Here is a 114,746-nt window from a genome sequence, read left to right as displayed (position 1 = left end):
GCCGACCGCCCTCGTGGCCCGCTTTCGCGACGACCAGGCCCCCGGCCTCGGTGGCGGCGTGGAGGTGGGCATGCGGCGTGTGCTGTTCTCCCCCGTCGGCAGCGACCCCTACGCCGAGTGCGGCGATCCGTCCACGCCCGGCTGGTTCCGGGTCGTCGGCCTGACGTTCCGGTACGCGACGAACCGCGCCCAGGAAGGGGCCGTGTGCGCCGGACGCGAGGGCGGGCTGGTCGAAGACGTCCGCGTGGAGTGGACGAACGGGCTGGGCATCGACGCGTCGGGGCGGGGCCACACCTTCCGGCAGACGCGCGCCGACCTGAACGGCCAGATGGGCTGGGGCGGCGGCTGCCAGGGCTGCCTGTTCGAGGACAACGCCGCGGTCGGGAACAACTGGAAGGGGCACGATCCCTACTGGGAGGCGGGAGGAGGGAAGTGGGTGGGCACCACCGACTCGGTCATCCGCCGCCACTACGCGGCCCACAACGGTGGCCCCGGCATCTGGCTCGACGGCGGCAATCACCGCAACACCATCGAGGGGTGCTTGCTGGTGGGCAACGCGAGCGCGGGCATCATGCTCGAACTGAACACGACCGAGACGCTCGTTCAGCACAACGTCGCCGCCGCGACGCGCTGGCTGCGCTGGACCGGGACGGGCATTCTCTCGCAGGCGGCGAGCCGCAACGCCTACGTCCACAACACCGTCGAGGCGAACGAGGGCAGTGGCGTCTGGCTTCGCCTCGACCCCGACCGTCGCGCGCCCGACGGTGCCAACGTGGTGGCCAACAACTGGATCGCGGGGAACGTGACCGGAGAGCATGAGGCGCGCGAGATGTCAATCGCCGGGACGAGCCCCGCGCACGTCCGCACGACGCGGTTCGCGGGCAACGCCTACGGCCGCCGCGGCCGCGACCTCTACCAGTCGACCTTCTACCTGGCGCCCGTCCCCGACCTGGAGGCCGACTTCCGAAGCGACGACCTCGCCATGTGGCAGCGCCTCGTCGGCGGCGACCGGACGGCGCGGCTCGTGAACCCGGGCGACCGCGTCCCCGCAGGCCCCGTCGACCCGGTCGATGCCGGGGCGCCCGGCACGCGAGTGATTCCTTCCGCTCAGGTGGGGGCCGATCTCGCTCGGGTGCGTGCGCGAGGGGACTGGTCCGGAGCCCCCGCAGCGCCCTGGTGGCCCCGTTAAGCTGGGCAGGCGGTGACGTTTCGATCTGCTGAGCCCGTGGTAAATGCGTCTGGTCGAGGCGTGGCCCGATGGTTGCGGAAGGGGCTCGCACCCCCTCGCGTCTGACCATGGAAACCGTTCTCCACACGCCCGACCGTCCGTTCTCGCGGTACCGTGAGCTGGCCCGTGCCTACACCGGAGACCACACCCGTCGCCGCGTCATCAACGGACTCACGGTGGCCTATGGCGAGGCGCTCGCGCTGGCCGTCGCGCTGCTGATCGCCGGGTTCGTGCGGCAACTGGTGGTCGGCGAGTTCGGGTCGGAGGTCGGGTACGGGTGGGCGGTGGTGCCGCTGTATCTGGCCGTCTCCGCGATGGCAGGGCTGCTGCCCGGCTGGGGGCTCGGGGCGGTCGAGGAGCTTCGGCGCGTCGTGTGGGTGCTCGCGGGCGTGTTCGCGGTCACCGTGGTCGGCCTCTGGCTGGCGACCGACTCAGGCGTCGGCCCGACGGCGAGCCGCCTCGCGCTGGGTGCTGCGGGCATCCTATCGCTCGCGTTCGTGCCGATGGCCCGGTGGAGCATCAAGAGCATGCTCGTGAAGAGCGACCAGTGGGGCGTCCCGGCCGTCGTGTACGGAGCGGGCCCGGCGGGCGCGCGGATCGTCCGCCAACTACAGGAGGAGCGGGGCATCGGCTACACGCCGGTCGCCGTCTTCAGCGACGACGAGGCGATGTGGGGCGAGTACCTCGACACCATCCCGGTCGTCGGCGACTCGTCGCGCGTGGCACCCGAGGCGGCCGTCGCCTTCCTGGCCCTGCCCGACGACCACCCGGACCACCAGATCGCGCTCCTCGAAGGGCCGCTGTCGTGCTACCAGACGGTCGTCATCATCCCCAACCTGTTCGAGGCGCCGAGCCTGTGGGTCACGCCGCGTGACATCGCGGGCGTCCTCGGCCTGGAGCTCAAGTCGACGCTGACGCGCCGCGCGCCACGGTTCATGAAGCGGGCCGCCGACCTCGCCGTGGTCGTCGGGCTGGCGCCGCTCTGGATGCCGCTCGTGGGCCTGCTCGCGCTCTGGGTCTGGGCGTCCGACCGCGCCAATCCGTTCTACGCGCAGGAGCGCATCGGGGAGGACGGCGAGACCTTCCCCGCCTGGAAGCTCCGCACGATGGTGCCCGACGCCGAGGGCGTGCTCCAGGCTGCCCTCGCCGCCGACCCCGCCCTCAAGGCCGAGTGGGAGGAGCACTTCAAGCTGGAGCGCGACCCGCGCATCACCGCCCCCGGCCGCCTCCTCCGCCGGACGAGCCTCGACGAACTGCCTCAGCTCTGGAACGTCCTCATGGGCGACATGAGCCTCGTCGGTCCGCGGCCGCTCCCGGCGTACCACTACGAGGAACTGAGCGAGCGCGTCCGCGCACTGCGGGAGCGCGTCCGCCCCGGCATCACGGGGCTGTGGCAGGTCTCCGGGCGGAGCGACGCGGGCAACCTCGGAATGGAGCGCTGGGACCCGTACTACGTCCGCAACTGGTCGCCGTGGCTGGACGCCGTCATCCTGGTGCGGACCGTCCGCGTGGTGATGAAGGGGTCGGGGGCGTACTGAGGCGCCCGCCGCCAGACATCAAGGGGCGCTCGGGTCCTCGCCGTCCGTCCCGGACGAGTCGACCTCCGGAGCCTCGCCCTCCGTCTTCGGTGCATCGGCCTCCGGCTCTGCGTCGTCCGCCTCGGCGTCGAGGTCCGGGTGGTCGGTGGGCGCTGGGATCGGGGCTGCGAGCACGTCGGCGACGGCGGCCTCCAGGTCGTGGATCTCGTCCATGTCGATGGCGCCCTCGCCGCGCCACGCGATCCGGCCGTCGCGGGCGAGGAGAAACGCGTACACGTCGCCGGTCTTGATCGAGAGCGTCTTGCGGAAGACCTTCGTGTCGACGTAGAGCGGAACCGTGCGCGCGTGCTCCGCCTCGTCGTCCACCTGGCCGCGGATGCCCATCGTGCCGAGGTCGCCGAGCAGCTTGAACGTGCGTCCCACGACGGGCGTCTCGACGACCGCCAGGCGACCGTCCAGGGGCTCGGCCATGCGTTCGCCGAGGCGGGCCCACTGGTCGGCCAACGGGTCGAGGTCGTCCTGGAAGTAGACGATCAGCAGCGTCGCGTCGGCGGGCAGGTCCTGCGGGAAGCGGACATCGTCGCCGTCGAGCGTGCGGCCGGTGACGAGGGGGAAGTGGGTCGCGGGGTCGGACGAGAAGAGTCCCATGGGCCAGGGGAAGAGGGGGAGGCAAACTAGCCTTCGGGCCTCGCTCGGAGTCAGGAGGGCAGCGGCGCCCGTGGAGGAGGCCCGTCGGGTCGATCAGGTCGCGGCGGTGATGGAACAGGGCGCCGTTCGTGTGCCGCGCCGACGTGCCCTGGCGCGCGTCAGCGCCCTGGTCTAGGTTTCATCCTATATCTCGAAGAGGAGCATCATGGATAGGACGCCGAGTCGCTTGCCGTGCTGCGCCTCAGCACACTCGCTCGGCCGAGCATCTGGCCGCACGTGGCGCCGCCGCCGAGTGGGGTGCTTCCCGCCGGAGCGCCACGCGTCGAACGCCCGCATTTGCAGGCGATGGTTCCGGTGTCGGGACCACGACGGCAGGTACGTCGGCCCTCAGTCGCCCTCCGCGATCGCGTGCGTCCCGGTGTGGCCCTGCGCGCCGAACAGCCCCGCCAGCCGCGGCCACGCGTCCGGCGCGACGGCCTCCACCTCGGCGCCGAGGCGGGCCCACTCGGCGGCGAGCGCCTCCACGTCGGGCACGCGCTCGGCCGCGATCAGGGCGCGGACAGACGCCGCGCGATGGGCGAATGCAGCCTCGATTCGCGCGAGAACATCGGGTGGCGGCGCGGCAGCGCGGACGACGGCCTCGCGGTAGAAGGGCAGGTAGCCCGCCGCCAGCGCCACGGCCCGGCCCGCTTCGGGCGTCACGTGGTGGGGGACCGGCACGCCCGCGCGGGCGAAGGGGAGCGCCCAGTTGTCGGCCGTGAACACGCCGTCCGGGTTCTCGATGCCCGTCCACGCGTGCAGCATCGCCAGCCGGGGCCGGTCGGCCTCGCGGACGCCGTGGGGGACGAGTCCGAACGCCTCATCCATTAGCCTCCCGGCGTGGGCGTGCCACGCGCCCGGCCACGGAAAGTCCGGGGGCGCCTCGCCCGCTCGGATCGGGATCGTCCAGGCGGCACCGGTGAGAACCTGCCGACCGTCCACCGGCAGGTAGGTCAGCATCGACGGCTCGGCGGCGTCGAACGCGCGCCCGACGGCCCGGCCGGGGTGGACCCAGTGCTGGCCCATGTGCGGCATGTCGGGGCCGAGCGGGCGGAAGCCTGCCGCCAGCGCGTCGGCGGGGTCGGCGAAGGCGGCGAGGGCGTGCGTCGCGTCAGCCAGGAAGGCGACTTGCACGGAGTCGAGCGTCGCCGCGGCGTGCGCGTGATGCGCGTGCTGAGCGGCGACCGGCGCGGCCAGCACGAGGACGAGGAGGAGGAGGCGCATCATCGGGGGGGCGTCATGCGGGTCGGCGCGCGGTCGAGTCCGGCCACCTCGGTCTGGCCGCGGGCGTCGAGGAGCCGGTCGAGCGCAGCATCGGGGATGCCGTAGGGGAAGCGGCTGAGTGGGGGGAGGTCGAGGCGGCGGGCGTTGCCGTTCTCCGAGAGGCGGTCCAGGCGTTCGAGTCCAGGCGGCGTGCGCTGCACGTCCCGGATCTCGCCCGGCGAGGGCGTCCCGCCGAGGACTACGCCCCGGAGCACGCTCGTCATCGGCACGCGGACGACGCGGGTCGGTCGCGCGACCTCGTCGACGGCGTCGATCACGAAGGCGCCGGACTCGACGGTGAGCAACTCGCCCGCGATCACCCCCGCGCCGCGCATCTCCAGCGCCAGCGTGACGCCGCGCGCCTGGTACACGTCGCTCCCGCGCAGGCCGAACGTGCAGCCGCTCACGGTGAGAAGGACGGTGAGGAAGAGGAGGGAGCGCATCATCGGACCGGGAGCATGGACGACTCGAAGCGCGCCTCGTAGTCGGCCCGGAGGCGCCGCCAGGTGCCGATGGCCGAGACCATCGTCGAGTCGTTGGGGACGAACCGGCCCTGGTCGGGCCGGCGGAGCCAGTCGGGGCGCATCCACTCGATGTAGTGGCCCTGAGAGGAGACGAAGAACGTCTGGCGCTGCCCGTCGGGCGCGGGCGTCGGGCGGAAGGCGGCGTGGAAGACGCTGCCGGGGCCGCGGACGGCGTGGCGCAGGTCCGTCGTCGCGAGCTGCGCCGCCAGCGCGGGCATCTCGGCCCCGTCGTCCGCGGTCACCTCGGCGAGCGGAACGCGCTCCGGCGTCACCGTCCGCACCTCCGCCAGGGTGGCGCGGTCGATGCGCCAGCCGTCGGCCACGAACCGGAGGCGCACGCGGACGTGCTCGCCCTCGTCGGGCACCGGGATCACGACCGCCCGCTCGGCCCACGCGATGGGCCCCGCCTCGGCCACGCGCCCGACCTCGCGGAAGACGCCGTCCTCCTCCACCTCGACGCGCAGCCCGAGCCGGCGGAGGTAGTAGTCGCCGAACTCGGCGACGGACCCGATGGACGCCATGTCCTGCCCGATCCAGTCGAGGCCGCGCGCGCCCTGCCCGGCCAGCATGTGCTCGTAGAGGAGCACCGTCGTGAGCAGGCTGCTGCGGAACCGGAGCGCGACCGCGGCCGAGTCGGCGTCGGGGCGGGGGAAGGTGAGGGTGACCGTGTCGGTGAGGTCGTCCTCGGTGACGGCCGCGGTGACGGCGTCGAGGGTGGCGTAGGCGCGGTCGTCGGCGTCGCGGAGCGCGGCGAGCACGTCGCGGCCCGTCCGGTCGGTGGCGGCGAGGGGCGCCCGCTCCCGGCCCAGCACCAGCGCGGTGCCGATCTCCCCCGGCACGGCCCGCTCGCCGGGCGCGTGCGTGACGGCCTCGACGGCGAGGTCGTCGAGGTAGTGCGTTTCCAGGGCCTCGTTGCGGATCTCCAGCCGGAGCGTGCCGTCGGCGCGGAGCGCGGCGTCCGGCAGCACGTCGCGGTCGCGCATCTCGAACAGTGGCGCGATGCTGTTCGAGAACAGCTCGGCCTGGAGCGTCGGCGTCCCATCCGAGTCCACGTAGACCGTCGGGCACGAGCCGAAGATGACGACGGCGGCCACCCCGATGGCGACGTAGCTCACCGCGCTGGCGCCCAGCGTCGCCGCCACGCTCGACTCCACGTTGGTGTCGGTGGAGTACACCTCGGCGCCCAGCACGCGGTCCATCGGGGCGCCGCGGACGGCCGTCGTCTCGTTGGCGGGGACGGTGAGCATGGTTGCGCCCGTGCCCGTGACGCTGTCGGCCGCGAACACGGCGCCGTTCGGGAAAAGGAGGACCGAGCCGTCGGTCAGGTGCACGCGGAGCGGCGACGTGACCTGCTGGGGGGCGGTGGTCGCGAGCGGGTCCACGTCGGCCCGGTGGAACAGGACCACGCAGCCGCCGAGGACGAGCGCGAGGCCGAGGAGGGGGAGGGATCGGAGCATGGCGGGGGAGAGGAGGCGCGGTCAACCTCGCTCTGCATCTCCGCGGCGCCCTGGTGTGATCTTACCAGTCCGAACCCGTCGGTTCGAGGGAGGGCCGCCGGCGCCCGGTCCCGTCTGCCTCGGTGCTCGCGCCGAGGCGGAGACTGCGCGGCCGAGGTCGCGGCGTTCGGCGGGCCACTCCCGGTCGGTTTCGTCTGCACGTCCCTCTGGAAGAGCGCCCTGACGGGCCGATGGGCTGGCTATCCTCTCTGCCTTCCCCCCGCGTAGAGATCGCCATGCCTTTCCTCGACCTGATTCAAGATGGCCCCGCCCTCGTTCTTCAGATCGCCCAGGCCACGGCCGGTGGGCTCGGCGACCTGCTGTCGGACGGGATCGCCGAGGACGACCCCTCGTTCGTGCGGGGATGGGACCGGGTTCTGGAGCTCCGGGTGGTCCTCCAGATCTGCGCCGACCTCGCGCTGGCCTTGTTGCTCTCGTCGGCCATCGCGTTTCACCCCCGGCGGCACGGCAGCGCGTTGAGCACGGAGGAGGTGGAGTACCCCAAGACGGTCCTGCTCTATGCCGTTGTCGGCACGATGGTCTCGGCCATCGTCGTGCTCAGTCCGGCGATGGCGCTCGTGGTGTTCGGAATCGGGGGGCTGCTCCGGTTCCGGACGGACGTGGGGGCGGCGCACGCCACGGGCCACGTCATCCTGGCGACGCTCGTGGGTGTCGCGTGCGGGCTGGGCCGCTACCCGATGGCCATCGTCGCTACGCTCGTCGGCTGGGTGCTGATCTGGGGACTCGAGCGGGGCACGTACTACCGGCTCGTCGTGGACGGCGTCCACCGGAAGGCCATCGAGCCCTCCATCGCGCTGTACCAGGACCTGCTCCGGCAGGAGGGCTGGTCTCTGCGCGGAGTCCGCCGGGAGCCCCGGAAGCGCCGGTTCGTGCTGTACGTGCGGGGCAAGAGCCACCCGCGCCACGACCCCGTCGAGGACCGGCTCCCCGATGCCCCGGCCGAGCTGCGCGGCGAGCCGTACTGGGAGGAGATCTGACGGCCCCGGCCGAACACGACCCCGCCCGCCTCGGCACGGTCACCGAGGCGGGCGAGGAGAGACGGGGCCGGGCCGAAGCCTAGTCGTCGTAGTTGTCGATCTGGGCGCGCTGGAGCCCACCCGAGAAGTCGATGTAGCAGGTCTTGGTCTCGGTGTAGAAGTCGTAGACCTCCCAGCCGCCCTCGCGGTGGCCGTTGCCGGTCGCCTTGACGCCGCCGAAGCTCATGTGCGCCTCCGCGCCGATGGTTGGCCCGTTGATGTACGTGATGCCCGCGTCGATATCGCGGAGCGCCCGGAAGGCGCGGCTGATGTCGGCCGTGTAGAGCGCCGACGACAACCCGTAGATCACGTCGTTGGCGATGTCGATGGCCTCGTCGAAGTCCTTGATCTTGATGACCGACAGGACCGGCCCGAAGATCTCCTCGCGGGCGACCCGCATGTCGCGGGTCACGCCGGTCAGGACCGTCGGCTTGAAGAAGAAGCCGTCGTCGAGTCCCTCGCCCGTGGCGCGCTCGCCGCCGGTCGCGATGGTGGCGCCGTCCTCGCGGGCGACGTCCATGTAGCCGGTCACCTTGTCGAGCGCCTTCTGGTTGATGAGCGGCCCCATCTCGGTATCGTCGTCGTTGCCGTAGCCGAGCGTCAGGTTCTCGCCCGCCTCGACGATGCGGCGGACCAGCTCGTCGTGCACGTCCTCGTGGACGATCAGGCGCGAGGTCGCCGTGCAACGCTGACCGGTCGTGCCGAAGGCGCCCCAGACGAGGCCCTCCATGGCGAGGTCGATGTCGGCGTCCTCCATCACGATCGCCGGGTTCTTGCCGCCCATCTCCAGCGAGACGCGCGCGTGGCGCTCGGCCGCCTTCGAGGCGATGGCCGCGCCGGTCTCCGAGGAGCCCGTGAACGAGATCGCCTGCACGTCGGGATGGTCCACGATGGCCTGGCCCGTCACGCCCGCGCCCTGCACCAAGTTGACGACGCCCGGGGGCACGCCTGCGTCGTGCATCACCTGGACGAGCAGCATCCCGGAGTGGGGCGCGTCCTCGCTCGGCTTGAACACGACCGTGTTGCCGCTCAGGATGGCGGGGAACATCTTCCACGTCGGCACGGCGACCGGGAAGTTCCAGGCCGTGATCAGGCCGCACACGCCGATCGGGCGGCGGACCGTCATGTTGAACTTGTCGTTCATCTCCGACGGGACCGTGTGGCCGAAGAGCTGGCGGCCCATCGTCATGGCGTAGTAGGCCGTGTCGATGGCCTCCTGCACGTCGCCCTTGGTCTCGAAGAAGGGCTTGCCCATCTCGCGCGTCATCGCCCGCGCGATCGCGCTCTTGCGCTCCGTCATGATGTCGCCGACGCGCTTGAGGATCTCGCCGCGCTTGGGGGCGGGCATCTTGCGCCACGAGTCGAAGGCGGCCTTGGCGGCGTCGACGGCCGCGGCCACGTCGTCGGCGGACGAGTCCGGGAAGTGGCCGATCAGGTCGGACTGGCGGGCCGGGTTGCGGCTCTCGAAGGTGGCGCCGGAGGCGGCGTCGACCCACTGGCCGTTGATGTAGTTCTGGAAGGTCTCGGGCATCGAGCGGTCTCGGGTTGGGGGACCGCAAGGTAGAGAGCCGCGTGTGGCGCTTCGGTCAAGTCCGCGCTCCGAGCGGCGATTCCGGAAGCGCTCCCATCCTCGCGGCGTGCCCACCTCGGCCGGTGCGTCGCCGAGGCGGGCGGGGTGCCGTCCCTACCAGTCCTCACAGACGAGGAGCCCAGACGCTCGATACACCACGTTGGCGTTCGACGGCGCCCTGTCGGCGCTGGGCATGCAGGTCACCGTCTGGAACACCATGCCATTCGCGCCCGCGCGGAACGTCTTCGGTTCCGCGCCGGTGGCGTTCGGGAAGTTGGCGAACCGGTTGGCGCCCGGGTCGAGGCGGTTGTCTGGGGAAAACGCGTCGCCAGGCGCCAGGATGTGGATGGCCTGCGAGTCCTGGTTGACCAGATTGACCGCGAAGTCCGACGAGCTGAAGAGGTCGCAGCCCAGCGGGAGTGCGGCCAGGAGAAGGAGGCCGGCGATGGGGAAACGGTGCATGGGGGGGCGTGAACGAGAGGGCATCGAGCGGTCGGAGGCGTCACCACCCCACACACCGGAGCGTGCCGTCCGCCCCGAACACGACCTGGTACGTATCCATGGACGACGCCGCACTGGGGCGGCACGAGACCGTCTGGAGCACCGTCCCGTTGCGGCCGGCGCGGAAGATCTGCGGGGTCCCCTCGTTGGCCAGGATGTCGATCTGGATGACCCGCCCCCCCAGCGGCGCGACCTGGTTCGACGGCGCGAAGTCTTCGGTCTCGTAGAAGATGTGGGTCGGAGTGAGCGAGTCGTTGAACAGGCTCACCTCGACGCGGACGAGTTCGTCGGCGGCGCCGTCGCACCCGGCGATCATCGGCAAGAGGAGGGCGGAGGCCAGCAGGAGGAGTCGGGGCATGGAGGGAGGGAGTTACCAGCGGAGGCAGACGAGCCCGCCCTCGGCCGTGAAGCGGACTTCGGTGGCAGGGCCGATGCCCTGGAGAATGGTGCAGTCGATCGCGTCCACCCCGGCGCCGTCGCGGACGAGGCGGAAGGCCCGCTGCTCGTCCCGCGCGCCGGGCGCCACCTCGACCCGCCGTGTGGTGCCGCTCGTCAGTTCGGTCGATGCCGACGCGGACTCGCCCTCGGCCAGGATGTGGGCGGTCGCGGCGTTCTCGTTGCGCAGCGTGACCGTCGAGACTGTCGCGTCCGGCGCGGCCGGGTCGCAGCCGACCAGGGCGAGGGCGAGCAGGAGAGCACCGAGGCGGGGCAGGGGGGAGGGACACCGCATGCCGGAATCAAGACAGCGTGGCGGCGCGTCGCCTCCCGAGTCCTCGGGATGCCGCGCAAGCGGTTGTGCTTGTGCGTGTTGAGCGCCGCGATACTTTGCGGCAGGTCTCCCCCTTCGCGTGCTCCGCGCCCTCCTGCTCCTCTCTCTGCTGGCCGGGTCTGCCGTCGCGCAGGCGCCCGAGGGCTGGACGCGCCTCCACGTGGGCGACGGGCTGGCTCACAACTCGGTCTACGCCATCCACCAGGACCGCGAGGGGTTCCTGTGGTTCGGCACCCTCGACGGGCTCGACCGCTACGATGGCTACGCGTTCGTCACGCACCGCCACGACCCGGCCGACCCGACATCGCTGCCGCACAACCTCGTCCGGTCCCTGTTCGAGGACGCCGACGGGACCCTGTGGATCGGGACGCAGAACGGAGTGGCGCGGCGCCGGGCGCGGGCGCCGGGCTTCGAGCGGTTCGCCGTCCCCGCCGACCGGGCGACGGGCGACCGGAGCGTGTTCGAGATCGTCCGCGACCGGCACGGGACGCTGTGGGCGGCCTCCGCTGGCGGGTTGCTCCGCCTCGACGAGACTGCGGGCCGGTTCGTCCGCGCGCTCGACGGCGTCGCGCACGGGCTGGCGCTCCGCGCCGACACGCTCTGGGTGCTGGGCGGCGACGCGCCCGAGCAGTCCCGCTCGCTCGTCCAGGTGGATGTCCGCCGCCGCCGCGTCTCGGGACGGTGGCGCGTGGAGACCGCCTACGGCACGCCGCTGGCGCTGGACCTCGACGGCGAGGGCCGCCCGTGGATCACCGGCGAGGGGCCCGCCGCCTTCGACGGCGACCGCGTCGATGGAGGAGCCGACTACACGACTCGCGTCGTGGAAGCGCTGGGCGACGGCGAGATGTGGATCGGCGGCGTCGGCTCGGGGGTCCGGCGCTGCGCCGAGGCGGGGTGTGTGGACGCGCTGGTCGACCCCGAGCGGCCCGACTGGATCCACAACTACGTCCGTGCCGTCGCCGAGGACCGGACGGGCGCGGTCTGGGTGGGGACCTACGGCGGCGTCTACCGCTGGGACCCGGCGCAGAAGCCGTTCCGGACGTTCGGCCACCGGCCGCGCGACCCGGCGTCGCTCTCCACGCCCGCCGTTTCGGCGCTGGCCGAGGACGCCGAGGGCCGCATCTGGGTGGGCTCGTTCGACGGCGGCCTCGACCGGCTGGACCCGGTCACCGGCCGCGTCCAGCGGTTCGGCGTGGGCGGCCCGCGGGGTCCGGTCCTGTGGAGCCTCTGGGCGCTGCTGGTCGACTCGCGCGGGCGGCTCTGGGCCGGCGGCGGGAGCGGACTCGCCCAGGTCGACACTCAGACGGGGCGAGCCCGAGTCGTCCCCGGCGTGGCCGAGGCGCTGGGCGGTTCTGTCGCGACGAGCCTCGCCGAGGACGCCGACGGCCGCATCTGGGTGTCGTCCTTCGGGGGGCTCGTCCGCGTCGACCCGGCCACGGGCGTCGTGACCTCGTTCCCCATGACCGGCGACGGCCGGGGGCCGAGCCGTGACGTGGTCAACACCGTCCGTGCCGACGGAGGCCACCTCTGGCTGGGGCAGCCGTGGGGCGGCCTCGACCGCTTCGACCTCGCCGCAGGCCGGTTCCTGCCCGTTCCCCTGGCGGACGATGGCGATGGGCGGCTCACGGGCGAAGCCACCTACGACCTCCACCCCGACGGCGACGGCGGCGTCTGGGTCGCGACCGCCTCGGGCCTCTACCATGCCCGGGCGGACCGCATTCTCCGCCACCTCACCACCGCCGACGGACTGCCGGGCACGGTCGTCTACAGCATCCAGCCCGACGCCCGGAACCGGCTCTGGCTCGGCACCAGCCGCGGCCTCGCCCGCTTCGACCCCGCCACCGGAGACGTGGCTGCCTACGACCTCGCCGACGGCATCGGGATGATGGAGTTCAACCGTGCGGCTCGCCTGCGGACGCGCGATGGGCGGATCTGGCTCGGCGGGGCCGAGGGAGTCGTGGCCTTCGACCCCGATGCGATCCGTGCCGACGAGCGGGCCCCGACGGTCGTGCTCGTCGGTGCCGAGGTGGCCTCGCGCGCAGGCTCGCGGGCCGTCGACACGCGAGCGCTCGACCGGCTCGTGCTCGGTCCCGCCGAGCGGACGCTCACGGTCACCTTCTCGGCCCTCAGGTTCGCCGACCCTGCTGCGACTCGCTACCGCTACCGCCTCGACGGGCTGGACGACGGGTGGGTGGAGGCGGGCACGCAGCGGCAGGCCCGCTACACGGCGCTCCCGCCGGGCGACTACACGCTCCGCGTGCGGGCCGTGACGCCCGACGGCGTGGCGTCCGAGCACGAGGCCGTTTTGCCCGTCCGCGTGACGCCGCGCGTGTGGGAGACGGGGTGGTTCCGCGCGCTGGCGCTGCTGGCGTTGCTCGGGCTGGGCGTCGTCGCCTACCGCGTCCGTGTGGGACAGTTGCTGGCCGTCGAGCGCCTGCGCCTCCGCATCGCGGGCGATCTCCACGACGACCTCTCGAGCGACCTCTCGGGCATCGCGCTCGCCACAGACCTGCTGGGCCGCCGCCCCGGCCTCGCGCCCGCCGACCGCCAGCGCCTCGCCGACGTGCGCGACGCGGCCACGTCCATGGTCGATGCCCTCCGCGACATCGTGTGGGCCGTCGACCCGGCGCACGACTCCGTAGAGGCGTTCGGACGGCGCGTCCGGGTCGTGGCGCAGCGGCTTCTGGAGGGCCATGCCCACACGCTCGACATCGACCTCGGCGCTCCAGGCGGGCCGCTTCCCATGGCGGTCCGTCGCGAGCTGATGCTCATCCTCAAGGAGGCCCTCCACAACGTCATCCGCCATGCCGGGGCGGGCCGTGTTGCCGTTACTCTTCGCCGGGAGGGGACCCGCCTCACGCTGGCTGTCGCCGACGACGGCCTCGGCTTCGACCCAGCGGTGGTCCGCGAGGGGCATGGGCTGGGCAGCCTCCGCGCCCGCGCCGCTCGCCTCGGGGGTACGCTCGACGTGGTCAGCGCGCCGGGCGAGGGCACCCGCGTGGCGCTCGCCGTCGACCTCGCGAGGAATCGGGAGGCGCGGCAGCGGCGGTGGGCCGTACCGTGGGCCGAACGCCCTCCCGCCCCATGAGCCGCCCGCCCCGAGAGATCCAGGTCTGGCTCGTGGAAGACAATGCGCTCCTTCGCGGTGGTCTGGAAGCCGTCCTCGACGCCGCCGACGGGCTCGCGTGCCCCGTGGCCGTAGACCGGGTCGAAGCCGCCGAGGAGGCGCTGGACATCGGGCACCGGCCGGACATCGTGCTGATGGACATCGGCCTGCCGGGGATCGACGGAATCGAGGGCGCGCGACGGTTCCGCGAGCGCGTGCCGACGGCGCGGGTCGTCATTCTGACCGTGCACGAGGAGGATGAGAACGTGGTCGCGGCCATCTGCGCGGGTGCCTCGGGCTATCTCCTCAAGCCGACCTCGCCCGACCGCATCATCGAGGCGGTCCGCCAGGTGCAGGCGGGCGCGGCGCCCATCAACGGCTTCATCGCCGGGCGCGTGCTGACGCTGCTGGCTCGGCTCGCGTCCCCCGGCCCCGACTACGGCCTGACGCCGCGCGAGCACGACACGCTCGAACTGCTCGTCGCCGGGCTGACGATGAAGGAGGTCGCCGCGCGGATGGGCGTCAGCTACCACACCGTCGACACGCACGTGCGGCACGTGTACGCGAAGCTGCAGGTGCGGTCGCGTGGCGGGGCGGTCGCGAAGGCGCTCCGCGAGCGGATCGTCTGAGGGCAGGTTCCGACATCTGGTTCCCCGGTTCCGGCGTCGGTTCCCCGGTTCCGGTTCCGATGCGGACGGGAGATCCCGAACCTTCGGGAGGCGAGCGGAGGGGCGGATGCCCTACGCTGCGGACGGTACTCCTCGTCGTCCCATGCGTGCTCTCCCGCTCCTCGTCCTGCTGGCCGTTCTCGTCGCCGGGTGCGACCTCGTGGGAGGCGGCGAGCCCGAGGAGGAACCGGTGGAGGGCTCGTTCATGGGCCTCGCCGCCGCGCCCACGGACGACCCCGACCGGCCCTACGTGTTCACCCATCAGTCCGGCGAGACAATGGCGGTGGAACTGGACGCCGCCGACCGCCTCCACCGGGTCGCCCTGCGCGACCGCGCGGGCCTGGAACTGGTCGTCACCCTCGGCGCCGACGGGATGCCCACGACGGCGACGGTCGGCGAGGTGGTGCTCGTGTACGCCAACGTCCGGTCCGACCTCGCCGACGTGGTCGTGATCATGCCGTCCGGCGAAAGCACGGTCGTCCGGGACGTGACCGTCGATGCGGACGCTGCGCGGCGGGTCCGCGCCTTCGCCGAGGCGCGCCGGGCTGGGCAGGCCCCGCCGTCGGTGGGGGAGGTGGCCAACGCGGCGGGGCTGGGCGTCGGGATCGTCGGGTGCACGATCACGGTCGTCGTCGGGCTCGGGTCGATCCCGGTGACGGGGCCCATTGGAGCCACCGTCGCGGGGGGCGGGGCGCTGGGGTGCGCGGGCGCCGTCGTCGGCGTGCTCACCGAGTACCGCAACCGTCACGGGACGGCCAGTGCCGAACTGGAGGGCACGAACGCGTTCTTCAACGCAGTCGGCGCGGCGGGCGCCATCGGCGAGTGCGCGGGCGCCAACCCGGTCGCGTGCGTCGAGGCCGCGCTCGGGCTCGCCAGCGGCGCCCTCTCCCGCAACGCGCTCACCGAGGCGCAGGTGCAGCAGCTCATCGACGACGCCCGCGCCCTCCTCGCAGGGGGCGGCGGCGACGTGCAGGTCTCGCTCACCTGGAACACGACCGCCGACCTCGACCTCTGGGTCACCGACCCGGCAGGCGAGCGCATCTACTACGGCAACCGCACCTCGGCGTCCGGCGGCCAGCTCGACGTGGACGACACGAGCGGGTTCGGGCCGGAGAACATCTTCTGGCCGACCAACGGGGCGCCCGCAGGCACCTACACCGTCCAGGTCGATCACTACGCCGGTGCCAGCCCTTCGGCGTGGCGCGTCACGACCGTCGTCGCGGGGCGGACGCAGACGTTCACGGGCAGCGTCTCGACCGGCCAGACCGACGCCGTGACCACGTTCACCGTCGGCAGCGCCCGGACGGCGAGGCGGCTTCCACCCCGGTTCGCCCCGCCTCGGGAGGATGCCGCGAAGTGAGCCGGGCGCGCTACGGCGTGACGGGCGCCTTCCGGCGTTCGACCGCCCCGAGCGCCGGGAACGCCACCACCGCGACCAGCGCGGGCACGTAGAACATGAGCAGTCGCCATGCCGCAGTCGCCACCACCAGCCGCTGGGCGTCCACGAACGGGGCGTGGAGCACGTAGAACGTGGCCTCGGCAGCGCCCGCCGCGCCCGGCGTCGGCACGGCCGACGAAACGGCGTAGGTGGCCCACGACAGCACCCAGAACAGGTACGGCCGAAGCGGGCCGCCCAGCAGCGCGATCACGAGCGTGGCCAGCGAGTAGCGTGCGATCCACTGGACGGCCGTCAGCGAGAGGGAGAGCGCGAACCGGCGCTTGCCGTGTCGGGCGACGAGGCCGAGCACGTAGCGGATGTCCGTCGTCACGGAGCGGAGCGAGGCCCGGAGCCGCGCGGCTCCGCGGACGGTCCGCCGCCGCCAGGTCGCGCCGAACTGGCCGCGCACCGCCAGCCGTGCGGCCGTGCCGACGAGCAGGAGCCCGGCGGCGGTGACGCCGAGGCCGACCCACACGGGGTCGTCGAGCGCCTGGGCGGGCGAGGTCGCGAGCCGCCGGATGGCCGACGCCTCGTCCGCCTGGGAAAGCAGGAGGGCCGCCGGGAGCGCGACGGCGAAGAACAGGAGGTCCTCGACCGCTTCGACGGCCAGCAGGGAGGCCGCCTTGCCTGGAGGCAGCCCGTAGCGTGTCGCGAGCGCCCAGCGGATGGTTCCCCCGCCGACGGCCGTCGGCGTGACCGCCGAGCCCAGCACCCCGCCCGCTGCCACCCGCAGTCCGGACCGAAAGCCGACCGGGTGGCCCACGAAGTGCGTCCAGATGCCGATCCGGAGGCTCTGGGTCGCCCACGGCAGGAGCGCCAGCGCCACGGTGGCGCCCACCGCCAGCGGCGAGACGCTCCCGACCTCCCGGAGGTAGCGGAAGTCCGTCGTGAGCAGCGTCACGCCCACGTTCAGCAGCACGCCCAGCGGGATCAGCCAGGCTGCGGCCCAGAGGAGCCGGCGGGTGGACGGGAGCGTGACGGTCACGAGGAACGGCGGAAGCAGCGGAAGGCGGTCAACTCGGCGGGGTCCGGTGTGGTCCCTCGTCACGTCTTCCACATCCGTCTCGGGCCGCCGCCTCGCAGGTCGCGGGCGGGGTAGCTTCCGGCCATCCCGAGCCCGACCGCCCCCATGGAGACCCCCACCATCGACACGTCCGCCCGCCTCGCAGGCCGTCTTTCCGAGCGCATCCGCAGCGTTCCGCCGTCCGGCATCCGGCGCTTCTTCGAGATCGCCGCCACCATGGACGACGTGATCTCGCTCGGCATCGGCGAGCCCGACTTCGTCTCGCCGCAGCCCATCATCGACGCGGCCAAGGCGTCGCTCGACGCGGGCATGACCGGCTACACCGCCAACCTCGGCCTGGCCGACCTCCGGGTCGCCATCGCGGGCGAGATGGACCGCCTCTACGGGCTGAGCTACGAGCCCAAGAACGAGATCATCGCCACCATCGGCGCCTCCGAGGCCATGATGATCGCGATGCTGGCCGTGGTCGACCCCGGCGACGAGATCCTGATCCCGGAGCCCTGCTTCGTGAGCTACGGCCCGACGGCCGAGTTCTGCGGCGGCAAGGTGGTGTGGGTGCCGACGCGCGCCGAGAACGACTTCCAGGTCACCGCCGAGGACATCCGCTCCCGGATCACGGACAAGACGAAGATGCTCTTCCTCGGGTACCCCAACAACCCGACGGGCGCCGTCCTCCGCCGCGACACCCTCGAGGCGATCGCCGAGGTGGTGGTGGAGCACGACCTGTTCGTGCTGTCGGACGAGATCTACGACCGCCTGGTCTACGGCGAGGCCCACGACCGCGGCCACGTCTCGGTGCCCACGCTGCCGGGCCTTTACGAGCGGACGATCCTGCTCGGCGGGTTCTCGAAGGGCTACGCTATGACGGGCTGGCGCATCGGCTACGCGTGCGCCCCAAAGCCGATCATGGACCAGATGTACAAGGCCCACCAGTACGTCGTGATGTCGGCCCCGACGATGTCGCAGGTGGGCGCGCTGGCGGGCATCCGCGAGGCGCAGGACGACGTCGAGACCATGCGGCAGGCCTACGACGCGCGCCGCCGCGTCATCGTGGACGGTCTGAACGCGGCCGGACTGCCGACCTTCGAGCCGGAGGGCGCCTTCTACGCGTTCCCCGACATCACGTCGACGGGCCTGTCGTCGGAGGACTTCGCACAGCGGCTGCTCCAGGAGGAGCACGTCGCCTGCGTGCCGGGCTCGGCGTTCGGGCCCAGCGGCGAGGGCTACCTCCGGTGCTCGTACGCAACGTCGCTCGACAAGGTGAAGGAGGCCGTCCGCCGGATCACGCGATTCGCGGACCGGGTGCGGGCGGAGGGGTAGCCCGCCCGGGAGGGCCCGCCTCGTGGACGCGCCGGGCCGTCTCGCCGTGTGGCGCGTCGCGTAGGTTGTGCGGCCGATCTCTCGTGTGCCCGTGATTCGCCTGCTCGCTCTTCTGCTCCTGCTCGGATCCTCCGTGCCTGTCCTCGCCCAGGCTCCGTACCACGGGTCCGGCCAGACGGGCGCGACTGTCGGGGCCTCGGGGCTCCACACCACCAAGGTGGACGTCACCTCTCTCGGCGTCGATGTGGTCGGGACCGTGGCGCCCCGGGTGGATCTGGCGGCGACGGTGGCCTACGTCCGGCCGAGCGCCAGCTACCTCGACGGGTGGAGCGCGACGGGCACGGGCACCGTCTACCCGCTCGCTGGCCCGGCCGCCTGGCTGGGGCTGACGGCCGGGCTCAGTCACGTCCGCGCGGCCTACGCCGATGGCACGAGCGTGGTGCTCGGCGCGAGTGTGGCGGGCCGCGTCGAGGCCGGGGGCGTGACACTCGTACCCCAGGCGTCGGTCGCCATGCTCTCCGAACTGGACGGGCGGACGGACGCGGACGGAACCGTCGGCCTCGGCCTCGCGCTGGGCATCGTGGTGCCCACGCGGGCCGCGCCGCTCATCATCGAGCCGACCGTCTCGGTGGCCGACGACTCCGGCTTCCGGACCAGTCAGGGCACGCTGCGCTACGACCTCTCGTACGGGGCGAGCCTCCGGCTGCTGTTCTCGCGCGGCGGCTGAGCGGAGGCCGCCCGGCGCACCGGCGCGTCGGGTGTCACCGGGCCCGCAGCGTGACCGAGGCGGGCGGGATCTCGGCCCAGCGCGACGTGTAGCGCGGGGAGAGGTGCTCGCGCTTCATGCCCCACGCGGCGCCCGGCACGCCTGCGAGCACGGCCCGCAACTCGTCGGGCGTCCCCTGCGCGGCGATGGCCACCGCGCCCGCCCCGAACCGGTGTGTGATGCCGTCGATGGCCTCCATCAGCGCGGGCCGCTCGCGAACGGGCGTGCGGAACAGGTCAGCCTGGGCCTGCCCGGCGGGGCTCAGCGCGGACAGCATCACGCCCGCTTTCTTGTAACGGTACGGGTCGCCATTCGGGGCCGTGCGGACGCACGACGCCACCAGGGACCGTGCCGCGCCGACGAGCGCGAACGTGTCGTTGGTCGGCGTCGCCAGTTCGATCATCGCCCGGCCGTGGTGGACCGGCGCCCCGTAGCGGCCCGTCGTCACGAACACCTCGACCACCTGCGCGGCCAGCGACTGGGCGCGAAGCTGGGCTGCGGCCGTGGAGGCGTGGAGCCCGACCGCGCGGCCGATCAGGGCGGGGTCGGTGAGCGCGGTCCCGAACATCCGGCTGCGGATCAGCGTCCGCCGGGGCGGGGGGCAGCGGTCGAGCGGGATGCACGAGACGCCGCGCAACTCCATCGCCGTCCGCAGGAGGACCACGTTGTAGTGACGGCGGAGGTGGTCGTCGGGCAGGGCCGCCAGCCCGGCCGCGGTCACCGCGCCGTCGCCGACGAGCCGCTTCGCCCACCGCGGCCCGACGCCCCACACCTCGCCGACCGGCAGCCGGGCCAGGATGCCGTGGCGGTCCGGGTGGCCCCAGAGGCAGACGGTCGGGTGGGCGAGGGTGCGCGCGTGCTCGGCGCCGACCTTGGCGAGCGTTTTCGTCTCGGCGATGGACACGCGAACCGGGATGCGGGTCGCCGCCCAGACCGCGGCGCGGATGTCGCGGGCGAGACCCTCCAGACGCTCCCGTTCCGCCTCGGGGCGGCCGGGGTCGGCGTTGAGGCCGAGGAAGGCCTCGTCGATGGAGTACTTCTCGACATCCGGCGAGAACCGGCCGAGCACCTGCTCTACGCGCGACGAGAGGTCGTGGTAGAGCGCATAGTTGGAGCTGAAGACCGCCACGCCGTCGCGTCGGAGCTGCCCGCGGATCTTGTAGAACGGCGCGCCCATCGGGACGCCCAGTGCCTTGGCCTCCTCCGTCCGAGCGATCACGCAGCCGTCGTTGTTGGACAGCACCACGACCGGCCTCCCCCGGAGGTCCGGGCGGAAGAGCTGCTCGCAGGAGCAGTAGAACGCCGAGCAGTCGACGAACGCGATCAGGCGGCGGCGCTCGGTCATGGCTGGCGCCGGAGGGTACGGATGACGTGCGTCACGACGCCGGTGATGAGCAACTCCTGGCCGTCCGAAAAGCGGATCTCGGCGTAGCGGTGCGCCTCCTCGGGGAGTGGGTCCGGGGCGAGGTAGACGCCCGTCCGGTCGCGGCAGAAGCGCTTCACGGTGTGCTCGCCGTCGACGAACGCCACCACGAGGTCGCCGTGGGCAGGTATCAGCGCGGCGTTGATGACGAGCAGGTCGCCCGACCAGACGCCCGCTCGCATCTCGCTCCGGCCCTCGGCGCGGACGTAGTAGGTCGCCGCAGGGTCGGAGATGACCAGCTCGTTGAGGTCGAGCGCGCGCTCGACGTAGTCCGAGGCGGGCGAAGGGAAACCCGCCGGGCACGGGTCTTGGAAGAGGGGACGGGGGACGGCGGTCCGGCCGACGAGGGGCGCCGGCGGGGTGGTCGTCATGGAGCGCGGGGGAGAGGGGAGGTCGAAGGTGGCGCCTCCAGGCTGTCATCTCCGCTGTCAGGGTGTGTGAAGGATGTGTCTGACGTTCCTGAACGACCTCGGACCGCTGCGGACGGCGATCCCGCCGTCGGCAGTGGGGGCACTCGCCCAGGTCTCGACGGTCTCCTTCTGCATCGCAGTGGACCTTTCGCTCGGCCGCGCGGGCCACCTCCGGGGATATATGCTGAACATCGAGCGCATTATGCTCTATACTTTGGACGGCCTTCTCCTCCGACCATGGCTTCGACACTTCGCCTCTGTCTCCTTGCTCTCCTCGTCGCGGGGGGCGTCGACGCGCAGACGCCCGATGCTCCGCCGTCCAGTCCGTACGACACGGTTACCGGCGATGTCGCGCTCGCGCTGAGTGGGGGCCTCCTCGACTTCAGCGCCGAGGCGCGCTACTGGGTCTCCGACGGGCTCTCCGTCGGGGTCGCGTTGGACCGCCAGCCGTTCACATCCGACGCCCCGATCGGGTTGTACGGCGAGACGATCGACGGCGGGCGGGACGCCCGGACGGTCTCGCTCAGCGTCGAGACCGGCGGGATGATCGCGCCGGAGCGGGTGTTCTACGCGACGGGCCTCCAGGCCTTCGCCCGGCGGCAGACCGACGACCTCCTCGTCGGGCACGCGGACCCCGAGTTCTCGACCCCTGTCGTGGACGAGGACGGGCGCCAGATCGACGCGCTCGGGCTGGGAGTCCTGACGCGTGTCGAACTGCGGACGGTCGGTCCGCTCTACCTGGGCTCAGTGACGTCGTTGGGGCTCAACGTGGAGCGGACGCGCGGTGCGGACGTAAACGGGAACGTCATCGTCGACCTTCCCGAAGGCGAGCAGCGCACGAGGTTGCGGTTCGGCGGACCGATCCGCGTCTACCTCGGGGTCCGCCTGTAGCGCGCGGCCCTCGGGCGAGGCGGTACTTTCCGGACCCCCCGATCCCGCCATGGCAGACCTCTCCGACCGCGTCGACACCCTCGGCCGCTACCTCGACATCGACGGCCGCCGCCAGCAGCTGGCGGGCCTCCAGGCCAAGCGCCTGGAGCCCGGCTACTGGGACGACCCCGAGGCCGCCGCCGCCACCGAGCAGGAGATCTCCGCCGAAACCGACTGGGTCGAGGCGTTCGACCGCGTGCTGGCCCTCCGCGACGACCTGGAGGTCTACCGCGAGATCGGCGACGAGGATGGCGAGGACACCGCCGAGATGGTCGCCGAGGCGGAGCGGGCGCTCACCAAGGCCCTCGACGCGCTCGAACTGCGCGGCATGCTCGCCGGGCCCGACGACCACCGCACGGCCATCCTGACCATCAACTCGGGCGCGGGTGGCACCGACGCGCAGGACTGGGCCGACATGCTCCTGCGCATGTACACCCGCTACGCCGAGCGCCACGGCTACAGCCCGACGCTGCTGGAGTACCAGGAGGGCGAGGAGGCGGGCATCAAGAGCGCCTCGCTCCGCGTGGACGGCCGCTGGGCGTACGGCTACCTCCGCGCCGAGAGCGGCGTCCACCGCCTCGTCCGCATCAGCCCGTTCGGGTCGGCGGACAAGCGACAGACCTCGTTCGCGTCGGTGTTCGTCTACCCGGAGATCGACGACGCCATCGAGATCGACCTCAACCCGGCCGACCTGGAACTGCAGACGTTCCGCTCGGGCGGCAAGGGCGGGCAGAACGTCAACAAGGTCGAGACGGGCGCGCGCTACATCTGGACGGGCACGCTTTCGAACGGGCAGGAGGAACGGGTGACGGCGGAATCGACGGAGCAGCGCTCGCAGCTCCAGAACCGCGACCGGGCCATGCAGATGCTCAAGTCGCGCATCTACGCGCTGGAGCAGGCCATCCGGGAGGCGGCCAAGGACGCCGAGGAGGCGGGCAAGAAAAAGATCGAGTGGGGCTCGCAGATCCGCTCGTACGTCTTCCAGCCGTACACGCTCGTCAACGACCACCGCACCGAGGTCAAGGTGGGCGACGTGCAGGCCGTCATGGACGGCGACATCGACACGTTCATCACGGCGTACCTGCTGCAGGAAACGGGCCGGGAGGTGGGAGAGTAGACGGGGTCCGACTCCACCTCCCCGATGCGCCACTCCGCCTCCGCTTTCGTCCTGCTGACGGTGTTCCTGCTGGCCGCGTGCAGCCCCATCGCCGATCCGCTGCCGGGGCAGGCGGGGCCGGACCCGGCCGCGATCGAGTTCGAGGACGAGGCCGACTACCGCGCTCAGCGCGAGGCCACGGCCGCGGACCTGGACGCGGCGGTGGGGACCGCGTCGGCGGCTGCGGTGGCATCGTGCCGCGTCGCGCCGACGAGCGAGCAGGCGTGCGGCGGCCCCACCAGCTTCGTCGTCTACTCCGAGGACGAGAACGCGCGCGAGGTCGAGCGGCTGGCGGCCCGCCTCGTGGCGCTCGACCGCGCCGCGAACGCCCAGTTCGAGTGGGCCTCGACGTGCATGGCCTACACGCCCCCGCCGGTCGCGCTCCGTGAGGGCCGGTGCGTCGCCGACGAGTAGGAGGGCGCGCGGTCTGGACTTGCCCCACCTCGGACTCCGGCTGAACCTTGCCGTCGGTTCCTTTCACGCCACCCATGCGCTGCCTCCCAGCCCTCCTCGTCCTCTCGGCCGCACTCGCGGGGGCCGGATGCAATGCCTTCGTCGACGACGACCGCGACCTCGGGACGTTCGGCTCTTTCGAGGTCTACCAGCAGGCCCGCCAGGCCGCCGAGGCGGACCTCGACCGGCTCATCGGCGACGCCGAGGCGAGCGGCCTCTCGGCCTGCCGCACGGTGCCCGTCGGCGCCAAGGCGTGCGGCGGCCCGACCGACTTCGCCGTCTACTCGGCCGAGGCGAGCGAGGCCGCGGCCATCGTGCAGACCGCCGAGGAGATCACCCGGATGGACGAGCAGGCCAACCGCGAGTTCGGCCTCGGGTCAGACTGCGCGGTGACGCCCGAGCCCACAGTGGTGTGGGTGGGCGGCCAGTGCCGGGCACAGTAAGGCCGCGCGTCAGACCCGCTCGAATGAGGCCGTGTCGCCGCACGTCTTCGTGGACGAGCCCTGGAGGCGCCCCGTGTCGAACGAGCGGAGGTCGTAGGTCGTCACTGCGAAGCCGTCGTTCCACGAGATGGTGAGCGTCGTTCCCTCGACGGACCACGTATCGCCGGAGTCGGTCTCGACCGCATTGGGATCCGAATAGCTCCACGCGAAGGAGCCGTCAGGGTCCAGGCGGAGGTAGGCGAGGTCAGGCGTACTGCCCGGACAGCGCTCGGCCCAGGTAGAGCGTGCGAGGTCGGTGGCGACCAGCGGTGAGGAGCCGGCGCATCCGGCGACGACGAGGGGGAGAACGAGGAGGGCGAGACGCGACATGAGGAGGAGGGTGGGGACCCAAACGTAGGCATCAGTGGCCGAACGTGGCTCTGAGCGGCCGACCTCGGGTGGAGCCTGGGCTGACTCGGCGAGCGCCCGTACGGGTCGGGACGGCGTTAACCTCCCGGAAACACCCCGGCCGCATGCGCACCCGCTACGATTTTCTGGTCATCGGCTCCGGCGTCGCCGGGCTCTCGTTCGCCCTCCGCGCTGCCGAGCACGGGACCGTTTGCGTCGTCACCAAGAAGGAGTCGGCGGAGAGCAACACGAACTACGCCCAGGGCGGCATCGCGGCCGTGATGGACCCCGAGGACGGCATCGAGGCGCACGTCGAGGACACCCTCGTCGCGGGCGCGGGGTTGTGCCACGAGGACGTGGTGCGGATGGTGGTCTCCGAAGGCCCCGAGCGGATCCGCGACCTGATCGACCTCGGCGCCCAGTTCGACCGGGACCCGGACGGCGACCTCCATCTGGGACGCGAGGGCGGCCACTCGGCCGACCGCATCGTCCACGCCGAGGACATGACGGGCCGTGAGGTCGAGCGCGCGCTGCTGACGGCGGTCCGCCGGAGCGCCAACATCACCGTCCTCGAATACCACTACGCGGTCAACCTGCTCACCGAGCACCAGTTGGGCGAGGAGCCCGTCGCGGGCGACCCGATCCACTGCTACGGCGCCTACGTGCTGGACAGCACGACCGGCGTCGTCCACACCGTCCTGGCGCGGGTGACGCTGCTCGCGGCGGGCGGCGCGGGCCAGGTCTACCAGCACACCACCAACCCGACCGTCGCCACCGGCGACGGCATCGCGATGGCCTACCGCGCCCGTGCGGTCGTCGCCAACATGGAGTTCATCCAGTTCCACCCGACGAGCCTCTACCTGCCCGGGGCAGACTTCGACGGGCGGAGCTTCCTGATCACCGAGGCCGTTCGCGGCGACGGCGGCCTGCTGACCAACCTGGCCGGCGAGCGCTTCATGCCCGCCTACGACGACCGCGAGGAGCTGGCCCCGCGCGACATCGTGGCCCGCGCCATCGACGACCAGATGAAGAAGCGGGGCGACGAGCACGTCTGGCTGGACATCTCCCACAAGCCATCCGAGGCGGTCATCCGCCACTTCCCGAACATCCAGGAGACGCTGCTCCAGCACGGCCTCGACATGACGACGGGCCCGATCCCGGTCGTCCCGGCGGCTCACTACACGTGCGGCGGCGTCGTGGTCGACACAGTCGGCCAGACGTCCATCGCGGGGCTGTTCGCTTGCGGCGAGGTGACGTGCTCGGGCCTCCACGGGGCCAACCGGCTGGCGTCCAACTCGATCCTGGAGGCGCTCGTCTATGCCCACAACGCGGTCGGACCGGCGACGGCCTACGCCGCCGAGCACGGCCACGAGGACCGCATCCCGGACTGGGACGAGTCGAACGCGGAGAACCCGAGCGAGTGGATCCTGGTGTCGCACAACCGCGAGGAGCTGCGACGGGTGATGCAGGGCTACGTCGGCATCGTGCGGAGCCAGCACCGGCTGGCGCGGGCGGCGCGGCGCATCGACCTGATCCACCAGGAGACGGAGGAGTTCTACCAGCGGACGCGCATCTCGGCCGAGCTGTGCGAACTGCGCAACCTGTCGGCAATCGCCCACCTCGTCGTGTCGTGCGCCCAGCGCCGCCACGAGAGCCGCGGCCTCCACTTCATGGCCGACTTCCCGGAGACGGACCCGGCCCAGCGGCACGACACGCTCGTCAACGCCGGGGGCGGGGAGTGAGAGGCGGGCGCGCTCGGACTCGGCGAGAGCGTGCACGCGGGGGCGTCCGCACGTCGTCCGCGGTCGTGCTTCTCCTGCTGGCCGGGTGCGCGAGCGGCCCCGAGGCGCCTGCCTTTTCCAACCTCGGCGCCGACGCGAGCTACGTCGGCGCGGCGACCTGCGCGACGTGCCACGGGGAGATCGCCGAGGCGTACGCGACGCACGGGATGGCGAACGCGTCGTACCCACTGACCCCCGAGACGCGCATCGAGCCGGTGCTGGACGAGCCGCTGGTGGACCCGCACACCGGCTTCGCGTACCGCGTCATCGAGACGCCCGACGGCCTCGCCCAGGAGGAGCGCCAGTTCGCCCCCGACGGCGCCGAGGTGGCCCGCCTCGTACGCCCGATGGAGATCGTCGTCGGCTCGGGCGACGCCGCGCGGACCTACTTCGCCCGCCGCGGCGACCGCCTCGTCGAACTCCCGCTGACGTGGTACACGCAGGACGGCGGCCGGTGGGACTTTTCGCCCGGCTACCGCGAGAGCAACCCGCGCTTCGGGCGGACGATGCCGGACGGCTGCATGTCGTGTCACAATGCGGTCCCGGAGCCGGTCGTGGGCGTCGAGGACGCGTTCGCGTCGATCCCCGAGGGCATCGGCTGCGAGCGGTGCCACGGGCCGGGCTCGGTCCACGTCGAGGCGCGGCTCGCGTCTGACGGTCCGGCGGAGGGGCCCGATCCGACCATCGTGAACCCGGTCTGGCTGCCGCTGGACCTCCGGCTGGACGTGTGCAGCCAGTGCCATCTCCACGCCACCCTCGACGTGTACCGGCAGGGCGAGACGGCGTACTCGTTCCGCCCTGGGCGCCCGCTCTCGGCCCACGAGGCGCTGTTCGCCGTGCCGGGTGTCGCGGAGGGCGGCGACGGCGTCGCCGTCGTGTCGCACGCCGCCCGGATGCAGGCGAGCGCGTGCTTCGAGGCGACCGTCCGCACGGAGGCGCCGCTGGAGTGCGTGACGTGCCACGACCCGCACCGGGGATTCGAGGCGCGTCCGCCGGGCGCGCAGAGCGCCGCCTGCGTGACGTGCCACGCGTCGGTGGCCGATGCCGTCCCGGCCGCGCTCCGGGCCGAGCACACCGCCCCGACGGGCTGCGTGTCCTGCCACATGCCCCGTGTCGAGGCCGATGACGCGCCGCACTCGTCGTTCACCGACCACTGGATCCGGGTCGTGGACGGTCCGGCGCCGAGCCCGCGTCCCGAGGTCGGGCGCTCCGGCCTCGTCGCCCCGCTCATCGAGGCGGACCGGGAGGGCGATCTCGGCGGGCTCTACGAAGGCATGGCGGCGGTATCGTACGGCGTCCAGTCGAACCGGCCCGACGCCCTCGCGCGGGGCGCCGAGTTCATCCGCATCGCGCTGGACCGCCTCGACGCACCCGCCGACTGGGGGGACGCGCGCTTCCTGCTGGGCGTCGCGCTCCTCCAGGCCGGCCGCGCGCCAGACGCCGTCGGGCCGCTGGAGCAGGCCGTCGCCCTGGCGGACGCCCGCACGCGCCCTCAGCGCCTCGAAACCCTCGCCCGCGCCCTCGCCGACGCCGGATCGGACCTCGGGGCGAAGAGTCGTTTCATCGAGGCCGTGTCGGCCCAGCCGCGTCGGCCCGAGACCCGGCGCGAGCACGGACGCTTTCTCCTGGGCCAGGGACGGCTCGACCGGGCGGAGCCAGAACTGGGGGAGGCCGCCAGACTCGACCCGTGGGACGCCGAGACCAGGCTGCTGCTGGGCATCGTGCAGACGATGAACGGCCTCGACCCCGCCGACGACTGGCGCGAAGCAGTCCGCCTCGATCCCGATCTGGTGGGGCCGCTGTCGGCGGGCGTCCGGGTGGGGGAGACCGTCGTCCCGCTCTGGACCGCGCCGACGGTGTTCGGGTGGCCGCGCGCCGACGCGGTGCCCCTAGGGTCCGATGCCGGGGTCTACTCCTCGTCCGGAACCCCCCTGGCCCGGGGTCGCTGGCCGGGCGTCGCTCGCGATCTGGGAGCTGGGCTCTACGTGGTCCAGGCGGGCGGGGCGGTCCGGCGCGTCGCGGTCGTCCGGGACGGGACATAACGCATTATGCACACGAAAGCGCGGATCTGGGGAGGTCTCGGGGTGTTGGATGGATTGCGACGCCCGAGCCTCGTCCGTACCTTTCGGACGCTCCTCGGCAGAGCGAGCAGCCTGGACGGCCCTCGGCCGTCCGTTGTGTTTGGCGCCCCGCCCGGGTCTCACCCCCGTCCGGCCGCCCGAGCGACGCCCGTTCCGCCGAACGGGCGTTTTCCGTCTCCCCCTCCTCCGTTTTCGCCCACGTGTCCGTCCAGCCCCCCGTCACCCCCTCTCTCGCCGACCGCATCCGCGGCTTCGCCGAGGAAGCCGTCGCCGACACCGACCTGTTCGTGCTCGGTGTGGAGGTGCGTGGCTTTCAGGGCAGCCGCGTCGTGGAGGTCTTCGTCGACTCTCCGACGGGCGCCGGCTCCGACGACCTGACGGCGCTGAGCCGCTCGCTCGGCTTCCTGCTCGACACCGAGGACGTCGTCAAGGGCACGTACCGCCTCGACGTATCGACGCCGGGGGCCGACCGTCCCATCGCCGATCCGCGCCAGTACCCGCAGCACGTCGGCCGCACGCTCGCCGTGTCCGTCGAGCGGGCCGAGAGCGAACTCGTGACCGTTCAGGGCGAGCTGCTCGCCGTCGAGGACGGCGCGCTGGTGCTCGACGGCGAGACGGCGCCCATCCCCTTCGATGCCATCCGCGACGCCCGCGTCGTCCTTCCCTGGTAACCCGTTTCCGGTGACCGGCCCTCGGTCGCCCGCCTGACAACGACGCCCTTCGCCCGCCGGAAACCGACCACCGACAACTCTATGCAGTCCACCGTCCTCGTCTCTTCCTTCGCCGAGATCGCGCGCGAGAAGGAGATCGACCGCGACACGCTCCAGGTGATCATCGAGGACGTGTTCCGGGCGATGATCAAGAAGCGCTACGGCGCCGACGACCCGGAGGCGTTCCAGATCGTCTTCAACCCCGACAACGGCGACTACCAGATCCTCCACGTCCGCGAGGTGGTGGAGGACTACGACCTCGAGGACCCCGTCCTCCAGATCGAGTACACCGACGCGGTCCAGATCGACGAGGAGTATGACATCGAGGACGAGGTGGCCGTCCAGATCCACATCGAGGACTTCGGCCGCCGCGCCGTCCAGGCCGCGCTCCAGACGTTCCGCCAGCGGATCCGCGACATCGAGAAGGAGAACATCCACCGCGAGTACTCCGAGCTGATCGACGAGATCGTCGTCGGCGAGATCTACCAGACGCGGCGCCGCGAGGTGCTCGTGCTCCACAACAAGACGGAGCTGGTGTTGCCGCGCCAGGAGCAGATCCAGAAGGACCGCTACCGCAAGGGCGACATGCTCCGCGCGGTCGTGCTCGACGTCGACCGTGACGCCGGCGCCTCCCCGCAGGTCATCATCTCGCGCACTGCGCCGGTCTTCATCGAGCGCCTGTTCGAGCTGGAGGTGCCCGAGATCTACGACGGCATCATCGAGATCAAGAAGATCGTCCGCCTGCCCGGCGAGCGCGCCAAGATGGCCGTTCTGAGCCACGACGACCGGGTCGACCCCGTCGGCGCGTGCGTCGGCGTGAAGGGCTCCCGCATCCACGCGGTCGTCCGCGAACTGGGCGGCGAGAACATCGACGTGGTGCCGTGGACCGACAACACGATCGACTTCATCAAGCGGTCGCTGGCCCCGGCCAAGCCGATCGCGGTCGAGCTCAACCACGAGCTGGTCCCGCCCCGCGCCCGCGTTACCGTCCCGGCCGACGAGGTCTCGATGGCCATCGGCCGCGGCGGCCAGAACATCCGCCTCGCGTCGATGCTGACCGGCTTCGAGCTGGACGTCTACCGCGACATCAAGTCGGACGAGGAGGACGTCGACATCGAGGAGTTCTCGGACGCCATCCCGCCGGAGATCATCCAGAAGCTCAAGGACATCGGCTGCGACACCGCCAAGGCGGTGCTGGAGCTGCAGCCCTCAGAGCTGGCCCGCCGTACCGACCTTTCGGAGGAGCAGGCGCAGAAGATCACCTGGCTCATGGAAGCCGAGTTCGAGCGCGACCCCGACGCCACCGTCGATGGCAAGCCGCTCGCGACCGCGGACGAGGACGCCGACGTGCCTTCGGATGAGGTCGCTTCTGCCGACGACGCCGATGTGGCCCCCGAGGCCGCCTCGGAGGTCGAGCCCGATGCCGACCCGGAATCCCCGGCCGACGACTCGTCGTCTGAGGAGGAGCCCCTGACCGACGAGCCGACCGCTTAGCCGAGAGCAACCCCGGCACCCTAGATTTCCGACGGCTCCGCCGTCTCTCCCCACGCCTCACCGCATGCCCACCCCGCGCAAGCGACGTACCGACCAGCCGAAGCGCGTTCAGCTCTTCAAGGCCTCCCGCGAACTCAACATCGCGACCGACACCATCGTGTCGGCGCTGACCGAGCGCGGCTTCGAGCTCGACGACAAGCTGGCTGCAGGCGACCCCAACGGTCGGCTGTCGCCGGAGATGTACGACGTTCTCATCGAGACGTACTCCGACGATGCCGACGCCAAGGCGCGCGTCCGCGAGCGTCGCCAGCAACTCGCATCCGCCGAGGCGGAGGCCGAGGAGCCGGCCGAGGCCGTGTCTGCTGAGCCGCCGGCACCCGTCGCGGAAGCGCCTGTCGCCGAGACGCCCGTCGCCCCCGCCGAGCCGGTCGTCCAGACTCCCGCTCCTGCCGAGACGCCGGTCGCCCCGGCGGAGCCGGTGATCGAGACACCCCCCGCCCCCGCCCCGGAGCCGGTGGCAACGCCCGAGCCTGTCGCCGAGACGGCGCCTGTCGCCCCGCCCGTCGCAGAGCCGACCCCTGAGCCCGTCGCCGAGACGGCTCCGGAGCCGGTCGCGGAGGCAACCCCTCAGTCTGCTCCCGACGTGACGCCCGCGCCTGCTGCCGAGGCTGCACCCGTCGCCGAGACGGAGCCCGTCGCGGAGACCTCCGAGCCGGTCGCCGAGGCGACGCCGGTGCCGGAGGCAGCGCCCGACCCCGTCACGCAGGGCGCGATGGATGTCGACGAGCCCGCCCCGGCTGCCGACGATGGCGGTGTCGTCCGCGCGAACCGGTACGGCCTGACGGGCACCAAGGTGCTCGGCAAGATCGACATCTCCGGTCTGGAGACTGGTCGTCGTCGCAAGCGCAAGCGCAACAACGACGAGCCCGCCTCGGCGCCGCCCGCACCGGGAGCCGCCGGCGGTGGCAAGCCCGCCCGCTCCAAGTCGGGCAAGGCCAAGAAGGGGAAGCGGTCCGTCGACCAGGGCGAGGTCCAGAAGAACGTCTCCGAGACGCTCCAGAAGGCGTCCGGCTCGGGCACCAAGCGGACCCGTCAGAAGCGCCGCCGCGCCCGTCGCGACGAGCGCGCCGCCATCCGCGAGGCACGCGATCAGGAGATGATGGAGCAGGCCTCCGTCCTCCGGGTCATGGAGTTCATCTCCACCGGCGACCTCGCCGAGGCGATGAACATCCCGGTGACGGAAGTCATCTCGAAGGGCTTCGGGCTCGGCATGATGGTCTCCATCAACCAGCGCCTTGACGCCGACGCCATCGTCCTCCTCGCCGACGAGTTCGACTTCGAGGTTGAGTTCATGGACGACATTGAGGAGGAGTTTGACCTCGTGACCGAGGACGCCGAGGAGGACCTCGTGCCGCGTCCGCCGATCGTGACCATCATGGGCCACGTCGACCACGGCAAGACGTCGCTGCTCGACTACATCCGTGAGGCCAACGTGGTCGCGGGTGAGGCGGGTGGCATCACTCAGCACATCGGCGCCTACCAGATCACGACGTCGGAGGACAAGAAGATGACCTTCTTGGACACCCCCGGTCACGAGGCGTTCACCGCCATGCGTGCGCGTGGCGCCCAGGTCACCGACCTCGTCATTGTGGTCGTCGCAGCCGACGACGCGGTGATGCCGCAGACGATCGAGGCCATCAACCACTCGCGCGCCGCCGAGGTGCCAATGGTGATCGCGATCAACAAGATCGACCGCGAGACGGCGAACCCGGACAAGATCATGGCCCAGCTCGCCGAGCAGGGCGTGCAGGTCGAGCAGTACGGCGGCTCCGTCCAGTGCGAGCTCATCTCGGCCATGAACGGCACCAACGTGGACTCGCTGCTGGAGAAGGTCCAGCTCGAAGCTGACCTGTTGGAGTTGACGGCCAACCCGGACCGTTACGGCGTCGGGACGGTCGTCGAGGCTCGCCTCGACAAGGGCCGGGGCGTGGTCGCGACCGTGCTCGTCGAGAACGGCACGCTGGAGGAAGGCGACGCCTACGTCGTCGGCCTCACGTCCGGCCGCGTCCGAGCGATGTTCAACGAGCGCGACGAGCGTGTCAAGGTGGCCGGCCCGGCGACGCCGGTGCAGGTGCTCGGCCTGAGCGCTGCGCCCGCCGTCGGCGACCGCCTGATCGTGCTCGAAGACGAGCGCGAGGCCCGCGAGATCGCGTCCAAGCGCCAGCAGCTCATCCGCGAGCAGACGCTCCACCAGCGTCGCCACGTGACGCTCGCCGACCTCAGCCGCCGCATGGCGCTGGGCGAGATCACGAACCTCAACCTCGTCGTTAAGGGCGACGTGGGTGGCTCGGTCGAGGCCCTCAGCGACTCGCTGCTGAAGCTCTCCAACGACGAGGTCGCCGTGCAGATCGTCCACTCGGGCGTCGGCGCGATCACCGAGTCGGACGTGATGCTGGCCATCGCCTCGGACGCCATCATCATCGGCTTCCAGGTGCGCCCGGTCGCCGGTGTCCGCGCCATGGCCGAGCGCGAGGAGATCGACATCCAGCTCTACTCCGTCATCTACGACGCCATCGAGGATGTCCGCGATGCGCTCGAAGGCCTCCTGGAGCCAGAGGAGAAGGAGACCGTCACGTCGACCATCGAGGTCCGCGAGACGTTCAAGGCGCCGAAGGTGGGCACCATTGCCGGCTCCTACGTCGTGGAGGGCAAGGTGTCGCGTGGCGACCGCCTCCGCATCGTGCGCGACGGCGTCGTGATCTACCAGGGCGTGATCGACACGCTCCGCCGCTTCAAGGAGGACGTGAAGGACGTCGCGGCGGGCTACGAGTGCGGCGTCACGGTCAAGAACTACAACGACATCAAGGTCGGCGATCAGTTCGAGACCTACACCGTCACCGAAGAGAAGCGGAAGCTCACGGTTTAAACGAGGGTGGGAGGGAGGAGGGATGGGGCCCATGGCTTCTCCCTCCTCCCTCTGCATCCCGCATCCCCCATCCCTCATGTCCATCCGCACCGATCGGGTCGGCCGCATGATCCAGCGCGAGGTGGCCGACCTCCTCGTGACCGATTTCGGCGAGGCCAGCCAGTCCCTCGTGACCGTCACCGGCGTCCGCATGACGGACGACCTCGGCACGGCCTACGTGGACGTGTCGGTGCTTGGCGCCGACGACCTCCAGCGCAAGACCGCGCTGGCGCGCCTCGACGCGCAGTCCAGCGAGATCCGCCATGCGCTCGCGCAGCGCATCCGCCACCAGCTCAAGCGGATGCCGGACCTCAAGTTCTTCCTCGACGAGGGCGCCCAGCGTCGCGAGCGCCTGGACGACATCTTCGCTCAGATCGCTGCTGACCGCCCGGCCGACGACGCGCCCGAGGCGGACGACGAGACGCCGTCGCGCGGCGAGTATTAGGCGTGGTGGATGACCTCCGGATCGTCACCGCGGGCGAGTCGCTCGCGCGGCCCGTCGAGCCAGCCGCCGTGCTGGTCGACAAGCCGGGCGGCATCACGTCGTTCGGCGTCGTCAAGACGGTCCGCTGGGCCCTGCGGGTCAAGAAGGTCGGCCACGCGGGCACGCTCGACCCGATGGCGACGGGGCTCCTGATCGTGCTGGTCGGACGGAACGCGACGCGCCAGCAGGACCGCTTCATGGGCCTGCCGAAGACCTACACCGCGACGGTCCGCCTCGGGCAGACCACGACCACCTACGACGCCGAGGGCGACATCGAGACCGAGGTGGACGCCACGGGCGTGTCCGACGACGCCATCGAGGCGGCCCTGGTCGGCTTCCGTGGCGACATCCTCCAGCGCCCGCCCATCTTCTCGGCCATCAAGAAGGACGGCGAGCGGCTCTACAAGAAGGCGCGGAGGGGAGAGGAGGTCGAGATCGAGGCCCGTCCCACGTCGGTCTACGCGTTCGACGTGCTGGATCGCCGCGGCGACGACGTGGACGTGCGCGTGGAGTGCTCGAAGGGGACTTACGTGCGCTCCCTCGCCCACGACCTCGGTCAGGCGCTCGGCGTGGGCGGGCACCTCGTCGCGCTCCGGCGCGAGGCCATCGGTCCGTTCCAGGCCTCCGAGGCGTTCGATCTGAACGACCTCATGGAGGCAGCCCGAGAGCCCGCATGACGCGCGAACACGGTGCCTCGGTTCGTGCAGACCCTCGCTCGGTGGTCACGACCGGCACGTTCGACGGGGTCCACCTGGGGCACCAGGCCATCATCCGCTACCTCGTGGCGCGGGCGGCCGAGACGGGCGGCGTGCCGACGGTGGTGACGTTCGACCCGCACCCGCGCGAGATCCTGACCGGCCACGCCATCCCGCTCCTGACGTCGCTCGACGAGCGAGCCGACGCGCTGGAGGCGCTCGGTGTGGAACGGTTCGTCGTGCTGCCGTTCTCGCGCGACCTGTCGCTGCTGGAGCCCGAGGACTACGTCGCCGACGTGCTGCTGGGGACGGTCGGCATGCGGGAGATCGTGATCGGGTACGACCATCGGTTCGGGCGGAAGGCGCGGGGCGACCGCGCCCTGCTGGAGCGCCTCGGCGCCCGCCTGGGTTTCTCTGTGGACGTGATCCCGGAGCAGATCGAGGACGACGTGACGGTGTCGTCCACTGAGATCCGCCGTCTGCTGGCCGACGAGGGAGACGCCGAGCGGGCGAGCCACCTGCTCGGCCGCCCCTACCGGATCTCCGGCACCGTCGTCCGCGGGGATGCACGGGGCCGCACCATCGGCTACCCGACGGCCAACCTGCGCCCAGTGGACGCCCGGAAGCTCGTCCCAGCGCTCGGGGTCTACGCCATCCGCGCGAGGCTCGCAGACGGCACCGAGGGGGGCGGCATGATGAACGTCGGTCGCCGCCCCACCTTCGAGACCGACGGCACGCGGACTCTTGAAGCCCACCTGTTCGAGGTCGACCGCGACCTCTACGGCCAGACGCTGACCGTGGACCTGGTCGCGCGCCTCCGGGAGGAACAGCGCTTCGGCGGGGTGGACGCGCTGGTCGCACAGTTGGGCCGAGATCGGGCGGCTGCCGTGGCCGTGCTGGAGCAGTAATCACTTCTACGAGAGGTCGTTTCTGAGCCTCCGAAGCTCGCCGCGGGGGCCGAGATCGGGCGCGGAAACCGGCGGGGCGCGACGCCTTGAGCCGAGGCCGATTGTGACGCGTCGGCGTTCCAGAGAAGGCGGCTGTTTGGATCGGCCATTTGGCCCCGAGGACGTGGTATGGGCTGTGCAGATGGCGAGTCATCACAAGCCCTCCGCGTCCGCGCGGCCATGGAACGCATCCTCGCTCTCGCAGCCCTCGCGCTCGCCTCCCTCCTCAACTTCAACACCCACCGCGCGGACATCGAGGTCGGACAGGACCTCATGGCCGAGGAGATCGAGTCGCTGGGCGGCGACCTGATCCAGAGCACGTTCGAGCAGATTGCCGCGCTCCCGTTCGACGCGGTCGCGCAGCCCGCCTCCGCCAACGACCTCACCGGTCCGACTCAGTTCGGAGGGGCCGCCTCGTGGGACGCGGCCACCGACCTCGACGATCTCGATGGGGCGACGGTGACGCGTCGCCTGCAGGGAGCGTCCGGGGGAGGTCTGGACTACACGCTGGCGGCGGAGGTCGCCTACGTCGAGAAGAGCGGCGGGACGTGGCGGGAGGTGCCGCGGCGGACTTACTTCAAACGGTTAACACTGACCACCACCGGTCCGGACTCCTTCGCCGCGACGCTCACGAGCGTCTACACCGCGGAGGGCCAGTAGTCATGAGTGTCTGGCTCGATCATCTGACGTCCATCCTGATGGCTGGCGTCGTGATCCTCATCCTCGCGGCCATCTGGTACCGCAATCAGGTCTCCGCGGTGGCGACCACCAACACGTACCGCGACCGGGCGCGCATCGAGGTGGTCCGCGAGACCCTCGATCGCGACATGGCCCGCCTCGGCGCCGACGTCGACCCGTCCGAGGCCGCGATCCTGGGCTGGTCGTGGACCGGCACCACCCGCACGTTCGAGTTCCGGGGGGCAGTCCACGAGGCGGGCACGGTGGACCGCATCCGCTACCTCGCCACACGAACGGCCTGCACCACCTCCGACGCGAGCACCTGCTGGCGCCTCCAGAGACAGACCTGGACCGGGAGCGGCTATGCCGTGTCCGGAGTCGACATGGAGGTGGATACGGTCCAGGTCTCGCTCACGCCGACAGGACCGGTCGCCGACGCGACCGGGGTCTCGATTCGCATCGTTCTCCCTGCCCCCGAGCTTCGCCCGAACACCACGGCCACCGACCCTCGCCGGCTTCCCATTTCTCTCGACCGGTACTACCGGCTCGTCAACCAGGTCCTCCGGACCTCCGCCTGATCATGGGACGGTTCCTTCTTCTCCTCGTCGCGGCGTCCAGCCTGACCACTGGCTCGGTCCTGGCCAACCGCGGGCTCGACGCCCGCGCCGGAGGCAATGCGCTCGCGCAGAACCACCTCGGCATCGTCGTCGCGGAGCGCCTCTCCGAGACTGGCCTCGAAGAGGCCACCGAGCTGGTGTCGACCCTGACGGGTCTTCCTGCCACCAGCACCCTCCGCGGGGAGTTGGACGGGGGGACGTACACCGTCCAGATCGTTCCGACGCCGCCCCGTTTGCTGACCGTCACCTCGGTGGGGGAGGTCACGGGCGTCGGGCGGGAGGGCACGGTCCGCCACACGCGTGAGGCGACGTTCGAGTTGAGGGCGAGCACGTCCGGCGCGCCTCCCGTTGCCCGGTTCCTGGGGCAGGCGCTCACGCTGGAGCAGAGCCTGACCATGAACACGTCGCAGCGCGTGCTCTCGGCAGACCCCGCGCTCAACGCGAACATCCACACCAACGGCGGTAGCTACGTCAACATCACCGAGAACGCGGGCATCCAGGGCTTCTACCAGTCCGTGACGCCGCCCACGCAGCAGTGGCAGAAGGACCGCCTGGCGCGGGCCTTCCGGCCGAACGCCAACCCCTCAGGACTGGCGGTCTACCAGACGGTCGAGCGCATCGAGATCCCCGTGATCCGGGTGGCGGACTATCTGTCGAAGGCGACCCTGGTCTCTGCGACCAACGTGCAGCCGTCCGGTGGCGTGATCGACTTCTCGGCGACCAGCACGGCCGAGAACCCGGCCGTCTGGGTCATCCGCGGGGACCTCAACATCAACGGTGGGAAGTCGGTCGAGGTCAAGGGGTTCGTCAACATCATCGCGTCGGGAAACATCAACGTCAACGGGTCGCTGCAGACGGCCGCGGGGAGCACGCTGTCGCTGTACTCCGAGCGCGACATCAGCATCAACGGGTCCGCCCAGATCACGGGGTCGCTGATGAACAACCAGAACATCCAGCTGAGTGGCAGCACCGTGCTCACCGGTCCGGTGACGACGCGCGGGACGGTCAACTTCAACGGCAACGCCAGGATCGTGTACCAGCCCCTCTCGGGGTACATGACGGCCCCTCTCTTCGGAGGCACGGCGGCCACCACCGCAGTCGGCTTCCGGATGGTGTTCGTGCGGGCGTAGGGCGGCGTGAAGACCGTGGGCAGGCCTCCGGAATCGCGTCCCGGTACCTTTGGGGCGCACCACGAGGGTGCCCCGACTGTCCCCCCCAACCCGATCGGGGGGGCGGTCTTCTCCCGTATCGAAGATCGGCAGAGGATCGACCATGATCACCAAGGACAAGAAGCAGACCATCATCGAGCAGCACGGAGAGAGCGGCCAGGACACCGGCAAGCCGGAAGTCCAGATCGCCATCTTCACGGCTCGCATCAACGAGCTGACCGAGCACCTCAAGACCCACAAGAAGGACCACACGTCCCGCCTGGGCCTGCTCAAGATGGTCGGCAAGCGGCGCCGCCTGCTCCGCTACCTCAGCGACAACCACATCGACCGCTACCGCGCCATCATCGCGGAGCTCGGTCTCCGTCGCTAAACCGCCTCCGGCGGCGCCTCTCTGTGGGGCGCCGCCGGTTTTCGTTCCGGCCGCCACTCGGGTCGCCGGACGTTTCCGCGTGACGACCGCCCCCCGGCGATCGGTTCTCGCACCCGCCCGCCTCGGAGACGCCGGGGCCGACGCGCGCGAGAACGGATTCCCGGACTCCCCGGCGAACCGTCCGCATCATCAGGGCCCGAACAAGACCGGCCCGCACCCCAACACTTCATGGCAGCCCCCCAGGCTATCACGCAGACCATCGAGGTCGGCGGCAAGACCATCACGCTCGAGACCGGCAAGCTCGCCAAGCAGGCCGACGGCGCCGTCGTCACCTCGCTCGGCGACACCGTCGTGCTCTCGACGGCGGTCACCGACCGCAACCTCCGCGACGGTCAGCACTTCTTCCCGCTCACGGTCGACTACCGCGAGCGCTTCTCCGCGAAGGGCGCCTTCCCCGGCGGCTTCTTCAAGCGCGAGGCCCGGCCCTCCGACAAGGAGACCCTCACCGCGCGTCTCATCGACCGCACCATCCGGCCCCTCTTCCCGGACGGCTTCCGGAACGAGGTCCAGGTCCTCAACTACGTCCTGGCCGCTGACGTCGAGATGGACGCCGACGTGATCGCGGGCATCGGCTCCTCGGCCGCGCTCAGCCTCTCCGGCAGCCCGTTCGACGGCCCGACCGCGCACGTCCGCGTCGGCCGCGTCGACGGTGAGTTCATCCTCTTCCCGACGGCGGAGGAGCGGACCGCGTCCGATATCGACTTGATCGTGGCCGGCAAGGCCGACGCGATCGCGATGGTCGAGGGCGAGATGGATGAGATCAGCGAGGACGACATGGTCGCCGCGCTGGAGTTCGGCTTCGAGGCCATCAAGACCATTGTCGCCGGCATCACCGAGTTCGTCGGGAAGCGCGACGAGCAGAACGGCGCCCCGGCCCCGCTGGAGTACAGCACGGTCGCCCCGGACGACTCGCTCGTCGAGACCATCTACGGCCACATCAAGGACGACGTCGACGCGCACCTGCGCTCGGAGTACTCCAAGGAAGCCTTCTATGGCGGCGTCAAGGAGATCCGCGACAACCTGATCACGAAGCTCTTCGGCGAGGGCGACGACGCCGTCGCTGAGATCGAGGGTGGCTTCGGCGTCGGCGAGGTCAAGGAGGCGTTCAAGGCCGCCGAGTCCCGCGTGATGCGCGAGATGATCCTCGACGAGGGCCGACGCCTCGACGGTCGCAAGACCGATGAGATCCGCGACATCTGGACCGAGGTCGACTACCTCCCGAAGGTGCACGGCTCGGCCGTGTTCACCCGCGGCGAGACGCAGACGCTCGTCATGGTCACGCTCGGCACCGGCCGGGACGTCCAGGCCGTCGACCAGCTCTTCGACCAGACCGACAAGCGGTTCTACCTCCACTACAGCTTCCCGCCGTTCTCCGTCGGCGAGACCAAGTTCCTGCGCGGCCCGAGCCGTCGCGAGATCGGTCACGGCATGCTCGCCGAGCGCGCGCTGTCGAAGGTGATGCCGGGTGAGGAGGAGTTCCCCTACACCGTCCGCATCATCTCGGACGTGCTGGAGTCCAACGGCTCCTCGTCGATGGCGTCGGTCTGTGGCGGCTCGCTGGCCATGATGGCCGCGGGCATCCCGATCCACAAGCCGGTCGCGGGCATCGCGATGGGCCTGATCGCCGAGGGCGACAAGATCCAGATCCTGAGCGACATCCTCGGCACCGAGGATCACCTCGGCGACATGGACTTCAAGCTCTGTGGCACCGAGGACGGCATCACGGCCTGCCAGATGGACATCAAGATCGACGGGCTGGCCATGAGCACCATGCGCGACGCGCTGGAGCAGGCCAAGGCCGGTCGCCTGCACATCCTCGGCGAGATGGCCAAGACGATCGCCGAGCCCCGCGAGGACATCTCGCCCTCGGCCCCGCGTCTCATCCAGGTCGTCATCGACCAGGACTTCATCGGCGCCATCATCGGGCCCGGCGGCAAGATCATCAAGGGCATCCAGGCCGACACGGGCGCCCAGATCAACATCGACGAGCGCGACGGCAAGGGCTACGTGACCGTCGCCGCCCCGGACATGGATGCGGCCTACGCGGCCGTGGACATCATCCGTGGCATCGTGACGCAGCCGGAGGTCGGTGAGAAGTACACCGGCACAGTCAAGAACCTGCTGCCCTTCGGCGCGATCCTCGAGATCATGCCGGGCAAGGAGGCCATGCTGCACGTCTCCGAGATGGCCCACGGCTACGTCAACGACCCGGCCGACGAGTGCCAGGTGGGCGACAAGCTGGAGGTCCAGCTCATCGAGATCCGCGACGGTGGCAAGCTGCGCGTCAGCCGCAAGCCGTTCCTCCCGGAGCCCACCGAGGAGGAGAAGGCCGAGATGGCGAAGCGCCGCGAGGAGCGGGGCAGCCGTGACGGCGGTGGCCGGAGCGGCGGTGGCCGCGGTCGTGGCCGTCGCCGCGACTAAGCCTCGACCCCAGCGGCTCGTCCGCTGACAGGACTGCGCCCGCCTCGGCTTCGTGCCGGGGCGGGCGCTTTGTCGTCGGTGCCGCCTGTCGTCGCGCTCCGAGGGATGCCGAGCCAGTCACCCATCCGGGGCAGTGAGCGCCAGAGTTGGCAAGAGCGCGGGACGGGCGCATCTTCCGGCTCCTTCACCCACCACTCTCCTTATGTGGAATGAGTTCAAGACGTTCGCCGTGAAAGGCAACGTCATCGACCTGGCCGTTGGCCTCGTGCTCGGCGCGGCGTTCGCGACCATCGTCTCGTCGCTCGTCGACGGCATTGTGATGCCGCTCGTCGGGCTGCTGATCGGCGGGGTCGACTTCACCAACATCTTCTCCGTCCTCAAGGAGGGCGCGACGCCGGGGCCCTACGCCACGCTGGCCGCCGCTCAGGAGGCGGGCGCCGTCGTGCTCCAGTGGGGCACGCTGATCAACAGCATCGTGACCTTCTTCCTGGTCGCGCTCTCGATCTTCTTCGTGGTCCGCTGGATCAACAACCTCCAGAAGGAGGAGACGCCCGAGACCGAGGCCGCCCCGGAGCTGACGGCCGATCAGGTGTTGCTCACCGAGATCCGCGACGCGCTCGTCGCCCGGCAGCCGTAGCCGACCCCGCCCGCCTCGGCCGTCGTGCCGAGGCGGGCGATGGGGCTAGCCGATCCGGTCGAATCCGGCGTACGCCGCCAGGCGCTCGGGCAGCACGATGGAGCCATCGGCCTGCTGGCCGTTCTCCAGCAGCGCCGCCACGATGCGCGGCAGCGCCAGCCCCGACCCGTTGAGGGTGTGGACGAACTGCGGCTTCTCGCCCTCGGCCGGGCGGAAGCGCACGTTGGCCCGTCGCGCCTGGTAGGACTCGAAGTTGGACACCGACGAGACCTCCAGCCAGCGGCCCTGGCCCGCGCTCCAGACCTCCAGGTCGTACGTCTTGGCCTGCGTCACGCCGAGGTCGCCCGAGGCGAGCACGAGGCGGCGGTAGGGGAGGTCCAGCGCCTGCACCGCGCGCTCGGCGTCCTCGCGAAGCTGCTCCAGGTGGTCGTAGCTCTCCTCGGGGCGGACGAACCGGACCAGCTCGACCTTGTCGAACTGGTGGAGCCGGTTTAGCCCGCGCACGTCCTTGCCGTAGCTGCCCGCCTCGCGGCGAAAGCAGGGCGTGTAGCCGGTGTACTTGATGGGGAGGACGTCCGGCGGCAGGATCTCGTCGCGGAGGTAGTTGGTCAGCGGCACCTCGGCGGTCGGGACCATGTAGAGGTCGTCGGCGGCCGTGTGGTACATCTGCCCCTCCTTGTCCGGGAGCTGCCCCGTCCCGATGCCCGAGGCCTCATTGACCAGGATCGGCGCCTGCACCTCGGTGTAGCCCGCCTCGGTGGCGAGGTCGAGGAAGAGGGCGATGAGCGCCCGCTGCAGCCGCGCGCCCTGGCCGATGTAGAACGGGAAGCCCGCGCCGGTGACCTTGGCGCCACGCTCGAAGTCGACCAGCCCGTGGCGCTCGCAGAGGTCCCAGTGGGGGAGGGGCTCGAAGTCGAACGTCGGGACCTCGCCGATCTCGGCCTCGACCACGTTGGCGTCCTCGCCGCCGACCGGCACGCTCTCGTGGATCGGGTTGGGGATGGCCAGCATGGCGTCCCGCAACTCGGCGTCCAGCCCGCGGACGGTCTCTTCCAGGTCCCTGGCCTGGGCCTTGACCGCGTTCGACTCGGCCAGGAGCGAGGCGGCCTCGTCGCGCTTGCCCGCCTTCATCAGCGGGCCGATCTCGCGGCCCAACTCGCCCTGGCGCTGCTGGACGCGGTTGAGCGTGGTGACGGCCTCGCGGCGGCGCGTGTCGAGGTCGAGCGCCAGGCCGACGGTGGCGGGGTCGCCGAGGCGCTTGGCCTCCATCGAGCGGCGCACGCGGTCGGGGTCGTCGCGGAGGAGGTCGAGGTCGATCATCACGGTCGGGGAGAAGCGGTGCGCAAAGCTAGCCCGGCTCGGTCGGCGGCGGCCCCGAGGCGGGCGCCTTCGCAGGCTCTCCGCCCGGGGGACGGACGCTGGGATCCAGGTCCGGCTCTCCAGTACCTTTCGGCGTCTCCCCCCGAGCCTCCCGTGCGCGTCCTCCTCGCTCTCGTCCCCGTTCTGCTCCTCGCGGCGTGCCAGCCTGCCCCGGCCGTCGGCGCGGCCTCTGACCTGCCGGGCACCACCTGGTCGCTCGAACGGATCGTCCCGACGGATGCCGCGGTGGTGCGCGGGTCGGGCCAGCAGGTTTCGTTCGGGCCGGAGGGCTCGCTCGCGATCGCCTCCTGCAACCAGTGCTCGGGTCGCTACACGGTCCGCGACAGCGTGCTCACGGTCACCGACGCGCTGGCGTGCACGCGGCGGGGCTGCCCGGTCGGTACGGTCGAGCTGGAGCGTTACCTCAGCGGGACGTCCGTGCTGCGGCGCGAGGGCGCCTTCTTGGTCGTTCTCCCGGACAGCGTGGACGCCCAGGTCTTCTTCGTCCCGGCCGACCAGTAGTAGGTCAGGCGGGAGCGTCCAGCCCGAGCCGGTCGCGGACGGCGTCGAGCGCGGCGTCCAGTGAGCGGGGACGGAAGCCCAACTCGCTCTCCGCGCGAAGGATCAGCAGGCCGCCCTGGAGCGGACGCGGCGCGCCCGGATGCAACGCGGCGGTCGTCGCGGGCGCGATCAGCCCGGCGTCGAGGTCGAACGCCTCGGCGACGCGGTGGGCCACGCCGAGGATGGACAGGCTCTCGCGGCCCGAGAGGTGGAACACGCCCGAGCGCCGGAAGCGCACGATCCGCAGGATGCCGTCGGCGAGGTCGTCGTCGTAGGTCGGGGTGCGGAGCTGGTCGGCGGCGACGCGGACGGGGCGCCCGGCGCGCAACTCGCGGATCAGCCAGCGGACGAGGTCGAGCCGCGGCACGACGCCCGCAGGGGCGCCGAACACGAGCGTCGTCCGCGCGACGGCCCAGTCGGTCAGCCGCGACGCCTTGAGGGCGTTCTCGGCGGCCAGCTTCGAGCGTCCGTACGCGTTGAGCGGCGCCGGGCGTGCGGTCTCCGCGTAGGGCCCGGCGGTGCCGTCGAACACGAAGTCGGTCGACGGCAGCACGAGGCGCGCGCCGTGGCGCTGGCAGGCCGCCGCCATCGTCGCGACGGCGTCCACGTTGAGGGCCCAGCAGGCCTCCCGGTCGGCCTCGCAGGCTTCCACCTGCGCCAGCCCGGCGGCGTGGAGCACCACGTCGGGCGCGAAGTCCTGGATCATTCGCTCCACCGCGTCGCCGTCGAGCACGTCGAGGCGGGCCGTGCCGCCGCGCGTGCGGACGACCGCCGTGCTCAGCGAGGTCGCCAGCACGTCGGCGCCGGGCAGGCGGGCGGCAGCGCGCGTGAGCGCCTGCCCCACGAGCCCGTTGGCGCCCGTGATCAGGATGCGGGGCGGGAACACGTCAGTCGCCCCGGCGCTCGGCGACGGAGGCCGCCAGGGCCTCGGCGATGGACGCCAGCGAGGCGCCCGGCGTGAAGACGTGGTCCACGATGCCGCGCGCCATCAGGTCGTCGGCGTCGTCGGATGGGATGGTGCCGCCGGCGACCAGCAGCACGTCGTCCAGCCCGGCGTCGTCGAGCAGCGCCCGCACGCGGGGCAGCACGGTACCGTGGGCGCCCGACAGGATCGACACGCCGACCGCGTCCACGTCCTCCTCCTCGGCCGCGCGGACGACCACCTCGGGCGTCTTGCGGAGGCCGGTGTAGATCACCTCCATCCCCGCGTCGCGGAGGGCGGCAGCGACCACCTTGGCCCCGCGGTCGTGGCCGTCGAGGCCGACCTTGGCGATGAGGACGCGGATCGGGCGGGAGAGCGTGTCGGGCATGCTGGAACCTACAGCTTGAACCGGAGGCCGAGCCCGGCTCCGAGGTCGAAGTCGGTGTCCTCGATCAGCTGGAGGCGCGGGGAGACGAGGCCGTAGATCTCGATCTCAGGGACCAGGTCGACTTCCAGGCCGACTCCCAGGCTCACGCCGAAGTCGTCGGTCGGGCCGCCGGTGCGGACGAACAGGCCGGGGCCGTAGAACACGGACGCAGTCCGCGATCCCTGGAGACGGCGCTCGCGGAGCAGGTAGTGGCCTTCAGCGGAGACCGACTCGTCGAGGTCCCAGCCGACCGCCAGGATCACGGAGCCAGCCCCCTGGCCGAACTTGAGAGAGAGGCCCGTCGGGTCGCCGACCTGGCCGCCGATGGCGAACTGGGCGGAGGCGGGGGCGGCGAAGACGAGAGCCAGCGTGAGAACGAAGAGAGGACGCATGGAGAGAGGGGAAGGGTGGTGGGCCCCCATCAACGCGCAGTCAGCCGCCGGGCTCCCTCTCGCTCTCCGGTGGGTCGAGAGGGAGCGCATTGAGGTGCTCCCGGAGGTCGTCGGCCTCGTCGAGGCGGAGGCGACCGGCCAGGACGAGGCGCAGCTCGCGGCGCCGGGCGGCGGCGTCGTAGCGCGCCTGCTCCTCGTCGGTCTCGGGGGCCAGCGGCGGCACCGGGATCGGGCGTCCGCTCTGGTCGACCGCCACGAAGGTGTAGAACGCCCGGTTGCAGTGGCGGCGCTCGCCCGTCGCGTTGTCCTCGGCCCAGACCTCGATGCCGACCTCCATCGAGGTCGTGAACGCGCGCGTGACGGCCGCCTCCAGCACCACGACTTCCCCGAGACGAACCGCGGCGCGGAAGTCGACCGAGTCCACGCTCGCCGTCACGACCGTCCGGTTGGAGTGGCGTTGGGCGGCGATGGCGGCGCACACGTCCATGAAGTGCAGCAGCCGCCCTCCCATCAGGTTGCCGAGCGTGTTGGTGTCGTTCGGCAACACGAGCTCGTTCATTCGACACGTGCCGACGGAGGGCGGCTTTGCAGTCACGGTAGCGGAGGGGGGCGTATGGAGGCAGAGGGGAACCGGAACGTGACAAACTAGGCTCGTGCCGGGGCCGACTCCGGGCCTGGGACGGGATTCGCGGGGAGAGACGGCTGTCCCTTCTACGCGCATGGCCAACGTTTCCCCCTCACTCCGACTGAAGCGGGTTCTCTGGAGAGCCGTGCACGGAGTGTTCTACCTCGGCGTGCGCCCGCTCGCACAACGAGTGCCGTTCCGGACGCTGGACCGCCTCGGTGGGGTACTGGCCGTCCCGATGGGGCTGCTGCTCGTTCTGTTCGGGGGGCACCATCGGCGCCGCTATCTGCGGCAACTGGGCGAGCCGGCGACGGGACTCCCGCTGATCCGCTACTGCATCCGGGAAGTGCGGTCGCGGCTCCGCGAGACCTTCAGCTACCTCCAGCCTGACGTGCCGATCCAGGTTCGGCCCGGCGCTGCCGCCTGGGCCGAGCTGGAGGGTGCGTCCGTTCTCGTGTCGTGGAGCGCCTTCGGGACCGTCCGCATGGGCATCTGGACGACGGAGACCCGGTGCCGCTTCGTCCGGATTCCGTTCAGTGGTGAGGGGGGGGCGTTGCCGTCGGAGGTGCCGGACGTCACGCAGCGCTGGATCGCCGAGAAGGCGCGAGTTCGCGACGAGGCCTTCTCGGCCACCCAGCTGGTCCCTGGCGGAAGCGTGACGCAGTACCTCCGGGCGCTGCGCTCGGGCACGCCGCTGCTCATCCTGCAGGACGTAATCGTCGAGCCGGGCGCCGTGCCGAACCAGTCGCTTCTCGGCCTGTCGGTGCCCCTTCCCACCGGCGCCGCCCGCCTCGCGCGTGCCGCGGACGCGCCGGTCTACGTCCTCACCGGTGGCATTCAGGATGGCGTCCCGTGGGTGGACGTCGAGGGGCCGATCCCGAGCCACGAGCGCGCGGTGCTGGACCGCATGGAGGCGTTCATCCGGGCCGAGCCGTGGGCCTGGGCCCACTGGGACCTCGCGCTCCGCAGGGCCGCCCCCGCGACCGAGGCCGCCGAGGTGGTGTCCGAGGCGAGCACGGCGCCTGCACCTCAGCGGGTGCCGGCCGTCGCCGCCCATGCGTGATCAGGTCTTCTGCGGCTGCTTCTTCGCGGCCGGGAAGAGGACGTTGTTGAGGATCAGCCGGTAGCCGGGCGAGTTGCGGTGCAGCGACAGGTCCGTCGGCGGGTCGCCGACGTAGTGCTGGTAGTCCTCCGGGTCGTGGCCGCCGTAGAAGGCGAAGAAGCCCTGACCGGCCGGGCCGTAGAGGTAGCGGACCGCGTCCGTGGTGGGGCTCTTCGCGAGCACGACCACGCCGGGCTTGATCATCTCCGGCTGGAAGGCCGTCGTCTGGCCCATGAAGCCGCGCACGCTGGCGACGTGGTTCTGCGTCAGCATGGTGGGGACGGGGTCCCAGCGGGCGGAGAACTCGAAGAGCGTGAAGTAGTCCGTGAGCGGGTTGCGGAGAGCGGGCGGCGGCGGGTCGTCGATGTCGGCGTGCTCGTATTCCATCACGTTGAGTTCGGGATGGAAGTCCTGGAAGGCGAGCGTGCCGGAGTAGTCGAGCATCCCGCGGACGCCCGGCGTCTGCCCGTCGCCGTCGATCTCGGCCGGGACGATGTCGAGCCCGGCGGCGGCGAGCGCGAGGTCGAACGTGTCGGCGCCGGAGCACATCGCGAACAGGAAGCCGCCCTCGACGACGTACTGGCGGATGGCCTGCGCGACGGCCAGCTTGAGCTGGCTCACCTTCGCGAATCCGAACGCTCGCGCCGATGCCTCGGCCTCCTGCTGCTGCTGCTGGTACCAGGCCGTCGCGCCGTAGGCCGAGAAGAACTTGCCGTACTGCCCCGAAAAGTCCTCGTGGTGGAGGTGCACCCAGTCGAACTCGCCGAGCCGCCCGGCGAGCACGTCGGCGTCGTAGATCGTCTCGTAGGGCACCTCGGCGTAGGTCAGCGCCAGCAGGACGGCGTCGTCCCAGGGGAGGGTCTGGTCGGGCGCGTAGACGGCGATGGTCGGCGCCTTCTCCAGCCGGACGACCGACGTGTTGGCCGCGGGCGACTCGGCGTCGGCGACGGCCTGGGTTCCGTTTACCCGCTCGAAGCTCACGCCGCGCGCCCGAAGCTCGGTCTGCAGGTCCGCCTCGGCGGGGACGACGAACGACCCGCCGCGGACGTTCAGCAGCCAGTCCACGTCGAGGCCGCGATCGAGGGCGACGTAGACGGCGCCGTAGGCGCGGAGGTGATCCGCCTGCGCGTCGTCCATGGGGATGAGCAGGTCCTGCGCCGCGGCGGGCAGGGCGAGGAGGGCGACGAACAGGAGGACGTAGGCTCTCATTCCGTTATTGCATGTAATCTAGGAGGCCCCCAGCGTGGCGCGGAGCCGGCGCAGCGCCTCCCGCGCCTCGGGCGCCAGCGGGGAGCCGGGGAAGCGCTCCAGAAGCCTGTCGTACCGCTCGGCGGCGGTCGCCGGGTCGCTCAGTTCGCCCTCGTAGGTCCGCGCCTGGAGGCGCAGGGCTCGGTCCAGGAAGAACGACATCGGCTGCTGGGAGAGGAGGGCATCCAGCACGGCGACGGCCTCGGCGGGCTCGCCGCGCTCGAGGAGCACGGAGGCACGGAGGTAGAGGGACTCGTCGGCAAGCGCGTGCGCGGGGGGAAGGTCGGCGTCGAGGGAGTCGAGTGTCGCCAGGGCCTCGGCCGAGAGGCCGCGGCGGTGGCGGAGCGCGGCGCGGCCGTAGACGTACAGCGGATCGGCGGAGAGGTCGACGTCGGGGCCCGGCAGCACGTCGGGGTCAAGGGCATCGTTGAGCGTCACGCGGAGGGCGATGGCGTCATTGGCGGCCTCGGCGGCCGTGTCCTCGTCGAGGGCCTCGGCGCGGGCGAGGGCGGAGTACATAAAGCCCTCGTAGAAGTCGATCAGCGCCAGCTCGTAGCGCGCCTGCTCCGCGAGCGGGCCGATTCGCACGGACTCGTCCACGTCCGCGAAGCGCTGGCGGGCCGTGTCGAGGTCGCCGCGGCGAAGGGCGACTTCCCCCAGCATCAGCCGGGCGCGGTTGGCGATGCCGACGTCGCGCCCCGCAGCGGCCTCGGTGAGCCGGGCCTCCGACCCATCGAAGTCCCGATAGACATCGCGCAGCAGGTCGGCGAGGAGGAGCGCCGTGCGCGGGCGCTGGTCGCTGATGGGGTAGCGGTTGAGGTAGGCCGTGTAGGCAGCCTTCGCCGAGTCCGCCGCGGGTGTGGGGCCGAGGTCGGCGCGTTCGCGGTCGTCGCGGGCCTGTTCGTCCCAGAGGCGCGCGCGCGCGAACAGCGCAGTCCGCGCTGCGGGGCGGTCGGGGTGCCGGTCCAGTACCTCGTCGAGGGCGCGGGCGGCGGCCTCGGGAGCGCCCGCGGCGGCGGCCTGAGCGGCGAAGATCACCAGCGACTCCCCCTCGTCCTGCTCCAGCCGGTCCAGCGCCCGGACGGCGTCGAGCGCCACGTCGTACTCGCCCTGTTCCAGCGCCAGCCACGCCTGCAACTCCCGGACGCTCCGGTCCAACGGGTCGAGCGCGGCGGCTCGCGCGAAGGCCGTCGCGAACGCTTCGGGAGCGCCCTGCCCGGTGACCATCCGCGTCAGCCGGGCCTGGACGACGGGGCGGAGCGCCGGGTCGCCAGCGAGCGCCTCCAGGTACAGCGCGACCGCGCGGGGGTAGTCGAGCGCGAGGCCGTAGACGTGCGCCAGCTCGACCGACGCGATGGCATCGCCGAGGCGGTCGCGGCCCTGCTGCAGGATGGCCGCCGCCCGGTCGAAGAGCCGAAGCGTGCCCAGTTCGTTGACCACGAGGCGGTAGGTCTGCGCGTCGTCCGGCGCGAGGTCTACGGCCTCGGCGAAGGCACGGTCGGCCTCCTCGGTGCGGTCGGCGCGGTAGAGGGCCGTGCCGCGAGAGGCGAGCAAGGCCGGCGACGGGCCTTCCCGCTCGATGCGGCGCTCCACCAGGGCGACCACGTCGTCGAAGCGGCGGGCGGCGACGTAGGCCTCTTCCAGCTTGATCAGGACGGCCACGTCGGCGGGGCTCTGGGCGAGCAGGTCCTCCAGGAGCGCCGTCGCCTCGTCGACGCGGCCGTTGGCGAGGAGCGTCGCCGCGAGCGCGTAGGCCTGCGAGCCCGTCGGGGCGGCGTCCACGATCGGGCGCGGGCGGGGGATCGGGACCTGCGCCGAGGCGGCCGGGCTCGTCCACGTGGTCACCCCGAGCGACGCGGCCAGGAGAGCGAATCGGAGCCGGGAGGTCGACGGAGTCAGCACGGACGGGCGGGGGCGGGTCGGCAAGGTAGGGAGGCCCGGCGTGGGCACCGCTATCTTGGGCGCCCGCCGTCAACGCCCCGGACGCGCCGTTCGTGCGGCGCCGCTCTATGCTCCCCGACCTTCGCCCGCCCGCGCCGCGCCCCGGCGCCGACCCTCGCGGCGTCGCCGTCCTCGGCTCGACGGGCTCCATCGGCGTCCAGACGCTGGAGGTGGCCGCGCGCTTCCCGGACCGGCTGCGCGTCGTGTCGCTGGCCGCGGGCACGCGCTGGGAGACGCTGGCCGAGCAGGCCCGGGCCGTCCGCCCGGAACGGGTCGTGATCGCGGACGAGAGCGCCTACGCGTCCCTCCGCGGCGCGCTCGCTGGCACTGGGATCGACGTGGCCGCAGGGGCGGAGGCCGTCCGCGCCCTCGCCGAGGACTCGGGTGCCGAGATCGTCGTCGCCGCCATCGTGGGCGCCGCGGGGCTCCGGCCGACGCTCGCAGCCGCCGAGTCGGGCAAGACCATCGCGCTGGCCAACAAGGAGTCGCTCGTGGTGGCGGGCGCGCTCGTCCGCGACGCCGCGGCGCGGTCCGGCGCGGTCGTGATCCCGGTCGACTCCGAGCACTCGGCGCTGTTTCAGTGCCTCGTCGGCGAGCCGGAGGGCTGTGTCGACCGTCTCGTCCTGACCGCCTCGGGCGGCCCGTTCCGCGAGCGCCCGGCGTCCACCTTCGGCGCCATCACCCCCGCCGAGGCCGTCGCCCACCCCAACTGGTCGATGGGGGCGAAGATCTCCGTCGACTCGGCGACGATGATGAACAAGGGGCTCGAAGTCATCGAGGCGCACTGGCTGTTCGACATCCCGGCGGACCGGATCGACGTGGTCGTCCACCCCGAATCGATCATCCACTCGGTGGTCGAGTTCGTGGATGGCTCGTCGAAGGCGCAGGTGGGGCCGCCCGACATGCGGGTGCCCATCCAGGTCGCGCTCTCGTTCCCGGACCGTTGGCCCGCCGACCATCCGCGCCTCGACTGGACCCGCACCGGTCCCCTCACGTTCGAGGCGGCCGACACCGACCGATTCCCCTGCCTGGGCCTGGCCTACGCCGCGTTGCGTGCGGACGGCTCGTCCCCGGCTGCACTGAATGCTGCCAACGAGGTCGCGGTCGCCCGCTTCCTCGACGGCTCGATCCGCTTTCCCGACGTCCCCCGCCTCGTCGAGGCCGGTCTCGCGGTGGCCCGCCCCGCGGGCACGCTCGACGACCTGCTCGCCGTTGACCGGGACGCCCGCCGCGCGGCCTCTGAGGCCCGCGCTCCCTACACTGTCTGACGGCCCGGCCGTCCCCCGTACCTGATGGAGGCCATTTTCAACTCGCTGTCCTACTTCCTGTGGGTCGCGCTCGCGCTCGGCGTGCTCGTGTTCGTCCACGAGCTGGGCCACTTCCTGGCCGCGCGCCTGTTCGGGATGCGCGTGGACGCGTTCTCGCTCGGCTTCCCGCCGAACCTCCTCTACAAGAAGGTGGGCCAGACGGAGTACCGGCTGGGCGCGATCCCGCTCGGCGGCTACGTCAAGATCGCGGGCATGGTGGACGAGAGCATGGACGCGGAGGGGCTCGAAAGCGACCCGGAGCCGGACGAGTTCCGGTCGAAGCCGGTCTGGCAGCGCAGCATCGTGATCTCGGCGGGGGTCATCTTCAACCTCGTCTTCGCCGTCATCCTGTTCGCGGCGCTGGCGCTGGCCTACGGCCGCTCCTACACGCCCGCCGAGAACGTGCCGCTGGAGATCGCGGAGGGCTCGGTGGCGGCCGAGATGGGGCTCCAGTCGGGCGACCGGGTCGTGGCCGTCAACGGCGAGCGCATCGAGCGCTTCGAGGAGGTGTTCACGCCGGAGTCGCTCGCGGGCGACCCCTTCGAACTGACCGTGCTCCGCGCCGACGGCGAGGCCGTGCTGACGGGTCCCGAGGGCCTCGCATCGCAGCTGTCGCGCCTGTCGACCGAGGTGGAGCGGGCGGGCGACGACGCCTCGCTGGAGTCCGTCTTCGGCATCTCGCTGCGGCTCCCGCCCGTGCTGGCATCCGTCTCGGCCGGGTCGGCTGCCGACGAGGCGGGGCTCCAGGCCGGAGACCGCATCCTGTCCATCGGCGGGCAGCCGACGGTGTCCTGGGACCGCCTCACCGAGCAGGTGCAGACCAGCGGCGGCCAGCCCGTCGAGGTCGTCTGGGCACGTCCCGACTCCCTCGGCGCGGCCCGCCCGCCCGCCCGGCTCGTCGAGCGCCGGGGCGCCGCCAACGTTTACGCAGCCGAGATCGCCCCCCGCGCGTCGGGCGAGACCTACCAGCTGGGCGTTCTGCTGGACGCGACGGCCATCGGGCAGCGCACCGAGACCCTCGGCCTCGGCGCCGCGCTGGCCTCGGGCGTCGACCGCACAGTGGGCAACGTGACGGCGACCTTCGGCTTCATCGGCAAGCTGGTGACCGGCCGCGAGAGCGTCCGCGACAACGTCGGCGGGCCGCTCATGATCGCGAAGCAGTCCAAGGAGGCCGCCGACCGCGGGCTGCGCGTGTTCTGGGAGTTCGTGGCCTACCTGTCGATCGCGCTCGCAGTGTTCAACATTTTGCCCATCCCGGCCCTCGACGGCGGGCACCTGGTGTTCCTCGCCTACGAGGCCGTCGTCCGCCGCGAGCCGTCGCTCAAGGTGCGGCTGGTGGTGCAGCAGCTCGGCGTCGCGCTGATCCTGGCGCTGATGGTGTTCGTCATCTTCAACGACGCTGTCCGCTGGTTCGGCTGAGCCGGGTGAACGTTTTCGGAGGCCGGGCATTGGAACAAGCCAGACCCCCGGACCCATGAGCACCGACCCCGACTCGACCCCCATCGACGGCCCCGACCCCATCGACGACCGCGATCCCGAGGTGTCCGGCGACGAGGCCCCGCAGGCGATGCGGCTCTTCAACGAGCCCACCGAGGACGACGTCCGCCTCGACCCGTCGAACCCGGCCTTCGACCGCGTCCAGCAGAGCAAGGACGTGGACATGGAGTACGAGCGCGAGTACAACCGCCGCTACGTGAAGGCGCACGGCGACCACCACGGCCACGAGCCCATCGAGGGCGACGACGCCGAGTGACGTGCGATCCAGACGCCCCGTCCGTTGGAGGACCGTCTCCCCTGGATCCATGCGCCTCGTTTCCGTCGCCTGCCTCGCCTTGCTGTTCGCGTCGTCCGTCTGCGCCCAGGAGGGGCTAAAGCTCCACGCGGTGGCTGACGGCAGCGAGACGCTACAGGAGGTCCTGCTCGACCTGCCGCTGACCGCCATCGCGACCGTCGGGCTGGAGGAGGATGCCGATGGCACGTTTGCAGTCACGGTCTGGCTGGAAAGCGGCCCCGCCGCCGATCTGGCGCGGGTGACGACGGCGAAGGCGGGCTCCGTCGTCGCGGTGACGCATGGCGGGCGCGTGCTGGCGATGCCGCGCATCGCGTCCACGGTGCCGAACGGATTGGTGACGCTCCCCGGGTTCTCCCAGGCCGACGCGGAGGCGCTGGCGGCGTCGCTACGGGGGGACGAAGCGGTCGTGCCGAGTCTCCCGCCTTCAGAGCCGGCCCGGCCGGTGACGCACTCCCCGCCTCGCCCGTGGGGGCGGAGCGTCTCTCAGGCGCCCCCCGCTACGCCCGCCGACGAGCCCCTCGCCCCCTGGGAGCGCCCGACTCCCACCGACGAGCCGCTGGACCGCACGCCTCTGTCCGCCTCGGATGGTCCGTCGGTGGCCGCACGGGCGTTCGTGGAAGCCATTGACGGGCAGGCGTGGGGCCGCGCTGCCGACCGGCTCCACCCCGACGCCCAGGCCGCGCTCCGGGAGGATGCAATCGGCCTGCTCCGCCTCGACGGACCGACGGTGATCGTCCGCGACGGCCTGCAGGAAGGGGCGTTCGCGTTCGCGTCGGTGCTGACGGGGACTGCGCCCGCAGACCTCGGTCGACTATCCGACCGCGACCTGGCGGCGCTCTACCTCGCCGGCCTCGACGTGCTGGGAGTGTGGGGGCCGCCCGGTCCGCCGGTGTCGGTGGTCGGCGAACTCGCCGATGGGCCAGTAACACACGTGCTGCTGCGCGCCCCGGACGGCCTCGATGGTGGCACCTCGGCGGTGACGGCCGTCACGGTGCGTCGAGACGTGGCGGGGGCATGGCGCGTCTTGCTGACCAACCCACAGGGCTTCTGACGGGAGGTCCCCTCAGGCTTCACGCACTCCGATCAACCCGGTGCGTGCGCGGAGCGTAGGCGGCGCCCCTCCCCGCTGATGCCATGCCTCGCGCCGCGCTCGATCTCGCACCCGGAGTCCGCCCTCGCGTGGTCGTCGTCGGCTCAGGGCACGGCGGGCTGGAATGCGTGCTCGCGCTGGAGAGCGCGGCCGTAGACGTGCTCCTGGTGGATCAGAACAACTTCCACACGTTCCAGCCGCTGCTGTACCAGGTCGCGACGGCGGGGCTGGACGTGAACGACATCACGCAGCCGATCCGCCACATCGTCCGCTCCCAGGCGAACACCGAAGTCCGGATGGGCACGGTCGTCGGTGCCGACTTCGAGGCGCGGACGCTGGCGCTGGCCGACGGGGGGACGATCCCGTACGACGTGCTCGTGCTGGCACCGGGGGCGGCGACGGCCTACTTCGGCGTCGAGGGGGCCGAGGAGCACGGCTTCCCACTCAAGAGCGTCGGCGACGCGGTCGCGCTCCGGTCGCACGTCCTCCGCCAGTTCGAGGCGGTCGCGTCCGACCCGTCGCTGCTCGACACGGGGGCGCTGACGACCGTGGTGGTGGGCGGTGGCCCGACCGGCGTCGAGATGTCGGGCGCGCTGCGCGAGTTGTTCGGGGTGTTGTCGAAGGACTTTCCCGCGGTCGAGGTGGACCGGGCCCACGTGGTGCTGGTCGACGGGGACCGGCTGCCGCTCTCCGGCTACGACCCGTCGCTGCGCGAGTACGCCCGCGAGACGCTCGTGGGCAAAGGCGCCGAGGTCCGCCTCGGCGTCAACGTGGCCACGGTCGACGCGGACGGCGTGACGCTGGCCGACGGGCAACGCATCGCTGCGAAGACGGTCGTCTGGGCTGCGGGCATCCGCGCCCACCCGCTCGCCGACGCGCTGGGGCTGGAGCAGACCCGCGGTGCGCGGCTCGTGGTCGATGAGACGCTTCGCCCACCCGGTCACGACCGCGTGTTCGTCGTGGGGGATGCGGCCGGGGCGACGGACGCCGAGGGCGCGCTCTACCCGCAGGTCGCGCAGGTGGCCATCCAGCAGGGCAAGCACGCCGCAAAGCTGATCGAGGCGATGGACTCGGGCGACCTCGCCGCCATCGACGAGCCGTTCGTGTACGACGACCTCGGCCAGATGGCGACCATCGGCCGGAACGCGGCCATCCTGCAGCTGCCCAGCGGCTTCACGCTGACCGGCTTCCTGGCCTGGGTCGGGTGGCTGCTCGTCCACCTCGTGAGCCTGGTGGGCTTCCGGAACCGTGCGGCCGTCTTCGGCAACTGGTTCTACAACTACCTCACCTACGACCGCGGCCCGCGGCTCATCCTCGGGGCGCCGCGCCGACCGGCGCGCGTAGCTTCCCCCGCCGCGCCAGACGCATGATCCCCGTTCACGATTCGCCCGCCCTCGCCGCCGTCCGCGACGCCCTCGTCGCTGCCGACCGCGTCGTCATCACGACGCACCTCCGGCCCGACGGCGACGCCATCGGCACGGAGATCGCGGTCGCTCGCGCCCTCCAGGCGCTCGGCAAGACCGTCCTCGTGCTGAACACCGACAAGGTGCCGCGCAACCTCGACTGGCTCGCCGAGGAGCAGCCGGCGGGCCTGATGGCGGTCTACGAGTCCGGCGACCTCGCCCAGGCCCAGGCCGTCGCCGAGGCAGACGCGCTCCTGGTGGTCGACGCCAACGCGGCTCACCGCCTCGGGGCCGTCGGAGACGTGTTCCGCAAGTCGGGGCGACCGGTGCTGCTGATCGACCACCACCCGGACCCGGAGACGTGGTTCGACGCGCCCTGCGTGCGTACCGACACGGCCTCGGCGGCCGAGATCGCCTACGAACTGATCGCGGGCATCGACCCGGCCCTGGTCGACCGGGCGGTGGCGACGGCGCTCTACGTCGGCATCATGACCGACACCGGCTCGTTCCGCTACAGCGCGACGACGCCGCGGACGCACGCCATCGTGGCCGACATCCTGGAGCGCGGCGACGTGGCGCCGGAGCCGATCCACATCTCGATCTTCGACGGCCGCAGCCGCGAGGGGCTGGCGCTGCTGAGCGCCTCGCTCGCCACCATCACCACCCACTACGAGGGCCGACTGGCGACGATGTTCGTCACCCAGGACATGCTCCGCCAGTCGGGCGCCTTCTTCGACGAGACCGAGGGGCTGATCAACTACGGCCTGTCGCTGGACGGCGTCCTCGCGGCAGTCATCTTCCTGGAGCTGTCGTCCGGCGTCAAGCTGTCGTTCCGCTCCAAGGGCGACTGCCCGATCAACCAGTGGGCGAGCCGGTTCGGCGGCGGTGGGCACGCCAACGCATCCGGGGCCTTCGTCAAGGACGGCCAGCTCTCGCGCACGATCAAGGACGTCGTGGACTCGGCCCCGATGCACATCGTCGCACCGGGCGCGACGGAGGACGACGATGACGACGGGGGACTTTCTGAGGCAGACCTCGCCCTGCTCGCCCAGTTTAAGGGATCGATCGACTGATCCCGCGTGGTGGCCTGTGCCGGCATGCAGGGCGGTGCGGTCTGCGCCGGATTCGCCGGCCCCTCATCTCCTCCGTCTCGTCCCGAACCCGAAGGCGGGATCCTGGCAGCCTCTCGACACCCGAGCCTGCCGCTCGCCCCCACGCTCTCATGATCCACCTCGTCTCCGGCGACCTCCTCGATTCCCCGACCGGGCTCCTCGTGCTCCCCGTCGACGGCGACGGACCGGAGGCGTGGCGCGCGGCGCTCGGCCCCGCATATGAGACCGCGCGGACGGACGCAGCGGCGGCGAAGCGTCCGGCCATGCTCATCCGCCCTGACGGCTCGCGCGTGCTGGTCGTCCGCCTCGGCGACGAACCCGGCCTGGAGCGCTGGCGCTGGGCGGCGGCGGCGGCGGCTCGGCAGGCGGACAGCCTCGACCTCGACCGCGCCGTGCTGGCGCTCCCCCCGGGGGAATCCGCTGACGTGGCGGCGGCCCTCGTGGAGGGCTTCCTGCTCGGCGGGTACCGGTTCGACGCGTGCCGGTCGGAGGACCCGCAGGACCCCGTCGCGCTCGGGCTGTGGGCGGAGACCCCGTCCGACGGCCTGACGGCAGCGGTGGGGCGCGCGGCGGTCCGCGCCGAGGCGACGGCCTGGTGCCGCGACCTCGTCAACCTCCCGCCCGACGCCAAGATGCCGGCGGCGCTGGCCGACCTGGTCGCCGAGGTGGCCGAGGACGCGGGCGTCCGCTGCGAGGTCTGGGACAAGGACCGGATCGAAGCCGAGCGGCTGGGTGGCGTGCTCGGCGTCAACCGTGGCAGCCTCGACCCGCCCCGCTTCGTGACGCTGGAGTGGACGCCCGAGGGCACCGAAGCGGACGCGCCGGTCGTCCTGGTGGGCAAGACGGTGACCTACGACACCGGCGGGCTGTCGCTGAAGCCGACCAAGGACTCGATGGACTTCATGAAGGCCGACATGGCGGGCGGGGCGGCGGTCGCCGCGGCCGTCGTCGGCGCCGCGCGGTTGGGGCTGCCGCTCCGCGTGATCGGGCTGCTGCCGATGACCGACAACCGACCGGGCGGACGCGCCTTCGCGCCCGGCGACGTGCTCACGATGCACTCGGGGGCCACTGTCGAGGTCCTCAACACGGACGCCGAGGGGCGCCTCATCCTCGCCGACGCGCTCAGCCTCGCCCAGCGGCTCGACCCGCGCTGGGTGCTCGACGCGGCTACGCTGACCGGCGCGCAGGGCGTCGCCCTCGGCGAGCGCGTCGCGGCCGTCCTCGCACGGCACGAGGACCGCGACCTCGCCGACCGCGTCCACCGCGCGGGCGACGCCACAGGCGACCTGTCGTGGGTGCTGCCGCTCTACCCGCACTACCGCGAGCAGTTGACGAGCGACATCGCGGACCTGAAGAACGTCGGGGGGCGAATGGCGGGGACCATCACCGCGGCGGCGTTCCTGGAGGCGTTCACGCGCGACGCGGCGGGCGACCCGGCGTATCCGTGGGTCCACGTCGACCTCGCGCGGCCGTCCTTCCTCAACGCGGCCTACGGCTACCGGCCGAAGGGCGCGAGCGGCTTCGGCGTCCGCCTGCTGCTGGACCTGTTGGTGGACGAGGCCGGGGGGGATGCGCGCCTCGCATCTGAACCCGGCCCCTGGACCTCCTCCTGATGCGCGACCGCCCTCTTCTCGCCGTCAGCCTGGGCGATCCCAACGGGATCGGTCCCGAGGTGATCCTGAAAGCCGCTCCGTCCGATCTCGGGGCCGACCTGCTCGTGGTGGGTAGCGCGGCGGTGCTGGGCGCACAGGCCGAGGCGCTCGGCCTCGGGCCGGTCCGCGAGGTGACCCATGCGGACCAAGCGGCGGGGGAGGGGCTCGCCATCCTCGACCCCGACCCGGGCAGCGAGCCGGTGCTCGACGTCGGTCAGACGACGGCGGAGGGGGGGCGGCGCGCGATGGAGGCCGTCGCGTGCGCCATCGACCTGGCGCTGGCGGGCGACGTGGACGGGATCGTCACGGCGCCGATCTCGAAGGAGGCGATCCAACTCGCGGGCTACACCGTGCCCGGCCACACCGAGTTCTTGCAGCAGCGGACGGGCGCGTCGACCGTCGTGATGGTCCTCGCGGCGGACCTCCCTGCCGGGCCGCTCCGCGTCGCGCTGGTGACGATCCACGTCCCGGTCTCCGCCGTCCCGGCGCTCGTCTCGCCGGACCGCATCCAGCGCGTCTGCCGCACGCTCGCCGACGCGCTCCACGCCGACCTCGGCATCCCCGCGCCCCGCCTCGCCGTGCTCGGCCTCAACCCGCACGCGGGCGACGGCGGCGTGATCGGGACGGAGGAGATCGACACGATCCGCCCGGCGCTCGACGCGCTCCGGGTCGACGGGCTCGACGTGTCCGGCCCGCACCCGGCCGACGCGTTCTTTGGCCGGGGCGGCTGGCGCCACGCCGACGCCGTCGTGGCGATGTACCACGACCAGGGCCTCGCCCCGTTCAAGGCGCTCGCGCAGGGGGCCGGCGTGAACGTCACGCTCGGGCTCCCCATCGTGCGCACGAGCCCGGACCACGGGACGGCGTTCGACGTGGCTGGGAAAAACGTGGCCGACGCATCGTCGATGATCGCCGCGATCCGGATGGCGGCCCAGATGGCCGCCCGCCGCGCCGGCTGATGCCCCCGCCTCGATGCCGAGGCGGAGGGAGCCGGTGGGTCAGGGCCCGGCCGAGAACGTCGGATCGCCGCCGCCGTTCACCGCGATGAAGTCGAGCGACCAGGGCGTCAGGTGCTCCATCGTGATCGTGTAGTACCCCTCCGGCGTCCGGTCGCCGAGGTCGAGGCGGACCTCGACGGCGCTGTTCGCCCGGAGCGCGTCCACGTAACGGAACACGAGCCGGCCCGACGGCGCGAGCGTGGGGTCGCCGCCGGCCTGGATGGAGATGAACGCGCCGGAGAGCTCGACGCGGAGGCCGAGGTTCACGGGCGTCCCGGGCGTGAGGTCGAACTGGCGGCGGACGACGCCGTCGCGGAGGTAGACGACCTCGCCGCCCGTGACCGTCGGCGTGGCGCCGGTGTCCTGCACGCCGACCACGAGGCTGCTGCTGCCCGGCGTCCCGGCCACCACGCGCACGGCGCCGGTCGTGGTCGCGCCGGACGGCATCTCCTGAACGAAGACGGCCTCGGTCGCGAACTGGGAGCCGGGGCTGAAGACGAGGCCGCGCCCGTTCCGGGTCGCGAACCCGCCCGCCTGCACGGACGCCGCTAGCGCCGAGCCGTTGCCGAGCCCCTCGGTGCCCATGCCTGACGTCGAGTAGAGCGACGGGACGGCGACGACGCCGTAAGTGCTGCACGAGCGGCCCCGCGCGCAGCGGATCTCCATCGTCCCGGCGTCGGTCATCAGCCCGTTGGGGTCGGCCGGCTGGAGCCACATCGGCCGGGGCACGGCGGGCGCCTGGAGCGTGGGGTCGCCGCCGGTGGCTGCCATGAACGAGAGGTCCTCGACGCCGAACTGGGCGTCGGTCGTCTGCAGGAGCGCTTTCTCGAACACGGCCGGGATCGCGGTCTCCACCTGCGCGATGGCGACGGCGACGGCGTCGCCCTGGAGCGTCGCGCCCTCGATCTGGATCATCACGCCCTTCGGGTCAGATGTGCGGAACGCCGCGACGGCGACGAGGGCCGAGTCGAGGAGCGCGCCGCCCGGCCGCTCCAGCCGGCTGGAGAACGCGAGGCCGGACAGCTCGAGCGGCCCCTCGTCGCCCCACATCCGCGCGATGCGCCGGGTGACGGGGGTGCCCGGCGCGACGAACGCCGAGTCGAGGAACGCCACGCCGCCATCCGGCAGGAAATCGAGCACGTAGACCATGCGCGCACGAGCGGACTGGGCGTCGGTCCCGAACCGGAGGTCGGCGAAGCCGCCGCTGACGGAGCGGAGGTTGACCGCGACGGAGTCGAGGAAGCCGGTCCCGGCGGCGCCCATCGCCCCGGCCTCGAAACGGCTGGTGCCGGTCGCGAACGGCGACGCGCCCTGCGGGAAGGCGTACGACACGCCGCCGCTGTTCTGGAGGCAGGTCAGGAGCGCCGCGTAGGCCGGTCCGCCCGAGACGCCGAGGCCCCCAGCGACGGGTGTGAGCGTGGACCCGCGCAGGCCCTCGTGCTGCAACCCGCCGAACGCGGGCGCCGCCACGCGGCAGCCCTCACGGTCGGCCACCGTCGCCTCGGCGATGGCCCCCAGCCGGGCGGCCGGGCGGGCCTCGCGGACGAGGTGCACGTCGAGCGGTCCCGCCGCCAGCTTCGTGAGCGACTGGGCGGGCGTGGCCGTGCCGTCGGCGAGGCGGAGGCGCCAGAGGTAGACGCCCGCCGCGAGGTCGGAGCGCGGGTCGAGGCGGCGGCCGAGCACGTCGTATAGTTCGACCTCGGCCGCCTCGGCGTCGTGCTGGACCGTGAGCGGACCGGCGCCGAGGGGGTTGGGGTAGGCCGTCGCGTGCTGGGCGTGGGCCGCCGTGGCGAGGACGAGGGCGAGGAGGAGCGGAAGGGCGCGGAGCATGGGGAGGAGGGAGGGTCGATCGTTCATGCGCGATCTGGGCCGAACAGGTATCACGGCATTTTCCGCCGCCGCGTGCTCCCCTGGCCCGACCTTGCAGCGCACCCCGCCCGACCCGTGCCCGCTCCCTACACCGCCCTCGCCCCCGGCTACGACGCCGTCATGGCGCACGTCGACTACCCGTTCTGGGCGGCCTACCTCCAGTCGCTCCTGCGCGAGCATCACCCCGAGGCGGAGACCCTCGTCGAACTGGGCTGCGGCACCGGCGCGCTGGCCGTGTCGCTCCAGCCGTACGGTCCGCCCCCGGGCGGCTACGCCTACCGCGCCTACGACGGCTCCGAGGCCATGGTCGAGGTCGCCCGCGAGCGCGTGCGTCAGGCCGGTCGGCCGGTGGCGCTCGGCACGCTCGCGTTCGGCGACGCGGTCCCCGGCCCGCCCGCCGACGTGGTGGTGCTCGTGTACGACGGCCTGAACTACCTCCTCGACCTCGACGCAGTCACCGCCCTCCTCGCCAGCATCCGCGACGCGCTCGCGCCGGGCGGCGTCGCGATCATCGACCAGTCCACCCCGGCCAACTCGGAGAACCACGCCGACGGGTTCGACGACGCGGGCGAGACGGACGCGTTCGCGTACCAGCGCACGAGCCGCTACGACCCCGAGACGCGCCTCCACACGACCGACTTCGTGTTGACGCTTCCCGACGGGCGCGAGGTCACCGAGACGCACCACCAGCGGGCGTACACGCTCGACGAGGTCCAGGCGGCGGCCGAGGCGGCCGGGCTCGTGCCCGTCGCGGCCTACGACGGCTTCGAGGAGGAGGACGCCGACGAGACCAGCGAGCGCGTCCACTGGGTGTTCGCCCGAGCGGACGACGTGGTCGAGGCGGCGTAGCTTGGGCGCTCTCTCTTTCGCCTCCGTGGACCCCGCCGTCGACTCTGCCCCCGATTCTTCCGCGCCGCCGTCGGCCGGTGCGCCGCGCGAGCGTCCGCTCGTGGAGATCCGCAACGTGGCCGCGGGCTACACCGACCCCAATGGCTCGCGCGTCGAGGTCACGTCCGACCTCAGCCTGACGCTCAATCGGGGCGAGATGGCCTACCTCATCGGTCCGACCGGGAGTGGCAAGTCGACCATCCTGAAGCTGCTCTACATGGACGTGATGCCCGAGTACGGGCTCGTCCGCGTGGGGCCGTACCAGTCGGACACGACCAAGCCGAACGACATTCCCTTGCTGCGGCGGATGCTGGGCATTGTGTTCCAGGACTTCCAGTTGCTGCCCGACCGGAGCGCGTACGAGAACGTGGCCTTCGCGCTCTACGCGACCGGCAAGCGGGGCAAGGAGGTCAAGGAGCGGGCGCTGCAGGCGCTGTCGGAGGTCGGGCTGGGACACCGCGCGAAGGCGCGGCCGAGCGAGATGTCGGGCGGTGAGCAGCAGCGCGCGTGCATCGCGCGGGCGCTCGTCAACCACCCGCGCCTCCTCCTGGCCGACGAGCCGACGGGCAACCTCGACCCCCGCGTGGCCGACGAGATCCAGAAGCTGCTCGTCAAGGTCAACCGCCAGGGGACGGCGCTCCTGATGGCGACCCACGACTATCGCCTCGTGAAGGCCTTCCCGGCGCGGACGCTCGCGCTCGTGCGCGGCCGGCTCATCGAAGTCGACCCGGCGTCGCTGTAGTGACGCGCTTCGGGTCCGTCGTTCTCGCCCTCCTCGTCGCCACCGGGTGTGGCGACGCGCCGCCCGAGGCCGGGCCGGTGGGCACGTCCGAGGTGGACTTTGCGGCCGTCGAGCGGGCCTACGACGCCTGCCTCGACGGGGCCGTGGACGAGGGCGTCGCGTCGTTGGACTCGGTGCTGGCGCAGTCGCCGGGCGCCCCGGACGCGCTCGTCGCGCGCGGCCTCTGCCGCTGGGCTCGCTCGGAGGACCGGGAGGCCCTTGACGATGTGCAGGCGGCCTACGACGACCTCACGTCCGCGATCGAGGCCGTCGAGGCGGGCACGCCTGCGCGTGGATCGGCGCTCGACGAGATCTACAGCCACCGCGCCTTCGTCGCCCAGACCCTCGACGACGGCTGGGTGCGGACGCTGGAGGACCTCGACCAGGCGGTCACCCTGGAGCCCGACGAGCCACGTCACATCCTCGACCGCGGCGTCGTCCAGTCTTACCTCGGCGACACGCTGGCCGCGCGGTCCGACCTGGAGCAGTACCTCGTGCTGGCCGACTCGTTCGAGGTGAGCGACCCCGCACGGCGTGCCGTGGTGGAGAGGCTGCTGGAGGATCTGACGCCTGCCCGCACCGCGGCGCGGTAGCGGACGGCCCGCCTCAGAGGCGTCAAATGGTGGAGGGATGTCGCGATGTCTCTGCGTGCGTCGAGCGCGCAGGTGCAGGGAACGGCCCTATCTTCGCGGCTTCCGTCCTCACCCCCTCGTCCGCCCCATGGAGCTCCTCTCCGTCGTCATCGACGCCATCAACAACGTGCTCCGGTGGCCCCTGGTCATCGGGCTGCTCGGGACGGGCCTGTTCCTGACGATCAAGCTCGGGTTCGTCCAGTTCCGCCGCCTCGGCCACGGCTTCGCCGTCGCCACCGGCCGCTACGACGACCCGGACGAGCCCGGCGACGTGACGCACTTCCAGGCGCTCACGACGGCACTCAGCGCGACGGTCGGCGTCGGCAACATCGCGGGTGTGGCGCTGGCGATCCACATCGGCGGCCCCGGCGCGCTGTTCTGGATGTGGGTGACGGCGCTGCTCGGCATGGCCACCAAGTACTCCGAGGTGACGCTCGCCCAGCAGTACCGCGACGTGCACGTGGACCAGGACGGCAAGGCCTGGGAGGGCTCCGTCTCCGGTGGCCCGATGTACTACATCGAGCGCGGCCTTGGCCGCAACTGGAAGCCGGTCGCGATGTTCTTCGCCTTCGCCCTCATGCTGACGTCGTTCATGACGGGCAACGCGGTCCAGGCCAACACGGTCGCCACGCAGGTCTTCGACTCGTTCGGGGTGCCGGTCTGGATCACCGGCCTCATCACCGCGACCATCGTCGGCGTCGTGATCCTGGGCGGGATCAGCCGCATCGGCAAGGTGACCAGCATCGTGGCGCCCGTGATGGCCGCCGTCTACGTGGCGGGTGCGTTGCTCATCCTGATCCTCAACATCGGCGCGATTCCGGCCGCCTTCGTCCGCATTTTCTCGGAGGCCTTCAACCCGGTCTCGGGCGTGGCGGGCACCGGCGCAGGCGTGTTCCTGCTGACGATGCTGTACGGCGTCCAGCGAGGGCTCTTCTCGAACGAGGCCGGGCAGGGCTCGGCGCCCATCGCGCACTCGGCGGCCAAGACCGACGAGCCGGTCTCGGAGGGCGTCGTGGCGCTGCTGGAGCCCTTCATCGACACGATCATCATCTGCACGATGACGGGCCTCGTGCTCGTCACCACGGGCGCCTTCGAGGCGACCGCTCCGGCCGCCGTCGACCTCGACGCGTCCAACGTGTCCATCGTCGAGGGGTCGCGAGAGGCCGGCTACACGACTTACCTCGGCTCCGAGGCCATCTCCTACGCCAACGGCGTCCCGGAGAACGGCGCAGGCCCCCGCGTCGGCCGCTTCACCGTCGGCATCGACTCGCTCTTCCTGGACGAGGCGCAGACCGTGCCGTTCACGGGCACCATCGATGCTGCGACCAAGGCCGTGCTGACGGCGGACGGGCAGGTCGTGGAGACGTTCTACGCCAACACCGTCCGCACGAGCGCGCCGCTGACGACGCTCGCCTTCGAGCGAGGGCTGTCGCCGATCGGCCTCGGCGGAGTGGGACGCTTCATCGTGCTCATCTCGGTGATCCTGTTCGCGGTGTCCACCTCCATCTCGTGGAGCTACTACGGCGACCGCTGTGCGAACTACCTGTTCGGCACCAAGGCCATCCTGCCGTTCAAGGCCATCTTCGTGGTGATGCACTTCGTCGGCGCGGTGCTGGCGGTGACAACCATCTGGGACCTCGGCGACGTGGCGCTCTCGCTCGTGACGCTGCCCAACGTGCTCGCGCTGCTGCTGCTCTCGCCGGTCCTCAAGAAGCTGACCGACAGCTACTTCGAGCGCCGCCCGTGGGTCGAGAACGAGGAGGCACACAAGAAGGCCAAGCAGGAAGGCCGCCTCTAGGGCGCGAGGCCAGGGGGACGGGGCCCGAGGCCTGTTCCCCGCCTCTCGCTCACCCCCGCCCCGTGCCACAGCCCCCTATCCCTTGCTGACCGTCGTCGACCACCCGCTTCTCAACCGCGCGCTGACCACGCTGCGCGACGTGTCCACGCCGTACGGCCAGTTCCGGCGGACGCTCTCCGACGTGTCGTCCATCCTGGCGTACGAGGCGCTGCGGACGTTGCCCGTCGAGGAGACGACCGTGCAGACACCGCTGGAAGAGACGGTCGGCTACCGGTTGGCCCGCGAGGTCGTGGTGGTCCCGGTGCTCCGCGCCGGCCTCGGCCTCGTGGATGGGTTCGTCCGCTTCGTGCCCGAGGCGCGGGTGGGGCACCTGGGGATGTACCGCGACGAGCAGTCGCACGAGCCGGTCGACTACTACTCCAACGTGCCGCCGCAGGTCAGCGACGCGCGCGTGTTCGTGGTGGACCCGATGCTGGCGACGGGCGGGTCGGCCTCGGGCGCCATCAACCACCTCAAGAGCCGCGGCGCGAAGGACCTCTCGTTCGTCTGCCTCGTGGCCGCCCCCGAGGGCGTCGCCCGGCTGACCGACTACCACCCCGACGTGCCGATCTACACCGCCGCGTTGGATCGCCAGCTCGACGAGAACGCCTTCATCCGCCCGGGCCTCGGCGACGCCGGGGACCGCATCTTCGGGACGACTTGATGCTCACTCCGTTCGCAGGCACGTGTCGAGAGGGGAGGGGCGCGCGGCGCTCCGTGGTGATGCTTGCGCTGGGGCTTCTGCTGGCGGTCGGCGGGCAGGCGCAGGACGTGGGCGTGCCTGCCGCGGTCGACTCGTCGGCCGTGGAAGCGCCGGTGACGCTTGACGGGGAGCCCGCCACGAATTCCGAGGCGGTACCGGTCCCGGTCGAGGCTGCCCCGGTCGAAAGCGCCGAGGCGGCGGAGCCGGAGGAGGCGACGCCCGACGTGGGGTGGCTGGCCATCGTGCCGGCCCTGCTCGCAATCGCGGCGGCGCTGCTGTTCCGACAGGTCATCGTGGCGCTGTTCCTCGGCGTGTGGGTCGGCGCCTGGATCGTTTCCGGCGACGTGCTGACGGGGTGGTTCACGGGCCTGTTCTCGACCATCGTGGCGTACATCCTGCCCGCACTCGCCGACTCCGACCACGCCGCCATCCTGATCTTCTCGATGATGATCGGCGGGACGGTCGGGCTGATCCAGAAGAACGGCGGCACGGCCGCCATCGTGGACGTGGTGACGAAGTGGGCGCGGTCCGCCGGGCGGGGCCAGTTCGCGACGGCCGTCCTCGGCGTGACGGTCTTCTTCGACGACTACGCCAACACGCTCATCGTGGGCGGCACCATGCGCCCCATCACGGACCGGCTCCGCATCAGCCGTGAGAAGCTGGCCTACCTCGTCGACTCGACGGCGGCGCCGGTCGCCTGCCTCGCCTTCGTGACGACGTGGATCGGCTACGAGGTGGGCCTCATCGGCGACGCGGTGGCGAAGCTCCCGGGTTACGACGAGGCGGCGTACTCCATCTTCCTCGGGTCCATCCCGTACTCGTTCTACCCGCTGCTGGCGCTCTTCTTCGTCTTCACGATCACGCTCACGAAGCGCGACTTCGGGCCGATGCTGGCCGCCGAGCGCCGCGCCCGCCAGACGGGACAGCTCTTCCGCCCCGGCTCGACGGCCGAGGCGGCCCAGGCCGAGTCGGAGTTGCTGGAGCCCCCGGCCGACGCGCCGAAGCGGCTCATCAACGCGTTGCTGCCCATCGGGGTGCTGGTGGCCGGCGTCCTCATCGGGCTGTGGATCACGGGCCGGGCGGCCGTCGCGGAGGAGGGGCTGGAGATGACGCTCCAGAACATCGTCGGGTCGGCGAACTCGTACACCGCCATGATGTGGGCATCGCTGGCGTCGGTGGTGGTGGCGGTGCTCCTGTCGGTGGCCCAGCGCATCCTGACGCTGGAGGAGGCGATGGACGCCTGGTACGCTGGCATGCGGTCGATGCTGCTCGCGGTCATCATCCTGATCCTGGCGTGGTCGCTCTCGAACGTCAACGACGCGCTGGGCACGGCGACGTGGCTGACGGAGCGGCTCTCGGGCACACTCTCCCCGGGCATCGTCCCGGCCCTCGTCTTCCTGCTCGCCGCAGCGACGGCCTTCGCGACGGGCTCTTCGTGGGGCACGATGGGCATCCTGATGCCGCTCGTGATCCCGCTGGCCTGGGGCGTACTCGCCGCCGACGGCCTCCACACGTCCGGCGACTACACGCATATCATCTACTCGACCGTCAGCGCCGTCCTCGCGGGCGCCGTCTGGGGCGACCACTGCTCGCCGATCTCGGACACGACCATCCTGTCGTCGCTGGCTTCGCAGTGCGACCACATCGATCACGTTCGCACCCAGTTGCCGTACGCGCTGACGGTCGGCGTCGTGGGCCTGCTGCTGGGGACGGTCCCGACGGGCTACAACGTGCCCTGGTGGGTGATGCTGCCGATTTGCGCCGCGGTGCTGTTCGCCATCATCCGCTTCATCGGCCAGCCGGTGGAGGACCCGGACGTCGTGGCGGAGGCGTAGTCGGTCCCGGTGCGTCCGCCTCGGTGCCGAGGCGGTCGGGCCGACGGTCGCGCGTGTGGGCCGGATGAATCGTCGGGGGCTGCCGAAGACCCGGCTCGGCGGCGCCTTTCGGGGACCCGCATGAGGCATCTTGCGCGCCTCCTCCCACCGAACGCTGTGACTCCGCTCTACCTCGACAACCACCTCCTCGTCGTCAACAAGCCCGCGGGGATGCTGTCGCAGGAGGACAAGACCGGCGACCCGGACCTCGTGACGCTCGCGAAGGCGTACCTCAAGGAGCGGTTCGACAAGCCAGGCAACGTGTTCGTGGGTCTCGTGCACCGCCTCGACCGGCCCACGAGCGGGGTGGTCGTGCTGGCGCGCACGTCGAAGGCCGCGGCCCGGCTGAGCCGCCAGTTCCAGCAGCGCGGGCCCGACAAGACCTACCTCGCCGTGCTCGACGGCCGCCTCGGCGACTCGCCGGACTGGATGGAGCTGGAGGACGGCATCCTCGAACGCGACGGGGGCGGGGTGCGCGTTGTGCCGGTCGGGTCCACGGGCAGCAAGGCCGCGCGCCTCCGCGTCCGGATGCTAGCCGCCGACGGGACCCGCAGCCTCGTCGAGGTGGAACTGCTGACCGGGCGCAGGCACCAGATCCGGGCGCAACTCGCCGCGCGCGGGGCCTCGGTGCTGGGCGACTTCCGCTACGGCCGCCCGACGCCGTTTGCGGACGGGCACGGCATCGCGCTGCACGCCGTCCGCCTGACCGTGGAGCACCCGACGCGGAAGGAGGCCATGACGTTCGTGGCGAAGCCTCCGGTGTCCTGGCGCGGACACTTCGACCGGGCCGTCGCGATGGCGGTGGGCGCGCGCTAGAACGCGACCGAGAACTCACCCCCCGTCACCCGAACGGTCCGGCCTGCGACGAACGCATCGAAGGCGAACGTGCCGCTCGCGCCCCCAGAGGACAGGCTGGCGACGGTCAGTGTGCCGCCGGTCGAGGACGCCGTCTCGGTGCCGTCGCTCGCGTCGCCTGCGTAGAGGACCTGAGCCGTGCCGTTGAACAACGTAAACGGCTGGCCGGCGGCCAGCGGCGCGGCGGAAAAGAGAAGCGTCAGAGACCCGCTGTCTGCCGACTCCCGCGCCGTCAGGACGAGCGAGCCGCTGCTTCCCACGCCGCCCACGCAGGTCGACGCGAACGGCACGCCGTCGATGGTCGCGGTCAGGCTCCCGGTGCCGGGACAGGGCGATCCGGTGCCTTCTGCGGGCTCGGTGCTGTCGCAGCCGAGCGCGAGCGTGGCGAGAAGGGCGGAGAACAGGATCGTGCGCATCAGAACCGGAGGAGGGAGAGTCGCATAATGCCGGGTCCGCTCGGGCCGGGCGTCCCCGCTGCCGGGGAGGCGCTCCGCTTCGTGCTTGCCGATCGCAGCGAACGGGCTCACCTTCGCTCCACGCTCCACGCTCCACGCTCCACGCTCCACGCTCCACGCTCCACGCTCCATGTCTCGCCCCACGCTCGACCCCATCGAAACCCGCGTCGCGGGCGCGCTCGCCGAAAAGGCCCTCGCCACGCCCGACCACTACCCCCTTACGCTCAACAGCCTCGTCGCGGCGTGCAACCAGAAGTCATCCCGTGACCCGGTGACGGCGTACTCCGAGCGCGAGGTCCGGGACGCGGCGGAGCGGCTGATGCGCCGTGGGCTGGCCGGGACGACGGCCGGGGCCGGACACCGCGTCGCCAAGTTCCGCCACACGCTGGACCGGGCGCTCGACCTGTCGCGCAGAGAACTGGCCGCACTGGCCGTGCTGATGCTGCGCGGCCCGCAGACGCCCGGTGAGATCCGCACCCGGACGTCCCGCCTCGCCGATTTCGCCAGCGTGGACGACGCCGAGGAGGCGCTGTGGATGCTCGCCGACCGCGACGAGCCCCTCGTGGTTCGCCTGCCGCGGGAGCCAGGCCAGTCGGCCGACCGCGTGGCGCATCTGCTCTCGGGGGACATCGACGTGGCGCCCCCCGACGAGCAGGCCGAGACGGACGCGCTGCCCGTCGCGGGGGGGGCGACGCTGGCCGAACGGGTCGCCGAACTGGAGGCGGAAGTCGAGCGCCTGCGCGCCGAGATGACCGCTTTCCGAGCACAGTTCGAGTGAGCGGGGGGGAGGTTCGAATCGGGCCTGGGCAGCTCGAGAAGCCGATTCAGTCGGGGCGTTTGGTGTGACAAACCGGTGGCACTGCCGGTTGCGAGATTGAGCCACATTGACCTCGCACATCATGACTCCCATCGGACCGACCAACATCGAACTCGCCGACGCCCTCGATCAGATGGCCGAGGTGCTCCTCCGGCGTGGGGAGCCCAACCCGTACCGCGTCCAGGCCTACCTCCAGGCCGCCGCACTGGTGCGTGACCTCGACGAGCCTGTCGTGCGTCTCTATGGAGAGGGCGGCATCGCGGCGCTCCGCGCGCTGCCGGGCATCGGCGTCGCCATCGGCCGCCACATCGCAGACTACATCGAGACGGGCCGCATCGGTCTGCGCGATCGCCTCCTCCGCGCCGACGACCCGGTCGCGCTCCTGGCGACCCTCCCGGGCGTCAGCCCGCGCCTCGCGCGGCGGTTCGTCGACGACCTCGGCATCCGCTCGTTCGCCGAGTTGGAGCGCGCCGCGCACGACGGCCGCCTCCTCGGTCTCGACGGCATCGGGCCCCGCACCGTCGAGGCGATCCGCCTCCAGCTCAACTCGATCCTGAACCGCGCGTCGCGACGCCGCAGCCGCCGCATCCGTCGGCAGGTGGCCCAGCTCGCCGCGCGGCCGGTCGCGGAGGAGCGTGCGCCGGAGCCGGCCCCGGTGGCGACCATCTACTCGCTCTTCCCACCCGCAGCGGCGTAGCGAGTGACGCCCCCGCCTCGGTGCCGAGGCGGGGGAGCTAGAACTGGCGGCCGAGCGTCAGCGCCACGCCCGCGTCGCGCGGGTACAGTGCCGACCCGAACAGCCGCGACCCGTAGACGCCCAGCCCCAGGATCGCGCCCCGGTCGGTGGGGTAGCGCACGATCTCGGCGCTGAGGCGTCCCCCGAGGAAGAACTGGCTCTCGGACCCGATGGTCTCGGTCCCGCTGGAGATCACGAGCCCGCCCTGCAGGTAGGCCGGGCTCTGTCCGAGACGGCGCGCGACCTGGATCGAGCCGCCGAACGCCGCGAACACACCGTCGATACCGCGGTCCGGATTCTCCGTCTGGAGCACCGAGAGTTCGAAGGCAGCGGGAACGAGCCAGGTCTGGGCGTTCGCCGACCGGATGCCGTACCCGATGCGGCCGCCCACGCCGTTCGCCCCCACCAGTGGCCCGCCGCTGACGAACGAGCGGATCGACTGCTCGGCGGCTTCCGCGAGGGGGGAGGGCGATGAGACGGGCGCAGCCGTGGTGTCGGCCGCCAGCTCGGCCAGGGTGCGGACGACGGGGCTCTCCTCCCGGTCGAGCGGGGCACTCGACAGGAAGGTCACGACCGCCTGGTGGAGTGCCTGAGCCATCCGAGCCGCATGGCGCCGGGTCACGTCCAACGCCGATTCTTCGACCATCGCCTGCCCCCTCCCCAGGTCGGCGAGGCCCTCGCTCGTCTCCTCGAAAAAGCGAAGCTGGACCTCGGCGCGCCCAAACTCGGCGGCTGCCGTGGTCTGCTCACTCACGTAGAGCACCTCGACCCCGACGACGATGGGACGCCGCCCAGGAGCCTCCGGGAGGAGGGCCTGGAGGTATGAGGCGAGGGCGGGCAGAGTCCCGCCGTCCATCTCGACCGTCCGGCGCCGGTTGAAGAGGCCGACCTTCGCCTCGCCGACCGTCGTCGTGTCGGCTCGCAGATCAAGGACGCGGATGACCATGATCTCAGGCTCGCCGGAAAGAGGAGTCGGGCGGGGGAGGTCGAGAACGACAGACTGTGCCGTCCCGACCGATGGGGCGAGGACGAGGAGGAAGAGGAGCCAGCGCATGGGGTCGTGGAGACGGGCACCGAAGGTACCCGGCGGCACTGTGCGAGCAATGTGGATGGGGCGGGAATCGGTGCATGCCCGTTGATGGACGGAACCCGATGTGCCCTCATTCCACGCCGCAGGGCCTCTACGGGGTGGTGCTCCGACGGACCCGGCCTCCCGACCCCTCTTCGGTCGCCGACCGACCGAGGCGGGCAGGCAGAGGTCAGGGGCGCGCCCCCTCTGCCGACCCGACGGCGAACGGGTCCGACCACCTCGGGTCGGTCGCGAGCGTGGTGTCGGTGAGCGTGTTCAGGAACGCCACGAGAGCGGCGCGCTCCTCGTCGCTGAAGTTCCTCTGCTTCGGTTCTCCGTCGCGTCCCCGGAGGCGGGGGTCCAGGCGGGGGCTGGGCTGGATGCCCGAACTGTAGTGGTCCACCACCTCTTCCAGCGTCGCGAAGCGGCCGTCATGCATGTAGGGCGCCGTGAGCGCCACGTTGCGGAGCGACACCGTCTTGAAGACGCCCCGGCCGCTGCTCCCCTCGGGGACCGTCGCGTCCAGGCCGTTGTCGGTGGGGCCGGTGCCCATGAACATGTCGCCGGAGTGGCATTCCTCACAGCGTCCGCGACCGAAGAACAGCTCCAGCCCCTGGTTCTCCTGCTCTGTCAGCCCATCCAGGGGCCGCCCGAACACGTCCACCTGGGCCTCGCGGGCGGCATCGTAGCGAGAGTTGGAGGCCACGATGGAGCGGACGAACTGCGACAGGGCCCGCGCGACCCGGTCGCTCGTAATCTCGGGCGTGCCGAAAGCGTCCGCGAACAGGCCCGGGTAAAAGTCGGTCGCCTGGAGGCGGGTCGTCATCTCGTCCAGCGTCAGGCCCATCTCGACCGGGTTCTGGATGGGCTCCAGGGCCAACGTCTCCAGCGACCGGGTGCGGACGTCCCAGAAGAACCGCTGGGTGCGGTCGTACCGGGCGAAGGAGAGGGTCATCGAATTGCGATCGGTCGGCTCGCCCTGGAACCCGACGCTCAGCGGCCTCGGGTCTGAAAAACCGTGCTCCTGGCGGTGACACGAGGCGCACGACACCGTCTCGTTGCGGGACAGCCGCACATCGTAGAAGAGCACGCGCCCCAGCGTGGCGCCCGCGTCCGTGATCGGGTTGTCGGCCGGGGTGGAATCCCAGCGCAGGATCGAGTTGTCCTGGAGATGGAGGGGCAGCGCGACGCCCTCGTAGTCGTAGGGGGTGGCGGGCAACACGGGCGTCCCGCTTGAGCGGGTCGCGAAGGTCGCGCCGATGGCGACCACGGAGAACACGATGAGCGAAGCGAGACGCAGCATGCCGACAGGGGCGGTAGGTAGGCAAACCTACGGTGGACAGGGCCGACGGGTTGGGAACGGCCCCCCGGCCGGGCCGAGCGCGTCCCGCACTGCCTCCGGGCTTCTGCTCTGGTGTGGGACCGCGTGCTGCTGCTCGTGCTCCGGAGGAGAGGATTCACAGGCCCCGAGAGATGGACGCACTCCCTCTTCATGGACCCCGATTCTGCCGCGCGGGTAGGTTGGAAACCTACACAAACCTCCCTGTGGCCGACCGACCTCTCCTGCTCAGCGTCAGCGCCGCCGCGGCGCGATTGGGCGTCCATGTGGGCACGGTCCGGCGGTGGACGGACGACGGGCAACTCCCCGAAGTGCGAACCCCCGGTGGGCACCGCCGGATCCCCGCCGAGGCTGTCGAGCGGCTGCGCCGGGAGCGCGCCACGACGGCTGAGGAGCCGACGGCCCTGGCGGCATCCGAGCCCTCGGACCCCGCCAGTGAGGCCTGGGCCGAGCATGCGGTCGTCCACGCGCGCTACGAGGTGCGCTCCAACGGCGACGCGCCCTGGAACCAGGCCTTCGACGCGACCGAGCGGGCGCACCGTCGCGAGACGGGCCGGCAGCTCGTGGGGCTGCTGCTCCGCCACGTCGCCGACCAGGGAGACTCGGACGCGCGCAAGGCCGAGGTCCGCCGGCTGGCGTGGGGCTACGCGCTCGACATGAAGGACCGCGGCCTCCCGCTCACCGAGGCGCTGCGGGCGACGCTTTTCTTCCGCGACATCCTCACCGAATCGACGGCCTACTACCCGCGCTTCGACGAGAAGCCCGCCGCCGACCAGATCGCGCTCATGCGCCGTGTCAACGAGTTCATGAACGACGTGCAACTCACGATCGCGAGCGCCTACGAGTCGGACGCCCAGTTGGAGGAATGAGCAGCCACGAGTCCATCGTCGCGGTCTGGCTGGATGGGGCGTCGTGCCCGGTCGAGGTGCGTGAGGCGTGGGCGCTGGACGCGCTCGACGCCGACCGGCTGGCCCGTGCGGCGCGCGAAGAAGGCCTCGGCGCGTGCCTCGTGTCGACCTGCTTCCGGGTGGAGCTGTTTGTGTCCGGCGACCGTCCGGCCGAGGCGCTGAAGGCGTGGGCGCGCGAGCAACTGGCCACGGCCCGTCCCGACGCGCCACGCGACGGCTTCCTCGACGCCGAGGGCGAGGACGCGCTCCGGCACCTGTTCCGCGTCGCGGCGGGGCTGGAGTCTGCCGTACTGGGAGAGGCCCAGATCCTGGGGCAGGTCCGGCGCGCGCGCGCCGCCGCCGAGGCGGCCGGGGTGCTGCGGCCCGCCCTCCGCGCCGCCTTCGACACGGCCGTGCGCACGGGCCAGTGGGCGCGGCGCGTGACCGACCTCGGGCGCGGCACGGCCTCGACTGCCTCGGCCGCGGTGCAGTGGGTGGAGGACGCCGTCGGTACGTGGAGCCGACGGCCGGTGCTGGTGCTCGGAGGCGGCCAGATGGGCCGCCTGCTCCTGGGCCGATTGGCGGACACCGGGGCAGAGGTAACGCTCGTATCGGCCCACGCGCCCGCCCACCAGGGGTTCGCCGTGGTCCACCCCGACGCGCTCGCCGACGCCCTGCCCGGAGCCAGCGTGGTGTTTACCGCCACCGACCGGCTGGCCCTGCCGCTCGCCCTCGCCCGCTCGGCCTGGGCCGATGGACGCCCACGCGTCGTGGCTGACCTCGGCGTGCCTCGCAACGTCGCGCCCGCCGTGGGGCGCTTGCCGGGCGTCGCGCTGGCCGACATCGACGCGCTCGGCGCGGTCGTGGACGCCGGGCTGGCGGCGCGCGAGGCGGCCATCCCGGAGGTCGAGGCGGCCATCGAGACGGCGCTCGGCGGGCTCCGCGACGCGCTCGCGGGCCTCCGCCGGGAAGCCCTCGTCGCCGACTTCCGCCGCCGCGCCGAGGCCATCCGCCAGGAGACCCTCGCCTCCACCGAGGCCGACGACCTGGATCAGCTCTCGCGGACGCTCACCAACCGCCTCCTCCACGACGTGACCGCCGCCCTCCGCTCGGCCCCGGCCGACGACGACGCGCTCCGCGCGCTCCTGTCCCTCGACGATGGCTGAGATCCTCCGCCTCGGCACCCGCACATCGGCCCTCGCCATGTGGCAGGCCAGCCACGTCGCCCGCGCCCTCGAAGCCGCGTGGCCGGGCCTCCACGTCGCCCTCGTGCCGTTCGTCACGAAGGGGGATCGGACGCTCGACAAGCCGCTGCCCGAGATCGGTGGGAAGGGGCTCTTCACGCAGGAGCTGGAGGAGGACTTGCTCGCAGGCCGTCTCGACCTCGCGGTTCACTCCCTCAAGGACCTTCCGACCGCCGACCCGGACGGCCTCGCTCTCGGCGCCATCACTGAGCGGGCCGACCCGCGCGACGCCTGGGTCTGTCCGGCGGGCCACTCCCTGGCGGACCTGCCCGAGGGCGCGGTCGTGGGCACGAGCAGCCTCCGGCGCGCCTCCCAACTGCTGCGCGTCCGGCCCGACCTGACGATTCGGTCCATCCGCGGCAAGGTGGAGACGCGCATCGAGAAGACGGCGACCGGTGGCTACGACGCGACAGTCCTGGCCGTGGCGGGCCTGGCGCGGCTCAAGCGGATGGACGACGCGACCGGGATCCTCGACCTCGACACGATGCTGCCCGCTCCCGGGCAGGCGGCGCTGGGCGTCCAGGTCCGCGCCGACGACGATCGTGTGGGTCGGCTCGTCGCGTCCGTCGACCACGCGCCGACCCGTCAGGCCGTCGAGGCCGAGCGCCACTTCCTGACGGCCCTCGGCGGCGGGTGCAGCGCGCCCATCGCCGCCCTCGGCACGGTCGACGGCGGCCGGCTCCATCTCCGTGGGCGCGTGTGCTCGGTGGACGGCGCGCAGACGGTCGAGGTGGAGGATGCCCTCCCGCTCGGCCCGACCGTCGCGCACGATCTCGGCCACGCCCTCGCCGAGGCTGCCCTCGCCGACGGCGCCCGCGTGCTGCTCCCATGAGCGCTGAGCGTCCTCTCGCCGGCCGGCGCATCCTGAACACCCGAGCGTTCGAGCAGTCTGGATCGCTGGATGCCGGGCTGCGCGCGCTCGGTGCCGAACCGGCTGGCGTCCCGTCGATCTTTTTCGAGCCGCCCGACGACCTCGGTCCGCTGCACGAGGCGGCGCGATCCATCGACGAGGCGGCGTGGGTCGTCTTTACCAGCGGGACCGGGGTGGAACAGGGGTGGGGGGCGATCCGCGAGGCGTGGCCCGACGGGCTGCCTGCGGGCATCGGCGTCGCCGCCATCGGCTCTGGCACCGCCTCCGCGCTCGCCGAGGTGGGGGCACCTGTCGACTTCCTGCCCCCTGAGGCCAGTGGCGACGCCCTCGTCGCGACGCTCCCCGTCCGCCCCGGCGACCGGGTGGTGCTGTTGCGGTCGCACATCGGCCGCGAGGCCATCGCGACGGGCCTCGCCGCGCGCGGCGCGGACGTCCGCGACGTGACTGCGTACTGCACACGCGTCGGCGCAGACCCGCACGGCGTCGATATGGGGCTGATGCTCCGTCCGGACGCGATCACGTTCACGTCGCCCTCCACCGTCCGCGGGTTTCTGAAGGGCGTGGGCGACCTGCGCCGGCTGGACGGCATCCCGCTCGTTCCCATCGGTCCCGTGACCGCCGAGGCACTGACCGACGCCGGGCTGCCCGTCGCCCGGATTCCGGAGGACTACACCATCCCGGGCCTCCTCGACGCCCTCGTCACTCTGTTCTCGACCTCCGCGGACGCCGAGACCCCATCGACCCCATGATCGACCTCGCTCCTCCGGTTTCGCTCGGCCCCGACCGGCCGATGCGGCTCCGGGCTTCCGCCGCCGTCCGGCGCCTCGTCCGCGAGACCCGGCTGCACCCGGCCGACCTGATCCTGCCGCTGTTCGTCAAGGCAGGGGAGGGGCTCCGAGACGAGATCGCGTCCATGCCCGGCGTCTTCCAGTTGTCCGTCGACGAGGCGGTCCGCGAGGCCGAGCGCGCCGCCGAGGTGGGCGTCTCCGGCGTGCTGCTGTTCGGCCTCCCGGAGCACAAAGACGCCGAGGGCTCGGCCGCGCACGACGACCGCGAGGCCGTCCAGCGGGCCACGCGGGCGATCAAGGCCGCGCTCCCCGATCTCGCTGTGATCACGGACGTCTGCCTGTGCGAGTACACCGACCACGGTCACTGCGGCATCCTCGGGCTCGACGGCGGGGTGGAACTGGAGGCCTCGCTGCCCGCCCACGTCGCCGCGGCCGTCAGCCACGCCCGCGCCGGAGCCGACCTCGTGGCGCCATCGTCCATGATCGACGGCGTCGTCGGGGCGATCCGCGCCGGGCTCGACGGCGCCGGGTTCGGACACGTCGGCATCTTCAGCTACGCCGTCAAGTACGCGTCGGCCTTCTACGGGCCGTTCCGCGACGCCGCCGACAGCGCTCCCGCCTTCGGCGACCGACGGACGCACCAGATGGACCCCGGCAACGTCCGCGAGGCGCTGCGCGAGGCGGCGCTCGACGTGGCCCAGGGCGCGGACCTGCTGATGGTCAAGCCGGCGGTCGCCTACCTGGACGTGATCCGGCAGATCCGCGACGCCTTCCCCGAGCGCCCGCTGGGCGCCTACCACGTCTCGGGCGAGTACGCCATGCTGAAGGCCGCCGCCGAGCGCGGCTGGCTGGACGAGCGGCGGGCGGTCCTCGAAGCGCTCACCGGCATCCGCCGCGCCGGGGCCGACCTCATCATCACCTACTACGCGACCGAGGCGGCACGCTGGCTGGCAGAGGGCGAGTAGCCCCTCGCACGCACTCCCGATTGCGCTGCGTCGAGGCCCGTCCACAAGCACTCTCGGTGAAGCCGTCCGCCACGGTGCGTCCGCGCTGATCCCCGCTCCTCGTCTCGCGTACCTGATTTTCAACCGACACTGAAAATGGCTCTCGACCTCCAGCCCGCTGTCCGTCCGACGCCTTCCGATGCCGCTTCCGGGGCGCCCGCCTCGGACGAGAGCGGGGGAGGGCTCAGCCTCGCCGAGCGCGGCAAGACGGCCGACGGCGCGCCCCAGGCGCTCGACCGGCGCCTGTTCGTCCAGTTCCTGGCGTACACCGACTGCACCGACCCGGCCCGCCTCGCGGATGCCGCCGAGGCGGCGGGGGTGGGGGGCGTCGTCTACGCGAGCGCCCAGGACCCGCGCGGCGTCGGCGTCGCGCTCTTCCACGAGGACGCCGCTTTCTTCGTCGAGGACGGCCGGGCGCTCCACACGTCGGCCGCGTTCGCCGGGCTGACGCCGGTCCCCGCGCTCACCATGCTCGGGCGGACGTACTCGATCGGCTACGAGCAGGACCTGCTGGGCGCGCTCGTGGCGAAGCCGGTGCAGACCATGACCGACCCGGACTGGCCGTGGGCCGTCTGGTACCCGCTCCGCCGGAGCGGCCGCTTCGAGCGCGAGCCGCGCGACGAGCAGCGCCGGATGCTGATGGAGCACGGCGGCATCGGGCGGTCGTTCGGCCGCGCCGGTCTGGCGCGCGACGTCCGTCTGGCGTGCCATGGGCTCGATCCCAACGACAACGACTTCATCGCCGGGCTGGTCGGAAAGGACCTGCACCCCCTCTCCGCCGTCGTCCAGCGGATGCGGTCGACCCGGCAGACGGCCGAGTTCATCGAGAAGCTGGGCCCCTTCTTCGTCGGCCGCGCCGTCTGGCAGAGCGCCGGGCCCTACGCCTGGGCGCTGCAGCACGAAGGCACCGGCCACTGATTCCGGTTCGGGGTTCGGGGTTCAGGGTTCGCCTCCTGAGGCCTTGGGCGCCGAACCCTGACCTCCGAACCCTGACCTCCTCCGATGTCCCGATTCCTCGACGCCCTCGCGGGCAAGCCCGTCGACGCCACGCCCGTCTGGTTCATGCGCCAGGCCGGGCGCTACCTGCCCGAGTACCGCGCCATCCGTGAGAAGCACGACTTCCTGACGATGGTGAAGACGCCCGAGATTGCGGCCGAGATCACCCTCCAGCCGATCCGCCGGTTCGGGCTCGACGCGGCTGTGATCTACTCGGACCTCCTGCCGCCGCTCCAGACGATGGGGCTGGGGCTGCACTTCGAGAAGGGCGTCGGGCCGGTCATCGAGAACCCGATCTCGTCGACGAAGGACGTGGACCTGCTGGCCACGCCGCCCGCCTCGGAGACGATGATGTACACGCCCGAGGCGATCCGTCTGGTCAAGGCCGAGTTGGACCCGCTTGGCGTCCCGGTGCTCGGCTTCGCGGGCGCCCCGTTCACGCTCGCGGCCTACGCCATCGAGGGGGGCGGGTCGAAGAAGTACGAGAAGACGCGCGTGTTCATGTACACCGAGCCCGCCGCCTGGGCCCGCCTGATGGACAAGCTGGTGACGGTGGCGGGCAGCTTCCTCAGCGAGCAGGCGAAGGCCGGGGCGAGCGCCCTCCAGGTGTTCGACTCGTGGGCCGGGGCGCTCTCGCGCTACGACTACGAGCGCTACGCGGCGCCCTACACGGCCAAGTTGATCGCCATCGCCCAGAAGACGGGCCTTCCCGTCGTCCACTTCACCACCGGCACCGCGGGCCACCTCGACGCCGTCGCGAAGGCGGGCGGCGACGCCATCGGGGTCGACTCCGGCCCCTCGCTCACCGAGGCGCGCGAGCGCGTCGGCGGCCTGCCCATCCAGGGCAACCTGGACCCGTACCTGCTCCAGGCGCCCTGGCGCGAGCTCAAGGCCCAGACCGACCGCGTGCTCGCCGAGGCGCCCGCGACCGGCTACGTCTTCAACACTGGCCACGGCCTCGTGCCGGCCACCCCGCCCGATATGGTCGCGCGGCTGACCGACTACGTCCGCGAGCAGACGAGCCGCTAGCGCGCGGGTGTCGGGTACGCCTGAAACCCTTCGCGCGGCACCCAACCGCCCGCGGCCGACGACCGCACGCCTTCCCGATTCCTGACGACCCATCCCAATGCCTGACCCGACCAAGCCCATCGGCGTTCTCTTCATGGCCTACGGCGGCCCGGAGTCGCTCGACGAGATCCCCGGCTACCTGTCCGACATCCGCCACGGGCGTCCGACGACGACGGCCGTGCTGGACGAGATCACGAACAACTACCGCTCGATCGGTGGCCAGTCGCCCATCCTGGGGCTGACGCAGGCGCAGATCGACGGTGCGATGGCGCACCTCAACCCGCCCGGCGAGCCCGCGCGCTACAAGGCCTACCTCGGCATGCGCCACTGGGCCCCGTGGATCGAGGAGACAGTCGGCCAGATGCTGGACGACGGCATCGAGCGCGCCGTCGCCATCGTCCTCGCCCCGCATTTCTCGTCGATGTCGATCGCGAAGTACCAGGCGAAAGTCAAAGCGGGACTGGACCTTTACCGCGGGGACATCGCGTTCAGCTACGTCGATGCCTACTTCGACGCGGACCTGCTGATCGACGCGTTCGCCGCGCGCGTCCGCGAGGGCATCGAGCAGTTCCCCGAGGCCGAGCAGGACGACGTGCACGTGGTCCTGAGCGCACACAGCCTGCCCGTCCGCATTCTCGCGATGGGCGACCCGTACCAGGACCAGCTCTGGACGACGGCCCGGCTGATCGCCGAGCGCGCTGGGCTCCGCGAGGACCAGTGGAGCTGGAGCTACCAGTCGGAGGGCCGCAGCCCGGAGCCGTGGCTCCAGCCGCAGCTGGAGGACCACGTTCCGGCGCTCAAGGCCGAGCGCGGCATCGACAAGGTGGTGAGCCTCGCCATCGGCTTCGTGAGCGACCACGTCGAGATCCTGTTCGACATCGACATCGAGGCGCAGCGGGCGGCCACGGAGAACGGCATGACGCTGGTCCGCCCGCCGTCGCTCAACGACGACCCGCGCTTCGTCCGCCTCCTGGCAGAGTTGGTCGAGGGCCAGGCCGCCGAGGAGGGCTGGGTCGACTCGGCCGTCCGCGCCGCCTCGGCGGGGGCGCCGACCCTCCCGATGCCTGCGGGGACGCTGGACGCCTCCGTCCCGGCCTGATCCAGGGCGTGCTGTGTCTCGTCTCACTCCCTCCCGTGGATGACCCCTGACCGATCCGATGTCCTCGTGCTCGGCGGCGGCGTCGCCGGGCTGGCGGCGGCGCTCCGCCTCGCCGAGTCGGGCGTGAGCGTCCGTCTAGCAGAGGCGTCGGGGCGGCTCGGGGGCGTGGTGCAGACGCTCCGCCACGACGGCTTCACGGCCGACGTGGGGCCGGACGTGTTCCTGACCCGCAAGCCCGCCGCGGCGCGTCTGGTGGAGCGCCTCGGCGTCGAGACCGCGACGCCACGGGGCGGCGCGCTCATCCAGCGGAACGGACGGCTGCACCCGCTCCCGGCCGGACTGACCGGCCTCGTCCCCGGCCGCCTCGGTCCGCTCCTGCGCACGCCCGCGCTCGGGCTCGGCGCCCGGCTCCGCGCTGCCGCCGAGCCGTGGGTCGGCGCGCGCACGGACGACACGGATGAAAGCCTGGAGGCATTCGCCGTCCGCCGCTTCGGCCGCGGCGCTTACGAGGGACTGATCGAGCCGCTGCTCGGCGGCCTCTACGGCGCCGACGACGGGCCGATCTCGCTCCGGGCGACGCTGCCGCACCTGCACGACCGCGAGCGCCAGGGCCCGCTCCTCGCCCTCCGAGGCGGCGCGACTCCGACCGGGGCGTCCCCGTTCGCGCGCCCCGTCGAAGGCATGGACGCGCTGACGGACGCCCTCGCTCGCGCCGTCGCCGAGGCGGGGGTGGCCGTCGAGACCGAGGCGGCGGTCGAGACGGTCGAGCCCGGCTTCGTCGTTCGGCTTCGGGGCGGACGCTCCCTCTCGGCCGGCGCGCTGCTGGTGACCCTGCCTGCGCCCGCGGCGGCGGCGGTGCTCCGGCGGCTCGATCCTGCCCTCGCCGAGCCACTGGCGGCCATCCCGATGGGCACGGCCACCGCCGTGATCGTCGGCTTCGCGTCCGGCGGGCTGAGGGTGCCGGACTCGTCCGGCTGGCTCGTGCCCCGCCGGGAGGGCGGCCCGGTCCAGGCCGTGACCCTGTTGTCGCGCAAGCATATGGGCGTTGCTCCCTCAGGGTATGATCTCGCGCGCGTCTTCCTTCGCGCCCCGTTCGCCGCCTCCGCCGACGAGGCCGCCTGCCTCGGCGCCGCCGTCGACCACCTTCGGCAGCACCTCGGTCCGGTCGGGGCACCGGTCTGGGGCGTCGTTCACCGATGGGCCGAGGCGATGCCTCGCTACACGCTCGGCCACCTCGACCGGCTGGCCCAACTCGACGCCGCCGTGTCCCGCCACCCTGGCCTCGCATTCGCCGGGGCCTCGCTCCGCGGCGTCGGCCTGCCGGACGTGATCGCCGGGGCGGAGCGCGCGGCCGACGACATCCTGACCTCTCTTCCACTCCCGACCCGATGACCTCGCCCACCACGCAGTCCGAAACCCTGTTCGCCCACGCTCAGGCGCTGATGCCCGGCGGCGTGTCGTCGCCCGTCCGCGCCTTCAAGTCCGTCGGCGGCGTCCCGCGCTTCATCGACCGGGGAGAAGGGGCCTACCTCGTCGACGCGGACGGCAACCGGATGATCGACTACGTGATGTCGTTTGGTCCGCTCCTGCTGGGCCACGCGCCGGAGGCCGTGACGCGCGCCATCGCCGATCAGGCTGCGCGGGGGACGAGCTTCGGCGCGCCGAGCCCGCTGGAGAGCGACCTCGCCGAGCACATCCGGTCCGTCTACCCGTCGATGGAGCGGCTCCGGTTCGTCAACTCCGGCACCGAGGGCGCGATGAGCGCCGTCCGCGCTGCCCGGGCCTTCACCCGGCGCGACAAGGTGGTCAAGTTCGACGGCCACTACCACGGCCACGCGGACCTGCTGCTGGCGAAGGCGGGCAGCGGCGTCGCCACGCTGGGCCTGCCCGACTCGCCCGGCGTCCCGGCCGCCGTCACCGCCGACACGCTGGTGGTGCCGTTCAACGACCCCGCCGCGCTGCGGGCCGTGTTCGAGGCCGAGGGTGAGCGGATCGCCGCCGTGCTGGTCGAGCCCATCGCGGGCAACATGGGCATGGTGCGGCCGGCCGAGGGCTTCCTGGCCTTCCTCCGCGAGATCACCGAGGCGCACGGCGCGCTGCTCGTGTTCGACGAGGTGATGGTCGGCTTCCGCGTCCACCCGGGCGGCGCGCAGGCGCTGTTCGGCGTCACGCCGGACGTGACGATCCTGGGCAAGGTCATCGGCGGCGGCCTGCCGGTCGGCGCGTACGGCGGCCGGGCCGACGTGATGGAGATGATGGCTCCCTCCGGCCCGGTCTACCAGGCCGGGACGCTGTCCGGCAACCCGCTCGCGATGGCCGCCGGGCTCGCCCTCTTCCGCGAGGCCAACGCGACGGGGGCGTGGCGACTCGCGGCCGACGCTGCGCGCGACACCGCCGCCGCCATCCAGTCGGCCGCCGACGCGGCGGGGGTGCCGGTTCAGACCACCAGTGAAGGGGCCATGTTCGGGTTCTTCCTCAACGCGAACCCCGTCATGGATTATGCCTCTGCCGCAACGAGCGACCGCGAGGCGTTCGCCCGCCTGCACGGCCTACTGCTCGACCGCGGCGTGTACCTGCCGCCGTCGCCCTTCGAGGCCTGCTTTACCTCCAGCGCCCACACGCCCGACGTGGTCGCCGAGGCGGCCGAGGCCTTCCGCTCGGCGTTCGCCGCCCTCTGATCCCGACCCCGGGACCTCTGACCTCGGCACCGCGCCCGGGGACCCGACATGACTGAGACCTCTTCGCCCGTCCCGCCGAAGCGCCTGCTCGGCGTCCTGTTCCTCGGGACGCTGCTCGCCGCCCTCGACATCGCCGTGGTCGGTCCCGCGCTGCCCGCGCTCCGCGAGGCGTTCGGGCTGAGCGAGCGCGCCGTCGCGTGGACGTTCACGGCGTTCGTCCTCGCCAACCTGACCGGCCTTCCCGTGATGGCCGCTCTCGCCGATCGCGTGGGGCGGAAGCGCGTCTACCTGTTCGACATCGGCCTCTTCGCCGTCGGCACGCTCGTCGTCGCGCTGGCGCCGTCGTTCGGCGTGCTGATTGCGGGGCGCGTGGTGCAGGGGTTCGGGGCGTCCGGCATCTTCCCCGTGGCGACGGCCGTCGTCGGGGACACGTTTCCGCCCGAGCGGCGGGGGCGGGCCGTCGGCCTGCTGGGGGCCGTGTTCGGGATCGCGTTTCTGATCGGTCCCGCGCTCGGCGGCATCCTGCTGGCGGTCGCGAGCTGGCGGTGGCTTTTCGCGCTGTCCCTGCCGCTGGCCCTGCTGGTGTTCGTGTTGAGCGCGCGGACGCTGCCGGAGTCGCGGGCGGCGGCCCCGCGTGCCTTCGACGCGGCCGGCGTGGCGACGCTGGCGGCCCTGCTGGCGGCTCTCGTGGTGGGCCTGAGCGGGCTGGACGCATCGGCCCCGTGGGGCGGCCTGACAGAGGCGTGGGTCTGGCTCCCGCTCGCCCTGGCGGTTGCGCTGCTCGTGCTGCTGGTGAGCGTCGAGCGTCGGGCCGAGGCGCCGATCCTGCGTCCGGGCCTCGTCTCGCGCCGCCCCGTGCAGGCCGCCTGTCTGCTGGCCATCGGCGCGGGGATCGTCGAGGCGACGTTCGTGCTGCTGTCGTCCTACGCGGTCGCCGCCTTCGGCGTCGAGCGGTCCACGGCGAGCTACCTGCTGCTGCTGCTGGTGGCGGGCGTCACGGTCGGCGCGCCGGTAGCCGGGCGGATGCTGGACCGCGTCGGCGCGCGCTCGGTCGTGACGGTGGCGATGGGGCTGGTCGCGGCCGGGATGGGCGTCGTTGCGCTGGCCCCGTCGCTGGCGGTCCACCTCGTGGGGACGGTCGTCCTCGGGCTCGGGCTGTCCGGCATCCTGGGCTCGTCGCTGGCCTACATCCTGCTCGCCGAGGCCGGGGCCGACGAACGCGCGGTCGCCCAGGGACTGTCGACCATCTTCCTGAGCGTCGGCCAGTTGGTGGGCGCGGCGACGCTGGCCGCGCTGGCGGCCTCCTCCGCCTCGGCGGTGGCGGGGTACCAGGCGGGGTTCGGGTGGATCGCGGTCGGCGCGGTGGTGCTGGCGGTCGTCGCGCGCCAACTGCTCGGCGGCGCGACGACCGGTTCGTGCTGAGGATCGGCGAGCGCGTCTGGACGGGGATGGACCCCGACGGCGCGACCGCGCTCCGTCTGGAGGCGCCGCGCCCGAACCCCTCGGCCGAAACCGCGCGGGTGGCCAACACGCTGCCCGAGGCGGGCATGGTTCGGCTGACGATGGTTGACATGCGCGGCCGCGAGGTGGCGACGCTGACGCCCGGTCGGCATGAGGCGCAGGTCGACGCCGGGTCGCTGGCGGCGGGCGTGTACGCGGTCCGGCTGACGGCCGGGAGCGACGTGCAGACCCAGCGGCTGGTCGTCGTGAGATAGGGGAGAAGGTGCGAGGTCCGCTCAAGCTTCACGGGGGCGGAGGCGATACCACGCCCTCAGAAACGCCCCCGGTGTAGTTTTGGGGGCCTCGCCCTCCCCCCGGACATGCCCGCACTCACTCCCGATTCCCGAGTCTTCGTCGCGGGCCACCGCGGGCTCGTCGGCTCCGCCGTCGTGCGCCGCCTCGCCGCCGACGGCGTCGAGATGGTCACGCGCACGAGCGCCGAACTCGACCTGCGCGACGGCGCCGCCGTCCGCGCGTTCTTCGAAGCCGAGCAGCCGACGCACGTGGTCCTGGCTGCGGCCAAGGTGGGCGGCATCCTCGCCAACCGCGACTTCCCGGCCGACTTCGTGGGCGACAACCTCGCGATCGCCTACCAGGTGCTGATGGCCGCCCACGAGGCCGGGCTGGGCGAAACCGGGCGCGTCGTGAACCTGGGCTCATCCTGCATCTACCCACGCGAGGCGCCCCAGCCTATGAAGGAGGAGCACCTCCTGACGGGGCCCCTGGAGCCGACCAACCGACCCTACGCCATCGCCAAGATCGCGGGCATCGAGATCGCCGAGGCGCTCCACCGCCAGCACGGGGACGACGTCATCAACCTGATGCCGACCAACCTCTACGGCCCGGGCGACAACTTCGACCTGCAGTCGAGCCACGTGCTTCCGGCGCTGATCCGCCGCTTTCACGAGGCCAAGGGCGCCGAGGCGGACGGCTCCGACGCGCCGGTGACGCTCTGGGGCACCGGCTCCCCGAAGCGCGAGTTCCTCCACGCCGACGACCTCGCCGACGCGGTCGCCTTCGTGCTCCACCTCGACGAGGCCACGATGCGCGCCGCCGCGCCGGATGGCCTGCTCAACGTCGGCGTCGGGGACGACCTGTCGATCCGCGAACTCGCAGAGCTGATCCGCGACGTGGTCGGCGCCGAGAGCGAGATGCGCTGGGATACCGATAAGCCCGACGGCACGCCCCGCAAGCTGCTGGACGTGAGCCGCCTGCATGACCTGGGCTGGTCCGCCTCGGTCGGCCTCCGGGACGGCATCGCCTCCACCTACGACTGGTTCCTCGATTCCACCGCCTCTGTCGAGGCCACCGCTTGATGTCCGAGATCACACAACCCCGCCGCCGCGCCCTCATCACCGGCGTGACCGGCCAGGACGGGTCCTACCTCGCCGAACTGCTCCTCGCCAAGGGCTACGAGGTCCACGGCCTGAAGCGCCGCGCGTCTTCGTTCAACACGCAGCGCATCGACCACCTCTACCAGGATCCACACGAGGAGGAGGTCCGGTTCAAGCTCCACTACGGCGACCTGACGGACTCCACGAACCTGATCCGGATCGTGCAGGAGGTCCAGCCGGACGAGATCTACAACCTCGCGGCCATGAGCCACGTGGCGGTCAGCTTCGAAAGCCCGGAGTACACGGCCAACGCCGACGGCATCGGCACGCTGCGTCTGCTGGAGGCCATCCGCATCCTGGGCCTGACCGACACGCGCTTCTACCAGGCGTCCACGAGTGAGCTGTACGGCAAGGTGCAGGAGGTGCCGCAGTCCGAGACGACGCCGTTCTACCCGCGCTCGCCCTACGCCGTCGCCAAGCTCTACGCCTACTGGATCACGGTCAACTACCGCGAGGCGTACGACCTGTTCGCGACCAACGGCATCCTGTTCAACCACGAGTCGCCGCGGCGCGGCGAGACGTTCGTGACACGCAAGATCACGCGCGCCGCCGCCCGCATCTCGCTGGGCCTGCAGGACACGCTCTACCTGGGCAACATGGATGCCCAGCGCGACTGGGGCCACGCCCGCGACTACGTCGAGGGCATGTGGCGCATCCTGCAGCACGACACGCCCGACGACTGGGTGCTCGCGACCGGCCACATGACGACCGTGCGCCACTTCTGCGACATGGCCTTCAAGGCCGTCGGCATCGCGGTGCGCTGGGAGGGCGAGGCCGAGGAGGAGGTCGGGTACCGGGAGGACACCGGCGCAGCCATCGTCCGCGTCGATCCGCGCTACTACCGCCCGACCGAGGTCGAGCAGCTCCTCGGCGACCCGTCGAAGGCCAAGCGCGAGCTGGGCTGGGAGCCGGGGGTGACCGTGGAGCAGCTGGCCGCCGAGATGGTCACCGCCGACCTCGCCGTCGCCCACGTCCAGCCGGAAGTGGCGTAGCGCCGTGATCCGCTCCGCCTCGGTGCCGAGGCGGGCGGGTCAGACCCCGCGCTGGAGGCGGTCCCCGAGCGCCTTGGGCAGGCCCACCTTCGCGATCTCGGCGACGGTCTGGGCGCGGTCGTAGTGCTCCCGGAGCAACTCCACCGTGAAGGCCTCCGTGTCGAACAGCGCGAACCCGAGGCGCGGGTCGCGGTCGCGGGGTTGCCCGACGCTGCCCACGTTGACGAGGTAGCGGTGCCCCTCGCGGACGCGGAAAACGCCCAGCGTGTCCGCCACGATCGCCTGCCGGTGGGAGTGGCCGATGAAGCAAATCGGCGTGTCGAAGGCGTCGAACTGGATCTGTGTGTCGCGCATCGACTCCAGCCGCGGCCACTTCTCGGGCTTGAACGGCGCCGCGTGGACGAACGTGGCGTCGAAGGCCTCGGCGACGAGGGGCAGGTCGCGCAGCCACGCCCGCTGGTCGTCGGAGAGCATCGCCCGATGCAGGTCGACCGCGGCGCGGCCGTCGCGGGGCAGCGCCTCGTCGTCGGAGCCCGCGACCGCTGCGTCGTGGTTGCCCAGGATGTTGACCGCGAACTCCGTCCGCACGATTTCCAGGCACTCCGAAGGGGAGGGGCCATAGCCGACCACGTCGCCGAGGTTGACCAGCGCGTCGGCGCCCCGAGCCTCGGCGAGCTGCAGAGCCGTGCGCAGCGCAGGCAGGTTGGCGTGGATGTCAGAGAGAACAGCGACGAGCAAAACGGAGGTCCGGACGAGGGCCTATGAAGTTACCTGCCGTTCCGGCCGGACACCCTCCGTCGGGGTGTCAGATGGCGGCTACGGCCTATATTCGCGTGTGCTCCTCTAAAGCCCCTCCCCACCATGATCGATCAACCGTATCCGACGGCGGCAGACCGCGGCGCTCCCGGCGCCCCTGTTCGCGGAGAAGACCCGTTCTACTACGGAGATCGCGACGGGATCGACCTCCGGGCGCTCCTGGACATCCTGCTCCGCGGCAAGTGGATCATCCTCGGTGCGGTGCTCGCGCTCACCATCCCGGTGATGGTGTACTCGATGCTGAGCCCCTCGAAGTACCGCTCGTACGCGATCCTTCTGGTGGACAAGACCGACACGGACCTCGCGGACGTGCTGCCGGAGGCGATGCCGTCCGGCTTCTGGCGGCAGGAGCGCAACCTCAGCAACGAACTGCTGGTCCTCGACCAGTCGATGCCGCTCGCCGAAGCGGTCGCCGCCCGGCTCATCGAGGCGGAGACGGTGCCGGGCACCAACCGTCCCCTGCCGATCCTCAGGGACGATGACCCCTCGACGCCGCTCACGGTCCAGGAGGTCGCCTTCCGGCTCCAGCGCGGCTCCATCAAGTCGACCATGGAGACCGGCGGCGCGGACGCCATCCGCGTCAACGCGGTCAGCACGGACCCTCAGGAGGCGGCGCTGATCTCCAACACCTATGCCGAGGCCTTCGCTCAACTGACGCAGGACCAGAGCCGCTCCGGCGCCTCGGCCTCGCGTGAGTTTTTGGAGGACCAGGTGGAGACGCAGAACGACCGCCTCCAGGAGACCGACGCGGCCGTGGAGCAGTACATGCTTCGCGAGGGCGCCGTGGCGCTTCAGGAGGAGACCTCCCGCCTCGTCGACCAGATCGCGACGCTCGACGCGCGCCGCGACCAGGCACAGGTCAACCTCGTCACGAAGCGGGCGGAGCTGGCGGCGCTCCAGAGCGAGCTGTCCCGCCTGGAGAGCCAACTCGGGACGCGCCTCTCGTCCAACCTCGACAGTGAGCTGGCCGCGGCCCGCGAGCGGATCCAGCAGTTGAACGCCGAGCTGGAGGTCTTCTACCGTCAGAACCCGGCACTCCGCAACGACACCAACCCACCGGCCAACATCGCGCGTCTCCGCACGGAGCTCGCGCGCGTCGAGGCGGACCAGGAGCGCATCGCGCGGCAGCTCTCGGCGCAGTCGCTCGCCTCGGGCTCCAGCCCGGACGATCAACGCTCCGGATTCGTCCGCGCCGCCGACCTCCGGGCCCAGATCTCGGCCGCTCGCGTCGCCGTCCGCGGCCTCGAGGCCGAAGTGAGCCAGGTCAGCTCCCGGCTCGGGCAGTACGAGAGCGAGCTGTCCAACGTCCCGGCGCAGTCCATCGAGCTGGCGCAGCTGGAGCGCGAGCGGCAGGCCGCCGAGACGCTCTACGGCGCCCTGGAGCAGAACCTCCAGCAGGCGCGCGTCGCCGAGCAGTCGCAGCTAGGCTACGCCCGCGTGATCCGCCCGGCGTTCCCCACCCCGGCGCCGTTCTCGCCGCTCCGCGCCCGCAACACGATCCTGGCGCTGCTCTGCGGCCTCGTCTTCGGCTCGCTCCTCGCCATCGGCAAGGTGCGCCTCGACCACCGGATCCACACGCCGGACGACCTCGCCAAGCTCGGCCACGCCATCATCGGCACGGTGCCGTCGACGACTGCGCTCGTGAAGGAGGAGTACGGGGGGGCCGATGTCGCCGAGGTCAACGGCCGGATGGTGGACACGCACGTCGTGTCGCTGCTCAACCCGATGGCCACCGCCTCTGAGTCCTACCGCGCGCTGCGGACGAACATCCAGTTCAGCCGCCCGGACGTGGTCATCCAGACGATCCTGGTGACCTCTTCCAATCCGAGTGAGGGTAAGTCGGTCACGTCGTCCAACTTGGCCGTCGTGTTCGCGCAGGCAGGCCGCCGCGTGCTCCTGGTCGACGCCGACCTCCGGCGCCCGACGGTCCACAAGAAGCTGGGCATTTCTCGCGAGCCGGGCCTCGTCCAGCAGCTCTTCTCGTCCGAGTCGATCCAGGCAACGACCCTCGACCAGCTGGCCGACGACCTCTACGTGCTCCCGGCCGGGTCGCTCGCCCCGAACCCGTCCGAGCTGATCGGCTCGCGCCGGATGCGCGACCTGATCGCGGACATGCGGACCAAGTTCGACATCATCATCTTCGACGCCCCGCCGGTGCTGGCCGCGACCGATGCCGTGCTGCTCTCGACCCAGTGCGACGCGACGCTCGTGATCGCCCGTGCGGGCCAGACGAAGGACTTCGAACTCAACTCGGCGTTGGCCGCGCTGAAGGACGTCGGCACCAAGCCGAGCGGCCTCGTGCTCAACGCGTTCGACGTCCGCCAGGCGTACGGCTACCGCTACAAGTACGCCTACCGCTATGGCAACGCGTACGGATACGGCAGCCCGAAGGCCGCCGACCAGCCCGACGCATAACGCGGAGTCCCGTCGTTTCCTCCCTCTGTCCGTAGGCCATTCCATGGCCGTGAAGCCCTCTCCATGCGCGCTCTCGCCGTCCTCGCCCTGATCCTGACCGCGTCCGCCTCGGCGCAACCCCCGACGCAAGGGGGCTCGCTCGGGGTCATCGAGGGACGCCAGGTCACCCCCGGGGGATACTTCGTCAACGCCCAGCCCGGTCAGGCCATCACCCGCGTCAATGTCTGGGGGCGCGTCGCGCGACCCGGCGTCTACGACCTGGGGCCGGAGTTCGACCTGATGGGGGTCCTGACGCTCGCGGGCGTGTCGAGCGAGCGCACGCCCATGGAAGGCGACCCGGAGCTGGTCCTCCGGCTGTACCGTGCCGGCCGCGGCACGCCCGTCTATGAGGCGACGCTTCAGTCGTTCCTCAATACCTCCGAGCCGCCCGCGATCCAGTACGGCGACGTGATCGAGGTCGAGTATGAGACGGCAGCCCGAGTCGCGGTCGTCGGCGCGGTGGCCCGGCCCGGTACCTACGAGGTCGGGCCGTCCTTCTCGGCGCGCGACGCCGTCGCCCTGGCGGGAGGGCCCGACTACACGCCGCTCCGCGCCAACGAGACGCGCGAGACCACGGTCCGCATCTACCGCGGCGACGTGGCCGACGGAATCCCGACGTACCAGGAGACGCTGGCGACCTTTCTCTCCGGTCCGTCGCCCGACCTGCTGGACGGCGATGTGATCGAGATCGACTCCGTGACGGACTCCGGGTGGACCACGCGCGACACGCTGACGGCGGCGGGCGTCGCGACCTCCGGGTTGATTGCGGTCGTGCAGATCATCCGCTTTCTGAACACGAGCAACTGATGCGCTCCCAGCGACCGGGGGTCCTGATCACCGGCGGGGCGGGCTTCATCGGGTCGGCCATGGTCCGGTCTGCGCTGGCGCGCCGGCCCGAGCACCGCGTCGTTACGCTCGACGCGCTGACCTACGCGGGCTCGGTCGCCAGTCTGGCGGACCTGGACGGGGCCGAGCGCCACACGTTCGTGCACGGCGACATCCGCGACGGAGCGCTCGTGCGGGACCTACTTCGGGAGCACGCGGTCGGGCTCGTCGTCCACCTCGCGGCCGAGTCGCACGTGGATCGCTCGATTTCCGGCCCCAGCGCCTTCGTCGAGACCAACGTGCTCGGCACCCAGACCCTCCTCGACGCGTGCCGCGAGGTGTGGGACGGAGCCGACGGGGTCCGCTTCCACCACGTGTCGACGGATGAGGTCTACGGCGATCTCGGGCCCGACGACCCCGCGTTCACGGAGCAGACGCCCTACGCGCCCTCGTCGCCGTATTCGGCCTCCAAGGCGGGCTCCGACCATCTGGTCCGCGCCAGCGGGCGGACGTACGGGTTGCCGGTCTCGATCACCAACTGCTCCAACAACTACGGGCCGCGCCAGTACCCGGAGAAGCTGATCCCGGTCGTCCTCCAGCGGGCGCTCGCGGGGGAGCCCATCCCGGTCTATGGCGACGGCGCCAACGTCCGCGACTGGCTCTTCGTCGACGACCACTGCGACGCCATCTGGACGGTCATCGAGCGAGGAGCGGTCGGGGAGACCTACAACGTCGGAGGCCATGCCGAGGTGGGCAACCTGGACCTCGTGCGGATGCTGTGCGCGATCCTCGACGAGCGGCGCCCGGCGTCGGCCCCGCACGCGGACCTGATCACGTTCGTGACCGACCGGCCCGGCCACGACCGCCGCTACGCCGTCGACACGGCCAAGATCGAAGCGCTCGGCTGGTCGCCGAGTCAGTCGCTCCGGACGGGCCTGGAGGCGACCGTCGACTGGTACCTCGATCATCAGAGTTGGGTCTCGACCGTGCTCGCCGAGGCGGAGGCGGGGGCATGAAGGGCATCCTCCTCGCTGGCGGCCACGGCACCCGGCTGAATCCGGCCACGGCAGTCGTCAGCAAGCAATTGCTGCCGGTCTACGACAAGCCGATGATCTACTACCCGCTGAGCACGCTGATGCTGGCGGGCATCCGGGAGATCCTCGTCATCTCGACGCCCGACGCCCTCCCCGCCTTTCGCCGACTCCTCGGCGATGGTGCGGGCTGGGGCCTCGACCTCCAGTACGCCGTCCAGGATCAGCCCCGCGGCCTCGCCGATGCGTTCCGCGTTGGGCGCGACTTCCTCGCCGGCGCCCCGGTGATGATGATCCTGGGCGACAACGTGATCTACGGAGGCGGCCTGTCCGCCCACCTCGGGCGTGCGGCGGGCCGGACCGAGGGCGCCACCATCTTCGCCTACCCGGTACGCGACCCGGAGCGCTACGGCGTCGTCGAGTTGGGCACGGACAGGCGTGCGGTTCACATCGAAGAGAAGCCGACCCAGCCGCGCTCCAACCTCGCCGTCGCCGGGCTCTACGCCTACGGCCCGGACGTGGTGGAGGTCGCCGCCGAGCTGACCCCCTCGGCGCGGGGGGAGTTGGAGATCACCGACGTGAACCGCCACTACCTGGACCAGGGAACGCTCGATGTCGAGGTGCTGGGCCGCGGCATCGCGTGGCTCGACGCCGGGACGCACGAGTCGCTCCTGGATGCCTCCGCGTTCGTCCACTCGGTCCAGGCGCGTCAGGGGCTGATGATCGCCTGCCCGGAGGAGATCGCCTTCCGGCAGGGCTTCATCTCGCGCGATCAACTCGCCGTTCTCGCGCGGGATCTCGCCTCTAACGACTACGGGGCGTACGTGGCAGCGCTCGCCGAAGGGGCCTCGTCGTGACGTTGCACGCTCGCTTGCTCGATCGGATCGCCACGCGCGACGCGCAGGTCGCCATCGTCGGCCTCGGGTACGTCGGGCTGCCGCTCGCGGTCGCCTTCGCCGAAGCAGGCTTCCCCGTGGTCGGCTTCGACACGAGCGCGGCGCGAGTGGCAGAGCTGGCTGCAGGCCGCTCCCATGTCGAGGACGTGGCGGACGCCACGCTTCGCGCCGCCCTCGACGCGGGCATGCGGGTCACCACCGACCCCGATGTCCTCGCCGACGTGGACGCGATCTCCATCTGCGTCCCGACGCCGCTCCGCAAGACCCGCGACCCCGACCTCTCCCACGTGCTCGCCGCCTCTGAGGCCGTCGCGGAGCGGATGCGGCCGGGCCAGCTGGTCGTGCTGGAGAGCACCACCTACCCGGGCACGACCCGCGAGGTGCTGGTGCCGCTGCTCGACGCCCGCGGGCTGACGGTGGGGGAGGACGCCTTCGTGGTCTTCTCGCCCGAGCGCGTGGACCCGGGTCGCACCGACTGGACCACACGCACGACCCCGAAGGTGATGGGGGGCATGACGCCCGCGTGCCTCGACGTGGGCACCGCGCTCTACGCGGCGGCCGTAGACACCGTCGTCCCGGTCAGCTCGCCCGAGGTCGCGGAACTGACGAAGATCTTCGAGAACACCTTCCGCGCGGTCAACATCGGGCTGGCGAACGAACTGCTGCTCATGTGCGACCGCCTCGGGCTGGACGCCTGGGAGGTGATCGAGGCGGCGGCGACGAAGCCGTTCGGCTTCATGCGGTTCACGCCCGGGCCCGGTCTCGGCGGCCACTGCCTGCCCGTCGACCCCCACTACCTGTCGTGGAAGCTGCGCGGGCTCGACTACACGGCGCGGTTCATCGAACTGGCGAGTGAGGTCAATACCTCGATGCCTCGCTTCTGGCTGCGCAAGGTGCAGGACGCGCTCAACGAGCAGGGCAAGGCGGTCCGCGGCAGCACGGTCCTCGTGCTCGGCGTCGCCTACAAGCCGGACGTCGCCGACCTCCGGGAGTCGCCTGCGCTCGACATTCTCGCGCTTCTCGACGAGAAGGGGGCCGATGTCCAGTACCATGACCCGCACGTGCCCGCGCTCCAGCACAACCACATGGCGCTCACGAGCGTCGCCGACCTCGACGTCGCGCTCGGCGCGGCCGACGCGGTCCTCCTGGTGACGGACCACGCGGGGTACGATCCCGCGCGCCTGGCCGCCTCGACCGACGTCTTCCTCAACTCCCGTGGCCCGGTCCCGGCGAGTGATCACCCTGACCCAGAGCACCCCGGTGGCCACGCCTGACTTCATCATCGCTGGCGCCGCGAAGTGCGGCACGACCGCGCTCTGGCACTACCTCGACGCGCATCCCGAGGTGGGGATGACGTATATCAAGGAGCCGCGCTTCTTCACCGAGGCCAAGGGCGGCATGGCGCACGGCGTCGTGGACGCTGCGATCCCGCGCTCGGGCACCTACCACCGTGGCTGGGACTGGTACGACGAGCTGTGGCGCGACGCGCCCGAGGGTGGCACGCGGGGCGAGGCGTCCACGATCTACTTCGTCGCCCAGGACGCGCCACGGCTGATCCGGCAGCACGTGCCGGATGTGCGCCTGATCATGATGGTCCGCGACCCCGCCGACCGCATGTATTCGCACTACTGGCAGGAGCAGAAGGCGGGCTGGGACATGGGGCCGTTCCGCGACCTCGTCGACACGGACCACCCGCGCGAGCGCTACTTCGAGACGACGAGCCACTACAAGGCCAACATCGAGCGCTTTCTGGAGCACTTCGACCGGGACCAGATCATGGTCATCGTGAAGGAAGACCTCGACAACGAGCCCGAGCGGATCCTCGAGGAGGTCTTCCGCTTCATCGGCGTCGACCCCGCATTCCGGCCGGCGTCCATTGGAAACCGGTTCAACGTGCAGCGGCTGCCGCGCTTCCCCTGGATCCGCCGCCTCTCGGAGCGTCTCCGGGCGACGGTCGGCGTCGCGCTGCCGCACCCGGTCCGCCAGGCGTTCGGGCGGACGCAGCGGAAGCTGGAGCGGCGGCTCTCAGTCCCCAACGCGTACCCGCCGCTGGAGCCTGACCTCCGGGCGACGCTCATCGAGCGGTTCGAGGAGGACATCCGGTTCATCGAGCAGTGGGTCGGTCGGCCACGCCCGTCGTGGCGTGCGATCCACCCGACCGAGGCAGCCGGTAAGACGCCCCCGGCCTCCCCCGAGGCGACCCGGTGACCTCGCCCGAAGCGACCGACGAGCCATCGACGCAGGCCCCCACGCGAGCCGGCAGGGGGCTGGGCAAGCGGATGGGGAGCGCGTCGGTGATCTACGTCGCCGGGGCGCTGGTAACGAACCTCGCCAAGTTCCTCCTCGTCCCGTTCTACGTCCGCTACCTCACGCAGGCCGAGGTGGGGATCGTGGTGTTCCTGCAGGCGGTCTCCTACGCGCTGGCGCGGGTGTACCCCCTCGGCCTCGGGCAGGCCATCAAACGGTACTACGTCGACTTCGAGGTCGAGCGAGACGCCGACCGGTTCACGGCAGGGATCTGGTGGGTGGTGACGGCGGTGGCCGTCGCGCTGTCGGTGCTGCTGATCCTGAGCGTGCCGCTGTGGGGCCAGTACGTCGGCTCCCAGATCAAACCCTCCTATCTGGTCCTGTCGATCCTGATCGCAGCGTTGCAGGGGAGCGCCACGATCCCGCTGATGCGCTACATCGTCCGCCAGCAGCCGACCGCCAACACGGTGTTCACGATCCTCCAGATGGTGACCATCACCGGGGCGATCATCTACCTCGTCGCGGGCCGGGGGATGGGGGTCGAGGGCGTGCTCTGGGGGCAGGTGATCGGCTACGCAGCGTGGGCGGTCATCTCGGGCGTGCTGATCAACGCTCCTGCGCGCCTGAAGCCGACGTTCGGCAAGCTCGGCGAGGCGTTCCGCTACTCGATCGTGCTGCTGCCGCACCTCCTGTTCATCTGGGGCATCACGTTCGCCGACCGGCTCGTGCTGGAATCGAAGGTTAGCCTGGAGGCGTTAGGAGTCTATGGCATCGGCTACCAGATGGGGACGCTGCTGACGATCGTCAGCATCTCGATCTCGAACGCGTGGCTCGCCCAGTTCTTCCGGACGGGCGAGACGGAGCGGGGGCCGAGGATGTTCACGACGACCTTCACGACCATCTTCCTGCTGATCCTGTTCATCTCCCTGGGGCTGTTCCTGTTCGCCCCCGAGATCATCGCCGTGGTGGCGAGCCGGGAGTACGCCGGGTCGGTGCTGATCCTGCAACTGGTGGTGGTCGCTCACGTCTTCCACGCGGCGAACCAGTTCTTCATGCTGCCACTCTTCCTGGTCAAGAAGACGAAGCACATCTCGACGTCCACCGGGCTGGGCCTGCTGGCCAACGTCGTCGGGCTCGTTGTCCTGGTTCCGTGGCTCGGCATCGTCGGCGCGGCGCTGGCGACCATTATGGCCTATCTGGCCGCCTCGGGCTCGTCGCTGTACTTCGCGAAGCGGAGCTACCCGGTGGCGGTGGAGTGGCGCAAGGTGGGCGTAGGATCGGCTGTGGCGATCGGCCTCGGCGTCGTGGGGGGGCTGGTGTTCAACGAACCTTCTGTCCTGGGCGTCCTTGCGAAACTGGGCCTGTGTCTAGCTTTCCCGCTCGCGCTCCTGGGCTGGCCGGGCGAGTCTCTCGTCGACCGCGACGCCTTGAGTCGGTTGCCGCTGGTCGGCCGTTTGATGCCCGGCGCCTCCTCCCGTCCCCCCACCGCGGATGCTCCCTAGCGCCCCCACCCTCCGAGCCCAGACTGGCGCTCGCCCGCGCCAACGCATCTCGGGCGCTCGCCGCGTGATCCTGCTCGTGGGGTCTGCCGTGATCGTATTCGTGCTGGGGGCGGCCGTTGCGTCGGTGGTGGCGCTCGGATCGGTGGACTATGCGCTGCTCAACGTGGCGGGGGCCTGTTGCCTGGCGGTGCTGCTCTGGGTGCCGTTCCTCAAGCCCGACTACCAGCCCATCGAGCCGCTGAGCTTCGTGATGCTGGCGGTCCTGGTCGGGATCACGCTGAAGCCCGCCTACATCGCGTTCGGCCCGGAGTACATGGAAGGGTACCTGCTGCTGAACCGCCAGGAGCCCGCGTTCCTGCTGAATGGGGCGTTCCTGGCGCTGGTGGGGCTGTCGATGCTCAGCGTGGGCTACCTCCTCGTGCTGCCCCGCCCCGGCCTGAGTCGGCTGCGTGTGTTTGCCACGCCGGTCTGGAGCCGGGATCGGTTGGTGCTGGTCGGCTTCGTCAGCATGGCGATCGCGCTGGCGGCGATGTACCTCTACATCGGAAAGCTCGGGCTCTCGGGCGTGATCGAGGACTTCTCGCGCAAGCGGTTCTATGAGGTCGAGGGGGCCGAGTTCGAGCGGAGTGCCCTCGGGTACTACCGCACCGCCGCCTCGGTGGTCGGGCCGGTGTTCCTGTTCGTGCTGGCGTGGGCGCTCGGGCGGAAGGCCAAGATCGGCAAGGTGGAGATGGTGTTCATCGGTCTGCTGGTGTTCATGTCGGTCGTGTTTCCTTTCTTCAACAGCAGCCGCACCAAGGTCCTGATGATCCTGCTGGAGGCGCTGGTGATCTGGAAGTGCGTCCGCGGCCGGATCCCCACCTGGATGGTGACCGCCATAGGCATCGGCATGCTGGCGCTCCTGCTCCTGCTGACGGCGCTGCGCCCGAAAGCTGCCGAGGTGAGCAGCTTCGGAGACTTCCTCGGCGTCAACGCGCTATTGGAGACCACCGTCGGGAGCCGGCACTTTCTGGACCTCACCAAGACCTCGCACATCATCGAGGGGGTCCCGGATCAGTTGACCTACCAGTACGGGATGACTTACGTCGCGTGGGTGTTCATGCCGGTCCCGCGCACCGTCTGGCTCGACAAGCCGGCGCTCGGGGCCGGGCCCATCATCGGGCAGCAGATCTTCGGGATGCAGCGGGCGGGCGTGCCACCAGGTATGATCGCCGAGGCGTTCCTGAACTTCGGTTACCTGGGGGTGCTGTTCTGCCCGTTCCTGATCGGGGTGGGCCTGCGATGGTGCTATGAGCTCTTCAGGCCGGTGCTGCACACCGCGTCGGGTGCGTCGCTGTACGCGGTCACGCTCATCCCCGTGAGTTGGACCACGATCACAGGCGGGTTCAGCCAGATGATGGTGGCGCTGGGCGTCGCCGTCGTCCCGCTGCTGGCCATCATCTTCTTCGTGCGCGTCCGGCAGGGCCCGAGGTCGCATGCTGTTTAACAGCATCCCGTTCCTGGTCTTCCTCCCGCTGTTCCTGGTCGCCTACTTCGCGACCCGGGGGACGGCGCGCATCGTGGTCTGCCTCGCGGCGAGCTACCTGTTCTATGGCTGGTGGGACTGGCGCTTCCTGGGGCTGATCGCGCTCTCGACGGGCATCGACTACAGCGTCGGCATCAAGATCGTCGAGGCGGAGGCGCAGGCGGTCAAGAAGCGATGGCTGATGCTGAGCCTGGTGAGCAACCTGGGGCTGCTGGCCGTCTTCAAGTACTTCAACTTCTTCCTCGACTCGGTCTACCGGGCGACGGCGGTGTTCGGCTTCAGCGAGTCGCCGATGTTCCTGCAGGTGATCCTGCCGGTCGGCATCTCGTTCTACACGTTCCAGACGCTGAGCTACTCGATCGACCTGTATCGCGGGTCCATCGAGGTGGAGCGCAACCTGCTCCGGTTCGCGACCTACGTGGCCTTCTTCCCGCAGCTGGTGGCCGGGCCCATCGTGCGGGCGAGCCTGCTGCTGCCCCAGCTCAAGCGGGACCACCCGTTCCTCTGGAGCGGCTTCCTCCTCGGCCTCGGGCAGGTGCTGCTGGGGTACGTCAAGAAGGTGGCCATCGCCGACTCGCTGGCGCCGTTCGTGGACCGGGTGTTCGACGCCCCGGAGGCGTTCACACCCATCAGCGTGGCCATCGGGGTGTTCTTCTACGCCTTCCAGATCTACTGCGACTTCTCGGGCTACTCGGACATCGCCATCGGGCTGGCGCGGATGCTGGGCTTCGACTTCGGGGTCAACTTCGACACGCCGTACTTCTCGAAGAGCTTCAGCGAGTTCTGGACCCGCTGGCACATCTCGCTGTCGAGCTGGCTGCGCGACTACCTCTACATCCCGCTCGGCGGCAACCGCGGGGGGACGCTCAAGACATACCGCAACCTCTCGCTCACGATGCTGCTCGGCGGACTGTGGCACGGTGCGAGCTGGAATTTTGTCGTGTGGGGAGCGCTCCACGGGCTCTATCTCGTGGTCCAGCGCCTGCTTGGCCCCAGCTACGGCCGCCTCGTGGACCGGCTGAGGGTACCCAGGCTGGTCTCGGACGGGCTGATGATGCTGGTCGTGTTCCTGCTGACCTGCTTCGCCTGGATCTTCTTCCGTAGCCCGGACTTCTCCACCTCCGCCGAGGTCATCGCGCAGATCGCGTCACTCGACAGCCTGCGTCCGGCGGACATCCAGCTCAAGGTGACCGTGCTGAAGGGCTTCCTGCTGATCGGGATGCTGGTCGCCGTCGAGGTCTGGAGCAAGCGCGTGGTGCTGCCCTCGGTGGTGCTGGACCGCCCGGTTTTCCGGACGCTGGCCTACGCGGCGGCGCTCTGGATCATCTTCCTGTTCGGCGCCTTCGACGGCGGACGGTTCATCTACTTCCAGTTCTAGATGAGCGCCACCGACACCTCTCCCGTCTGGAAGCGCGTCGCCTGGGGGCTCGCGCTCGTGGCGGTCATCTTCGTAGGCGACCGCGTGATGGCGGCCGGGCTGAACGCGGCCATGATGGGCACGGGCAACCGGTATGCGGTGATCTACCGCGGCGAGGCGCCGGGCGGCGTCCTGCTGCTGGGCAACTCGCGCGGCGTCAACACCTTCCACCAGCCGACCATCGAGGAGGCCATCGACCGGCCCGTGTTCAACGCCAGCTTCAACGGCACCTCGACGCAGTTCGCGAAGGTGATCCTGCGGGACTACGTCGAGCGCAACCCGACGCCGCGGCTGGTGGTGCTGGAGGTGACCGGCCTCGCGGCGGGCGTCAACCAGCTCCAGAACTTCTTCCCGTTCGGCAGCGAGTCCGCCCGCCTCGACGCCTACCTGAACGAGGCGGTCTCGCCGACGGTGGCGACTGCGCGGCGGCTGTTTCACCTGTACAACTACAACGGCGAGATGCTCTTCCGGTCGCTGGCCGCGGCGGGGGCGACCGACCAGGGCGAGATCAACCGGTACACGATCTCGCCGGGTCTGATCGCGTCGACGCGCCGCGAGACGCCCGAGCCGCTGCGGTCGAACCCCGAGAACCTCGCCGCGCTGCAAGAGATCGTGGCCTTCTGCGAGGCGAACGACATCGAACTGCGGCTCGTGATCGGGCCGTACCTGCCGATCTACCGCGAGCGCATCCCCGCCTATGACGAGTGGGTCGCGAGCGTGCGCGAGGCCGCAGGCGGGATGCGCGTCTGGGACTACTCGCTAGCCATCGACGACGAGACCGCGTTCGCCGACCGCGTCCACATGAACTACCGCGGGGCCCGCCAGCTGACGCCGATCCTCGTCGCCGACGGCCTCTTCGACCTCGACTCCGCGGCGCCCGCCGACACGACCCTCACCGAGCCGACTCCATGACCGACGCCGACCTCCGGTTCTTCGTCCTCGGCGCCCAGAAGTCGGCCACGTCGTGGCTGTACTACTGCCTCCGCGACCACCCCGAGGTGGTCCTGCCGTCGGCCAAGATCGAGCACGGCTACCTGGGCAGCCCGCTCTACGAGGAGAAGGGCCACGCGTGGTACCTCGACCGCTTCCCTGAGGCGCCCGCGGGCGCCGTCGGCGGCGACGTGGCGGTGGACTACCTCCTCGACCCGGACGCGCCCGCGGCCATCGCGGCCCATGTCGAGGCCCCGCGCCTCGTCGCGCTGCTCCGCAACCCCGTGGACCGCCTCGTCTCGGCCTACTTCTGGTCGCTCCGCAAGAACCAGCTCGACAACGAGCCCCTCGACACGCACCTCGGCTTCTTCCTGAACCAGGGCGTCGGCTTCCCGGAGCGTCACCAGAACCGGTTCGTGGACGAGCTCGTGACGCGCGGCTTCTACGGCCAGCAGCTGGAGCCGTACATCGACCGGTTCGGCGAGGACAGCCTGCTCGTGATCCTCTACGACGAGGTCAAGGAGGACCCGGCGCGCGTCGTCGAGCGCGTCTACCGCCACATCGGCGTCGACCCGGCATTCGTGCCGGACAGCCTGGGGACGCGCCCGAAGGTCAACACACGCAACCGGGCGGTGATCGCGCTGGAGCGCCTCACGAAAGGCCGCAAGCTGGCGCGCGTGACCGACCGGATGCACCGCCTGCTGTCGAAGGTGTCCGAGCCGCCTAAGGAGATGACCGACCGCCAGCGCGCCGACCTGCTGGCTCGGTTCGAGCCGCACATCCGCCACACCGAGGCCGTGCTCGCGCGCTTGCCGGAGGCCAACCGGCCCGTGACCACCGACCTCACCGACCTCTGGACCTGATGCAGCACCGCCGCAATCTCACCAAGCCGTCCTACGTGCTCCAGAAGCTGGCCCTCTACGGGCGCAGCCGACTCACGATGGACCGCGAGGATGTCCTGCTCGCGTTCTACCCGAAGACCGGCTCCACCTGGGTCCGCTTCTTCCTCTACAACATCCTGACCGGCAGCGCGTCGCAGGCCACGTTCGACGAGGTCAACGCGGCGATGCCGGAGTACGGCAACCCGACGATGTTCACGCCCTGGCCGTTCGAGGGGCCGCGGCTGGTCAAGACGCACCTGCCGTTCTCGCCGGTGCTCTTCGGCTCCAACCGCGTGATGCTGACGGTCCGCGACCCGCGCGACATCATGGTGTCGCTCTACCACTACGCCAAGGCCAAGAAGACGCTGGAGATGGAGGGCACCATCCATGACCTCATCTACGACGAGGAGATGGGCATGGAGCCATTCTTCAAGCACTTCGCCTCGTGGAAGCCCCGCGCCGGTCACATCGTCCGCTACGAGGACCTGAAGGACGAGCCGATCGAGGCATTCGGCGGCATCTGCGCCTACCTCGGCCTCGACGCCGACGTGGAGGCCATCGAGGCGGCCCTGGAGAAGTCGAGCGTCCAGCGCATGCGCGACGCCCAGAAGGCGAGCACGGAGTCGTTCAAGAACCACGATCCGAACTTCGTCTTCGCCCGCAAGGCGACGGCGGGCCAGTGGCAGGAGCACTTCGACGAGCGCGCGCTCACGTACTACCGCCAGCTCTGCGACACGTACGGCTTCGATCTGTATGAGTAGTCGCGGCGGAACGGTCACTCTCGTCTACGACAGCCCGATCAGCTTTTCGGGCCAGTACGCCGCGACCGCGCTGATCCGCGACACGCTGGCCGACAGCGACTGGACCTTTCAGGCGGTCGAGTACCCGGCCCTGGACCGGACCGCTGGGACGCTGAAGCGCTACGCGAGCTATGCCGCGAAGACGGCGCGGTGCTGGGCGGCGCTCGCCCTGCGGGCCAGGCCGGGGACGATCCTGCACATCAACCTGCCGCAGAGCCCGGTCGCGTTCGCGAAGATGGGCTGGCCGCTGCGGCTGATCGAGTCCGTGCGCTCCGGCGTGCCGGTGGTGGTGTCGCTGCACGGGAGCGTGTTCATGTCGTGGGAGCGCGACCAGAGCGAGGCGCAGGCCTTCCTCCGGATCCTGCGCGCGGCCGACGTGGTGACGGTCCTCGGACCCGTTCAGCGCGCCCGTCTGGTCGAGTGGGGCATCCAGGTAGACCGGGTGCGGATCGTGGAGAACACGTCCGAACTGACACCCGTCTCGGACGACGCCGTTATTGCAAAGCAGCATGCCGCAGAGCAGGAGCCGGTCCGGCTGCTGCACCTGAGCCTGCTCGTGGAGTCGAAGGGCTACCCGGAGTACCTGGAGGCGCTGGAGATCCTCGGCACCCGCGACCTCGGGCGGCGCGTCGAGGCGGTCCTGTGCGGCCCGCCCTCGTTCACGTCGTTCTGCACGCGGTTCACGACCGTCGAGTCGAAGGCCGCTTGGATCGAGGAGCGGTTGGCGGCCATCAACGCGTCCGACTCGGTCTCGGCGACCTGGATCCCGGGCGCGCGGGGAGAGGCGAAGGAGGCGCTGTTCGAGAACGCGCAGGTGTTCGTCTTCCCGAGCCAGTTCCCCGTCGAGGCCCAGCCGCTCGTGCTGCTCGAAGCCATGGCGAGCGGCTGCGCGCTCATCTCCAGCACCGTCGGCGAGATCCCGTCGACGCTGGGGGAGGGGACCGCGCTCCTGCTCGACGAGACCACCCCCGTCGCCATCGCCGACGCCATCGAGCGGCTCGTCCGCGACGCCGACCTCCGGGCGTCGCTCGCGCAGGCGGGCCTCGACCGCGTGCGGACCACCTTCAGCCTCGACCGGTACGCGTCCACCTGGGACGAGATCTTCTCCTCGCTGCTGCCCGCCTCCGCATGACCCCGCACCGCATCCTGGTCACCGGCACCGACGGCATGGTCGGCCGCTGGGTCACCGACCTGCTGGTCGCCGAAGGCCACCACGTCATCGGCGTCGACAAGCGCGACCTGACCGAGAGCCGCCCCGGCTACGACAAGCACGTCCTCAACATCCTCGACCGCGACGGGCTCCTGGCGCTCTTCGCCGCCGAGCAGCCCGAGGCGGTCGTCCACCTCGCGGCGCGGACGGACCTGGACGGGGAGACGCTCAAGGACTACGACGACAACATCACGGGCGTCCGCAACATGTGCGATGCCGTCCGGGCGACGGGCTCGGTACAGCGCGCCATCTACACGTCGTCGCAGCTCGTCTGCGAGATCGGCTACACGCCTGCCTCGGACACCGACTACAAGCCGACGACGGTGTACGGGGAGAGCAAGGTGCGGACCGAGCAGATCACCCGCGAGGAGGATGGCGGCGGCGTCACGTGGTGCATCACGCGCCCGACCACCGTCTGGGGGCCGCACATGAGCGAGCACTATCAGTCGCTGCTGCGCTACATCCAGCAGGGGCGGTACTTCCACGCGGGGCGCTCGCCGCTCCACAAGTCGTACGCGTACGCGGCCAACATCGCGCACCAGTACCGCCAGATGCTGCTCGTGGACGCGGAGGCGATCCACCGCAAGACGTTCTTCCTGGCCGACTACGAGCCGCTCTCCCTGCGCGCCTACACCGACGGCCTGCAGAAGCGCCTCGGCGCGAAGCCGATCCCGACGATGCCGCTGCCGCTCGCGCGAGCGCTCGCGAAGACCGGGGACCTGCTCAACGCGGCCGGCCTGAGACGCTTCCCGTTCAACTCGTTCCGCCTCAACAACATCCTGACGGAGTACGTGATCGACCTCTCCGCCACCGAAGCCGTCTGCGGGCCGTTGCCCGTGGGCTTCGAGCAGGGCGTCGACGAGACGGCCGCGTGGTTCCTCGCCAAAGAGAACAGCTGATGGCCGCCCTCGACAAGCCCCTCGTCGTCCTCGGCGCCGCCCGCTCGGGCACGTCCATGACCAGCCGCGTGCTGATGCGCCATCCGGACGTGGCCTTCTGGATGGAGCCCAAGTACATGTGGAAGGTCGGCCGCCCTCTCGCCCCCGACGACGTCCGCACAGCCGACGAGGCGACGCCGAGCGTCCGGAAGTACATCCGGAAGCAGTTCGAGGCGTTCGCCGAGAAGGAGGGCAAGCCGCGGTTCATGGAGAAGACGCCCAGCAACTGCTTCCGCGTCCCGTTCGTCCACGCCGTCCTGCCCGATGCGAAGTTCCTCCACGTCGTCCGTGACGGCCGGGACGTGACGCGGTCGGCCCTCCGGATGTGGACGAAGACGCCCGACAAGCGGGCGCTCAAGCGGCGGCTCTCCAACCTGGAGATTCCGCTCCGTGACGCCCCCTTCTACGCGGCGTCCGTGCTGCGTGACGTGGTCGGACGGCAGCTCTTCCCGGCCAAGGCGTTCGTGTGGGGCCCCCAGTTCCCCGGCATCCGCGAGGTGCGGGAGGAGCATGGCGTCCTCGGCGCGTGCGCGACCCAGTGGCGCGAGAGCGTCTCGGCGGCGCTGGCCGGGCTGGAGGGCGTCCCCGAGGACCAGCAGATGACGGTCCGCTTCGAAGACGTGATGGCCGACCCTGAAGGCGTCATGTCCATGATCTTGGAGTTCTTCGAACTCCCGCCCAGCACGGAGGTGCGAGACTACGCGCGGACCTTCGTCGACAAGGACAACGGCACCTCCTACGAGGACGAGCTCGACCCGGCCGAGATCGATCCGTTCCTCGAACCCCTCCGCTCTCAGCTCGGGTACTCCTGAGCCCCTGGCCCCATGGCAAACCCCAGTCTCCATCAAAGCGCCTACCCCGAGGCCCGCTTCGGCGGCTTCTCCCGTGTGGATGGTACCGTCGCGTTCTACACACGCGTCCGCGCGCTCGTGCACCCGGGGATGAAGGTCCTGGATGTGGGCTGCGGGCGCGGCAAGAGCGTCGAGAACGCCGTCCCCTTCCGGCGGGACCTCCGCAACCTCCGCGGCCTCGGCGATCACGTGCTCGGCATTGACGTGGACCCCGGCGCCTCCGAGAACCCGACGCTGGACGAGTTCCGGCTCATGGAGGACATCGAGAACTGGCCCGTCGAGGACGCCTCCATCGACCTCATCCTCTCGGACTACGTGCTGGAGCACGTCGAGGACCCGGACGCCTACGTTCGCGAACTGCACCGCGTGTTGAAGCCGGGCGGCATCTTCTGCGCGCGGACGCCCAACAAGCTCGGCTACGTCGCGCTGGTGGCGCAGGTGGTCCCGAACCATCTCCACGCCAAGGTGGTGGGCCAGACGCAGGAGAACCGCGAGAGCCACGACGTCTTTCCGACGTTCTACAAGATGAACACCGTGGGCGCGGTCCGGAAGGCGCTCGGGCCGGCCTTCGAGACGGAGATCGTCCGTCACGCCGGGGAGCCGACGTACTTCACGTTCTCGCCGCTGGCCTACCGGTTCGGCGCGGTCATGCACCGCATGCTGCCGGGGCCGCTCCAGAACCAGTTCTTCGTTTTCGCGCGCAAGCGGCGCTGACCCGATGGCGAAGCGCCTCCTGTTCGTCAACCAGCACTACTGGCCCGACGTCGCCGCGACCGGCCAGATCCTGACGGACCTCGCCGAGCACTGCGCCGCGCGCGGCTTCGAGGTCGAGGTGTTGACGGGCAAGGCCAAGTACGTCTCCGGTGGCCTCGACGCGCCCGCAGAGGAGGTCCGCAACGGCGTTCGCATTCGCCGCCTCGCGACCACCTCGTTCGGCCGCGGCTCCAAATTGGGCCGAATTGCGGACTATGCGGGCTACTACCTGGGTGTTCTCCGGTCGCTGCTGACCGGTCCGCGCTACGACCTCGTCATCGTGCTCACGACGCCGCCGCTGCTCGGCTACGCGGCGTCCATCGCGAAGCGGGTGCGCGGCCAACGGTACGCCGTCTGGTCGATGGACCTGCACCCGGAGGCGGAGATCGCTGCCGGGATGCTCGCCGAGGACAGCCTCCCCGCCCGCCGCCTCCACGCGTTCAACGACACGGGCTACCGCCATGCCGACCTCGTCGTGGACCTCGGCTTCCGGATGAAGGAGCGCATCGCCCAGCGCGGCGTCAAGGCGGACAAACTGGTCACGCTCGGCGTCTGGAGCGACGGTGGCGACGTGACGCCGGTCGAGCGCACCGCCAACCCGGTCCGCCAGTCGCTGGGCATCCGGGACGACCAGACGGTCGTGATGTACTCCGGCAACGCCGGGCTGGCCCACCGCTTCGACGAGGTGCTGGAGGCCATGCGGATGCTGCGTGACGACGATCGGTTCGTGTTTCTGTTCGTCGGCTCCGGTCCCCGCCGTGCGGCCATCGAAGCGTTCATCGCCGAGCACGACCTGGCGAACGCCACGTATGTCGACTACTTCCCCCGCGAGGACCTCGCCGCGTCGCTGTCCACCGGCGACATCCACCTGCTGACGCTCCAAGAGGAGATGGCGGGCATCGCGGTGCCGAGCAAGCTGTACGGCGTCATGGCCGTCGCGCGACCCGTCGTGATGGTCGGCCCCGCGCGCTCGGAGCCCGGCCGGACGATCCAGGAGCACGACCTCGGGGCGGTCATCGACCCGGTTGCCGGCGACACAGCTTCTGACCTGGTGGAAGCGCTCCGCCGCCTCGGCGACGACCCCGGCACGCGAGCAGAGATCGGGGCCCGGGCTCGGTCCGTCTTCGAGACCGAGTTCGACCGGCCGGTTCTCACGGAGCGCTGGGCACAGCTGTTGGCAGCGCACACGGAGCAGGTGCTCGACGAGGTGACCGAAGAGGTCGGCGCCGAGACGGCGTAGAGGCACGCAGGGTCGGTCGACTCGGGAACGGCTGCGCCACCGGCCGACGGTGACTCGGTGCCGCGTCGATCGGAGCATCCCTCGCAGAGAAACCAGACCAGGACAGAAGGATCAACAGTCAAATAAGAGTCCGTTAGTGTCGTGGTTGGCTCCCTTCAAGTGGACGAATGGGAGTGGGGGATTGCCCGGTATAGGAAATGAATACTAGTCGATACGCGCGTGCTGGGCCGATTCGGCGGCTCAGCCGGGCTTCGGTGGTGAGAGGGGGCTAGCGCGCATGGGGCATGCCGCGTATCTATGTGGCCACTGAGCAGTGTGAGTTGTCTACGACTTCAGATCTGCAAAGGGCCCTGAAGGGCCATGCTCAGAGCGCTCCGCGCTACCACCACCTGAGGCTTCCATCCGCGTCCGCGCGGTCTCCTATTTCTAGGTGCCAGGCCTCCATGCGTGTAACGTCAATCGAAGAACATGGCGCAGTCAGTTGTCGCCATATGTTGAGCCAAGTTCAAGCTGAGGTGAGGGCCGATTGTTCATGGCTGGTCCCGCGCAGCGCTCCAGGGGCGTCCGTCGTCCTCGACCCATACCAGCGGACATCCGAAAGCCCCCGTGCGATCGCATCAGGAGCCGGAGGTCCCAATCGAGTTCGCGTACTTGGGCTGCGCTCCCCTGCCAGAGTCCGGGCGAATGAGCGCGTTGGCGGGCGTAGAGGCCCCGCTGGGATCTCACGGGTTGCCATCGCGAAGGTGCTCATCGGAGCGGAGTCCCTGGCGGGTGGCCTGCGGACGACGCGGGCGGTCGAGATCTGTACCCGCTGTGGACAGGGGCAGAGTCCGGAACGCACCCCGGGCGGTGTCCCAAGAGGCTTGCCTAGAGCAGTGACTAGCGAGACCTGAGGCGGCCGACGCTCCACCTGTGTTTTGGCGGGTTCAAGCGTGCTGTCAGGTAGGCATGTAGAGGGTCGTATATGACAGCTGTATTCTTTTCATATTGTATGTAATTGAGAAACTAAAAAACACATGTTTTTCCTTCGGGTCTTCTGGCCCTAGGGTCTGCGGCGACCGCCGCACTCTCCGCCCACTCCGGGCATCGTTTCACTCCTTCCCCAACATCCCATGAGGTACTTCCTCGTTCTCGCCCTCGCACTCGGTCTCGCAGGAGCGGCCAGCGCACAGAGCAACACGTCGACGATTACCCAGTCGAACCAACACAACGATGCAGTCGTCGATCAAAACGGATCTGCCGCTACCAGCACCGTGACCCAGTCGGGCAACGGGACCAATGACTCACGCATGAACCGGGTGCGCGTCACTCAGGATGGCGCCGGCGCATCGTCGACGGTGTCGCAGGCCGGGTCAGACCGCAACGAGGCGGAGGTCATCCAGAACGGTGACAACGCCTCGCTGGTCGAGCAGACGGGAACGTCGCTCGGCGCGGAGGTCCGGCAGACGGGCGACTTCAACGATTCGCAGGTTCTGCAGCGAGGCAACAGCAGCCAGGTCGGCAACCCGCTGAATGGCTCGGCCGCGGGGGTGATCCAGACAGGCGACAACAACACCTCCCTGGTGGACCAGGACCCCTCGACGTATGCCACGACCAACGTCGATCAGACGGGCAACTTCAACGGGTCGACCGTGATCCAGGAAGTGACCGGTGGTGCGGGCGGCAACCGCTCGACCGCGAACGTGGATCAGCTGGGGGACCACAACGCGTCGAACGTCACCCAGACCAGTTCGACGAACAACGCGCGTCTGGACGCCTCCGTCCTCCAGGATGGCAACTTCAACTCGTCAGCGCTCACGCAGAATGGGCAGGACAACACGGCGGCCGTGTCCCAGGACGGCGACAACCACGCCTCGACCCTGACCCAGTCCGCTGAGGATGCGATGGCGACTGTCGACCAGACGGGGAACAACCAGACCTCGTTCGTGACGCAGCAGGATGACGCTGGAGCCACCGCGACCGTCCGCCAGGGCAATGGCGTGTCTGGCAGCCAGTTCAACACGTCCAACGTGACCCAGAACGCGCTCAACGCGATCGCGGATGTGACCCAGGAAGGGTCCTACAACGCCTCTGAGGTCACCCAGGGGCGGACCGCTGGGACCGCGTACCAGACGAACGGGCAGGAAGCCTTGATTCTCCAGACGGGTGACTCGAACTCGTCGTTCGCGACACAGACCGGCTCCTCCGGCGAGTTGGTGGTCTTCCAGTCGGGAGACGTGAACGTGTCGACGGCGGTGCAGTCCGGTTTCGCCAACGAGTCCGGGGACATCGGGTCGCTCGCCGCGGGGGTGAACCAGAGTGGCGCCTTCAACGAGAGCACCATCACGCAGAGCGGCCAGCTGTCGTCCGCGCTCGTGGATCAGATGGGGGACTACGGGTTCGCCTCGATCACGCAGAGCGTCAACAACGCGCCGAACCCGGCCGGTGGCCCCGACCCGCTGGTGTCGACCGCCTCCATCGAACAGGCGGGCTCGGACCATTCGAGCACCATCGTTCAGTTCGGGGGGAATGACACGCAGAGCGCGCGGCTCATGGACGCCACCTCGGTTCAGAGCGGCACCGGCAACAACAGCTTCATCTCGCAGACGAACTCGCTGATCGACGCGACCGCCTCGGGCAACGTGGCGCTCTCCACCCAGATGGGTGACTACGGCCTGTCCACGATCATCCAGGACGGTGTCGGCCACTCGGCGACGCTGTCGCAGGGCGGGAGCTACAACACGTCGACCATCAACCAGACGGCCGTCAGCAACTCGGCGACCGTCACGCAGAACTAGCGCGCCTTCGCGTGTGGGGACAGCCTCGCTGTCTGGGTCGGCGGCCGGTCACCCGGCCGCCGACTCGTTCGTTTCTGTCGGCCCCGCCGCTCATCCCGTGTGCCTCGGGCCGGTGGTCGGCGAGACCTGGAGGGGCCGTCGAGAGATGCCCGGGGTCCGAATCCGACCGTCAATACCGAATCGTCTGGTAAGGGAGGCCCCAGCGTAGCTGCAGGAATCCCGTCGCGGAGCGGTTGCGGCCATCCTCCTCGTCGTCCAGGCTGTGGTACACGAGCCCGCCGCCGAGGTGGACCTCTGGCAGCACCTCCAGGCTCGCCCAGCCTTCCAGGATCGACTCGCGCTGGCGGACCCCCTGGAGCGTCACGATGCCCTCGTTGGACACGCGCGTGTCGTACGAGAGCGTCGCGTCGGAGCCGAAGTTCTCGGTGGCCGTGTTGCGCCCGCGGACGGTGTGGGACGCGTGCAGCCCGACTTCCAGCCGAGGGAAGGGCGCGTAGAGGATCCACGTCGACAGGTCCGACGTGTTCGGTCCGGCGGGATGGCCCAGGGGGTCGTTGTAGTGGACGTAGGCGCTCGACTCCGACCGGTGCGAGTACAGATACGGCCGCTGCCGCGCGTACTCGGCGCGCACCGACAGGCCGCGGACGCGCGCGTCTCCCCAGCCGGGGTCGACGAGGTGGACGCCCCCGAGCAACCCCCACTTGTTGCCCCACCAGTCGTCGGTCAGGCGGCTCGTGCGGAGCTCGTCGATGAGGAGTTGCCCGTAGAGCCGGTAGCCGGGCGCCGCGTTCCAGGCCAGTCCGCCGCCGAGCAGGGCGTTGTCGAACGTCCCGAGGTCGCCCTCGATGGCGCGGTAGAAAACGACCGGGTTGAGGTACGCCACCTCGAAGCCTGACCGCGCCCCGCCAGTCGAGTCGTCGGCGAAGACGAGCATCTCGAAGATCTCGGCCTGCACGTTGCCGGGTAGGTCGACCGCGATCTGATGGAGGGCGGTGTAGCTGCGCGGGTACAGTTGAGGCTGGCCCGGGACGCGCTCCACGGGGCGAATGCGGCGCGAGTAGCGGTTCGTGTAGCGCAGGCGCCAGAACCGAGTCCGGATCTCGACGTGGTCCTGCGGCGCCGCGTAGTCGGACAGCTCCAGCGATCCCTCCCCAAAGCCGTAGTTGGCACGCTCTCGCCCGGCGCGGACCTCGAAGTACTTCGTCGACAGCCCCAGCACACCGGTCGCGTCGAGGTAGTCGTACACGTCGTCGTCGCCGACGAGTTTGGTGAAGCCGAGCCGGGAGGCCGTGAACTGCTCCCACTGCACCCGCGACGGGCGGACCTGATTCTCGGTCACCCGCGACTCGAGGAAGATCGGCCCGATGTGGCCGGCTGCTCGGACGCCGCGCGACGCGCGGTACGTGATCGTCCGCGGGTCCTGCGTCGGGGTTTCGGTCCGGTTGGAGAGCCCGAGGTCGGTGTAGATCAGCGGCTGGAGGCGGAACGCGTAGTCCTCGCCGTCGACCGCCAGCAGCGACTCGCCGTCGCCGTAGACGTTGGTGCCGAGGAGGCGCCGCGCGGCTTCGGCGCCGGGTGCCGGAGTGATGCCACGGTACCGATCCAGCCGCGCCCGGTCGGCCCGGGACAGTGCCACCTCGCCCGCCTCGACGCGCCCGGCGAGGGAGTCGAGCATCCGCTGGGCCTCGTACGCCGAGAACGGAAACGTGGTCAGCAACTCCCCGTCCAGTGCACCCGCGGTTTGCTGATGCTGGAGGAACCGCTGGAGCGGGTCGTCGAGGGGGAGGAGGCCCTCATCGACCTGGGCCGAGGCGGCGGCCGAGAGGAGGAGGAGGAGGGAGAGAAGGCGGCGCATGAGCGGGGGGAGGCTCCCGGAAGGTACCCGGTCCGCTGCGCGGTTCCTCGCGCTAGCCTTCGGCCTCGGCAGGCGCTTCGCGGCCCTCGAACGCCCACGCGAAGAGCGTGGCGAGGGTGGGGCGCAGCGTCGGGCGCGGCACGATCCGGTCCACGAAGCCCTTCTCGACCAGGAACTCGGCCGTCTGGAACCCCTTCGGCAGGTCGCGCCCGATGGTCTCCCGGATGACGCGCGGCCCGGCGAACCCGATCAGCGCGCCCGGCTCGGCGAAGTTGACGTCGCCCAGCATCGCGAACGAGGCCGTGACGCCGCCGGTCGTCGGGTGGGTAAGCACGGAGACGTAGGGCAGGCCGCGCTCGGCGAGCACGGCAAGGTTGGCGCTGGTCTTCGCCATCTGCATCAGCGAGAGGGCGCCCTCCATCATGCGGGCGCCGCCCGACTGGCTGATGACGACGCACGCGCGCTCCTCGTCCACGGCCCGCCGGACGGCCCGCGAGATCACCTCGCCGACCACCGAGCCCATCGATCCGCCGATGAACGAGAAGTCCATCGCCGCCACCGAGGCCGGCTGGCCGCCGATCCGGCCGGTTCCGCTCACCACGGCGTCGTTGAGCCCCGTCTTGCGCTCCGCAGCTACGATCCGGTCCGTGTAGGCCTTCTTGTCAACGAAGTCCAGCGGGTCGCCCGAGTGGAGCCCCGCGTCGTGGCGCGTGTAGACGCCCTCGTCGAACAGCAGCCCGAGGTAGCCCAGGCCGGACATCGGGAAGTGGTGGCCGCAGCTGGGACACACCAGGAGGTTCTCCTCAAGCTCCCGCTGGCTCGTGATGGTGTCGCAGGACGGGCACTTCTGCCAGTAGCCCTCGGGCGTCTCGTTCCGGTCCCGACGGTCCGTCTGGATCCCCGCCGTGTCTCGCTTAAACCAGGCCATGAATGGGACGGAGCGCCGTCATAGGTTCGAAAGTCACAAGATACCTCGGGGCTGTGACGTCGCCACGGGCTTGAGGTAGAGCGGCTCCAGGCTCGCGAGATCCTCGGCCTCGGCCGACGCGTGGAGTCGTTCTCCCAGGCGGGCGACCGCGACGGCGGAGGGACGCAGGACGATACGCGGGACCTCGGGGCGGATGCCATCCAGCCGGTCCGCGCCCGGGCCGCCCAGCGCGACCACGGTGGAGGGGAGCCACCGATCCACGTCGGCTATCGCGAGGGCCGAGGCCTCGGCGGTCTCCTCGCCCTGGTCGACCACGGCCGCGTAGACCTCCCCCCGACGGGACGGGAGGACGGCGACGAGGGGGCCGTGGGCGGAGGCCGAGGCGGCGAGCGCGTGCAGCGTGGGGACCGCGACCACGGCGGCGCCGGTGCTCAAGGCGAGGCCCTTTGCCAGGCTCATCCCGATCCGGAGGCCCGTGTACGAGCCGGGCCCGGCAGAGACGGCGATCAGGTCGAGGTCGGCAGGCCGGCGCCCCGTGTGCTCGAAGGCCTGCTCCACGAGCATTGCGAGGCGGGTGCCGTGCGAGCGCGGTACGTCCAGCGTCGCCTCGAAGCGGACGCGGCCGTCGTCCACGAGGGCGAGGGCACAGAGGTCGGTGGCGGTGTCGAGTCCGAGGGTGAGCATGGTCTCCGGAACGACCACCGGAGCGCACGGTTCGGAAGGAGTTGGAAGCGCTTCTTGACATTTCCTTCACGGCCCGGCATCTTGGCGCTCCGCCGTCCCTGGTCCTCTTTGTCGACCCCCTCACCATGACCGTCTACGACGCCGCTCACATCCGCAACGTCGCCCTCGTGGGCCACCAGGGCTGCGGGAAGACGACGCTCGCCGAGGCGATGCTCTACAGCGCCGGGGCGGTCCCGCGCATGGGGACTGTGGAGGACGGCTCCACCGTGAGCGACTTCCACGAGTCGGAGCGCGAGCGCGGCATGTCGGTCTTTACGTCGGTGCTCCACGCCGAGTGGGAGGGGCACAAGATCAACGTGCTCGACACGCCCGGCTACCTCGACTTCTCGGCCGAGACCATCACGGCCCTCAAGGTGGCGGACACCGCCGCGTTCGTGGTCGACGCCGCCGAGGGCATTCAGGTGGGCACGGAGCTCGCGTGGACCTATGCCGCCATGACGGAGACGCCGGCCCTGTTCGTGCTCAACAAGCTCGACACGGCGGACTCCGACTTCGCCACCACCCTGGAGCGCATTCAGGACCGCTTCGGGCGTGCGGCGATCCCGATCCAGCTTCCCGGCGGTACGGGTACGC

General features: G+C 71.1%; 105 protein-coding genes (2 of these 105 cut by a window edge). 78 read left to right on the top strand and 27 right to left on the bottom strand.

Going from position 1 to position 114,746, the window contains the following annotated elements:
* A protein-coding gene (locus tag B1759_RS01595) for a right-handed parallel beta-helix repeat-containing protein (protein WP_095513281.1) crosses the window boundary here: on the top strand, positions 1-1,189 show its 3' portion. 677 nt of this gene lie to the left of the window's left edge; the window shows 1,189 of its 1,866 coding nt (coding positions 678-1,866); the start codon falls outside the window, past its left edge; its stop codon occupies positions 1,187-1,189.
* A gap of 107 nt (positions 1,190-1,296) precedes the next feature.
* The gene (locus B1759_RS01590; RefSeq protein WP_095513280.1) at positions 1,297-2,766 is read left to right on the top strand and encodes an exopolysaccharide biosynthesis polyprenyl glycosylphosphotransferase; all 1,470 of its coding nucleotides are present in this window, start codon (positions 1,297-1,299) and stop codon (positions 2,764-2,766) included.
* 18 nt (positions 2,767-2,784) lie between these two features.
* Here the strand turns inward: B1759_RS01590 and B1759_RS01585 are convergent, their stop codons facing one another.
* The 4 genes from B1759_RS01585 to B1759_RS01570 all read right to left on the bottom strand — a co-directional run bounded on the left by B1759_RS01585 (position 2,785) and on the right by B1759_RS01570 (position 6,697).
* Complete coding sequence (locus B1759_RS01585; protein ID WP_095513279.1) at positions 2,785-3,414, bottom strand: hypothetical protein; 630 nt, start codon at positions 3,412-3,414, stop codon at positions 2,785-2,787.
* 387 nt (positions 3,415-3,801) lie between these two features.
* A complete protein-coding gene (locus tag B1759_RS01580; RefSeq protein WP_143537228.1) occupies positions 3,802-4,677 on the bottom strand; it encodes a hypothetical protein in 876 nt (291 codons plus the stop codon).
* Entirely contained in the window at positions 4,677-5,162 is a 486-nt protein-coding gene (locus B1759_RS01575; protein WP_095513277.1) for a hypothetical protein, read from the bottom strand. The genes B1759_RS01580 and B1759_RS01575 overlap by 1 nt, the downstream gene beginning before the upstream one ends.
* Positions 5,159-6,697, bottom strand: a complete 1,539-nt coding sequence (locus B1759_RS01570) for a hypothetical protein (RefSeq protein ID WP_095513276.1) — start codon at positions 6,695-6,697, stop codon at positions 5,159-5,161. Before B1759_RS01570 ends, B1759_RS01575 begins: the two co-directional genes overlap by 4 nt.
* A gap of 275 nt (positions 6,698-6,972) precedes the next feature.
* On the opposite strand from B1759_RS01570, the gene B1759_RS01565 reads away from it, so the two are divergent.
* Entirely contained in the window at positions 6,973-7,734 is a 762-nt protein-coding gene (locus B1759_RS01565) for a hypothetical protein (protein ID WP_095513275.1), read from the top strand.
* Between the two features lie 79 nt (positions 7,735-7,813).
* Here the strand turns inward: B1759_RS01565 and B1759_RS01560 are convergent, their stop codons facing one another.
* From B1759_RS01560 to B1759_RS01545, 4 genes are all read right to left on the bottom strand, one after another.
* Positions 7,814-9,304 carry an aldehyde dehydrogenase family protein gene (locus B1759_RS01560; protein WP_095513274.1) on the bottom strand — a complete coding sequence of 497 codons (1,491 nt, stop codon included), beginning with the start codon at positions 9,302-9,304 and terminating at the stop codon, positions 7,814-7,816.
* A gap of 153 nt (positions 9,305-9,457) precedes the next feature.
* Positions 9,458-9,805: a hypothetical protein gene (locus B1759_RS01555; RefSeq protein ID WP_095513273.1), complete on the bottom strand. Its 348-nt coding sequence runs from the start codon at positions 9,803-9,805 to the stop codon at positions 9,458-9,460.
* A 40-nt stretch (positions 9,806-9,845) separates the two neighbouring features.
* Complete coding sequence (locus B1759_RS01550; protein ID WP_095513272.1) at positions 9,846-10,202, bottom strand: hypothetical protein; 357 nt, start codon at positions 10,200-10,202, stop codon at positions 9,846-9,848.
* A 12-nt stretch (positions 10,203-10,214) separates the two neighbouring features.
* Positions 10,215-10,574: a hypothetical protein gene (locus B1759_RS01545; RefSeq protein ID WP_095513271.1), complete on the bottom strand. Its 360-nt coding sequence runs from the start codon at positions 10,572-10,574 to the stop codon at positions 10,215-10,217.
* A 118-nt stretch (positions 10,575-10,692) separates the two neighbouring features.
* Here B1759_RS01545 and B1759_RS01540 point away from each other — a divergent pair, with 118 nt between their 5' ends.
* The 3 genes from B1759_RS01540 to B1759_RS01530 all read left to right on the top strand — a co-directional run bounded on the left by B1759_RS01540 (position 10,693) and on the right by B1759_RS01530 (position 15,747).
* Complete coding sequence (locus tag B1759_RS01540) at positions 10,693-13,701, top strand: two-component regulator propeller domain-containing protein (protein ID WP_095513270.1); 3,009 nt, start codon at positions 10,693-10,695, stop codon at positions 13,699-13,701.
* Positions 13,698-14,348 carry a response regulator transcription factor gene (locus B1759_RS01535; protein WP_095513269.1) on the top strand — a complete coding sequence of 217 codons (651 nt, stop codon included), beginning with the start codon at positions 13,698-13,700 and terminating at the stop codon, positions 14,346-14,348. The genes B1759_RS01540 and B1759_RS01535 overlap by 4 nt, the downstream gene beginning before the upstream one ends.
* 142 nt (positions 14,349-14,490) lie before the next feature.
* Positions 14,491-15,747: a YfaP family protein gene (locus tag B1759_RS01530; RefSeq protein ID WP_095513268.1), complete on the top strand. Its 1,257-nt coding sequence runs from the start codon at positions 14,491-14,493 to the stop codon at positions 15,745-15,747.
* Positions 15,748-15,757: 10 nt separating this feature from the next.
* Here the strand turns inward: B1759_RS01530 and B1759_RS01525 are convergent, their stop codons facing one another.
* On the bottom strand, positions 15,758-16,810 hold the full coding sequence (locus tag B1759_RS01525) for a lysylphosphatidylglycerol synthase transmembrane domain-containing protein (protein WP_158225060.1): 1,053 nt from the start codon (positions 16,808-16,810) through the stop codon (positions 15,758-15,760).
* Between the two features lie 144 nt (positions 16,811-16,954).
* Between B1759_RS01525 and B1759_RS01520 the strand changes: the two genes are divergently transcribed.
* Positions 16,955-18,169, top strand: coding sequence for a pyridoxal phosphate-dependent aminotransferase (locus B1759_RS01520; protein WP_095513266.1), 1,215 nt, complete (start codon positions 16,955-16,957; stop codon positions 18,167-18,169).
* Between the two features lie 91 nt (positions 18,170-18,260).
* On the top strand, positions 18,261-18,896 hold the full coding sequence (locus tag B1759_RS01515; RefSeq protein ID WP_095513265.1) for a hypothetical protein: 636 nt from the start codon (positions 18,261-18,263) through the stop codon (positions 18,894-18,896).
* A 34-nt stretch (positions 18,897-18,930) separates the two neighbouring features.
* Here B1759_RS01515 and B1759_RS01510 read toward each other — a convergent pair whose 3' ends face one another.
* On the bottom strand, positions 18,931-20,280 hold the full coding sequence (locus tag B1759_RS01510; RefSeq protein WP_095513264.1) for a Y-family DNA polymerase: 1,350 nt from the start codon (positions 20,278-20,280) through the stop codon (positions 18,931-18,933).
* Positions 20,277-20,729 carry a translesion error-prone DNA polymerase V autoproteolytic subunit gene (umuD, locus tag B1759_RS01505; protein WP_095513263.1) on the bottom strand — a complete coding sequence of 151 codons (453 nt, stop codon included), beginning with the start codon at positions 20,727-20,729 and terminating at the stop codon, positions 20,277-20,279. Before umuD ends, B1759_RS01510 begins: the two co-directional genes overlap by 4 nt.
* Before the next feature lie 276 nt (positions 20,730-21,005).
* Between umuD and B1759_RS01500 the strand changes: the two genes are divergently transcribed.
* From B1759_RS01500 to B1759_RS01485, 4 genes are all read left to right on the top strand, one after another.
* A complete protein-coding gene (locus tag B1759_RS01500) occupies positions 21,006-21,659 on the top strand; it encodes a hypothetical protein (RefSeq protein ID WP_095513262.1) in 654 nt (217 codons plus the stop codon).
* Between the two features lie 49 nt (positions 21,660-21,708).
* Positions 21,709-22,815, top strand: a complete 1,107-nt coding sequence (gene prfB, locus B1759_RS01495) for a peptide chain release factor 2 (protein WP_095513261.1) — start codon at positions 21,709-21,711, stop codon at positions 22,813-22,815.
* Positions 22,816-22,839: 24 nt separating this feature from the next.
* Positions 22,840-23,268, top strand: a complete 429-nt coding sequence (locus tag B1759_RS01490; RefSeq protein WP_095513260.1) for a hypothetical protein — start codon at positions 22,840-22,842, stop codon at positions 23,266-23,268.
* Positions 23,269-23,342: 74 nt separating this feature from the next.
* Positions 23,343-23,750, top strand: a complete 408-nt coding sequence (locus B1759_RS01485; RefSeq protein ID WP_095513259.1) for a hypothetical protein — start codon at positions 23,343-23,345, stop codon at positions 23,748-23,750.
* A 9-nt stretch (positions 23,751-23,759) separates the two neighbouring features.
* Here the strand turns inward: B1759_RS01485 and B1759_RS01480 are convergent, their stop codons facing one another.
* Entirely contained in the window at positions 23,760-24,119 is a 360-nt protein-coding gene (locus B1759_RS01480) for a hypothetical protein (RefSeq protein WP_095513258.1), read from the bottom strand.
* Positions 24,120-24,262: 143 nt separating this feature from the next.
* On the opposite strand from B1759_RS01480, the gene nadB reads away from it, so the two are divergent.
* The 14 genes from nadB (at position 24,263) to mscL (ending at position 41,246) form a co-directional block, all read left to right on the top strand.
* Positions 24,263-25,879, top strand: coding sequence for an L-aspartate oxidase (nadB, locus tag B1759_RS01475; protein WP_095513257.1), 1,617 nt, complete (start codon positions 24,263-24,265; stop codon positions 25,877-25,879).
* 65 nt (positions 25,880-25,944) lie between these two features.
* Positions 25,945-27,960 (top strand): cytochrome c3 family protein, encoded by a 2,016-nt coding sequence (locus B1759_RS19165; protein WP_143537226.1) that lies wholly within the window; start codon positions 25,945-25,947, stop codon positions 27,958-27,960.
* A gap of 239 nt (positions 27,961-28,199) precedes the next feature.
* Positions 28,200-28,670 carry a ribosome maturation factor RimP gene (gene rimP, locus B1759_RS19555; RefSeq protein WP_158225059.1) on the top strand — a complete coding sequence of 157 codons (471 nt, stop codon included), beginning with the start codon at positions 28,200-28,202 and terminating at the stop codon, positions 28,668-28,670.
* 81 nt (positions 28,671-28,751) lie between these two features.
* Complete coding sequence (nusA, locus tag B1759_RS01465) at positions 28,752-30,203, top strand: transcription termination factor NusA (RefSeq protein WP_095513255.1); 1,452 nt, start codon at positions 28,752-28,754, stop codon at positions 30,201-30,203.
* 64 nt (positions 30,204-30,267) lie between these two features.
* Positions 30,268-33,129, top strand: coding sequence for a translation initiation factor IF-2 (gene infB, locus B1759_RS20405; protein WP_095513254.1), 2,862 nt, complete (start codon positions 30,268-30,270; stop codon positions 33,127-33,129).
* 76 nt (positions 33,130-33,205) lie between these two features.
* Entirely contained in the window at positions 33,206-33,613 is a 408-nt protein-coding gene (rbfA, locus tag B1759_RS01455; RefSeq protein ID WP_158225058.1) for a 30S ribosome-binding factor RbfA, read from the top strand.
* Positions 33,614-33,618: 5 nt separating this feature from the next.
* Positions 33,619-34,329 carry a tRNA pseudouridine(55) synthase TruB gene (gene truB, locus B1759_RS01450; protein ID WP_158225057.1) on the top strand — a complete coding sequence of 237 codons (711 nt, stop codon included), beginning with the start codon at positions 33,619-33,621 and terminating at the stop codon, positions 34,327-34,329.
* Entirely contained in the window at positions 34,326-35,255 is a 930-nt protein-coding gene (locus B1759_RS01445; RefSeq protein ID WP_095513251.1) for a bifunctional riboflavin kinase/FAD synthetase, read from the top strand. The genes truB and B1759_RS01445 overlap by 4 nt, the downstream gene beginning before the upstream one ends.
* Before the next feature lie 219 nt (positions 35,256-35,474).
* Positions 35,475-35,954: a hypothetical protein gene (locus tag B1759_RS01440; RefSeq protein ID WP_095513250.1), complete on the top strand. Its 480-nt coding sequence runs from the start codon at positions 35,475-35,477 to the stop codon at positions 35,952-35,954.
* A 2-nt stretch (positions 35,955-35,956) separates the two neighbouring features.
* On the top strand, positions 35,957-36,550 hold the full coding sequence (locus B1759_RS01435) for a hypothetical protein (protein ID WP_095513249.1): 594 nt from the start codon (positions 35,957-35,959) through the stop codon (positions 36,548-36,550).
* A gap of 2 nt (positions 36,551-36,552) precedes the next feature.
* Positions 36,553-37,719, top strand: coding sequence for a hypothetical protein (locus tag B1759_RS01430; protein WP_095513248.1), 1,167 nt, complete (start codon positions 36,553-36,555; stop codon positions 37,717-37,719).
* 142 nt (positions 37,720-37,861) lie between these two features.
* Positions 37,862-38,128: a 30S ribosomal protein S15 gene (gene rpsO, locus B1759_RS01425; protein WP_095513247.1), complete on the top strand. Its 267-nt coding sequence runs from the start codon at positions 37,862-37,864 to the stop codon at positions 38,126-38,128.
* A gap of 228 nt (positions 38,129-38,356) precedes the next feature.
* The gene (gene pnp / locus B1759_RS01420) at positions 38,357-40,609 is read left to right on the top strand and encodes a polyribonucleotide nucleotidyltransferase (protein ID WP_095513246.1); all 2,253 of its coding nucleotides are present in this window, start codon (positions 38,357-38,359) and stop codon (positions 40,607-40,609) included.
* A 202-nt stretch (positions 40,610-40,811) separates the two neighbouring features.
* Complete coding sequence (gene mscL, locus B1759_RS01415) at positions 40,812-41,246, top strand: large-conductance mechanosensitive channel protein MscL (protein WP_095513245.1); 435 nt, start codon at positions 40,812-40,814, stop codon at positions 41,244-41,246.
* A gap of 45 nt (positions 41,247-41,291) precedes the next feature.
* Here the strand turns inward: mscL and serS are convergent, their stop codons facing one another.
* Positions 41,292-42,566, bottom strand: a complete 1,275-nt coding sequence (serS, locus tag B1759_RS01410) for a serine--tRNA ligase (protein ID WP_095513244.1) — start codon at positions 42,564-42,566, stop codon at positions 41,292-41,294.
* A gap of 153 nt (positions 42,567-42,719) precedes the next feature.
* Here serS and B1759_RS01405 point away from each other — a divergent pair, with 153 nt between their 5' ends.
* Positions 42,720-43,127, top strand: coding sequence for an META domain-containing protein (locus B1759_RS01405; RefSeq protein ID WP_158225056.1), 408 nt, complete (start codon positions 42,720-42,722; stop codon positions 43,125-43,127).
* A 4-nt stretch (positions 43,128-43,131) separates the two neighbouring features.
* Here B1759_RS01405 and B1759_RS01400 read toward each other — a convergent pair whose 3' ends face one another.
* Genes B1759_RS01400 through B1759_RS01385 form a run of 4 tightly spaced genes read right to left on the bottom strand, consistent with a single transcriptional unit; the run spans position 43,132 to position 45,466 of the window.
* Positions 43,132-44,052, bottom strand: a complete 921-nt coding sequence (locus tag B1759_RS01400; protein ID WP_095513242.1) for an SDR family oxidoreductase — start codon at positions 44,050-44,052, stop codon at positions 43,132-43,134.
* A gap of 1 nt (position 44,053) precedes the next feature.
* Positions 44,054-44,476 carry a cobalamin B12-binding domain-containing protein gene (locus B1759_RS01395; protein WP_095513241.1) on the bottom strand — a complete coding sequence of 141 codons (423 nt, stop codon included), beginning with the start codon at positions 44,474-44,476 and terminating at the stop codon, positions 44,054-44,056.
* Positions 44,477-44,484: 8 nt separating this feature from the next.
* Entirely contained in the window at positions 44,485-44,907 is a 423-nt protein-coding gene (locus tag B1759_RS01390; RefSeq protein ID WP_095513240.1) for a hypothetical protein, read from the bottom strand.
* Positions 44,908-44,947: 40 nt separating this feature from the next.
* On the bottom strand, positions 44,948-45,466 hold the full coding sequence (locus tag B1759_RS01385) for an acyl-CoA thioesterase (RefSeq protein WP_095513239.1): 519 nt from the start codon (positions 45,464-45,466) through the stop codon (positions 44,948-44,950).
* Positions 45,467-45,701: 235 nt separating this feature from the next.
* On the opposite strand from B1759_RS01385, the gene B1759_RS01380 reads away from it, so the two are divergent.
* On the top strand, positions 45,702-46,595 hold the full coding sequence (locus B1759_RS01380) for a hypothetical protein (protein ID WP_143537225.1): 894 nt from the start codon (positions 45,702-45,704) through the stop codon (positions 46,593-46,595).
* On the opposite strand, the gene B1759_RS01375 is transcribed toward B1759_RS01380, so the two are convergent.
* Entirely contained in the window at positions 46,596-47,843 is a 1,248-nt protein-coding gene (locus B1759_RS01375; RefSeq protein WP_095513237.1) for an asparagine synthetase B, read from the bottom strand. It lies immediately after the preceding gene.
* Positions 47,844-47,861: 18 nt separating this feature from the next.
* Positions 47,862-49,784: a tetratricopeptide repeat protein gene (locus tag B1759_RS01370; RefSeq protein WP_095513236.1), complete on the bottom strand. Its 1,923-nt coding sequence runs from the start codon at positions 49,782-49,784 to the stop codon at positions 47,862-47,864.
* 107 nt (positions 49,785-49,891) lie between these two features.
* On the opposite strand from B1759_RS01370, the gene B1759_RS01365 reads away from it, so the two are divergent.
* The 8 genes from B1759_RS01365 to pdxA all read left to right on the top strand — a co-directional run bounded on the left by B1759_RS01365 (position 49,892) and on the right by pdxA (position 59,138).
* Positions 49,892-51,091 (top strand): 1-deoxy-D-xylulose-5-phosphate reductoisomerase, encoded by a 1,200-nt coding sequence (locus B1759_RS01365; RefSeq protein WP_095513235.1) that lies wholly within the window; start codon positions 49,892-49,894, stop codon positions 51,089-51,091.
* A 24-nt stretch (positions 51,092-51,115) separates the two neighbouring features.
* Positions 51,116-52,549 (top strand): RIP metalloprotease RseP, encoded by a 1,434-nt coding sequence (rseP, locus tag B1759_RS01360; protein WP_095513234.1) that lies wholly within the window; start codon positions 51,116-51,118, stop codon positions 52,547-52,549.
* 55 nt (positions 52,550-52,604) lie between these two features.
* Positions 52,605-52,883 carry a hypothetical protein gene (locus B1759_RS01355; protein ID WP_095513233.1) on the top strand — a complete coding sequence of 93 codons (279 nt, stop codon included), beginning with the start codon at positions 52,605-52,607 and terminating at the stop codon, positions 52,881-52,883.
* A 49-nt stretch (positions 52,884-52,932) separates the two neighbouring features.
* On the top strand, positions 52,933-53,973 hold the full coding sequence (locus B1759_RS01350; protein ID WP_095513232.1) for a hypothetical protein: 1,041 nt from the start codon (positions 52,933-52,935) through the stop codon (positions 53,971-53,973).
* Between the two features lie 83 nt (positions 53,974-54,056).
* On the top strand, positions 54,057-55,382 hold the full coding sequence (locus B1759_RS01345) for an NAD(P)/FAD-dependent oxidoreductase (RefSeq protein ID WP_095513231.1): 1,326 nt from the start codon (positions 54,057-54,059) through the stop codon (positions 55,380-55,382).
* Positions 55,379-56,488: a bifunctional oligoribonuclease/PAP phosphatase NrnA gene (locus B1759_RS01340; RefSeq protein WP_095513230.1), complete on the top strand. Its 1,110-nt coding sequence runs from the start codon at positions 55,379-55,381 to the stop codon at positions 56,486-56,488. Before B1759_RS01345 ends, B1759_RS01340 begins: the two co-directional genes overlap by 4 nt.
* A gap of 149 nt (positions 56,489-56,637) precedes the next feature.
* Entirely contained in the window at positions 56,638-58,140 is a 1,503-nt protein-coding gene (locus B1759_RS01335; RefSeq protein ID WP_095513229.1) for a M17 family metallopeptidase, read from the top strand.
* A complete protein-coding gene (pdxA, locus tag B1759_RS01330; RefSeq protein ID WP_095513228.1) occupies positions 58,140-59,138 on the top strand; it encodes a 4-hydroxythreonine-4-phosphate dehydrogenase PdxA in 999 nt (332 codons plus the stop codon). The genes B1759_RS01335 and pdxA overlap by 1 nt, the downstream gene beginning before the upstream one ends.
* 39 nt (positions 59,139-59,177) lie before the next feature.
* Here pdxA and B1759_RS01325 read toward each other — a convergent pair whose 3' ends face one another.
* Positions 59,178-61,007: a T9SS type A sorting domain-containing protein gene (locus tag B1759_RS01325; protein WP_095513227.1), complete on the bottom strand. Its 1,830-nt coding sequence runs from the start codon at positions 61,005-61,007 to the stop codon at positions 59,178-59,180.
* A 114-nt stretch (positions 61,008-61,121) separates the two neighbouring features.
* Here B1759_RS01325 and B1759_RS01320 point away from each other — a divergent pair, with 114 nt between their 5' ends.
* From B1759_RS01320 to B1759_RS01290, 7 genes are all read left to right on the top strand, one after another.
* Complete coding sequence (locus B1759_RS01320) at positions 61,122-61,895, top strand: class I SAM-dependent methyltransferase (protein WP_095513226.1); 774 nt, start codon at positions 61,122-61,124, stop codon at positions 61,893-61,895.
* A 25-nt stretch (positions 61,896-61,920) separates the two neighbouring features.
* On the top strand, positions 61,921-62,676 hold the full coding sequence (locus tag B1759_RS01315) for a cell division ATP-binding protein FtsE (RefSeq protein WP_095513225.1): 756 nt from the start codon (positions 61,921-61,923) through the stop codon (positions 62,674-62,676).
* Positions 62,676-63,308 (top strand): tetratricopeptide repeat protein, encoded by a 633-nt coding sequence (locus B1759_RS01310; RefSeq protein ID WP_095513224.1) that lies wholly within the window; start codon positions 62,676-62,678, stop codon positions 63,306-63,308. Before B1759_RS01315 ends, B1759_RS01310 begins: the two co-directional genes overlap by 1 nt.
* 127 nt (positions 63,309-63,435) lie before the next feature.
* A complete protein-coding gene (locus B1759_RS01305) occupies positions 63,436-65,145 on the top strand; it encodes a sodium:alanine symporter family protein (protein WP_095513223.1) in 1,710 nt (569 codons plus the stop codon).
* Positions 65,146-65,227: 82 nt separating this feature from the next.
* Complete coding sequence (gene upp / locus B1759_RS01300; protein WP_095513222.1) at positions 65,228-65,848, top strand: uracil phosphoribosyltransferase; 621 nt, start codon at positions 65,228-65,230, stop codon at positions 65,846-65,848.
* The gene (locus B1759_RS20400) at positions 65,848-67,722 is read left to right on the top strand and encodes a Na+/H+ antiporter NhaC family protein (protein ID WP_095513221.1); all 1,875 of its coding nucleotides are present in this window, start codon (positions 65,848-65,850) and stop codon (positions 67,720-67,722) included. Before upp ends, B1759_RS20400 begins: the two co-directional genes overlap by 1 nt.
* A gap of 156 nt (positions 67,723-67,878) precedes the next feature.
* Positions 67,879-68,577, top strand: a complete 699-nt coding sequence (locus tag B1759_RS01290; RefSeq protein ID WP_198948709.1) for an RluA family pseudouridine synthase — start codon at positions 67,879-67,881, stop codon at positions 68,575-68,577.
* Here B1759_RS01290 and B1759_RS01285 read toward each other — a convergent pair.
* Complete coding sequence (locus B1759_RS01285; protein WP_095513219.1) at positions 68,574-69,032, bottom strand: hypothetical protein; 459 nt, start codon at positions 69,030-69,032, stop codon at positions 68,574-68,576. The two genes, B1759_RS01290 and B1759_RS01285, sit on opposite strands and share 4 nt — an antisense overlap.
* Before the next feature lie 169 nt (positions 69,033-69,201).
* Here B1759_RS01285 and B1759_RS01280 point away from each other — a divergent pair, with 169 nt between their 5' ends.
* Both B1759_RS01280 and B1759_RS01275 read left to right on the top strand, forming a co-directional pair.
* Positions 69,202-69,849: a YceH family protein gene (locus B1759_RS01280; RefSeq protein ID WP_095513218.1), complete on the top strand. Its 648-nt coding sequence runs from the start codon at positions 69,202-69,204 to the stop codon at positions 69,847-69,849.
* 121 nt (positions 69,850-69,970) lie between these two features.
* A complete protein-coding gene (locus tag B1759_RS01275; RefSeq protein ID WP_095513217.1) occupies positions 69,971-70,585 on the top strand; it encodes a helix-hairpin-helix domain-containing protein in 615 nt (204 codons plus the stop codon).
* 37 nt (positions 70,586-70,622) lie between these two features.
* On the opposite strand, the gene B1759_RS01270 is transcribed toward B1759_RS01275, so the two are convergent.
* Together B1759_RS01270 and B1759_RS01265 are read right to left on the bottom strand one after the other, a co-directional pair.
* Positions 70,623-71,678, bottom strand: a complete 1,056-nt coding sequence (locus B1759_RS01270) for a hypothetical protein (protein ID WP_095513216.1) — start codon at positions 71,676-71,678, stop codon at positions 70,623-70,625.
* 205 nt (positions 71,679-71,883) lie between these two features.
* Entirely contained in the window at positions 71,884-72,996 is a 1,113-nt protein-coding gene (locus tag B1759_RS01265; RefSeq protein ID WP_095513215.1) for a cytochrome-c peroxidase, read from the bottom strand.
* Between the two features lie 242 nt (positions 72,997-73,238).
* Here B1759_RS01265 and B1759_RS01260 point away from each other — a divergent pair, with 242 nt between their 5' ends.
* The 14 genes from B1759_RS01260 (at position 73,239) to gmd (ending at position 87,553) form a co-directional block, all read left to right on the top strand.
* Positions 73,239-73,901 (top strand): helix-turn-helix domain-containing protein, encoded by a 663-nt coding sequence (locus tag B1759_RS01260; RefSeq protein ID WP_158225054.1) that lies wholly within the window; start codon positions 73,239-73,241, stop codon positions 73,899-73,901.
* Positions 73,898-75,085, top strand: coding sequence for a glutamyl-tRNA reductase (locus B1759_RS01255; protein ID WP_095513213.1), 1,188 nt, complete (start codon positions 73,898-73,900; stop codon positions 75,083-75,085). The genes B1759_RS01260 and B1759_RS01255 overlap by 4 nt, the downstream gene beginning before the upstream one ends.
* Complete coding sequence (gene hemC / locus B1759_RS01250) at positions 75,078-75,995, top strand: hydroxymethylbilane synthase (RefSeq protein WP_095513212.1); 918 nt, start codon at positions 75,078-75,080, stop codon at positions 75,993-75,995. Before B1759_RS01255 ends, hemC begins: the two co-directional genes overlap by 8 nt.
* Positions 75,992-76,783: a uroporphyrinogen-III synthase gene (locus B1759_RS01245; RefSeq protein WP_095513211.1), complete on the top strand. Its 792-nt coding sequence runs from the start codon at positions 75,992-75,994 to the stop codon at positions 76,781-76,783. Before hemC ends, B1759_RS01245 begins: the two co-directional genes overlap by 4 nt.
* Entirely contained in the window at positions 76,780-77,787 is a 1,008-nt protein-coding gene (gene hemB, locus B1759_RS01240) for a porphobilinogen synthase (RefSeq protein ID WP_095513210.1), read from the top strand. The genes B1759_RS01245 and hemB overlap by 4 nt, the downstream gene beginning before the upstream one ends.
* Before the next feature lie 135 nt (positions 77,788-77,922).
* Entirely contained in the window at positions 77,923-78,744 is an 822-nt protein-coding gene (locus B1759_RS01235) for a chlorite dismutase family protein (protein WP_095513209.1), read from the top strand.
* An 84-nt stretch (positions 78,745-78,828) separates the two neighbouring features.
* A complete protein-coding gene (gene hemE, locus B1759_RS01230) occupies positions 78,829-79,851 on the top strand; it encodes a uroporphyrinogen decarboxylase (RefSeq protein WP_095513208.1) in 1,023 nt (340 codons plus the stop codon).
* 97 nt (positions 79,852-79,948) lie between these two features.
* A complete protein-coding gene (gene hemH, locus B1759_RS01225) occupies positions 79,949-80,989 on the top strand; it encodes a ferrochelatase (protein WP_095513207.1) in 1,041 nt (346 codons plus the stop codon).
* Positions 80,990-81,028: 39 nt separating this feature from the next.
* Positions 81,029-82,381, top strand: a complete 1,353-nt coding sequence (hemG, locus tag B1759_RS01220) for a protoporphyrinogen oxidase (RefSeq protein WP_095513206.1) — start codon at positions 81,029-81,031, stop codon at positions 82,379-82,381.
* Positions 82,378-83,667 (top strand): glutamate-1-semialdehyde 2,1-aminomutase, encoded by a 1,290-nt coding sequence (gene hemL / locus B1759_RS01215; RefSeq protein WP_095513205.1) that lies wholly within the window; start codon positions 82,378-82,380, stop codon positions 83,665-83,667. Before hemG ends, hemL begins: the two co-directional genes overlap by 4 nt.
* Before the next feature lie 48 nt (positions 83,668-83,715).
* The gene (locus B1759_RS01210; protein WP_095513204.1) at positions 83,716-85,089 is read left to right on the top strand and encodes an MFS transporter; all 1,374 of its coding nucleotides are present in this window, start codon (positions 83,716-83,718) and stop codon (positions 85,087-85,089) included.
* Positions 85,083-85,382, top strand: a complete 300-nt coding sequence (locus B1759_RS01205) for a T9SS type A sorting domain-containing protein (protein WP_095513203.1) — start codon at positions 85,083-85,085, stop codon at positions 85,380-85,382. Before B1759_RS01210 ends, B1759_RS01205 begins: the two co-directional genes overlap by 7 nt.
* 105 nt (positions 85,383-85,487) lie before the next feature.
* Positions 85,488-86,483 carry a GDP-L-fucose synthase gene (locus B1759_RS01200; protein WP_095513202.1) on the top strand — a complete coding sequence of 332 codons (996 nt, stop codon included), beginning with the start codon at positions 85,488-85,490 and terminating at the stop codon, positions 86,481-86,483.
* The gene (gene gmd / locus B1759_RS01195) at positions 86,483-87,553 is read left to right on the top strand and encodes a GDP-mannose 4,6-dehydratase (protein WP_095513201.1); all 1,071 of its coding nucleotides are present in this window, start codon (positions 86,483-86,485) and stop codon (positions 87,551-87,553) included. The genes B1759_RS01200 and gmd overlap by 1 nt, the downstream gene beginning before the upstream one ends.
* A 39-nt stretch (positions 87,554-87,592) precedes the next feature.
* On the opposite strand, the gene B1759_RS01190 is transcribed toward gmd, so the two are convergent.
* Entirely contained in the window at positions 87,593-88,291 is a 699-nt protein-coding gene (locus tag B1759_RS01190) for a metallophosphoesterase (RefSeq protein ID WP_095513200.1), read from the bottom strand.
* Between the two features lie 123 nt (positions 88,292-88,414).
* Here B1759_RS01190 and B1759_RS01185 point away from each other — a divergent pair, with 123 nt between their 5' ends.
* From B1759_RS01185 to B1759_RS01100, 18 genes are all read left to right on the top strand, one after another.
* The gene (locus B1759_RS01185; RefSeq protein ID WP_095513199.1) at positions 88,415-90,784 is read left to right on the top strand and encodes a polysaccharide biosynthesis tyrosine autokinase; all 2,370 of its coding nucleotides are present in this window, start codon (positions 88,415-88,417) and stop codon (positions 90,782-90,784) included.
* 63 nt (positions 90,785-90,847) lie between these two features.
* Entirely contained in the window at positions 90,848-91,630 is a 783-nt protein-coding gene (locus B1759_RS01180; protein ID WP_095513198.1) for an SLBB domain-containing protein, read from the top strand.
* On the top strand, positions 91,630-92,664 hold the full coding sequence (rfbB, locus tag B1759_RS01175; RefSeq protein WP_095513197.1) for a dTDP-glucose 4,6-dehydratase: 1,035 nt from the start codon (positions 91,630-91,632) through the stop codon (positions 92,662-92,664). The genes B1759_RS01180 and rfbB overlap by 1 nt, the downstream gene beginning before the upstream one ends.
* Positions 92,661-93,536, top strand: a complete 876-nt coding sequence (rfbA, locus tag B1759_RS01170) for a glucose-1-phosphate thymidylyltransferase RfbA (RefSeq protein ID WP_095513196.1) — start codon at positions 92,661-92,663, stop codon at positions 93,534-93,536. The genes rfbB and rfbA overlap by 4 nt, the downstream gene beginning before the upstream one ends.
* Positions 93,533-94,849 carry a nucleotide sugar dehydrogenase gene (locus B1759_RS01165; RefSeq protein ID WP_095513195.1) on the top strand — a complete coding sequence of 439 codons (1,317 nt, stop codon included), beginning with the start codon at positions 93,533-93,535 and terminating at the stop codon, positions 94,847-94,849. The genes rfbA and B1759_RS01165 overlap by 4 nt, the downstream gene beginning before the upstream one ends.
* Positions 94,836-95,783, top strand: coding sequence for a sulfotransferase domain-containing protein (locus B1759_RS01160; RefSeq protein WP_143537224.1), 948 nt, complete (start codon positions 94,836-94,838; stop codon positions 95,781-95,783). Before B1759_RS01165 ends, B1759_RS01160 begins: the two co-directional genes overlap by 14 nt.
* On the top strand, positions 95,780-97,324 hold the full coding sequence (locus tag B1759_RS01155) for a lipopolysaccharide biosynthesis protein (RefSeq protein WP_095513193.1): 1,545 nt from the start codon (positions 95,780-95,782) through the stop codon (positions 97,322-97,324). The genes B1759_RS01160 and B1759_RS01155 overlap by 4 nt, the downstream gene beginning before the upstream one ends.
* A gap of 64 nt (positions 97,325-97,388) precedes the next feature.
* Positions 97,389-98,810: an O-antigen polymerase gene (locus B1759_RS01150; protein ID WP_158225052.1), complete on the top strand. Its 1,422-nt coding sequence runs from the start codon at positions 97,389-97,391 to the stop codon at positions 98,808-98,810.
* Positions 98,800-100,227 carry an MBOAT family protein gene (locus B1759_RS01145; RefSeq protein ID WP_095513191.1) on the top strand — a complete coding sequence of 476 codons (1,428 nt, stop codon included), beginning with the start codon at positions 98,800-98,802 and terminating at the stop codon, positions 100,225-100,227. Before B1759_RS01150 ends, B1759_RS01145 begins: the two co-directional genes overlap by 11 nt.
* On the top strand, positions 100,228-101,178 hold the full coding sequence (locus B1759_RS01140) for a hypothetical protein (RefSeq protein WP_095513190.1): 951 nt from the start codon (positions 100,228-100,230) through the stop codon (positions 101,176-101,178).
* Positions 101,175-102,059, top strand: coding sequence for a sulfotransferase domain-containing protein (locus B1759_RS01135; RefSeq protein ID WP_095513189.1), 885 nt, complete (start codon positions 101,175-101,177; stop codon positions 102,057-102,059). Before B1759_RS01140 ends, B1759_RS01135 begins: the two co-directional genes overlap by 4 nt.
* Positions 102,059-102,838, top strand: a complete 780-nt coding sequence (locus tag B1759_RS01130) for a sulfotransferase domain-containing protein (protein WP_095513188.1) — start codon at positions 102,059-102,061, stop codon at positions 102,836-102,838. The genes B1759_RS01135 and B1759_RS01130 overlap by 1 nt, the downstream gene beginning before the upstream one ends.
* On the top strand, positions 102,831-104,009 hold the full coding sequence (locus tag B1759_RS01125; protein WP_095513187.1) for a glycosyltransferase family 4 protein: 1,179 nt from the start codon (positions 102,831-102,833) through the stop codon (positions 104,007-104,009). The genes B1759_RS01130 and B1759_RS01125 overlap by 8 nt, the downstream gene beginning before the upstream one ends.
* Positions 104,006-104,986 (top strand): NAD(P)-dependent oxidoreductase, encoded by a 981-nt coding sequence (locus tag B1759_RS01120; RefSeq protein ID WP_095513186.1) that lies wholly within the window; start codon positions 104,006-104,008, stop codon positions 104,984-104,986. The genes B1759_RS01125 and B1759_RS01120 overlap by 4 nt, the downstream gene beginning before the upstream one ends.
* On the top strand, positions 104,986-105,837 hold the full coding sequence (locus B1759_RS01115; protein WP_095513185.1) for a sulfotransferase: 852 nt from the start codon (positions 104,986-104,988) through the stop codon (positions 105,835-105,837). The genes B1759_RS01120 and B1759_RS01115 overlap by 1 nt, the downstream gene beginning before the upstream one ends.
* Before the next feature lie 12 nt (positions 105,838-105,849).
* A complete protein-coding gene (locus tag B1759_RS01110; protein WP_095513184.1) occupies positions 105,850-106,590 on the top strand; it encodes a bifunctional 2-polyprenyl-6-hydroxyphenol methylase/3-demethylubiquinol 3-O-methyltransferase UbiG in 741 nt (246 codons plus the stop codon).
* A 4-nt stretch (positions 106,591-106,594) separates the two neighbouring features.
* Positions 106,595-107,869: a glycosyltransferase family 4 protein gene (locus tag B1759_RS01105; RefSeq protein WP_095513183.1), complete on the top strand. Its 1,275-nt coding sequence runs from the start codon at positions 106,595-106,597 to the stop codon at positions 107,867-107,869.
* Between the two features lie 1,112 nt (positions 107,870-108,981).
* Complete coding sequence (locus tag B1759_RS01100) at positions 108,982-110,646, top strand: hypothetical protein (RefSeq protein ID WP_095513182.1); 1,665 nt, start codon at positions 108,982-108,984, stop codon at positions 110,644-110,646.
* 169 nt (positions 110,647-110,815) lie between these two features.
* Here B1759_RS01100 and B1759_RS01095 read toward each other — a convergent pair whose 3' ends face one another.
* Genes B1759_RS01095 through tsaB form a run of 3 tightly spaced genes read right to left on the bottom strand, consistent with a single transcriptional unit; the run spans position 110,816 to position 114,113 of the window.
* Positions 110,816-112,501: a hypothetical protein gene (locus B1759_RS01095; RefSeq protein ID WP_095513181.1), complete on the bottom strand. Its 1,686-nt coding sequence runs from the start codon at positions 112,499-112,501 to the stop codon at positions 110,816-110,818.
* A 52-nt stretch (positions 112,502-112,553) separates the two neighbouring features.
* On the bottom strand, positions 112,554-113,429 hold the full coding sequence (accD, locus tag B1759_RS01090; RefSeq protein WP_095513180.1) for an acetyl-CoA carboxylase, carboxyltransferase subunit beta: 876 nt from the start codon (positions 113,427-113,429) through the stop codon (positions 112,554-112,556).
* A gap of 33 nt (positions 113,430-113,462) precedes the next feature.
* Positions 113,463-114,113, bottom strand: coding sequence for a tRNA (adenosine(37)-N6)-threonylcarbamoyltransferase complex dimerization subunit type 1 TsaB (gene tsaB / locus B1759_RS01085; protein WP_143537223.1), 651 nt, complete (start codon positions 114,111-114,113; stop codon positions 113,463-113,465).
* A 125-nt stretch (positions 114,114-114,238) separates the two neighbouring features.
* Between tsaB and fusA the strand changes: the two genes are divergently transcribed.
* Positions 114,239-114,746: the beginning of an elongation factor G gene (fusA, locus tag B1759_RS01080; RefSeq protein ID WP_095513178.1), read on the top strand. 1,607 nt of this gene lie beyond the right edge of the window; only the first 508 of its 2,115 coding nucleotides appear in the window; its start codon is at positions 114,239-114,241; its stop codon lies off the right edge, out of view.

The organism is Rubrivirga sp. SAORIC476 (assembly GCF_002283555.1).
Classification (GTDB): Bacteria; Bacteroidota; Rhodothermia; order Rhodothermales; family Rubricoccaceae; genus Rubrivirga.
Note: the sequence above shows the minus strand (reverse complement) of the source record. Positions and strands in the feature narration are given on the sequence as shown.

Coding starts and splice junctions, on each gene's coding strand:
- B1759_RS01575 (WP_095513277.1), bottom strand. CDS start 5,162: ATGATGCGCTCCCTCCTCTTCCTCACCGTCCTTCTCACCGTGAGCGGC.
- B1759_RS20400 (WP_095513221.1), top strand. CDS start 65,848: ATGCTCACTCCGTTCGCAGGCACGTGTCGAGAGGGGAGGGGCGCGCGG.
- hemB (WP_095513210.1), top strand. CDS start 76,780: ATGATCGACCTCGCTCCTCCGGTTTCGCTCGGCCCCGACCGGCCGATG.
- B1759_RS01325 (WP_095513227.1), bottom strand. CDS start 61,007: ATGCTCCGCGCCCTTCCGCTCCTCCTCGCCCTCGTCCTCGCCACGGCG.
- mscL (WP_095513245.1), top strand. CDS start 40,812: ATGTGGAATGAGTTCAAGACGTTCGCCGTGAAAGGCAACGTCATCGAC.
- B1759_RS01255 (WP_095513213.1), top strand. CDS start 73,898: ATGAGCAGCCACGAGTCCATCGTCGCGGTCTGGCTGGATGGGGCGTCG.
- B1759_RS01520 (WP_095513266.1), top strand. CDS start 16,955: ATGGAGACCCCCACCATCGACACGTCCGCCCGCCTCGCAGGCCGTCTT.
- B1759_RS01545 (WP_095513271.1), bottom strand. CDS start 10,574: ATGCGGTGTCCCTCCCCCCTGCCCCGCCTCGGTGCTCTCCTGCTCGCC.
- pnp (WP_095513246.1), top strand. CDS start 38,357: ATGGCAGCCCCCCAGGCTATCACGCAGACCATCGAGGTCGGCGGCAAG.
- B1759_RS01115 (WP_095513185.1), top strand. CDS start 104,986: ATGGCCGCCCTCGACAAGCCCCTCGTCGTCCTCGGCGCCGCCCGCTCG.
- B1759_RS01130 (WP_095513188.1), top strand. CDS start 102,059: ATGCAGCACCGCCGCAATCTCACCAAGCCGTCCTACGTGCTCCAGAAG.
- B1759_RS01430 (WP_095513248.1), top strand. CDS start 36,553: ATGGGACGGTTCCTTCTTCTCCTCGTCGCGGCGTCCAGCCTGACCACT.
- B1759_RS01345 (WP_095513231.1), top strand. CDS start 54,057: ATGCCTCGCGCCGCGCTCGATCTCGCACCCGGAGTCCGCCCTCGCGTG.
- B1759_RS01350 (WP_095513232.1), top strand. CDS start 52,933: ATGCGCCTCGTTTCCGTCGCCTGCCTCGCCTTGCTGTTCGCGTCGTCC.
- B1759_RS01275 (WP_095513217.1), top strand. CDS start 69,971: ATGACTCCCATCGGACCGACCAACATCGAACTCGCCGACGCCCTCGAT.
- umuD (WP_095513263.1), bottom strand. CDS start 20,729: ATGACGACCACCCCGCCGGCGCCCCTCGTCGGCCGGACCGCCGTCCCC.
- B1759_RS01555 (WP_095513273.1), bottom strand. CDS start 9,805: ATGCACCGTTTCCCCATCGCCGGCCTCCTTCTCCTGGCCGCACTCCCG.
- infB (WP_095513254.1), top strand. CDS start 30,268: ATGCCCACCCCGCGCAAGCGACGTACCGACCAGCCGAAGCGCGTTCAG.
- B1759_RS01570 (WP_095513276.1), bottom strand. CDS start 6,697: ATGCTCCGATCCCTCCCCCTCCTCGGCCTCGCGCTCGTCCTCGGCGGC.
- B1759_RS01120 (WP_095513186.1), top strand. CDS start 104,006: ATGACCCCGCACCGCATCCTGGTCACCGGCACCGACGGCATGGTCGGC.
- accD (WP_095513180.1), bottom strand. CDS start 113,429: ATGGCCTGGTTTAAGCGAGACACGGCGGGGATCCAGACGGACCGTCGG.
- B1759_RS01135 (WP_095513189.1), top strand. CDS start 101,175: ATGACCGACGCCGACCTCCGGTTCTTCGTCCTCGGCGCCCAGAAGTCG.
- B1759_RS01485 (WP_095513259.1), top strand. CDS start 23,343: ATGCGCTGCCTCCCAGCCCTCCTCGTCCTCTCGGCCGCACTCGCGGGG.
- hemL (WP_095513205.1), top strand. CDS start 82,378: ATGACCTCGCCCACCACGCAGTCCGAAACCCTGTTCGCCCACGCTCAG.
- B1759_RS01210 (WP_095513204.1), top strand. CDS start 83,716: ATGACTGAGACCTCTTCGCCCGTCCCGCCGAAGCGCCTGCTCGGCGTC.
- serS (WP_095513244.1), bottom strand. CDS start 42,566: ATGATCGACCTCGACCTCCTCCGCGACGACCCCGACCGCGTGCGCCGC.
- B1759_RS01580 (WP_143537228.1), bottom strand. CDS start 4,677: ATGCGCCTCCTCCTCCTCGTCCTCGTGCTGGCCGCGCCGGTCGCCGCT.
- B1759_RS01265 (WP_095513215.1), bottom strand. CDS start 72,996: ATGCTGCGTCTCGCTTCGCTCATCGTGTTCTCCGTGGTCGCCATCGGC.
- tsaB (WP_143537223.1), bottom strand. CDS start 114,113: ATGCTCACCCTCGGACTCGACACCGCCACCGACCTCTGTGCCCTCGCC.
- B1759_RS01245 (WP_095513211.1), top strand. CDS start 75,992: ATGAGCGCTGAGCGTCCTCTCGCCGGCCGGCGCATCCTGAACACCCGA.
- rseP (WP_095513234.1), top strand. CDS start 51,116: ATGGAGGCCATTTTCAACTCGCTGTCCTACTTCCTGTGGGTCGCGCTC.
- B1759_RS01340 (WP_095513230.1), top strand. CDS start 55,379: ATGATCCCCGTTCACGATTCGCCCGCCCTCGCCGCCGTCCGCGACGCC.
- B1759_RS01110 (WP_095513184.1), top strand. CDS start 105,850: ATGGCAAACCCCAGTCTCCATCAAAGCGCCTACCCCGAGGCCCGCTTC.
- B1759_RS01490 (WP_095513260.1), top strand. CDS start 22,840: ATGCGCCACTCCGCCTCCGCTTTCGTCCTGCTGACGGTGTTCCTGCTG.
- B1759_RS01445 (WP_095513251.1), top strand. CDS start 34,326: ATGACGCGCGAACACGGTGCCTCGGTTCGTGCAGACCCTCGCTCGGTG.
- B1759_RS01100 (WP_095513182.1), top strand. CDS start 108,982: ATGAGGTACTTCCTCGTTCTCGCCCTCGCACTCGGTCTCGCAGGAGCG.
- B1759_RS01395 (WP_095513241.1), bottom strand. CDS start 44,476: ATGCCCGACACGCTCTCCCGCCCGATCCGCGTCCTCATCGCCAAGGTC.
- B1759_RS01140 (WP_095513190.1), top strand. CDS start 100,228: ATGAGCGCCACCGACACCTCTCCCGTCTGGAAGCGCGTCGCCTGGGGG.
- nusA (WP_095513255.1), top strand. CDS start 28,752: ATGCAGTCCACCGTCCTCGTCTCTTCCTTCGCCGAGATCGCGCGCGAG.
- nadB (WP_095513257.1), top strand. CDS start 24,263: ATGCGCACCCGCTACGATTTTCTGGTCATCGGCTCCGGCGTCGCCGGG.
- B1759_RS01375 (WP_095513237.1), bottom strand. CDS start 47,843: ATGAGAGCCTACGTCCTCCTGTTCGTCGCCCTCCTCGCCCTGCCCGCC.
- B1759_RS01530 (WP_095513268.1), top strand. CDS start 14,491: ATGCGTGCTCTCCCGCTCCTCGTCCTGCTGGCCGTTCTCGTCGCCGGG.
- B1759_RS01145 (WP_095513191.1), top strand. CDS start 98,800: ATGCTGTTTAACAGCATCCCGTTCCTGGTCTTCCTCCCGCTGTTCCTG.
- B1759_RS01200 (WP_095513202.1), top strand. CDS start 85,488: ATGCCCGCACTCACTCCCGATTCCCGAGTCTTCGTCGCGGGCCACCGC.
- B1759_RS01440 (WP_095513250.1), top strand. CDS start 35,475: ATGGAACGCATCCTCGCTCTCGCAGCCCTCGCGCTCGCCTCCCTCCTC.
- B1759_RS01180 (WP_095513198.1), top strand. CDS start 90,848: ATGCGCGCTCTCGCCGTCCTCGCCCTGATCCTGACCGCGTCCGCCTCG.
- B1759_RS01535 (WP_095513269.1), top strand. CDS start 13,698: ATGAGCCGCCCGCCCCGAGAGATCCAGGTCTGGCTCGTGGAAGACAAT.
- B1759_RS01385 (WP_095513239.1), bottom strand. CDS start 45,466: ATGAACGAGCTCGTGTTGCCGAACGACACCAACACGCTCGGCAACCTG.
- hemG (WP_095513206.1), top strand. CDS start 81,029: ATGACCCCTGACCGATCCGATGTCCTCGTGCTCGGCGGCGGCGTCGCC.
- B1759_RS01435 (WP_095513249.1), top strand. CDS start 35,957: ATGAGTGTCTGGCTCGATCATCTGACGTCCATCCTGATGGCTGGCGTC.
- B1759_RS01560 (WP_095513274.1), bottom strand. CDS start 9,304: ATGCCCGAGACCTTCCAGAACTACATCAACGGCCAGTGGGTCGACGCC.
- rfbA (WP_095513196.1), top strand. CDS start 92,661: ATGAAGGGCATCCTCCTCGCTGGCGGCCACGGCACCCGGCTGAATCCG.
- rpsO (WP_095513247.1), top strand. CDS start 37,862: ATGATCACCAAGGACAAGAAGCAGACCATCATCGAGCAGCACGGAGAG.
- B1759_RS01285 (WP_095513219.1), bottom strand. CDS start 69,032: ATGCGCACGATCCTGTTCTCCGCCCTTCTCGCCACGCTCGCGCTCGGC.
- pdxA (WP_095513228.1), top strand. CDS start 58,140: ATGCGCGACCGCCCTCTTCTCGCCGTCAGCCTGGGCGATCCCAACGGG.
- B1759_RS01585 (WP_095513279.1), bottom strand. CDS start 3,414: ATGGGACTCTTCTCGTCCGACCCCGCGACCCACTTCCCCCTCGTCACC.
- rfbB (WP_095513197.1), top strand. CDS start 91,630: ATGCGCTCCCAGCGACCGGGGGTCCTGATCACCGGCGGGGCGGGCTTC.
- B1759_RS01185 (WP_095513199.1), top strand. CDS start 88,415: ATGATCGATCAACCGTATCCGACGGCGGCAGACCGCGGCGCTCCCGGC.
- hemH (WP_095513207.1), top strand. CDS start 79,949: ATGCCTGACCCGACCAAGCCCATCGGCGTTCTCTTCATGGCCTACGGC.
- hemE (WP_095513208.1), top strand. CDS start 78,829: ATGTCCCGATTCCTCGACGCCCTCGCGGGCAAGCCCGTCGACGCCACG.
- B1759_RS01235 (WP_095513209.1), top strand. CDS start 77,923: ATGGCTCTCGACCTCCAGCCCGCTGTCCGTCCGACGCCTTCCGATGCC.
- B1759_RS01335 (WP_095513229.1), top strand. CDS start 56,638: ATGATCCACCTCGTCTCCGGCGACCTCCTCGATTCCCCGACCGGGCTC.
- gmd (WP_095513201.1), top strand. CDS start 86,483: ATGTCCGAGATCACACAACCCCGCCGCCGCGCCCTCATCACCGGCGTG.
- B1759_RS01390 (WP_095513240.1), bottom strand. CDS start 44,907: ATGCGTCCTCTCTTCGTTCTCACGCTGGCTCTCGTCTTCGCCGCCCCC.
- B1759_RS01355 (WP_095513233.1), top strand. CDS start 52,605: ATGAGCACCGACCCCGACTCGACCCCCATCGACGGCCCCGACCCCATC.
- rbfA (WP_158225058.1), top strand. CDS start 33,206: ATGTCCATCCGCACCGATCGGGTCGGCCGCATGATCCAGCGCGAGGTG.
- B1759_RS01105 (WP_095513183.1), top strand. CDS start 106,595: ATGGCGAAGCGCCTCCTGTTCGTCAACCAGCACTACTGGCCCGACGTC.
- B1759_RS01270 (WP_095513216.1), bottom strand. CDS start 71,678: ATGCGCTGGCTCCTCTTCCTCCTCGTCCTCGCCCCATCGGTCGGGACG.
- B1759_RS01500 (WP_095513262.1), top strand. CDS start 21,006: ATGGCTTCGACACTTCGCCTCTGTCTCCTTGCTCTCCTCGTCGCGGGG.
- B1759_RS01480 (WP_095513258.1), bottom strand. CDS start 24,119: ATGTCGCGTCTCGCCCTCCTCGTTCTCCCCCTCGTCGTCGCCGGATGC.
- B1759_RS01510 (WP_095513264.1), bottom strand. CDS start 20,280: ATGACCGAGCGCCGCCGCCTGATCGCGTTCGTCGACTGCTCGGCGTTC.
- B1759_RS01565 (WP_095513275.1), top strand. CDS start 6,973: ATGCCTTTCCTCGACCTGATTCAAGATGGCCCCGCCCTCGTTCTTCAG.
- B1759_RS01280 (WP_095513218.1), top strand. CDS start 69,202: ATGTCTCGCCCCACGCTCGACCCCATCGAAACCCGCGTCGCGGGCGCG.
- prfB (WP_095513261.1), top strand. CDS start 21,709: ATGGCAGACCTCTCCGACCGCGTCGACACCCTCGGCCGCTACCTCGAC.
- B1759_RS01590 (WP_095513280.1), top strand. CDS start 1,297: ATGGAAACCGTTCTCCACACGCCCGACCGTCCGTTCTCGCGGTACCGT.
- B1759_RS01365 (WP_095513235.1), top strand. CDS start 49,892: ATGCTCCCCGACCTTCGCCCGCCCGCGCCGCGCCCCGGCGCCGACCCT.
- hemC (WP_095513212.1), top strand. CDS start 75,078: ATGGCTGAGATCCTCCGCCTCGGCACCCGCACATCGGCCCTCGCCATG.
- B1759_RS01095 (WP_095513181.1), bottom strand. CDS start 112,501: ATGCGCCGCCTTCTCTCCCTCCTCCTCCTCCTCTCGGCCGCCGCCTCG.
- B1759_RS01305 (WP_095513223.1), top strand. CDS start 63,436: ATGGAGCTCCTCTCCGTCGTCATCGACGCCATCAACAACGTGCTCCGG.
- B1759_RS01550 (WP_095513272.1), bottom strand. CDS start 10,202: ATGCCCCGACTCCTCCTGCTGGCCTCCGCCCTCCTCTTGCCGATGATC.
- B1759_RS01125 (WP_095513187.1), top strand. CDS start 102,831: ATGAGTAGTCGCGGCGGAACGGTCACTCTCGTCTACGACAGCCCGATC.